The sequence below is a fragment of the Streptomyces sp. NPDC020917 genome, assembly GCF_044333795.1.
Classification (GTDB): Bacteria; Actinomycetota; Actinomycetes; order Streptomycetales; family Streptomycetaceae; genus Actinacidiphila.
Map to the genome: position 1 here is coordinate 1 of NZ_JBIRRR010000009.1, position 115,343 is coordinate 115,343.

Here is a 115,343-nt window from a genome sequence, read left to right on the forward strand (position 1 = left end):
GCGGGGGGGCGCGGGGGGGACCGCCCGGCGCGGGCCGGGGCCCGCCGGGGGGGGGGCGCCCCCGCGGGGGGGGGGGCCGCGCCCCCCCCCCCGGGGGGGGGGGGGGGGGGGGGGCCCCCGCCCCCCCCCCCCACGCCACCGTCGAGTACGCGGCGGGCGCCGCCCGCCCCGCACCTCCCGGCCCGCGCCGGCCCTACGGACGCACGCCGGCCCCCACCGGCCCACGTGCCGACGCCGCCGTCCGGGAGAGGCTCACCCCGCGCCGATCGAGACGATGGGTGGTGTTCGTCGTCGCGTACGGGATCGCGACTGTCGCCTCCTGCGAGCGGACCCGCCCCGTCACGACGCCGCCCCGGACGGCGTGCAGGCAGGGTCCGGCCGCAGGGAGAGGTCGGCGGTGGTCGCCCTGCGCGGCACGACCTCGACCCGTGCGGCACGCGATGTCCAGCCGTCCTGGGACGCGGTCACCGTGAGCGGGTTGCTGCTGACGTCCAGCCACAGTTGGAAGTGACCGTTCCGGTCGGTATTCAGTGTGTACGCACCGGACTTGGTGGTGATACGCACGGTTGCTCCCGCCAGCGGCGCCAGCGTGCCGGAGCAGTCGGCCCCGGTGACGGTCCCGGTGACTTTGCCCCAGGTTCTCGGCGGGTTCACCACCAGCGTCACCGGCACCGGGGCGATCGCGTACGGGGTCCGCGCGCTGATCATGAGCTGCGCGGTGAGCGTGCCGGGCTGTGCGATGCCCGCTGCCCTCGCGTCGAAGCCCACCGTGACGTCGACGCTCTGGCCCGGCTGGAGCGTCACCTCGGTCCTGTCCTCCGAGAGCCAGGGGACGTCAGTCGTGTCGCTGCACTGGTCGAATCCGGGTAGCAGTTCGGAGTTCGTGAAGGCGTTGAAGCTGCCCGTGGTGCCGCCGATCTTGTAGAAGCCGCAGGCGGAACCGGCGCGATAGCGCGTGGTGTTGGCGTTGGGCAACGCGCTCCAGGTCCCGGACGCCGGGGCGTAGGCGAAACCCCTGTTGGTGACCGTGCTGGAGTCGTTGGTCACCCCGCCGGACACCAGGAGGCTGCCTGCGGACGCCGTGTACCCCATCCCCCACAGGTCCGTGGGGAGGTCCGCGATCGGCGTCCAGTTGCGGGACCGCGGGTCGTAGCCGTACGCGTGCCGACTGGCGGACGTGCCCGACAGGCCGCCCGCGCAGTACAGCTTGCCTGCGATGCCGCCGCAGCCGAGCCAGGCGGTCGGCTCGGGATACGCGGCCCCGGAACTCCACGAGTCCGAGGCCGGGTCGTACACCTCGACATCCGTCGTGCCGCACGTCTGCGCGCAGCCGCCGACGAGGTAGATCCTGCCGCCAACCACGGACGCGGCGGCACCGGCGTAGGGCTTCGGGTTGTCGGATCCGGCGGACCAGGTGCCGGTCAGCGGGTCGTAGATCTCGGTCCTGGCCGCCGGTGTCCCGTCCCCCTGCCAGCCGCCGAACACATAGATCCTGCCGGCGTAGGCGGCTGCCTGGGGCGCCTCACGGGCGACGCGGAGGTTCGGCAGGGCGCTCCACCCCTGGGCGCCGGGATAGTACGCGTAGGCCTTGTTGAGGATGTGGTCGCCGTCTGTTCCAGCGAAGGAGTACACCTTGCCGTCGATGGTCGCCACGGCGTTGTCCATGATCGGCGTCGGATAGTCGGCCACGCTCGTCCACGGCGCGTCGGACGGCGTCGCCGTGGACCTGGCCTGCGCCTGCACGGTCGCGCCGGGGTGGAGCCGCAGGGGGCTGAACTCCCCCTTCGTTTCCTGCAGCGGTGCGCCGGGCCGCGACGCGGCCGGCTGCTCGGTGCCCGGTAGTTCGTCGAGCCTTGCGGTGACCGGGGCGGTTCCGGTGTTCTTCACGGTCAGGGTGGCCCTGCCCCGGCCCTGCCAGTCGACGGTCGTGCCGAGCCGGGGGGCGCTGACCGCGATCCGGGGCGCGGCAAGGGAGAACGTGACGTCGTTCGCCCGGTCCGGGGCGACGTCGACGGTGACGTCCTGGGCGCTGTAGGAGTTCCCGGCCGCGGCGGAGAACGTGTGCTTCCCGGTGAGCGAGGAGAACATCCGGTAGAAACCGCCGCCCAGGGCGGGGTCGTTCGGCGTCGCTGCCGAGGTGACCGACTGCGCGCTGCCGGCCGGAGTCACCGAGGCGCCGTCGAGCCCGGCCCCGGTGTTCCTGTCGGTCACTCGCCCGACGATCAGGCCGCCCGGTGCCGGATCGCAGGTGCGGTCGCCGAGGAAGACGTCATCGACCTGCCACCACCACCCCCACTTGGCGGTGAGGTGGAACCGGACCTGGACGTCGGTCTTGCCCGCGGCCTGGGACAGGTCCACGTGCTCGGTCCGCGGCCCTCGTGCGCTGTCGTTCGTGTGGTGCCAGACGGTGGCCCAGGTCCGGCCTCCGTCGACGCTGAGATCGACGTCTCCGGTCTGGCCGAAGGCGTAGCCGTAGTAGTCGGTGCGGAAGGTCACGGAGGGGTGGGATCGCCGGGTGAAGTCCATCACCGGGCTCATCAGCGACGTGTCCTGGGTGTTGCCGTACCCGTCGTAGCTGCTGTCGACGGCGGCGAAGCCACCGGACCCGCCGGTCATGTTGGCCTGCCTGGCGGGGTTGCCGAACACCCAGGTCTGGCCGTTGCCCACGTTGTCGTCGACGGTCCAGCCGGACGGCTGGGTGCCGCCGTCGAACGACTGGCTGAGGCCGTCGTAGGTGTAGCCGTATCCGGCCGCGCTGCAGGTGCTCGCGTCGACCGGCACGTCCACGTCGTGCGTCACGTCGGCCTGGCCCACCCGGACCGCGTGGGAGTCCGGCAGGTAGCCCGGATACAGGGCGTCGACCTGGAGCGTGTAGGTGGCTCCGGCGGGCACGCTCAGCGTGTACTTCCCCGTCCTGGGATCGGTGTAGGCCACCGCCGTCGGCTCGCCCGCCACTGCTACCGTCGCGTAGAGCGGCCAGCCGTGGCCGGATCCGTCGCGGACGGTGCCGGAGACGCTGACGCGCGGCCTCGCGTCCAGCGCGAAGTTCTCGGTCACCGACCGGCCGTCGGCGACGGCGACCTCCGAAACGGCCCGGGTGAGGAATCCGAACTTGCTCGCCTCGATCGCGTAGGTCCCAGGCGGGACGGTCAGGGTGTAGTGGCCCTGACGGTCCGTCATCGCCGTGATGTCGCCTGCGGTGATTTTGGCCGACGCCAGCGGGGTCGTGCCGTCGGTGACCGTGCCCTCGACGGTGCCGCTCGGACCCGAGCGGAAGGCGGCGAGCCCGTTCGGCGTGCCGAGGCCGGTCGGCCCGTCATAGCCCGGACCCGCGTGGCAGAGATACGCGGCGATCGCGCAACTGCCGTTGCTTCCGGAGGTCACGTCGTTCAGCGCGGACGGCTGGGCGTAGGGGTAGGAGTTGGGTGCCGAACCCGTCACCGGTGTCCCGGCCAGCGCGTAGACCGAGGCGATGATCGGGGCGGACGCGCTGGTGCCGCCGAAGACCTGCCAGCCGTTGTCGTACACGGCCACGCCCGTGTTGGGGTCCGCGACCGCGGACACGTCGGCGACGGAACGGCGGGCGCAGCCGGTGTCCTGCTGGAACGACGGCTTGGGGTCGTAGGCCGAGCAGCCGCTGCCCGCGTTGCGCCAGGCGCTCTCGGCCCATCCGCGGGTGGTGGAGGCGTCCTTGACCAGCGAGGTTCCGCCCACTGCGGTCACATGCGGCGACGCGGCCGGGTACGAGACGCCGTAGCCGTAGTCGCCGCTGCTGGCGGTGATCGCCACACCGGGATGGTCGTAGTAGGCGCCGTCGGCCTGGATCTGGTCGGTGCTCTCGGTGCCGCCGTAGCTGTTGGAGACGAACGCGGCGCCCTGGGCGACCGCCTGGTTCACGGCGGGGCCGAGGTTGTTCACGTCGGCGTCGTCGGCCTCGACCAGCAGGATCCTGCAGTTGGGGCATGTCGCGCTGACCATGTCGACGTCGAGGGCGATCTCGGAGGCCCAACCGGCGTCCGGCGGCGGGTAGTCGGTGCCGCCGCGCTGGTCGATCTTCCGGAAGCAGCCGTTGGCGGTGGTGCACGGCGGCAGACCGTACTGCTGCCGGTAGACCGCCAGGTCCGCCTCGGCCTTCGGGCTGTCGTACGCGTCGACGATCGCCACCGTTTCCGCGGATCCGGTGGCGGGCAGGTCATAGGCGCTCTGCAGATCGGCCGGGCCGAATCCGGCTGGAGTGGTGGCGGCCTGGAGGCCCTTGGCCGCGACGGCGTCCGTGCGGACCACGGCCAGGCAGGACATCTCCCCGGCTCGCGACGGCTTGGCGCACACTTGCTTGGTGGGGTGCTCGCCGGGCGAGGTGGGGCCGGCCGCCTTGGCCGGTGCGACGGCACTCCCTGCAGGGGCCGGGGAGGCCGCGGAGGCGGGGGCCGCAGCCGGCACGGCGAGCGCGGTGAACGCGGCGACTGCGAGCACCGCGATCAGCGCACGGACGCGCCCTGCTGTCTTGGCTGGTGCGATCGGAAGTGGTCTGCGGCGAAACGGCCGCGCGGAACGGGGTTGGGACACGTACCTCTCCTGGTGTGTGTGCGGAGCATCGGTTCGGACTGTTCCGGCCGGGCGGTGCCGGCCGTGGAGCGACGTGCCGCCGGTCCGCAGCAGGCAGGGCGCGTGCCCTGCGCCACACGTGACCGCCGTGCTTCAGCCGAGGTTGAGCCGCCAGGCCCCGAGCCCGTGCGTTGCGGCGTAGAGGATCCGTTTGCCCGGCACGACCGTCAGGCCCGACACCTCGACGTCCGGCATCCCCGGCGCGCCCTCGGTCCACGTCGTCGTCCCGGCGGCGAGCCGCATCACGCCGAAGTCAGTCGCTGCGTAGAGGTCGCCGCTGGTGTCGTCGCGCACCAGGTCGTTGACCGGCAGGTCGCCGAAGTCGTCGGTGCGGTCGGTCCAACTGGCCTGGCCGGTCGCCGGGTCGTACCGGACCTCGAACACGTGCCCGGGGGTGCTGGGTGTGGCCGAGTCGAATCCGCTGTAGGAGATCCAGGCGTGGTTTCCGTCGGCGGGGTCGACGTGAATGCTGCTGACGAACCGGTTCGGGGTGCCCGCGTCGTCGATCCGGGTCCAGGACACGGAGGCTGCCGGCTCGGCGTCGACGTCGTGGGAGATGAAGACCCTGCCGGTGGTCGTTGCGGCCCAGGCGGTGCTGCTGTCCGCGGTGGTGCGCGCGATTGCCGCCACCCCGCCTCCGGCCCGGTCGCCCCTGTCCGCGGCGTTGAGCGGGTCGGACCCGAGTTCGGCGAAATCGCCGCACACCACTTGGCGGTTGCGGTGCAGGGAGTTGCAGTCCCGGTCGGCTTCCTGCACCGTCCGGTTGCCGATTCCGAGGGTCTTGGTCCGGTAGACGGACCGCCCGGCGCCGATGAACAGTGTGCCGCTGACCTTCGGGTCGCCGATCATCGGCGGGTAGAACTCGGTGAAGGCCTTTCCGTTGATGCCGTCGGCGATCCAGATCCAGCCGGTGGCGTTTCCGTCGTCGAAGTTCACCTCCGGTGACGCGCCGCTGAAGGTGTGCACGCGGACCTCGGGCCGGCCGACGTCGAAGGCGGACTGGCCGCCGTCGCCGGTCGCGGTGTTCTGCCACAGGACCGGGCTGCCGTCGGTCTGCCAGGTGCCGTTGTCCTGCGTCCCGCCCTGGAGGAGGTTGCTGTTCTGCGGGCTGACGGACAGGCTCATGAACTGCAGCGTGCTCAGCCCCTTGTTGATGCTGTGCAGTTCGGCCGGGATGGCGGAGAGCATCTGCCGGCAGCGGAGCAGCATCCTCGGGCTCATGTTGGTGTGGTCGGCGCACCACGCCGAGCGGTCGACGAGCGTGCCGCTGGACCGCATGACACCGCCGTCGCTGCCCTCGAAGAACTGCAGCGGGTTGCCGGGGTTCGTCACCAGGGCGTGCTGGTCCGGATGGAGGCCGTGGGGATGCGACTCGTCGGTGCCGTCCATCGTCATGTCGGTGCCGGTCGCTCCTGCGTCGGTGGACAGTACCAGCGCCCGCGCGTCGGCGGTCTGGTCGCCGTAGGCGTAGGAGCCGCCGACATAGACGACATCCGGGTGCCCCTGCGGGGTGTGGACGAACATGTCGTACCAGCACTGCGGGGCACACAGGCCGTACCAGGCGAACCCGGGACTGGTGGGGTCGGAGGACGTCAGGTCCGTGAAGGCCGGCGTGCCGGTGGCCACGTCGTCGCTGCGAAAGAGTGCCGAGGCCGGCTGGTTCGTGTTGCCCTCGTAGACGTACATCCGGGTCCTGCCGTCCGGCAGCCGGGTGACGTCGAAGGCGACACGTGTCTGGGCGACCGCCGAGTTGAGCGAGGGCTTGATCTGCGTCCATGTGGTGCCGCCGTCGGGTGACCGCCAGACGCCCCGAGCCCAGGAGGCCGCATAGACGATGTCCGGGTCGCCGGGGTCCAGTTCCACGCCCTGGACGCCCTGAGGGGAGCAGGCGGTCTGGTTGGCGTACTCGGCCTGGTTGCCTGTGCATGCGGCGGCGTCTGCCGATCCGTCGTGGATGAAGGTCCAGGTGGATCCGCCGTCGGTGGACTTGTACAGGCCCCACTTGGCGGCGCCGGGAACGGGACGGGCGGCGCCGGAGCAGCAGTCGCTCGACATGCCGCGCATCGCGGTGGTCGTGGCGGCGTAGATCGTCCGGGGGTCCCCGGGCTTGACGGCGATCTGTCCGATGCCCTTTCCACCGAGTTCCGCCTGCCCCAGCGGTCCGGTCCAGGTGTCGCCGCCGTCGGTGGACCGGTAGATGCCGACTCCGGCCACGCACCCGGAGGAACAGCTGTTGGCCTCGCCGGTGCCGACGTAGAGGGTGTTGCCGGTGGAGTCGTTGCGGTCGATGCTCAGCGTGCCGGCCGCGTTGATGCCCAGTGGCCCTCCGAGATAACGCCAACTCGGTTCGTCGGCGAGCGCGTTGTCGGTCCGCCACACCCCACCGCCGGCAGCCGCTATCCACAGCCTGCAGTGGCCCGCGACGCAGGTGGGGCTGATCGCCTCGGCGGTTGTACGGCCCGCCGCGACGTACTCGTTGGGCAGATAGCTGGACCTGTCGCGGTTCGGGCTGTACGGGTAGTCCGCCTCCTTGGGGCCGACCGAGACCCAGGTGCCCTTCTGCCCCTTGCCCGTCGGGAACGGACGGCCCTTGGCCGAACGGTAGGCGGTGCGCGCGCCGTCCATCTGCGCCGTCGAGATGGAGTCCCCAGGGTAGGCACGCTGGAGGAAATCGGCCTGGGCGAGGGAACCCGGGCCTCCCTCGCCGGCATCCGGGTCACCGCCGGAATCGGGGTCACCCGGGGTGGCCTCGCGTGCCGAGTCCGGATCCTGACCTGATGCGGACCTCTCGGCTCGTGCCGACGTTCCTGACGTCTGTATCGCCACCGCACCGGTCAGGAGGACGAGTATCCCGGCCACGACTGCGGCCAGCAGTCGGCGTCGTCTGCGCGTCACGTGGATTCCCTTCGGCACGGCCTGGATCCCTCTTTTTTATTCCGGATGCGGATCATATTCAACACGCAGTGGAGCCACAAGCGAACTGCGCGTGATTCCAGTTACTAGCGAGAAAAGGGGCTCCTCCATGCCTTGTTCGCCCCGGTAGGACCTGGCACGGCGCCATCGGCCCATCTTCCTGAAACAGTTCGAATAACGGACGGATCGCGGTGGGCGAAACCGGCCCGACTCGGGTCGCCGGTCCTGGATCCGATGCGCGACGCGATCAACCGCCCTCCCCTGCCCCGTGCAGCCGGCCGGGCGCACCTCGTCCAGGCGGCTCTCGGCGTCACGCCGCCGCCTTCGGATCTGTGACCGTCGTGCTTCACGAGGGACCGCCCAGCGCGTGAAGAACGACGGCGTGAAGAACGGCGCGTGAGGGACGGATGGGGATTGCGGCCCACCGGCCACTTGTGGACCGCCCCTCTCCAGAATACGATCCGATTCGGGAAAAACCCCCGGGTTCTCTCCGCCCCTCTCCGCAGGAGGAACACCATGTCGCGCCACCCCTCTCGACCTCGCGTCGCGGCCGTTCTCGCCGCCGGCGTCGGCCTGTTCATCAGCCTTCTCACCGCGCCCGCCTCCGCATCCCCGGACAGGGGCGAGCCGCAGCGTGGCGCCGGTGCCACGCCGGCGCAGGCGTTCTTCGACGACTTCTCCTACACGGGCGCGGCCGACCCCCATCTGGCGCAGCGCGGTTGGAGCATCAAGACCGGTACGGCCCGTCCCGGTGACCCCGGCGCGTCCTGGTCGGCGGACGGGGTGACCTTCCCCGGCAACGGCAACCACCATGTGCTCCAGCTCGGTTCCCGCACCGACGGCACGCCCGCCGGAAGCGTCCAGGCGCAACTGAGCCAGCAGCAGAAGTTCCTCACCGGCACCTACGCGGCGCGCGTCCGCTTCAGCGACGCGCCCCTCGCGGACCGCCCGGACGGCGACCAGCTGGTGCAGTCCTTCTTCACCCTCTCCCCGCTCGCCTACGCCATGGACCCGGACTACAGCGAACTGGACTTCGAGTACCTCCCCAACGGCGGCTGGGGCATTCCGGCGAACACCATGTGGACGACGTCCTGGCACACCTACCAGCTGTCGCCCTGGGTGGCCGTGAACACCCACAACCAGCTCTCCGCGAGCTACGCCGGCTGGCACGATCTGACGATCCAGGTCGGCGGCGGACACGTGAAGTACTACGTCGACGGGCAGTTGTTCGCCGACCACAGCGGCATCTACTACCCGCGCAAGGCCATGGCCATCGACTTCAACCAGTGGTTCGTCCCTGGCGGCCTGGTGCCGGACGCCACCCCCCGGGCCTACCACGAGCAGATCGACTACGCGTACTTCGCCAAGGACGCCCTCCTGACTCCGCAGCAGGTGCACGCCCGGATCGCGGCCTACCGCAGGGCGAACGTGGAGTTCGCGGACGACGTGACGTCCCCCTGACCTCCCCCCGACCGGTGAGCGAGGAGCGCCATGCTGTCGGACATCCTGGGGCTGACCCCCCGAGAGGCGGAGTGCTACCACTCGCTCGTCTCCGTGGCCTCCGCCACTCCCGCCGAACTCGCCGCCTCCTTCGGCTGGGCGACCGGCCAGGCCGGGCGCCTCCTGGGCGTCCTCGAAGGCCGAGGGCTCGCAAGGCGCAGCCCGGGCGACGACACGCGGTTCGTGGCGTCCCCGCCTGCGGCGGTGCTGCGCGGCCTGCTGGCGCAGCGGCAGAACGAGTTGAAGCTGGCGGAACTCGAAGTGGACTCCCTCGACGAGATCTACCGGGCGGCCGGCCCCGGGGGCCGGACCGCCAACGTCGTCGAGGTGATCCACGGGGCCCAGGCGGTCCGCGAGCGCATCGCGCACATGCAGTTCGGCGCGCGGGAACAGATCATGAACCTGGTCAAGGCGCCGATCATGTCGGCCGGCAACATGACCGACGGCGCCGCCATGGAGCGCGGAGTCCGCTGCCGCGTGATCATCGAACGCACGATACTCGACGAGGGCAGCCCGTCGTTCGACGAGATCGACCAGGCACGCATCGCCGGGGAAGAGCTCCGCATCGCTGATGCGCTGCCGCTCAAAGTCTTCATCGTGGACCGCAAGTTCGCCTTGGTGCCGTTGTTCGGCCCCGCCGGCACCGGCCCCGCGAGCGCCCTGCTCGTCCACGCCAGCAGCCTGCTCGACGCGCTGACGGCACTGTTCGAGTCCGAATGGCAGAAGGCGACGCAGTTCGTCGTCTCGGCGCGTGCCCTGCACAACGGGCCCGCCATGGACGACATGGACGCACAGATCCTCAGCCTGTCGCTGACCGGCCTCACCGACCAGGCGATCGCCACCCAGCTGGACAGCTCGCTGCGGACGGTGCAGCGCCGGATCCGGCACCTCATGGATGTCGCGAAGGTGCGTAGCCGCGTGCAGTTGGGCTTCCGGGCGGCCCGGGAGCGCTGGCTGGAAACCGACCAGGACGGTGGCCGGCCGTCGTGAGGTCCACGACCGGCCACCGCCCCGGCTCAACGGTTCACCTCAACGCACCTGGTAAGCGTGGGGGATCGTCTGCACGACGGTGTCGCCCGCGCTGTCGGTGGCGCTGACCCGCAGCCCGACGCCCGAGGGGGCCTCGCCCCGCGCCGGGTTCGTGATGTCCACCGCGTAGCTGTTCGCACCGGAGGCCCGCACGCCCGCGGGATGCCACGTCCTGCCGCCGTCGAGGGTTGTCTCCACCCCCAGTGCGTTCACGGTCGGCAGCGCGCTGAGCCGCTCCTGGTAGTAGCCGGTGACGGTGATGTGGTGCACGCCGCCGGCCTCGACCGTGTTGTCCAGCCCCAGGCCCAGGTCGTACTTGAGGAAGATCAGCGGCTCGGGCCGGCAGGTGGGACTCTTCTGGACCAGGGCGCTGACACACGGTTCCGACGGCACGGTGTCCGAGGTGGTCGGCTTCGCGGAGGTGTACTCCCACACCGTCGACGTCCCGTTGATCTGCGCATGGAACGAGTAGCGGGCCGACTGCGCGGGCTGGTCGAAGGCCACGAGGTTACCGTCGATGGGGATGGAGCACCCCGCCAGCGCCAGCAACGCGCCGACCGCCAGAACGCCCAGGCTCACCTTGCGGCGCCGGCGGCTTCGCACAGCGCTCGTCGCCGCTCTCTTCTTCCGCATGAGACCCCTCACCGCTGTCCCTCCGAGACCAGGTTCGTCGTGGTGCCGTCGGCGCCGATCCCGAGGTAGACGGTGGCTGGAATGAGGCGCTTCGTGATGGTGTGGCCGGCCGCGTCGAGCAGGTCGACGTCGCAGTCGGGAGGCGCACAGGTGGCCATTCCCCAGAGCAACGAGGGGATGCCTATCGGGTCGTCGACGATGCCGAACACGGCTTGGCGGCCGCCGGCGCTGCTGGTCGTGTACAGGTTCGGCCAGAACTCGTCGGTGTCCCGGCAGGCGGCACAGGGCAGGTTGGTGTTGATCACGACGCCCGACTTGGTGCGGGCCTGCGGCACCGCTCCGGGGATGGTCGGTCCGGCGTTCCACTCGATCGTGTTGCGCCGGTCGAGCGCGAGGTCCTGGGCCTCGGACGGTCCCGACCCACTCGCCAGGAAGGGCGCGAGGGACTGCCGCACGGACAGTTCGAAGTGGTCCACCGCGTTGTCGTCCCTCGGGCCGACCAGCGTGGTGATCTGCCGCTGGCTGGGGGGCTTCGGCAGGTTCATCGCGGGCGTCGCCCGGCCGGACGCGGTCGTTCGGGTCCAGCTGAAGTAGGGCACCGTGCCGGGCTGGTCGGCGTGAATGCGGTGGTCGACCTGGTCGAGGTCCGAGGACCGGACCCGGTACGGCAGGCTGCTCGGAACCTGACCGGCGGTGGCGAAAGCCAGCGCATAGTCCTTCGACACCTCGCGGTTGCCTCCGAGGCGGATCAGCACGCCGTCCTGCCCCGCGCTCCCGAGCCGCTGAATGAGCGTGGCGGCCGCGCCCGGTGCCACCGTCACGATCGGCAGGGCCGTGTACGCGTCGACCGGCGGGCAGCTGTCCGGACCGTTCTTGCAGGAGGCACCCAGGGACAGGTAGGTCGGCAAGGTGATCGGATCACTCTCGCCAGTCACCAGCACACCGGACGCGCCAGCGGCTGCCAGCGCCGTCACGCGGTGGCGCAATGCGGTGAAGTCGCAGGTCGCCGTGCAGATGTCGGTGGGCCTCAGCAGGACGAGAGCACCCTTGGCGTCGACCTTGGCGAGTTCGGCGTCCGAACCGGTGCCTGCGTACACGACGCGCTTCCGTCCGTGATCCGGCAGCCGGGGAATCGGCAGTCGCACGAGCCGGCTGGCCGCCTTTCCGTCCTCCGTCCAGATCTGGTTTCCCGCAGTGACCGTGGCGTCGGGCGTCGGGTAACGAGCACCCAGGTCAAGGGAGTTGCCCTGGCCCGTGGCCTTCATCGTCACCGAGGGCGGTACCAGGACGTGCTGGCTGCTGAAGGTGAGCGTGCCTGAGCTGACCTTCCCGGTCGGCAGCACCCACCAGTGCGGCTCCTCGGGGCCGTAGGCGGTGGCCAGCGAGGCGTTGATCGCCCAGCCGCCGTCGGCCGAGGCGCGGCGCAGCGTCGTCACCGACTGGTAGGTCTCGGTGGGCTCCGGCGTCTCCACCATGACCGGCTTGGCCTTGCGCAGGTCCAGCACCACGGTGGTGTCGCCGCTGACGGCAACCTGAGGTGCCAGCGGTGCGGCCTTCTGCAGTCGGCCGCTGGCGTCCCGCCAGGTCACCGCCATGCCCGCGGCGACCGTGCCGGAGAAGACCCGTGCCGTGGCCGTCGCACCGCCGGGCACCGTGACGGGTGTGTCGTAGAGGTGCAGCTTGTCGCCGTCCATGGGGACGATCAGTTCGTCGCCGTACTTGATGTCGGTGGCGCCGTCCGGCGGGATGACGCTGATGGTCAGGTCGTGCATCACGGGTTCCAGGAAGGCCGAGATCCGCGAGTTGCCGAGCACCTTCCCGGACCCGTCCTTCGCGGTCAGCGCACCGGAATACCCGCCGTACGACCCGGAGTCGCCGAGCACACTTCCGTCCACGGTCACGGTCACGTCCGCAGAGCCGTTGGCCGGTACCGTCACCTGGTCAGCGCTGACGGAGATCAGCCCTGCCGGTGCCGGGCCGCCGGAAGCAGCGGAGGTGGCCGAGGCGGAGAGGGCCAGGGTGATCGGCTGGTCGGTCCAGTTGCTGTAGGTGACCGTCCGCGCCACCGGCGAATGCGGGTAGGCGGTCCGGCCGAAGTTCAGGCTCCCCGTCGGGACGATCTTCGGATCGGTCCCGCGATCCAGATCCACCCGGCCGGACCCCTGCGCGTAGATGTCGAACCCGAGGTCCTTCGACGTCGCCATCAGCAGCGCCTTGATCTGCTGCCCGGTGAAGTCCGGGTGCTGCTCGGCGATGATCGCCGCGGCGCCGGCCACGTGCGGGGTGGCCATGGAAGTGCCGCTGAGGGACGTGTAGTACTCGTTGACGGGCGTGCCGAGCGAGGTGCCCTTGGCTCGGGCCGCGACGATGTCGACACCGGGAGCCGCGATGTCCGGCTTGGCCGCGCCGTCGTGGAGCCGCGGCCCACGGCTGGAGAAGTCGGCCATCTGATCGCTCTTGTCCACGGCCGCGACGGTCAGCGCGTCGTCCGCGGCACCCGGGCTCCCGATCGTCGTGCCGCCGGACCGGCCGTTGTTGCCCGCAGCTACGACGAACAGGGTGCCGTAGGTGCGGCTGAGCTGGTTCACTTCCTGGCTCAGCGGGTCCGTTCCGTCGCTGGGCGTGGAGCTGCCGATGCTCATGTTCGCCACGCGGTAGCCGGACTTGGCGGCCCACTCCATGCCTGCCGCGATGGCGTCTCCCGGGCACGTCCCGTCATCGAGGCAGATCTTGCCGATGGCGACCTTCGCACCGGGTGCAACGCCCTTGTACCGCCCGCCGGACGCCGCTCCCGTGCCGGCGATCGTGTCCGCCACGTGCGTTCCGTGTCCGAATCCGTCCACCGGCCCGTTCGCGCTGCCGGTGAAGTCGACTTCCTGATCGATGCGGCCGGACAGGTCCGGATGGGTGGCATCGACGCCGCCGTCCAGCACGGCGACGGTGACCCCGGTGCCGTCGAAGCCGCGGCTCCAGGCCGCGGGGGCGCCGATCTGCGGTACGGATTGGTCGAGTTGGACCTTCAGCAGCGGGTCCAGCCAGACCTTCTTCACGCCGGCCAGTGGGCCGGCAGCACGGGTCGCGGCGAGAGACCTGCCCGTGTCCTGCTGCCGCACCTCACGCCACCACTGGCCGTCGTCGTCAATGGCCGTCGCGCGGCCGTTGATGCTCGCAAGCACCGTCTTCGCCGTCGTACCGGCGGCAGCCTCGGCCGTCCGGGCGTTGACCGTCCCGATGTACGTCTCGATCGTCGGCGTCTGACCGGTCCTGCCCTCGGCCGCCCAGTCGGCCAGCTTGGCGAGGTTGAACAGGTCCCAGTCGAGCACGCCTTCACGCAGCAGCGGCAGCGCGTCGTCCGGAACGGCGTAGACCTGGCCGCGGCTGGTGATCGTCTGGACGAGCACCGGCTCGTCGTCCGGCCTCGTCGCCGTCTCGACGCCGTCGACGACCGGCTCGCCATCCTTGGTGAAGCCGATCTGCACCTTGTCGCCCGTCACCAGCGTCAGCGAAACGGTCGCCCCCTTCCCGGCGGCAGCGCGTAACAGGGAATCGCGCACCGACGCAGGCAGATCGAGTTTCTGCACGGCAGGGGCGGATCGAGCCGAAGCCGGGCCAGAGGCATTCGCCGTGGTGACCGGCACGACCATGGAGAGAATCGCCATTCCGGCCACCGCGGTGGCCGCTCGCTTTCCCGGAGACCTCATATCGGGGCCCCCGGCGATGCCACTCTTTCTCCCTCAACGGAATTGTGACGTGCGGGATACACGAACACCTCCCTGGTCGTCGCGGCAAAGAACATCCCTGCCGCACGGGAGAGATGTTCGGGCCTCCTGGACGCAGGGGGCAACGGAGAGGCCATTGGGGATTTCCGCCATGACACAAACCCGCCGCGACAGCCGGGAGCACTGGTACCGCAGCGGATTTCACCGGCTCTGCCCCGGGATCAGGCCGTGACGTCGCAGCTCCAGGACCTGGCGCTCCAACTCGGCGTACCTCGCTCGGGCCCGCGGGCCCCTACCGCGGACGGTGACGCGGTCCTCCTGGTCCGTCTCTTGGAGCGGGAAGCCGCCGAGTTCGGCTGCCAGGTCCGTCGGGAGCCCCGGGGTGGCCAAGGGCGCGGCCGACCCCCGTACCGCCGCGCCCTCCGCCCCCGTCCCCCGTCCCTCCGCTCAGCTCAGCGCGGGTTCGGCCCCGGTCGCGTCCTTGACCTGGTCGCCGAGGAAGTACGCCTCGATCTCGGCGGGGAGCGGCGGGACCTGGACGGCCCCTCCCCCCGCTGCGGATCGACTGCGTTCCGGCGACGCCCGCCGCCACCGACTGCCGGGCGGCGATCGGGGACGTCATGGTCGGGCCGCCCTCCACCGCGAACCGGATGAACTCGGAGATCAGCAGCGGGTCGGCCCCGCCGTGGCCGCCCTCGGCCGGCGGAACCTCGATGATCTCGTCGGCCTCGGCCTGGTAGGAGTCGGACCGCTTGTTCCAGAGCTTGATCGTGGCGGATTCGTCGTCGCCGAAGTTCTCCAGGCGGCCCTCGGTCCCGATGACGGTGTAGCTGCGCCAGTAGTCCGGGGTGAAGTGGCACTGCTGGTACGAGGCGAGCACGCCGTTGTGCAGCACCATGTTGGCCATCGAGATGTCCTCGACGTCGACCCGCGGCGCCAACTCGCGCTGGGCGGTGGGCGGCCAGTTGTCCTTGTCGTACCAGTCCCACATCCGGCGGTCGGAGTTGTCCCGCCGGTCGGAGATGTCACCGTAGACGCTCAGTGCCCCGACGGCCGAGACGGTCGTCGAGTAGCCGCCGGCCAGCCAGTGGATGACGTCGATGTCGTGGGCGCCCTTCTGGAGGAGGAGCCCGGTGGACTTGGTCCGGTCGGCGTGCCAGTCCTTGAAGTAGAAGTCGCCGCCCGGGGAACCGACGCAATTCGCTGACCAGCCCGAACGTGTCTCGCGATGCGTGAACCTCCCAGACTGGGGCGAGAGGCTTCCCGGTGGGGAGTCGAAGAACCCAGTGTTGCCCTATCTGCCGACCGCTCGGGTGGTACGGCACAGTGAGGTGCATGAGTGAGTCAGTGTTCGACATCGACACCGCATGGGCTCGTCTGGTGGACGCTCGCACGCGAGGCGACGTTCAGGAGAAGACCCTCGCGCATTACGCCTTGGCCCAGGCCCTCTACGAGACCGGGCGCCATGCCGAAGCCGACCAGCTCGATTGGGATGCATACGCCCTGGCCAAAGTGGGCAGCTCATCACGCGAACTCAGCGTGACCCTATTCGAGATGATGACAGAGCGGGGCGTGTACCTGGCCCACTCCGCGGGCGTCGCGGTCACCGGGCACGATCATCACGGCGGCGCGTCCGGCAACGCCCCACAGCCCGTGGTAGTGACGGAGGAGGAACGGGCCCGGTTGCTCGACTGTGCCGCTACGGCGTTCAGCAGGGCAGAGCAGGCCATCTGGGGGCGCGAGGACGTGCCCGAGGCATGGAAGCGAGAAGCAGACGAACGGCTGTGGGCCGTACGCCCGCCGCAGGAGAGCAGCGCGCCGTCCGCGCCCATGGCGTCTCCCAGTATGGAGCCCGCTGCCGAGCAGGTCGTGGTCGGATACCTGGTGGTCAAGGCGTTAGGCCCATTCCTTGAGGAATGGGCGAAGAAGCTCGGCGCGCAACTGGGTGAGTCCACCGTGCGCGCTCTGGGCCGCATCCGGCTGCGACGCCACGTGGCATCACCGGAGAGCGAGCTTGAGACCCGGCTTCCCGACACGTCCAGCCCGACGACGCTGATCCTCCCAGAGCATCTGAGCGAAGCCGCCCGGCTGGCGCTCATCGACCTCGACCCGGCCGGCGAAACCGTCCGCGGAACGACGTTGTACTGGTCTGAATCGGAGCAGCGGTGGCTGTCCGCAGAGGATTACACCGGTCATCGAGACGGCTGGGAGATCCGCCACACCTGGGACGTACCCAGAAGGAACGACCATCCGCTGCACACCTACGACCGGGCACCGACATGGGAGCGAGCCCGCAGCAGGGCGCTACAGGCAGGCACGGCAGCACCCGACGGGGTCCGCCTTCGCCACATCCACATCCGCCGAACATCGGAGGAGGACTGGGGTCGGGGTCTCCCCGTTTACCTCCCGCCGGATGACTTGGACGTGCCGGACTTCCTGCGTTGACCCGGTATGAGGTTGGGGCGGCCCGGTGCGCGAGCACGCCCGGCATGTGATGCGCGAGGCCCTGACCGTGGAATCTGCCCTCGACCTCGCGCCGCTCATCCTCCGCGTCGGCCGCCGCGACAGAGGTGCATTCGGCGTCGATGTGCTCGGCCAGATCCTCCGCCAGGCATCCCACGGGCAGCTCGCTGTTCTCTTCGCTGACCCCGACCGCATCGTCCGGCGGTTCGCTTACCGGCTGGCCATCGAGGGTGTGACTGAGTGCCCCAGTTGGCGAGCTTGAGCGCTTCGTGACGAGTCAGGGCCCGGCAGCCGTGCGCTTCGTTCGGGGCTGTGATTGCGCTCTCGGACTGAGATGCTGCCGAAGGCCCAGCCAGGGGCTGTCGGTATGAACCGGCGGTGTGTCAGACGGGTCAGAGGGCGCGGCTCCGGTCTCGTGATCAACAGTGACAGAGGGCGATTCCTCGCCGAGAGACCCTCTTCCGTCTTCTGGAGTTGATCGTGACGTTCTCACTGTCGGAGGCCGCCGGCCGACCAGGCTCAGCGCGCGGGCATCGCCCCGGTTCGGCCGGGCCTCGGAGCCGAGTGCTGACCGTGGCGGCCGGCGTGCTCTGCGCCGCCGTCGCGCCGGTGGCGCTGTCCGGGACCGCCCACGCCCAGGGCACCTGCTCAGTGTCCGGCCCCACCACCACCTGCACCTTCGCCTCCACCGGCGCCGAGCAGACGTTCACCGTGCCCAGCGGCGTCACGCAGGTCGACGTCACGGCGATCGGCGGCGGCGGCGGTGTGGAGGACAACGGCGTGAGCGGCGGCCGGGGCGCCCAGGTGTCCGGCACGCTCACCGGGCTGTCCGGTGGGCAGGTCCTCTACGTCGAAGTCGGCGGCGCCGCCACCGGCGCCTCGTGCGCCGGCAGCGCGCAGTGCGCCGGCGGCTTCAATGGCGGCGGCAGTACCCACTTCGGCGGCGGCGGTGGCGGAGCATCCGACGTCCGCACCCTGCCCGACACCACCCCCCTGACCACCACCGACTCCCGCCTCATCGTGGCCGCGGGCGGGGGCGGAGCCGGCTGGGCCGGCCAGTGCACCGGAAGCCCGGGCGGGGACGCCGGCCAGCCAGGCACCGACGCGACCTGCAACGGCGGCACCGGTGGCCGGGCGGGAACGTCCACCCAGGGTGGGACCGGCGGCACGGGCGGTGGCGGGGTGTTCGGCGGTGGGAACGGCGCGCTCGGTGCCGGCGGCACCGGCGGCGGCCCGGGCGCCTCCCTGACCGGTGGCGGCGGAGGCGGCGGCTACTACGGTGGTGGCGGAGGCGGCAACATCAACCCCTTCATCAGCCCGAGCGGCGGCGGGGGTGGCGGAGGCGGAGGTTCGTCCCTGGTCCCCGCCGGCGGCACCGGCCCCACCGTCACCAGTGCCGCGCCGGGCATCACCATCAGCTACACCACCCCGGGCAAGCCCGTGAGCACATCCCTGACCGCGATGTTGCCCCGCACCCGGGTCGGCCTTCCGGTCGTGCTCAGCGACATCGTCTGCCCAGCGAGTACGGGCGCCACGACCAGGCCGACCGGCACCGTCACCTTCACCGACACCACCACCGGCAAGACCCTCGGCACCGGACGCCTGTTCTTGTCCCTCGGCAACTGCGCAGCGGCCGGGACCGTCACCGCCTTCAGCACCACCGGCACCCACACCATCACCGCCGTCTACAGCGGCGACACCGTCTACCAGAGCAACAGCGCCAACCCCGAAACCACCACCGTGACGGTGACCGGCTGAGATGGGCGGCCGGTGACGTGCTGCGGCTTGCCGACGAGGGCCCGTTCGAGGTTGTTGAACAGGGTGGAAAGTCCACAGTTCCAGCCTCGCCCGCGAACTGCTCGTCGAGCGACCTGGGCGGCTTCCCCGCGCAGCGCGGTGACAACGGCCGGGTCCGGCTGATGCAGCACGGCCTCCAGGGGTGCGGCAACCGGCCCCGAACGCAGACCCGGCCTCCGGGGATCGGGGGCCGGGTCCGCGTTCGGCAGTCGGGCACTTGGTCGCCGCAGGCCCTTATCCGACCTGGAGGCTGTCGAGGTTGACGCTCCCGGAATCGTCGGGGCCCACGGCCAGTTGCACGGTGCTCGTCCCCGCGGGCAGCGACACCTCGGCGGTCACCGTCGACCAGGTGTCCCAGCTGCCGGTGACCGGGAGCTGGACCTGCTGGGTCGAACCGCCCGCGGTGAGGCTGATCGTCCGGGTCTCCGTCAGGTAGGGAGCGCTCTGGCCGCCCGTCCAGTTGGCGTACCGAATGCCGACTTGGTAGCGACCCGCCGCCGGGACCGTGACGATGCCGGTCACGGCAGCCCCGGTGTAGAGGTTGGCGACGAAGCCCGTTCCCGTATAGCCGGGGTGGTCCCGTGCGACGGACGCGCCTCCACTGAGGATCGCGCTTTCGGCCTGGAGGGGCGTTCCGGGTTGGGCGGGTGTGCCTACGTACACCGTCGCGGTGGCGACGGTGGAGGACGTTCCCGCTGCTCCTTGCCAGGTCGTCGTCGCGGTCACCGGCGCCTGGCTGGGGCTCGCACCGGCGGGGGCGGTGACCGTCCACGTGTAGGTGGCGGTGCTCCCGCGCGCGATGGTGCCGGGGGCAGCCGCCGGGGATGCGGTCCAGCCGTCGGGCAGCGACAGTGCCGCCTTCACGCCGGTGGCGTCCGCACCGCCGATCGACTTCGCGGTCAAGGTCACGTCGGCCGATGTCCCCGGGGCCACGGACTGCGGTGCGTCAAGCGTGGTGATGACGTCGGCGGCCGCGGCGTCGGGCGTGGTGAGCTCGACGATGCTGGCGGGCCCGCCACCGGAGAAGGTGAACTTCAAGGCGGTGGCCCTCACGGCCGGCCAGGTCGCGTCGAGGTCGCCCGTGGCCGGAACGGCACCCGCCGCCACCTGCCGCCACGTCCCCGATGACGCTTGCGCCTGCACCGTGTAGGAAGCGGGCCGCGTCGAGCCCCAGGCAAGGTCGGCGTGGCCCACCGTGGCAGGTCCGTGCGCGGTGCCCGCGTGCTGGTCGAGTGCCACCGTGAGGGAGGCGTCGGTGCTGGTGGCCGTCCAGGCGGTCGCGGTGCTTCCGTCCACGGCGGCGGCCGGCGGGTTGACGGCGCCGGCGGAGGTCGCGGTGGCGGTCTGGCAGCGTGCCAGGTTGTCGGTCGGAGCCAGGTCGGGCCGCGCTGTCGGCAGCACGGCCTGCTGTCCCCGGACGAGCTTGTGCGTGCTGCCGGCGGAGCGGAGTTCCAGTGCCGCTCCCGATGCGAGGGCGACCGTGGTGGCCTTCGCGCCGACCGTGACGTCCACCGTGCGGCCCTGGTACTGCAGGCCGGTGATGCTGACACCTCGGGCCAGCTGCGGGGGCAGCGTCGGTGCGAGGTTCAGCGAGGACGCGTCCCAGCGCAGACCCGTGAAGCCGTACAGCAGGGTCTGCAGGAAGCCCCCGGCGCCGGTGGCGAAGTCGAAGGCCGGGTTGCTCTGGCCTGCGGAGGGCGTCAGGTACTGCGTCTCGTTGAACTGCTGGTAAGCGCCGCGCAGGAACGGCTGGTAGGAGTCCAGGAAGAGGGTGTAGTCCAGGCAGCCGGGCTGCTGGGCCTGCGCGGCGACGATGGCCTCGACCGAGGCCGTCATCGCCGGGCCGCCCGTGTCGGTGACCTGCAGGTAGCGTTCGAGGTCAGCGGATGCGGTGGCCGGATCGGTGACGTAGCCGAACGGATACGTCATCAGCACGGTGTCGGCCTGCTTGACCTTCTGATTGGTGTAGCCCGGGTATTCGGGGTGCGTGCCGTCGGCATCCGTGGCGATGAAGATCTTCTCCGCGACGGTCGACCACGCCGGGTCGGGGGTGGCGCCCACGGCCTTGGCCGCCGCCACGGCGTCGCGCAGAGCGACGACCGCGCCGGCGTTCGTTGCCGACTCGTCGTTCACGCCGGAGGTGAACTCGTCGGGACCGGTGACGTGGTTGATGTGGAGCTTGCCGTCGGATCCCGCGGTGACGCGGCTGGCCCAGAAGTCGGCCACGTCCTTGATCACGGGGTAGCCGTCGCTGCGCAGCCACGCCGTGTCCCCGGTGGCCTGGTAGTACTGCCACTGGGCCAGCGCGATGTCCGACTGGAGGTGGTCCTCGTAGCCCTGGCACGGGGCGAGGCCGCCGCATGTCCCGGAGGGTCCGTTGTCCCAGGCCCACGACCCGCCGCGGTAGCCGGCTCCGCGGGCGTTGGCCTCGGCAGCGGCCATGGTGTCGTGGCGGAAGGTGACGATCGACTTGGCCAGCTCGGGGTGCAGGGCCAGCAGCGAGGGGAACATCCAGGTGTCCGCGTCCCAGAAGATCACCCCGGCATAGTTGTCACTGGACAACCCGGCGGGCGGGATACTGAAGTTCACGCCTGCCCGGAGGCTGGAGTAGAGCAGGTAGAACGAGCTGTCGACAGCCGTCTGCACCGACGGCTGCCCCTTGACCGTGACACGGCGGTCCCACAACTGCGCCCACTGGGCCTTGTGCGCCGAGGTGAGCGGGTTCCAGCCCGTCGCCTCCGCCTGATCGACCGTCGCCAACGCCTCCTGGGCAGGTGCGCCGGGGTCGTTGGAGGTCGAGATGCCGACGTACTTGGTGAACCCGTAGGTCGACCGGGCGTGCACCGGTACCGTCCACCGCTCCCCGGCCGTGCCGGCGTTGTCGTCGGGCAGCACCGCCGAGCGTTGCGACACGGTGACCCCGTGGTCGGCCACGAGGCGCGCGGACTGCGCGACAGCGGTGGCGCGTCCCGGGGTGGACAACTGGACCGTCGCGGTGTCGGTGCCGGTGTCGACCGACCGGCTCGTGGGGGTGATGCGCTGGACGCCGGCGCCGTTGAGCAGCGAGGTGACGGACACGCTACCGCTCCAGGAGGGGCTGATGGTCGCGCGGACCTGGCCGAGGTGCATGCGCTCGCGGTTGGCGAGCACCTGGTAGGTCACCGTGGCCGAGCGTCCCGTTTCGGGCGTCCACACGAACGACGTCGTCACGGTGCCGGAGTGCATGTCGAGCGTCTGCCGGTACTGGCTGATCTGGCTCGCGGGCACCTTCGCGTCGAGCACGTGACCGTCGATGTCGAAGGACAGGTCGGACCAGCTGGGCAGCGTGGAGAGGGAGTCGCTCTTGCCGCTCGTCTGATAGACGCCCGCGACGATCGCCGTCGTCGAGCGCGGGTTCCCCAGCGGCCAGTTCCCCGTGCCCAGGTCGCCGTTGCCCTCGAAACCCGCCCCGATGGCAGGGAGGCGCTGGGCGAGGTAACCGTTGCCGACGAACGGTTCCTGCGTGTAGTCGGCCGGGGAGTACGTGGTGCTGGTGAGCACCCACGGATCGGCCGCGGACGGTGTCGCAGGTTCCGCTCCGGCTTGCTGAGCGGTCAGCGTGCCGGCGGCAAGCAGCGCCGCGGTCGTGGCGGCCGCAACGAGTCCTCCGAGTCTTGTGGATCTCTTACTCCGCATATCTGGGCTCCTGTCCACCTTTGCCGTCGGGAACGGTCGAGGCGCTTGCCCCATACGACGGATCGTCATATGGGTGGGTAAGTCCGCACCTTGTGGGGTGAGGTGCCACGGTGTACGCGATCGATGCCGGCTGCCCCACCCCGTTGGCGTCGCCCACCCGGCGTACACAGGGTGAAGACGGATCCGGTGGGTACATGGGCAAGCGACTCCTCATGAGCGAAACGGCTTCCCGTCCTTTGAACTCATGGACGCGCCAGTGCCTCTGCACCCATGGAATGGTTTGATGCTTGAAGAATGTGGCAGTGCCGTGGCCATCGGTCAACAGGTTCCACCAAAATTCGACGAGTTGCGGTGGAGTAGCGCTCGATTGTGTGCGGATGAGCTCTGCCAGATACCCGGGCCGGGTATTCTCACGCCCGGCCGTCGGTCCAGGGCGGACCGGATCGAGACACGTGAGGACGGGCCGTGACGGTGGCGTTGCCCGAGTCGGCGGCGGCCACCGTGGCCGAACCCTCCGCGTCGGTGCAGGTGCGGCTGCGACGGTCGGCACGCCGAGCATCGCCCGCCTCCCATCTCGATGGCCACCGTGAACTGCCGGCTCACACCCAGGGTCTTCGGGATGCTGACGAGGGGCGCGGTCGTCCCGCCCGCGACGCACCCCGCCTCCAGGGGCAGGCCGATCTGCCCCTGCCGCAGCGCCGGAGCCGGCGCGGTGTCACTGCCCGGACACGCCCTCGCATCCCCGAACGGGTGGCCCCCACCGAAGACGTCAACCGCGAACAGCCAGGCCGGCAACGCCAGTACAAGGCCGGCGGGCACCGCGACCAGTACTGGTCACGCCGGCCACCGCGGGGCTCCCCACCCCATGCTGCTGCCACGCCCCGTCAGACACCGCGCCCTCCCCCACCCATCAACATCTGGAAGTCGCTGTCAGCTGGTCGTCTGACCTCCGTCCTCACGGATGCTCGGCTGCGACGATCAAGAAGTTGGGGAGGTGGACGTAGCTCTCGATGCCGGGTTCGGTGTCCGCTGTCTCCCGCGCGATGTCGGGTTCGAGGCCCGGCTCGGCGATCTCGCGTAGTCGGCATCCGAGCGCGGCCAGTTCGATGAGGTAGGCGGAGATCGGCCGGTGGGTGCGGTCGCCAGGCTGTCCAACTCTGTCTTCACACACTGACGTTGGACGTCCTCGTCCCATACGCACAGCCGATGCCTGGAATCGGTCACCTAATATCCCGTGTCATGGCGATGTTCGTGCACTTGACCTCAGCGGCGAACGCGCCGCGCATCCGGCGGTCCGGGATCCGGGCGGCCGGCCACGGACAGGGCCGCGCGCGGGGGGTCTACTGCTTCCCGGTCCTACCGGCGTACACCCTCACCCACCAATGGCTGCGCGAGCTGGCCCGTTTCGGCAGCCGGGGCGGGCTCGTGGCAGTCCACGTGCGACTCGACGACGCCCAGGACGTGCTGGTCGGACGCTATACCGACCGGGCGCAGGATGCCCAGGCCACCGTTTCTGCGTCAGAGGCAGTGCGGCGGATCGCAGCACTGGAGGACCCGCGCGGGTGGGAGGTGTTCGTCCCCCGGGCGATCCGGCCGAGTGAAGTGCACCGGGTCCGCACCGCGCCGCAGGTGGCGGGCTGGCGGTACCTGCCGGACGCACACGGTGTGCGCCCTTGTACCTGTTTCGGGTGCCGCGTGCGCGGCGGGTACAGGGCGCGGCGCCTGCGCGAGCGGTTGCCGCATCCGCTGGATGGTCCGCCGCCACCCGTCAAGGTGCTGCGGTTGCATCCTTGGAAGTGGTGTAGCGGGTTGGACCTGTTCCCGGGATTTGCTCCGGCGTCCGGGTGGGTGCCCGCATAGAAAGACGGCCACCGGCAGGAACGGCCGAAGCCGTTCCCACTCAGCATCTGTCAGATCGCCCCGCCCCATATCCGGCCACCGACCAGACCATCAGACGGTCACACGGGGGGTCCAGGCGCAGTGGGCAGGGCCAGGTCCATGCACTGTTGCGGCGGCCGCTCTTCACGAGACAAGTTCCCAGAGTCGCAGCATGGCCCCATTCGCCTCCGCTGAGTCCTGCGCTCGGTGTCCGTGTCCGGCGACGACGATATGGTCCGCACCGAGCTCAACCAGTGCTTCTGCGATCTGGTCGTACATCGGACTCCAACCGCCAGTAATCACGAGTGTTCTGACCGGCAAACCTGCGTCGGTACTGAGCCCGGTCCCCCATGGAGGTGCCATGGCTCGGAGTCGAGCGACCCGCGATCGGAGCACATCGTCTGGCAGGTTGGGCGGTTTGGTTCCCATGCCCTCGGCGAAGAGTAGTGAGTACTTCCGCGCTGAGATACTCGGGTCATCGCTAACCGCGAAGACGGGGTCCATGGCGGCGATGTGGTTCTCAACGGCAGGCTTCCCGCGACTGAGATCGAAGCAGGCCGGTTCGATGAGAGTGAGGCTCAGAACCAGGTCTGGGCGCTTCTGAGCGGCGAGTGCAGCGGCGTTACCTCCGTAGGACTGTGCGACTACATGGCTGGACCCATTCGACGCAAGCAATTCGAGAATCCGCGCTGCGTCACCTTGGGCTGAGTCCCCGCCTTCGGCTCGCTCAAGGAACGTCCACTCTGGTGGGGCGCTAAGAGCTTGGACTGGCCAGGCTCTCGCGCCGGACTTACCTGCACCGTGCAGAAAAATCGCCTTGCTCGGCATTTGCCCTCTTCTGGTTGCTTTCTTCCCTCGGACCCCGGCGCGCATGGGTGTTCCCGGGTTGTCCGCGCATGAGGGAAGTGCGGGCGACCGGCCACACACAGGCAGTCGAGGTGTCCTCCAGCATGACGGACGCGAAGTGAGCGCTTGTGCTGCCATCGCAGCATCGATCAGGCATCTGATCAGCGGGATTGCAACAGTCACTTTCGGAAGGACAGCGCTTCTTAAGCCAGTTTGCTTGTGGGGGTGCGTTGTGTGGTGACGCGTTGGACTAGCCTAGTAGGTGTCTTCCTCGAAGGGGGGCAGGTCTGCGGGCACCAGGTCCGGGCGTAGCCGGGCCCACTTGACGCTGTGCCGCCAGCCGCCCCCGGCGACCCGGGACACGTCGACGGACACCTCGGCTACGGCCCGGGGCTGCACGAGCTGAACGGTGAGCAGGTCCCTGGATCCCCACGACACGGTGAAGCGCCGGCCCTCCCAAGGGCGTCCGGGGGCGGCCGGGGTGAGCATGGCGGCCGGTGCCCGGGCCCGGGCCTCCGGTAGCCGGGTGGTGCGGCCGAGGTAGCGAGGCGCGCGTCGTGGTCCCAGCGGCCGAGCAGGGCGATGCCGGGTCGGGCCAGGCCGCTGGTGACGGCGCCCACCACGGCTTTTACGGGACTCACGCGCCCACTGGTGAAGTGTCGGTATTCGAGAGTTGCAGTATTCGCCCGCTGTGTGACCAGTTCCTGAGCCCGGCCGGCTTCGATCACTTCTTGCGGCAGCTGTCCGTTGACATCGAACCCAGTCGTTTCGCCATCGAACCGAGTCGTCGCAGATCAGCCGACCGTGTCACTGCCCGGTCGCATACTGACGCCCATGCAGGTATCGGAGTACACACTCAAGCGGGCCTGGCACCAGGTGGCCGTGGGCTCTGCCGTGCTCGACGACGCGATGCTCCCGCCCACCGGCACCTCGCCCGACCAGTACGAGCAGCACGTGGGCACGCCGCACGGTCGTCTCTTCCTGGTCCTAGAGGACGACGGCACGGTGCGCGGCCACATCGGTCCCTACCGGGAGGTCTTCGTCACTCAGGACCTGGATCAGGTGCTGTTCTTCGCCGCCGAGGACGCGGTCCGCCGGCTGGCCGAGCACATCGCGGCTCGGTCCCCGGGCAGCGGCCCGGTGGCCAATCTGGTCTCCGGACAGGCCGAGCTACTGGACCGGATCAACCCCGCCTGGGGCAGCAGATTCCGCAACGGCGGCATGGACGGTGCCCAGCCCCCCACTGCGTGCGGACGCGACCCGCTGGAGCGCCTCGCCTGGATCGCCGACAGCTGGCGCGAACAGGACCCCTACACCCACCTCGCCTTCTTCCGCGGCGAGAGCATCTGCGCCGAACAAATCGCCCTCCTTCACGGAGCCGACCCCGCACAGATCGCCGCCGGGACCCGTCTTGCGGATCTGCGCAGCATGGACGGCGGAACCTTCGACTGGGACATCGTCTGGGAGACCTGCTGCTTCGGGCAGGCCGGCGACTGGGCGTTCCTGATGTACCACCAGACCCCCGGCTCCGGGCCCGGTCTTGAGGCTCTCGCCCGCCTCGGCGTCACCGAGACGGTACATCTGAGCGCCACCTCCGCGAAGGCCATCTACACCTTCACCTACATGCGGAACGGCCGCCGCATCGACGACGGCTGGGGCGTCCTAGAGCTGATCTGGTACGACCGCGGCCGCGCCCCCTACTTCCGAGGCGGTCAGCTCGACTTCCTCAACCAGGCCATACGCCGCGCCGAACTGGACCATCCCGAACTCACCAGCGAGTTCGAGCTGTACTTCCACGCTCTGGAGGACGCTTTCGACCTCCAACTGCCCCGGCAGGACATTCAGCAGGGAACGGTCCGGGCCGCGCAGTGGGCACGCCGCAACAGTTGACAGTTTTGCCCCGAGAGCCTGCCGAGGACCGTGGCATCTCATGGCCGCCCGTCTACCCGCGTGCATGACCCCGCCTCGACAGCCACGCAGACGTGAAGGGCGCAAAGCAGCGATCCCCCCAGGTAACCGGGGCCTGAGCCGCCACGTTCAGCCGTTTCACTGGCGCATGGCCGGTATTCGAGACGTGCGGTATTCCGGCGGTTCAGCAGAGTGTCTGCGATCGAGTGCTTAGCGCAGAGGTAGGCCGATGCGGTGCACCCATGCCTCGATTTGGCTGTCGGCGCCTTCAACTTCTTCGCCGCGTACCGCGAGGCCGGGCGCGATGGTCGCGCCGTGGCATGCGGCGGCGTAGTCGCGTTCGGTGGTACCCAGGCCGCTCATGGCGTAGGTGGTGACCGGGTGAACGGTCTTGCCGCGGAAGTCGAGGGCCTCGGTGAAGGTCAGCATGATCATGGGTGCTCTGACGTTCCAGATCGGGCTGGCGAGCAGGATCGTGTCGTATCCGTCGAGGGACGGTAGGCGGCCTTCGATGGCCGGCCGGGCGTCGGAGTCCTGCTCGCGGACGTTGCGCTGCACGGTCGCGTCGTAGTCTCGCGAGTAGGGGTCGGCGGCCTGGATGCGGTAGGTGTCGCAGGTGATGCGCCCGGCCATTTTTCGGGACAGCACCTCGGTGTTGCCCACCTTCAAGTTGGTGCGGCCGCCGTTGAAGTAGTTCTCGCCCGGCCGGGAGAAGTAGGCCAGCAGCACTCGTTGCCCTCTGCTTCCGGTTTGACCGGCGATCTGGGAGGGCGTAGCGGCGCCGGGCTCAGGTTCTGAAATCGAGCAGCCTGTCAGATGGGTCCCGGTCACAACGATGGCTCCTGTCATCAGGGCCCCGCCCAGGACGCTGCGCCGGCTCGGCCGGGTGTTGCGGTGCTGATCGGGGATCACAGTGGCGGCTTCCGCGCGCGTCGGTGGCGTAGCCGGGGCTGGGCGGAGGCCCCGACACTCGGGGTTTCCGCTCCGGCAATGGCCCCAGCTTGCGGTGTTCTGGTCGTTCAGCTGTCCAGGCGGCGCTTGCTGAGCCAGGCGACCATCTCGGGGTCGTGGTGGTCGAAGAACAGGGTCGATCCGGTGTCAAGGCCGGCGATCCGGCTCATCTGGTCGTCGGTGAGCTCGAAGTCGAAGACGTCGATGTTCTGTGCCATGCGGTCGGGGTTGACCGACTTGGGGATGGTGACGATGCCTCGCTGGATGAGCCAGCGCAGCACGACCTGTGCCACGGACTTGTCGTGCGCGGTGCCGATCTCGCTGAGGACGGGGTGGGTGAACAGGTCGTTCTTGCCTTCGGCGAAGCCGCCCCAGGCCTGGTGCTGAACGTCGTGCTCGCGCATGAGGTCGTGGTCGGTGGTGCGCTGGAAGAACGGGTGAGTCTCGATCTGGTTGACAGCCGGGGTGATCTCGTTGTTGAAGATCAGGTCCAGGAGCCGGTCGGGGTAGAAGTTGGCGACGCCGATGGCCTTGGCCAGGCCCTCGCAGTTGGCGGCTTCCATGGCGCGCCACTGGCCGTAGACGTCGCCGAAGGGCTGGTGCATCAGGTAGAGGTCGACGTGGTCCAGGCCCAGCTTGGTCAGGGAGGTCTCCAGGGCGCGGCGGGTGTTGTCCTGGGCTGGCGCGTCCTGAACCCACAGCTTGGTGGTGACGAACAGATCCTGGCGGGGGATGCCGCTGGACTTGATGGCGTGGCCGACGGCTTCTTCGTTGCCGTAGGCGGCGGCGGTGTCCAGCAGGCGGTAGCCGGCGGCCAGGGCGTCGGAGACGGCCTGCTCGGTCTTGTCGGCGGGGATCTGGTAGACGCCGAAGCCGAGGATCGGCATCCGGACGCCGTTGTTCAAGGTGACGTGCTGCACGGGTTCTCCCGGGAGATGACGAGGTGGGACGGCGATGTGCGGGTGCTTGCGAGGGGGGCCGGTCAGCGTTCCATCATGCGCATCTGGGCCTCGTTGTGGGTGTCCCCGGCCGCGGGCGGCAGGCTGGTGAGTTCGGCGAGCTGGGCGTCGGTGAGTTTCACCTGGTCGGCGGCGATGTTCTCTTCGAGCCGGGACACACGCTTGGTGCCGGGGATGGGGGCGATGTCGTCGCCCTGGGCCAGCAGCCAGGCGAGCGCGACCTGTGCCGGGGTGGCGTCGACCTGGGTGGCGACGGCCGCGACCTGGTCGGCCAGGCGGAGGTTGTGCGCGAAGTTCTCCTCGGAGAACCGCGGGTTGCTGGCGCGGAAGTCGGTGGGGTCGAACTGGTCGGTGGAGCGGATCGCGCCGGTCAGGAAGCCGCGGCCGAGGGGGGAGAACGGTACGAAGCCGATGTTCAGCTCGCGCAGCACCGGCAGCACTCGTGCTTCGGGATCGCGGGTGAACAGCGAGTACTCGGACTGCACCGCGGTGATGGGGTGGACGGCGTGGGCGCGGCGGATGGTGTCGGGGCCGGCCTCGGACAGGCCGATGTGCCGGATCTTGCCCTGGGTGACCAGGTCGGCCAGGGCTCCGACGGTGTCCTCGATCGGCGTGTTGGGGTCGACGCGGTGCTGGTAGTACAGGTCGATGTGGTCGGTTCCCAGTCGGTTCAGGGAGCCCTCGACGGCGGTGCGGATGTTGGCCGGGCTGCTGTCCACGTGCTGCGGTCCGCCGCCCGCGTAGGAGACCAGGCCGAACTTGGTGGCCAGGACGACCTGGTCGCGGCGGTCCTTGAGGGCGCGGCCGACGAGTTCCTCGTTGATGTAGGGGCCGTAGATCTCGGCGGTGTCGATGAAGGTGACGCCCAGGTCCAGGGCCCGGTGGATGGTGCGGATGGACTCCGCGTCGTCGGTTCCGGCGCCGGTGTAGCCCTGGGACATGCCCATGGCTCCGAGTCCGATCCGGGAGACCTCCAGGTCACGCAGTGTGATGTGCTTCATCAGGATTCCATCCGTTCCATATGGTGTGCGATGCGGCTGTGGGGCGTCGGTGGTTCGCGGGTCGGCTGCCCGCGGGTGGGCCGTGTAGCGGTCAGGGGCGGACGATGACCTTCAGGGCCTCGCGGTCGTTCATGAGCCGGTAGCCCTCGGCGGCCTCCTCCAAAGTCACGGTGCGGTCGAAGACCCGGCCCGGGTGGATCTCGCCGTTGAGGATGTGCGGCATGAGTTCCTCGATGTAGGCGCGGGCGGGAGCGACCCCGCCGGTGAGGGTCAGGTTGCGCATGAACTCGGGGAACCCGAAAGGAACCGCCGGGTACTGCGGGGCCCCGACGCGGCTGATCACGCCGCCGTCGCGGGCCACGCCGGCGGCCTGAAGAAGCGCGTCCTCCAGGCCCACGCACTCCAGGACCCGCTCGGCGCCGCGGCCCGAGGTCAGGTCACGGACCGCGGCCACGCCCTCATCGCCGCGCGCGGCCACGACGTCGGTGGCGCCGAAGTCGCGTCCGAGGTCGGTACGCGCGGTGTGCCGGCCCATGAGGATGATCCGCTCGGCGCCGAGGAGCTTGGCGGAGATCACCGCGGACAGGCCCACCGCGCCGTCGCCGATGACGGCGACGGTCTCACCGGCCTGGACGCCGGCGGTGCGGGCGGCGTGGTAGCCGGTGCACAGCACGTCGGACAGCGTGAGGAGATCCGGCAGCAGCTCGGAGTCCTCGGCGACGGGCAGCGGGACGAGGGTGCCGTCGGCGTAGGGGACGCGGGTGGCCTGGCCCTGTCCGCCGTCGACGCCGTTCACGCCCCACTGGCCACCATGCGGGCAGGAGGTGTGCAGGCCGCTGCGGCAGTACTCGCAAGTGCCGTCCGCGTAGGTGAAGGGGGCGACGACCAGGTCACCGGGCTTGATGCTTGCGACCTGGGGGCCGGTCTCCTCGACGACGCCGAGGAACTCGTGCCCCATCTGGCGCGGGTGGTCGGTGAGCGGCTGCGACTTGTAGGGCCACAGGTCGCTGCCGCAGATGCAGCCCATGACGATGCGCACGACGGCGTCGGTCGGCTGCTGGATCTTGGGGTCCGCGACGTCCTCGACACGGACGTCCCCGGCCTGGTGGAGACGGGTTGCACGCACGGTAGTGCCCTTTCTACTGAACGAAGTCCTGGAGCAACGGTGGAGGCGGGAGGCTGTGCCGCCCTACTCCTCGGTGATCGCCTTCAGGCGGTTCATCGCGGACATCGCGCTGGGCCATCCGGCGTAGAACGCCAGGTGCGTGAGCGCCGCCACCAACTCCTCCTTGCTCAGGCCGTTGGCCAGGGCCAGCCGCAGATGCGAGTCCAGCTGTTCGGGACGGTAGAGGGTGACCAGCGCCGCGACGGTCACCAGACTGCGGTCCCGGCGCGACAGCCCCTGATCGGCCCACACCTGGCCGAAGAGCACGTCGTCGGTCAGCCGGACCAGCTCGGGCGCGGTGTCGCCGAGGAGCTGCTGTGCTCGGGTCTGTCCCTGGTTCGGCATGGCTGCCTGCTCTCGTTCCGGTGATGATCCGCGGGAGCGCGGATGTCCGCTTCCTCCACCGTTCCCGATCTGCCGGCCGCCTGGCAGGTCGGGCCTTTCCCGGGAGCCCCAGGGGGGGGTGTGGCAGGGCGCCCCTGGGCCGAAGCACGCCGGTGGCCTGCGGGCCACACTGGAAGGCATGGCGGAACAGCGGCACAACGACAGCGGCGGCACCGAGCTGGGACGGTTCCTGCGAGCCCGGCGCACCCAGGTGACCCCGGCCGAGGTCGGCTTCACCCCCAGCGCCGGGGTGCGCCGCACCCCCGGGCTGCGCCGCGAGGAGGTCGCCGCGTTGGCAGGCGTGAGCATCGACTACTACACCCGGCTGGAACGCGGCAAGGAGACCCGTCCCAGCCTGTCCGTGGTCGACGCCCTGGGCCGCGCCCTGAAACTCGACACCGCCGAACTGGATCATCTCCAGGACCTGGTGATCCGCGCGGCGCGTCACGCCCCCGAACCGCCGCCCGCCCCCAGCCGTGCTGTGAACCCCCAGGCGACGCTGCTGCTGGAGAGCCTGCGCCCCAACCCGGCCTATGTCACCAGCCGCACCCTGGACCTCCTCGCGCACAACCCCGGCGCGCTCGCCCTGTATGCCGGCATCGAGGACTGGCCCGCCAAGCAGCGCAACCTCGCCCGCTTCCTGTTTCTCCACCCCGCAGCCCGCGACCTCTACGCCGACTGGGACACCCAGCTCGCCGGATGCGTCGCCCGCCTGCGCGCCCTGGCCGGCACCGACCCGGACGCCCCCGACCTGGCCAACCTCGTCGGCGAACTCCTCCTCAAGAGCCTGGAATTCGCGAAACTGTGGGACCGCTACCAGGTCACCCGCAGCACCCACACCCGCAAGCCCAAGACGTTCCACCACCCCCAGGTCGGCGACATCACCCTCCACTTCCAGGGCATGCAACTCGAAGGCACCCCCGGCCACCGGCTGGGCGTCTACGTCACCACCCCGGGCACACCCGAGCACGACGCCGTCACGCTCCTGGACATGACCGCGCCCCAGCACATGCCGCGACCCGCGCAGGCATCTCCAGAGCAGACGAACAAGCAGCCCTGAAGCGCTGATTGCCGCGACCCCTCGGGCACGATCGCACGCTGCACGCCTACCAATCTCAAGGTCGACTGGCTCGCATAGGGCGCGCAGCCAGATAGTCCGACCAACTCCCGCCAGCGAGAGCCGCCCACCGCTCCGCCGTCTTGGGCTGGATCCCGAACATGGCGGTTGATCGTGAGGTAGGTATGGTCTGCGTCCTGTGGTGCGGGGCGCAGCCGTGGATCGACACTCCCCCGCCCGTCGCGGCGTTCGAGCTGGCGCGGGCCACCGCGGCCCGCAAGGCCGGCGGCGCTCGGGGCTCCCGGGGCGGGCGGCGGGGTACGCCGGGCGATGACGCGGACCGGCCTGCGGACGCGCTGACATGAGGACGGCGCAGCGCCGCCGAAGGGAACCCACCGGACACCCGAACTGCCCGCAACGACGGCCTCACATGGGCAAGGTGAGCATCTCTTCGAGGCGGTGGCGTCGCAGGTCCGCGTCGTCGATCTCACGCCCCCCTTGAGCTGCAGGTCACCAGCCCAGCGACCCCATGCGGTCACGGCGCCAGGGCCGGACCGAGGCGAGGGGCGGCCAGGGCCTAATCGTGTTGACCGGCCCCGGCAGGCAGTGCTGGAGTCGGCACGTGGACAGCATCCCCGCCAACCGGCGACTCTGGAACCAGATCAGCAGCGCCTACCAGGACAGGCACGACCCGCAAATCGGCGCCACACCACGGCTGTGGGGCATGTACTCCATCCCCGACGCGCACCTGCACGCCCTGGGCGACGTCACCGGCAAGCGCGTCCTCGAGCTCGGCTGCGGCGCCGGCCAGTGGTCCAGGGCGCTCGCCGCCGAGGGCGCCACCGTGGTCGGGTTCGACCTGTCCGAAGCCCAACTCACCGCAGCGGCCGACGCGATGGGCGCGGCCCGCTACCCGCTGGTGCAGGGCGCCGCCGAACAACTGCCCTTCGCCGACGAGAGCTTCGACCTGGTGTTCTGCGACTTCGGCGGGCTCAGCTGGGCGCCCCCGCACCTGGCCGTCCCGCAGGCCGCGCGCGTCTTGGGCCGAGGCGGGCGCCTGGTGTTCAACGTCGCCAGTCCATGGTTCGAAGCCTGCTACGACGAAGCCGCCAGCCGCGTGACCACGACGCTGCAGCAGGACTACTTCGGGCTGAACAGCATCGCCGAAGGCGACGGCGCGACCAGCTATCAGCTCACCTACGGCGACTGGGTCAGGGTCCTGCGGGGCGCGGGTCTCGTCATCGACGACCTCATCGAGCCGCGGCCCGAACCCGGGACACTCAACGGCTACAACAAAACCGACCCGCGGGACTGGGCACACCGCTGGCCGGCGGAACTGCTCTGGGTGACCCACAAGCCGTGAGCTCCCCGCGCCGAGACGTGCAGGCATCCCCGCGCCGGGCCGGGCGCCGCCGACGTGGCCCGCGCAGGGAGCGAGCGGCCGGGACACCACGCACGAGTGGGTGCGGGCCCGGGCTGTCATGCAGGTTGGCACCCGACGGGATCATGAGAGGTCGTGGAAGCCGTTCCAGCCGGCGGTGCCGATCTCGGCGCGGCTGCCGAAGTTCCCGTTCCCCAGGCCGGGGTAGAGCCACAGCCGGCCGGCGGAGTCGACGGCGACCAGGTCGCTCTTGCCGTCGCCGGTGAGGTCGCCGGGCGCGGCAAGCTTGGTGTACATCTGCCAGCCCCCGCCGATCCGGACGCGGCCCGCGAAGGCGCCGTTGCCCAGGCCCGGGTAGACGTAGAGGTCACCGGCGCCGGCGATGGTGCGGTAGACGTTCCAGCCGGCGCCGATCAGGTGCCGCTTGGCGGTGGCGAGCGTGCCGTCGGCGCGGCCCGGGATGAACCACAGGTGACCGCCGGTGTCACGGGCGACCACGTCACCGTGGCCGTCGCCGTTGAGGTCGCCGGGGCCGGCCATTGCCGAGCAGTCGGCGAGCGAGAGGTCCTGGGCGCTCGCGCCGGCATACAGCAGCGTGCCGCCGACCGCGTCGTCGGGCCTGGCGGTGTAGACGAAGCCGGGCAGCCCGCTGTCGCCGAACGCCACCGTCGAGGTCACCAGGGGGTAGACCGCGGGAAGGAAGCCCACGGCGATCTGCCGGCGCGGGGCGAAGGTGCCGTTCTCCCGGCTCGCGTAGGCGTAGGCGTCGCCGTTCGGCATCCGTGCGACGACCTCGCCCTTGCCGAAGTCCGGCTGGTGGCCCTCGCCGGCGATCGCGTTGACGCCCGGCCAGCCGGTGATGCCCACCGGAACCCCGACGCGGCCCGCGTAGCCTCCGGCGCCGTCGGCCGCGTACAGGTAGAGCGTGCCCGCCCGCGTCCGGCCGAGGATGTCTCCGTGGCCGTCCTGGTTCCGGTCCAGGCCGATGAGCTGGTTGTAGATGTTCCAGCCGGTACCGATCTGCCGACGGACGGAGAGGGTGCCGTCCGGCCGGCCGTCGTAGAGCCACAACCGCCCCTGCAGGTCGCGGGTCACCAGCGAACCGGGGGCGGAACCGTCGAAGTTCGCCGCGCCGATGATCTGGTCGTAGACGTTCCAGCCGGTGCCGACCTGCACGCGGGACCGGAACGGCTGGCTGAGGCTGTTCTGGCTGGCGTAGTACCAGAGCTTTCCGTGGGTGTCACGGGCCATCACGTCGGCCCGCCCGTCGCCGTTGAGGTCGCCGATGACGGTGACCTGGTTGTAGGTCTGCCATCCGCCGCCGATGACGAGGTACGTCCCGCCCGGCTGCGTCTGGCTCGTGTGCAGCCGGAGTTGGCCCGAGGCCGTGATGCCGAGAATGTCGTCGCTGCTGCCGCCGCTGATGTGGCCGATGTCGAGGAGTTGACGGTATTCGTCCGTGCACGTCTGGCAGACCCATGTGGACGCGCCGTTCGGCGCGGTGGTCGCCACGTCCATGGTGTACGCCTGCGTCGTCAGGCCCCCGGGCTCGGCCCACGGGGTGACCGCGGACGCGGTGCCCGCCGCGGAGACGGCCAGCGCGGTGGTGGTGAGCGCCGTGGCGGCCGCCAGCCCCAGCGCGGTTCCCGTGGCCCGCGCCGCGCGCCTTCTCACCGATGCCCGTGTGGATCGACGGAACACCATGCTGCCCCCATCCCTCCCCTGGCGTGCCGACGCCCCGTCAGCCACGCTTGCCCCCTGATCGGTGCGAGGATATTCCTTCGCCCTCCGGCGGGCACGACCGGGTTCGCACCTGCGGCGCGGCCCGGGAGGCGGCGCCGGGTGCGGCCGTCGCGGGCGATGCGTGCCGGCCGGCGGTCCGGTGGGAGGAGCCCGCGGCGAGCGCAGCCTCTGCCGGCGATCCGCGGCACGGCCCAGGACCTGCCGCAAGGATCCGGCACTGTGCGCGCGGAGCCCGAACGGTCCCAGGGACGGCTGCCGGGCGCCGACGCGTGTCGGCGCCCGGCAGGCCGGGGTTCAGGACGGGCTCGTCACCCGGAAGGTCCAGGTGCCGGTGCCGACGCGGTACACCGCCGAGGTGCCGTCGCGCCCCACGGGAACGGCCTCGCGGGGCGCGCTGACGACGGGACGCGTCCCGGCAACGGCCGCCAGCGGAACGGCGACCGTGGCAGCGGTGTCGGCCGGCACCAGCACGGTGAGGGACAGGGCCGTGTCCGAGCGCCGCCAGGTGCTGGAGACGCGGCCGTGCGGCGTCTCGTAGGAGGCGTCGACCGAGGTGAGGTCCCCGACGACCGCCGGCGCGATGGCCAGTTCGGAGAAGGCCACCGAGTCGGCGGTCTGCACGATCCCGCCGAGCCCTGCGGTGAACCACTCTTCCAGGGCGCCGAGCATCCAGTGGTTCTGGGAGGCGCTGGTGCCCATGCCGCCCCAGGACTCCGCGAGCGACGTCGAGCCGGTGAGCACCATGTGGCCGTAGCTGGGATAGGTCGTCTGCGTGGCGACGTCCCAGATGACGTCGTGCCGTCCGGCGTCCGCGAGGACGCGCAGCGCGGCCGGGAGGCCCACCTCGCCGACCTGGAGGTGGTTGCCCGCGGCGCGGATGCCGTCGATCAGCGTGCCCAGGACCGCGGTCCTGGCGGCGGCCGGGACGAGGCCGCCGTCCAGGGCGAGGGCGTTGCACGCCTGGCTGCCGGAGCAGTAGGTGTTCCGTCCGGCGTCGAAGTAGGAGCTGTTGAAGGCAGCGGTGATGCGGGATGCCTGTGCGCGGTAGGCCCGCGCGTCGCCGTCCTGGCCGAGCACGGTCGCGATCCTGCTCATCGTCGTGGCGAGCCGCTTGTAGGCGTAGGTCTCCGTGACGCCGGTGGGTGTGGTCGTGTCGACCGCCATCCAGTCGCCGAGCCCGCCGTCGAGCAGGTCTCCCGAGGCCCGTCCCGCCAGGTAGTCCAGGTAGCGCCGCATGCCGGGGTAGAGCTGGCGGAGCGTCGTGGTGTCGCCGTAGGTGCGGTACATCTCCCACGGCGCCAGGACGATGGTGCCGCCCCAGTTGGCGTCCTCCCGGTATGCGCCGGCGAACAGGGCGAACTCCGGTGCGGTGGTGGGTACCAGGCCCTCCGGGGTCTGCGCCTCGGCCATGTCGCGCGCGATCTTCCGGGCGTACGCCTCGATGTCGTACGTACGGCTGGCCACGCCGAAGATCAGCCCGGTCTGGTCGAGCCAGCCGAGCTTCTCCCGGTGCGGGCAGTCCGTGAGCACCGAGTACATGTTGCTCTGCACGGACCGCTCGATGATCGTGTGGATGCTGTTGAGCAGCGTGCTGGACGAGGTGAAGCCGCCCGACACCGCGTTGGCGGTGCGGAGCACGAGCAAACTGGCGTCAGCGGGTGCGGGCGCCTGCGGGAGGCCCTGCACCTGCAGGTAGCGAAAGCCGTGGTAGACGAAGCGGGGCTGCCAGACCTCGTCTCCCGAGCCGGCCATGACATAGGTGTCGTACACGGGTGAGCCGGTGGTCGACTGGTCCACGGTGCCGTCCGCCTTCAGCTTCTCGGCCGGCAGCATCGTGACCGAGGTGCCGGCCGGGCCGCTCATCCGCAAGCGCTGCCACCCCGCGCAGTTGGTGCCGAAGTCGATGACGTGCACGCCGGCCGCCGGCGAGGTGACCGCGACCGCGGGGAGGACGTCCACGACCTCGATCGGCGGAGCGAGCCGGCCGACGAGCCGGGTCCCCGGCGCGGGCGGACCGGTCGTCGCGGCCGGAACCCACGCGCCGCGGTCTCCGCCGGGGTGGTCCCAGCCGGCCTGCACGCGGCGGGCGTCGAAGTCCTCGCCGCCGTACCAGTTGCTGAAGGTCGTGGGCCCGAGCGTGGTGAGCCATCCGCCGTCGGTGCCGAGGGTGTCCCGTCGCCCGTCGGCGTAGGTGATCTCCAGCTGGGCGATGAGCTTCGGGGCGCCGTAGCCGGCCTGGGCCTTGATGTAGCGGCCGGGGTTCTCCAGCGTGTTGAACACGTCCCACATGCCGTTGCCGATCTCCACCCCGACGACGTTGCGGCCACTGCGCATCAGCGCGGTGACGTCGTACGTCGCGTAGGGCACCTCCTTGAGGACGTTGGTGTTGGGGGGCTCCAGCACGGCCGAGGTCGCGGCCTGGCCGTTGACGGTCGCGGCGTGGATACCGGCCGCCGAGATGTACAGGCGGGCGCGCGCCACCTGCCCGTCGACGGTGAACTCCCTGGCGAACAGGGGCAGCGCGGCCGGGGCGTCGTGCATGCTGGACGGCGGGTAGGGCTTGTCGTCCTTCTTGACGGTGGCGACCATGGTGTACGGGCCGGCCGGGTCGTCGGCCGCGGCGACGGTGAACGTCCTGGGGTAGTCGGGTGTGATGCCCCACTGGCTCGGCGCGTCCCACCGCTGGTAGAGGACCACGGAGTCGAAGCTCACCGGTGCGCCGAGGTCCAGGGTGAGGACGACCGGGTCGCCGGAGATGTCGGTGTCCGGCCGCACGCTGCTCTGGTACCCGTAGGGTGCCGCGGTCGAGGTGAGCTTGCCGTCGGTGAGGTGCTCCGGTGCCCACTGGCCGGGGACGGTGAGGCTGTCCGAGGCGGTGACCGCGGCCCCCAGGGCCAGGTCCTCGCCCGGCCGGGTGGAGTCCTGCACGGCGATCTCGGAGATCTGCAGCTGCGGCTTCCAGTGCTGCGCGTCGCCGATCGCCGATGGGGGCCGGCCCAGGTCGGTGACGGTGATCCGGACGTACCGGGCGGTCCGCGGCGCGGTCAGCGGCGCCGTGATCCCGTACGGGCGCTCCCAGTCGGGGTTGCCGATCCACTGGGCGGACCAGTCCTTCTCGTCGAGCAGGCCGGTCTCCCACCAGGCGGGCGTGCTCCACGCCGACGCCCCGCCCTCGGAGTCCCAGGTCCGCACCCGCCAGAACGCCCGGGTGCGGGCGGGCACCGGTGCGCCGCCGTAGGGAATCGCCAGCGTCCGTGCGGAGGTGACGCGTCCGCTGTCCCACAGGTCCGGGCGGCCGTGGGCGAACGCCGTCTCCGAGGTCGCGACCTGCACCTGGTAGGCCAGTTGCCGCAGCGGCTCGGCGGTGGGGGTGCGGCCGTCGGGCAGTCCCAGCTGCCAGCTCAGGGTGGGCCGGGCCACGTCGATGCCGAGCGGATCGGTCATCGCCGCCGTGCGCAGCTTGACCGGCGTCGCGTGACGGGCCGCCGCCGGCGCGGCCTGAGGTGCGGCCGCGGCGGCGCGCGGTATGCCGAGCGTGCCCAGGCCGAGGGCGCCGAGCGTGCCACCTCCCAGCACCAGCAGCTGCCGGCGGCTCGCGCCCTCGCCGCGGGGGACGTCGGACTGGCGTCCGGTCATGTCGGTTCCTCTCTGTTCGGATGCGGAGGGCGGGGTCACGGGCCGAACACCTCGACCTCCGCGAGCTGCATCCGGTACTGGCTGCTCTCGTCGTGCCGCAGGTTCGTCCCCTCCACGCGCACGTAGCGCGCGGACTGCGGGGTGAAGGTGAGGGTCTGCTCGGCGCCGTCGGCGGGTTTGGGGTAGTCGCTCTCGCGGACCGCGGTCGTCCAGGTCGTGCCGTCGGTGGACACGTCGATGGTGAAGTCGATCGGGAAGTCGTTGCCCATCAGGGTGCGGTCGAAGTTCTTCGGCCACAGCGTGACGCTTCCGACCGGCTGTGCCGCGCCGAGGTCCACGGTGAGGGACTCGGTGTGGTTCTCGGTGAGGTCGGCGTTGCTCGACCACCCGAACGACCCGGCGACGCTGAAGGGTTGCGCATCCACCGCCGTCGCGGCGCCGTAGTTGCCGTCCTCCAGGCTGCTGGTGGCGGTGACGCTGCTGTGCGCGGCGAGGTCGGTCGGGGCCGGCGGAGTGGTCAGGACGTAGCCGTCGGCGTTGCCTCGTACCAGGGTGACGGTGTGCGGGCCGCTGCCGGTGTAGCGGTAGCGCACGATGCCGAGGTCGTCCGAGGTGACCCGGTGCGTGCCGCCCCGGCTGTCGGTGACGGTGTAGCCGGTGTTGGGGGCCTGCCCGGACCACTGGAGGGTGACCGGCTGGGGTGCGCTGTAGTCGACGGTCTCGCTCAGCTCGCTGTGGTAGGTGACGGACAGCCGGTCGGTGTCGTGGATGGTCCTGGTGACGGTGGTGCCGTCCATGGCGGCGGGGATGTTCGGGGCCACGGTGACGCCCGTCGCGGTGGGCTGGATGCCGAGCACGTCGCTGTACAGCCCGGCCGCGCCGTTGGCGTTCGCCGGGAACCACGCCTCCTGGCCGCCGGGCCGGGCGGTCTGGAACCAGGTGAGCCTGCTCCAGCCGTTGAAGCCGTCCTTCGTGTACCGGTCGAGGGTGTTGTTGAGGTAGGTGAGCGAACGGGACCGCTCGCCGAGGGCCGCCGCGGCCCGCATGTACTCCTCGGTCATCAGCGGGTAGATGGCGCCGTTCTCCAGACCCGTCTCGAAACCGTTGGAGTGCGAGGTCTCGGTGTCCCGGTTGAGCGCGATGAAGTTCTCCGGGATCAGGCTCAGGTGGTAGCGGCTCATCGCGCTGTCGATCCCGTCGAGGATCTGCCGGCCCCGTGCCAGGTCGACCATGCCGAAGGAGATCGCCTGCAGGTTGATCTGCGTCTGCTGGACCTTGCCCTGCACGGTCCCGTCGGCGTTGCGCCAGTACGCGAACATCCCGGTGCCCGGGTCCCACAGGCCGCCGTCGGTGTCGTCCTTGTTGAACTGCGCCTTGAGCTTCGCGGCGACGGCCGCGTAGTCACTCGCCCGCCCGGCGTCGTGGAAGACGTCGGCCTCCAGCGCCGACCACTGGACGAGGGCCTGGTACATCAGCTCGTTGACGTAACCGCTCTCGTACGCGACGTACTGGGCGTCGTTCCACTCCCGGATGCCCTTGTGCGACGTGCTGCTGGTCAGGTCGTTGTGGAAGAGGCCGTCCGCGGGGTCGTACTGACGGCCGGTCATGAACGCCAGCGCGTCCTCGACGGAGGTGCGCATCGACGCCAGCCAGGCCCGGTCGGGCGCGTACTGGTACATGTCGGCGACGGCCGAGGCGTACGACGGGTCGGCGTCGTACAGGCTGCCGTCACCCCACGGGTGGTCGAGGTGGTAGGTGCGGCCGTTCATGTGGCCGTCGGACGCCTGGGCGGTGTCGCGGAAGTACGTCAGCAGGCGCTTCTGGGAGGCCGTCATCGCCGGGTCGAAGTAGCCGAGCACGGTCCGGTCGGCGTACACCATGTCGTAGGGTCCGACGCCCGGGTAGCGCAGCCCGACGGTCGACATGCCGTAGTTCTTGTCGATCACGCCGGAGCGGCCGTAGTCGTCGAGCAGCGAGGACAGGGCGGCCGTGTCGGTGACGCCGCTGATCGTGCCGCCCAGGGAGTAGTACCCGGCGTAGTCGTCCGGCGCGAAGGTGTAGGTGATCGTGTCGCGCTGCGCCTGGGCGGTGGCCACGGGCGCGAAGATGTAGGCGCCGGTGCCGTTGGAGCTGTGGCCGCCGTAGACCAGACCGCTCGCGGCGCTTCCGGCGGTGTAGCTCCAGTCGGGGGCGCTGCTGAGCTCCGTCTCCTGGTAGGTGTTGCCGTCGCCGGTGTAGGAGAACTCGGTGGCGGTGCTGCGGTTGGCGGTCGCGGTGACGCTCAGCGCCTGCCGGGAGGCGTTGCGCAGCAGGGTGAAGCCGGCCTCCTCGACGCCGTACCGGTCCTGGTTCTGCGACAGGAAGAAGGCGTTCCGGCCGGTGTAGGCGTTGCCGAGCGGGATGTTGCCGCCGTCCTGCGGCCGGCGGATGTTGTCCCACACCCGCGCCCAGCCGAACGTGAGCTGCCCGTCGTGCCGGATCGTCCGGTCCGAGGTGTCCCGCCAGTCGTAGGCGCGGCTGGAGCTGAGCTGGATGCCGGCCCCGGTCAGGCGGAACACCCAGGTCTCGTCCACGGACAGCCGCCCGTCGCCCATGGCGAACGATGCGGTGACGGTGCTGCCGTGCACCGTCACCGCGGGGTCGGCGGCCAGCGAGGTGCTGCTCAGACGGGATCCGTCGGCGTCGAGTTGGACGGCGCTGAAGATGCCCGCGCCGAGAAGTTCGGTGCTGCCCATGGTGAACGACGTGACGACCGACTTGCCGCCGTAGCCGTACACCATGCGGAAGGCGCCGTCGGTCATCGTGACGGTCCTGGCCGTCCGGTCGACCACGACCGCCGGCTGGGCCGCGGCAGCGGTCTGCGGCAGGCTGAGCACACCGGTCAGCAGGGAGCCGACGAGCAGGGCGAGCACCACGGCGATGCTGCCGCCGGCTCCGGTCCTGGCCCTTCGCGCGGTCGTCCCGGATCTGCGCGCTCTGCTGGTCCTCTTCATGGGGACTCCTCGTCTGTGCGGGGTACGGGGGGCGGCGGGAGTGGGGATCAGCCGGCCGCGGGGAATGCGGCCGGCGGGATGCCGGCGCTGGTGGCGCGGGTGATCCCGCGCGTCTCGCGCAAGGTGTGGCCGGACAGCTCGAAGGGTTCGCGCAGCGTGACCGCGCAGTAGTAGTGCTCAAGCCGCCCGTTCCAGCTCATGACGGCCGGCTTGTGGGTGTGCAGGGAGTCGATCGAGCCCACCGGGCCCACGTCCAGCAGGATTTCCTTGGACTTCACCCAGGTCCGCAGGTCCCGCGAGGTGGCGAAGCCCTCGCGCGCGTGGCCGTCCTCCGCGAGCCCGAAGTAGAACATGACCCAGAAGTCCCCGTCGCGCAGCACGCAGGGGTCCGAGGCGAAGCGCTCGTCGAACTCCCCAGGACCGCCCACGCCCAGCACGGGGTTGGTGTCGCAGCGGGTCCAGTGGACCAGGTCCCGGGAGACGGCCAGACCGGTCTGCTCGATCCACGGCCACACGTCGCGCTGCTTGGCGTTGTAGAAGGTGTAGAAGAGCCCCTCGTGCCGCAGCAGCCAGGACTTGTACAGGCCGCCGCGTTCCCACTCCGCCCCGTCCTGCGGCCGCAGCACCGAGCCGACCTGCTCCCAGTGGTGCAGGTCGCGGCTGCGGACGAACCCGATCGACGCCGGTCCCGCCTCGTAGCCGGCGGCCGGGTAGGCGTGGAAGGTGCCGTGGTACCAGCCGTCGACAGCCGTCAACTCCCCCGCCGACCAAAGGTCGTTGTCCCGGACGATCGACGTCAGTGCGGCGTTGTAGCGGCGAAGGGGGTCCGATGCGTCGCGGGCCAGCACGACCCGGCCCTCGGACCAGCCCTGACCGGCGTCGTTCCACGCCAGCCCGGTCTGGTATCCGATGCCGTCCCAGCCGACGTAGGTCATCCCCTGCCGCCCGTGGTGCGAGAAGACGAACGGGCAGTCCACGGCGTGGCTGTCGAACCGGCCGGCGGTGAACGAGGGTGCGACGACCAGCCGTTCGTCGCGGTGCGGGGTGGCGATGCGGTCGATGGGATAGCCGGCGAACTGAGTGGACATGGATTCCCGTATCTCGTCTGGGGCACGGCGGTCATGGGTGGTGGAGCAGGCGCCCCGGCACGGCTGTGAGCGCTCACACCCTGCCGCGGACGGCGCGGTGGCGAGCGTTGCGGCGGCGCTCACTTCCCGGTCCCGGCCATCAGCCCGGAGACGTAGTAGCGCTGGAGGAGCATGAACAGCACCACGCACGGGAGCATCGTGACGGTGATTCCGGCCTGCAGCGCACCCCAGTCAACCGTGTTCAGGGGGCCGTTCTGCGCGTTGACGAGGGCCACCGGGAGCGTGAAGCTCGCGTTGTCGTTCAGCAGCACGAGCGCCGCGAGGAACTCGTTCCAGCCGGCCAGGAACGCGAAGAGCGCGACGGTCACGACGCCCGGCCTGACCAGCGGCAGCATGACCCGGGGCAGTGCGCTGAGCTTGGAGCATCCGTCGAGTTCGACGGCGTCGCCGATCTCCTCGGGGATGCTGTCGAAGGAGTTGCGCATCATGTAGACGGCGAACGGCATCTGGAACGTCGAGTAGACCAGCGCCAGTCCCAGCAGCGAGTTCGTCAGCCCCAGCCAGGTCATCACGGTGAACAGCGAGACCAGCAGCGCCGGGTACGGCACCAGCAGCATGCCGACGGTGATGCCGAACAGTACCCGCTTGCCCCGGAACCGGAAGCGGGCGAACGCGTAGCCGGCCGTCACCGCGGCCACGGTCGTGAGGACCACGGTCATCAGCGTGACCGCCAGGGAGTTGAGGACGTACGCGCTCAGCGAGGTGCCCGAGCTGTCCAGTTTGGCGAAGTTCCCGAGTCCCAGGTGCGACGGCCACCACACGGGCGGCCAGGCGTTGGCCTGTGCCGCGGGCTTGAACCCGCCGACCGTCGTCCAGACGATCGGGAACGCGAAGACCAGGGCGGCCAGAGCGGCCACAACGACACGGACCGGACCGGCACCGCGCTCGCGTGCCGGCCGCGGGGACCGGCGAGGGCGTGCAAGGGTGGGCATGACCATCGCCGTCAGACCTTTCCGCGCTGCAGCCGGACCTGGACCACGGAGATCCCGGCCATGACCGCGACCACCACCACGGCCACCGCGGCGGCGTAGCCGCGCTGGAAGCTGAGGAAGGCGGCCTTGTAGAGGTAGTAGACGACCGTGAGGGTCGAGCCGTCGGGGCCGCCCTTGGTCATCGTGTAGAACTGGTCGAAGCCGAGGAAGGTGGTGCTGACGGTGAGCAGCACGACCAGCGAGAGCGGCTTTCTGATCAGCGGCAGCGTGACGTCGACCAGGATGCGCGCCGGGCCCGCGCCGTCCAGCCGGGCGGCTTCGTAGATCTCGTCGGGGATCGAGTCCATCCCCATCAGCAGCACCAGCATCGCCAGGCCGACCGTCTTCCACACGGTCATGACGACCACCACGGCCAGCGTCGTCGACGGGCGCGCGTACCAGTCGGAGGCGCTTCCCGGCAGGCCCAACTGCTGGGCGAGGTAGGGAAGTATTCCGGTGCGGGCGTTCGTCATCGACAGCCACAGCAGGCCGGCCGGCGCGAAACCGATGGTGACCGGTGCGAACAGCAGGGCCCGCACCGCGGTGCGCCCGGGGAACCTCGGCCGCACCAGCAGGGCCAGGGCCAGCGACAGCGCGATGCCGGCGGCCGAGGTGATCAGGGTGTACTCGACGGTGAAGCGGACGGCGTGCCAGAACTGGGCCGACGACAGCGTCTGGCGGTAGTTGGACAGTCCGGCCGGGGTGTGCGGCCCGAACGCCGGCCAGTGGAAGAACGACATCCAGAGCATGAGGCCGAAGGGGAGCACGAAGAAGACGCCGATGAGGGCGGCGCTCGGTGCGGCCAGTGCCCAGCCCTGAAGATTGTCGCGGCGGCGGCGCGCGGAGGGCGAGCCGCGCCTGTGTCCCGGCTGGGGTTCGGGGTGCCGCACGGGGTGCGGCCCGGTGACGGTGGTGAGCATGGCGGGGATCTCCCATACGGTGGGGCCGGCCGGATCCTCGGACCGGCGGCCTTCCTGGCTGGTGGACCGTCAGTTGCGGCTCGCCGCGTCCGCCGCGGCCTGGGCTTTCCTGGTCGCGGCCGCAGGGTCGGCCCCGTTGAAGACCACGGAGCGGATCATCGTGAGCCAGGGCCCCTGCGGGTCGGCGACGACGTTGTTGTACGCGGGCGACGCCACGACCCTTCCGTGCGGGACCAGCGAGGCGGGCACGGCGAACTGCTCGCCGAGCGAGCCGGGCACCTGGACGTCGGTGCGCACCGGCAGGGCGGGCAGCTTGAGGTAGACGTCCTGCTGGGTCTGCTTCGACACCAGCCAGTCGATGAAGTCCCATGCCTGGTCGACGTGCTTGGACGAGGCCGCGATGGACGCGACGTCGCCGCCGGAGAAGGTGCCGATCTGCCCGCTGTCGGGTCCGGGGATCGGCGCGAGTCCGAACGTGAAGCCCTTCGACTTCGCGTCGATGGCCGCGGTGTTGACGCCGTTGCCCCCGGCGAAGTCGATGCCGATCCTGCCCGAGGCGAAGACCGAGAAGAAGCCGTCTCCCGTGTCGGTCTTGGCGGTCTCCGGGATGTCGCCGTGCCGGTAGAGCGTCTGGAGGAACGTCAGCGCGTTCCTGGTGGGCGCGTTGTCGAATTGAAACGATTCACTCGACGACACGACATTACCCCGCTGGGCCCAGATGAGCGGTGTGAAGTCGTAGGCCAGCGTGCTCGGGGCGTCGCCGGAGATGTAGAACCCCTTGTTCCCGTGGCCCAGCGCGGTGATCGCGTCGGCCGCCGCGATCAGTCCCTTCCAGGTCGTGGGCGGCTTGTCCGGGTCGAGTCCGGCCTGCTTGAACAGCGTCTTGTTGTAGAGGTAGAGGGAGGTGTCCGCGACGTACGGCACGCCGTAGACCTTGCCGCCCTCGGTGGACGCCTCGGTGTGCGCGGGCGAGAGGTGGCCCGCCGCCCCGTCCGCGGCCAGCAGCGAGGTGAGGTCGAGGACCGCGCCCGTGCGCACCACCTGCGGCATGTAGACCACGTCGGTGGCCAGGATGTCCGGCAGGGATCCCGACTGGGCCGCGGCCGCGAACTTCGTCATGTACTGGTCGGCCGGGACGTGGGTGATCTCGACCTGGTTCTTGTGGCTGCTGTTGTACGCCTTCACGACGGCGTCCGTCACGCTCTCGTTGCCCGGGCGGACCCAGAGCTTGAGCGTCGCTCCGGTGTCCTCGGCCTTCACCGAGCCGGGATCGACGGAACCGCCGCCCGTGCCCGCGCCGCACCCGGCCGCCGCCAGAACGGCGACGACGGTCGCGGCGGTGAGTCTGAGTGCCGTTGTCAGGTGTCGCTTCATGACCAACCTCGTGGTGAGTAGGTGCTCGCACGGCGGCAGCCCCGGACGGCCGCTGGGAGGGCCGGCGGGGAAGGAGGGGGGAGGCGAGGAGGGGAAGAAGAGGGAGGGGAGAGCCGCAGGAGCGATGGCAACGGCTTTCCGTTTCTGAACATAACCCACCCGAAACCCGCTGGCAATGACTTGGTCGCGGATCTCTGCAGCCGCCTGAGGCACGCCCGTTGCGCGTCCGGAAGCCGGAAAAACCCTGGCACAGCGCCTGGTTGACCTGGGAGATCGCCACGGCCGGTCACCATCCACCGTGCCGACCGGCGTGTACCTTCGTAAGGAAAAGTTTTCCTCCATCGAGTACAGTCAGCACCGTGAGCGAGGAAACAAAGCCAACCCGGCGACCGCACAAGGCGACCGTCAAGGACGTCGCCGAGCGGGCCGGCGTGTCGATCAGCACCGTCTCCAAGGCCCTCTCCGGCAAGGGCGCGGTGCGCCACGAGACCCGCCAGCGGGTGCTCCAGGCAGCCGAGGCCCTCAAGTACCAGAGCAACCAGCTGGCCACCAGCCTCTTCACGGGCAGGACCGACATGGTGGGGGTGATCACCGGCGACACCTTCGGGCGCCTGACCGTGCCGGTGCTGCTGGGCGTCATCGAGGCGCTGGCGGAACGCGAGATCGCCATGGTGCTCTGCGACGGGCGGGGGGACCCGATCCGCGAGCTGTTCTTCACCGAGTCCCTCGTCCGGCGGCGCGTGGACGGCATCCTCGTGGTCGGCAGCGGTGCCTCGCCGCGGGAACCGCTCGGCGCCGACGTCGCCACCCCGGTGGTGTACGCGCTGGAGTGGTCGACTCGGGAGAGCGACATCTCGGTCGTCCCGGACGACGCCGAGGGGGCCCGCACGGCCGCACGGCACCTCATCGCCACCAAGCGGCGCCGGCTGGCGTTCATCTCCGGCCCCGGCAAGGACGTCGCCACCAAGGTCCGGCTCGCCGGCACTCGCGAGGTGCTCGCCGAGGCCGGCGGCGAGCTGGTCCACGAGCCGCTGATCGGCCACTGGACCGAAGGCTGGGGGCGGCAGGCCGCGACACAACTGCTGCGGTCGGGCGTGGAGTTCGACGGCATCGTGTGCGGCAGCGACCAGATCGCCCGCGGGGTGCTGGAAGTGCTGCGCGAGCACGAGGTGCGCGTCCCGCAGGACGCCGGGGTCGTCGGCTTCGACAACTGGGACGTGATGGTCGAGGCGAGCCGGCCCCAACTCTCCTCCGTGGACCTCAGCTTGAACGACATCGGGCGCACCGCCGCGCAGTTGCTGCTCAAGGCCATCGACGAGGACGTCGCCCCGGGCATCCACCACATCGACTGCCAGCTCATGCCCCGGGAGTCGACCGCACCGGCGTGAGCCCGCCCGGCCCGCCCGGGCGGCGCCACCGGAACCGCCGGGGCCGCCCGCCGCGCACGCCGCTGCCCGGGGATCCGGGAGGCGGCGTGCGCGGCGGGGCCGGTCGCGATGCCGTGGCCCGGCGACCGCGGTCCGGCCGCCGGGCGCACGGGCGGGCGGGTGCACCGACGGCCCCTGCGGGTCAGCGGGCCCTGGCCTCGCCGTACGGGGTCAGGCGGACCGGGCCGAGCAGGCCGTAGGCCTGGCGGGCGGCGATGCCGTAGATCGACGGGGTGACCGTGCGCAGACGGTTGATCAGCGTGGTGGCGACCTCCACCTCGATGACGTTGCGCCCGGGCCGCAGCAGGGAGCCGAGGTCGACCGTGGTGGACAGCACGCCTGCCGGAGGCACCCGGTGGCCGTTGACCCGCACGCGGAACGTGTCGCTGACCGACCCGAGGTCGAGCACCGCTCCGGCCGCGCCGCGCCAGCCGTCGGGCAGGTCCACGGTGGCGGTGTAGCGGCCCACCCCCGAGGAGTCCTGCAACTGCGGCAGTTGGGACCAGGGCAGCAGGCCGTCCAACTGCACGGTGACGACCGGCTTGAGCGTCTCGGTGGCGCTCGCGCCGGGCTGCCAGTCCTCGGCGGCCAGGGTCCACCGGTCGAGTGCGATCGGGTCGGGCAGCGCGCCCACGTCGCCGCGCAGCACGCTGCCGTCGGCCAGCGTCGCGCTGTACGCCCCGGCGGTGGCGGAGCGCAGCACGACGGCAGGGCCGTCCAGCCGCACGGAGTCGGCGTCGGTGGCGGTGACCTGGGCGGCGCCGGGCTCGCCTGCCCAGCCGGGGGCGGCCAGGACGACGAGGGTGCTCTCGCCGGGGTCGAGCGCCACGCGCACGCCGATCCGGCCGTCCTGGCGGGTGAACTGGGCGATGCGGGAGATCTCGCCGGTCCAGGCGTCCAGCCGGTAGGGCACGGCCGAGGCGTCGACGGGGGTGAGCCAGGCGGTCTGGTCGATGCGGGAGATCACGCGGTTCTCGGCGTGGCGGGCGTTGGCCAGGTAGAAGAGGTCGACGGCGCCGTCCACCCGATGGACGTTCATCAGGCTGGACGTGTCGTAGCGGACCGCCTCGCGCACGCCCAACTGCGCGAGCGCGGCCGGGATCTGGGACTGGTCGGCGACCTGCACGACGGTCGGTTCCTTCAGCAACTGCGCCACGGCGGCGGCGACCCGGGCGTCCTCGGCCGCACCTGCCTTCCCCGTGGAGACGGGCGCGGACCAGTCGCCGAGCAGCACGACGGGCAGGCCGTCGCGGGCGAAGCGCAGCAGCACTCCCGCGCCCTGGGAGCTGATCTGGCAGATGTTGCCGCCGAACTGGTCCGGCCCGAGGATCAGCGCGCCGAACGACGGTCCTGCGGGCGCGAGCCGCCCCTTGTCGACGGCCACGCCGGGCAGGGTCAGTACGGCGTCGGACGCGAAGCTGTGCGTCCAGCCGGTGGGGATACCGGAGTTGGTGGACCACGGCGCGCCGATGCCGGTGGCGGTGTAGCCCTTCTGCCGGTAGAACAGCAGGTCGTAACGCTGCACGCCGGTCTGCAGGGCGAACTGGGTGCGGGCCATGTACCCGGCGATGTCGGGCATGTGCCCCCAGGTGGGCTGGCGAGGCCCCCAGGCGTCGCTGTAGCCGATGCCGGTCTGGTTGTACGGGGAGAAGGCGGCGAAGCCGGGCCAGGTCGCGCCGGGCGCGTCGGCGTAGGCGAAGCCGTGGACGACGGTCTGGTTGACGCCGCCGGCGTAGAAGCTGCCGATGGTCTGCAGCGCCTTGTGCCAGGTGGTGCTGTACGCGCCGTTGGCGTAGGCGATGGACTCGCAGGAGAGCTTGGTGTGCCCGGCCAGGTCGCGTCCGCCGCACAGCACGCGGTAGTCGTCCAGGTTCTTGAAGCCCAGCGACTCGCTCTCGGGGATGTCCAGCAGGGCGGCGTAGTCGATGGAGTCGGTCTGCAGCCCGTACGGCTGCACGCGCAGCTCCATCCCCAGGTCGTGCGCCCAGGAGCGGAGCGTCAGCAGGTGGTTCTCGCGGTACAGGTCCGACAGCACGGCGTTGAGGTCGTCCCGCACCCCGGAGGTCGTCGCGGCGTCATAGGTGAACTGGTACTTGCCCTTGAGCTGGACGAGGATCGGGAGCCAGGGCATGACGTCGTACCCCTTGCGGGCCCTGAACTCCGCCACCAGCGCTGGGGTCCAGACCGTGGAGCTGGTCTCGATCTCCAGGGAGTCCTCGAAGAACGCCCCGCCGGCGCCGCGCAGCAGGCGGCGGATGCGCGGCGTCAGGATGGTGCTGTCCCACAGGTCGGTGACGGCCTTCGTGCCGGCGGCGCTGAAGTGGTCCACCACGTAGGCGGTGGGGGTGGTGAACGGGCCGGCCTCGGGCTGCTGGCCGGAACCGCGCAGCCAGTAGGACACGAGCACCCAGGTGTCGGCGGTGGGCGGCGTCCAGGTGAGCTGCCCGCCGGAGACCGTGGAGGTGAGGTCGACGAGGGAGGAGGCGTCCAGCGGGGTGATGCCCTTGACGGCGGCTCCGGTCGCGCGAACCCCGTGCACGGCGAGCAGGGACTGCCGGGTGACGCCGGAGGAAGGCGCGAACGAGGAGGCGGGCACCGGGCCGCTGTAGGCCGAGCCGCCGGAGACGGTGGCGACGCCGTGGGCGAGCTCGCAGGACGCGGCGTCGCTGTCGGGGGTGATGGTGGGCGTGGCGGCGGGCCAACTCGGGCCCATCGTCAGGTCGATGGTGATGCCGCGCCGCACGGCCTGGGTGAGGGCGGCGTCCAGGCCGGCCAGCCACGGTTCCGAACCCCAGCCGTGCCCGGCGACGTCCAGGGTGAGCAGCCCGCTGTGATGGACGTCGGAGACCTCCAGGCCCCCGCAGCCGGCATCGGCGACGGCGTCGACCTCCTTGGCGATCTCGCCCGGATCGACCTGCCCGTTCGGCCACCACCAGCGGAACTTGGGGGCGTAGGCCGCCTCCGGGCTGGTGAACCGCGCCCGCCACCGGCCGGTGCCGGCGCCGAAGCCGACGGTCGCGTCGGGTGCCGTGCCGGAGGCGGCGCCCGATCCGGAGGCCCAGGCGGGGGCGCCGCCCCAGGCCAGTGCGGAGCCGGCGGCCAGGGCCGTGCCGGCGCCGATGCCGAGCAGTCGGCGGCGGCCGATCCCCGGAGCGTCCGCCGCGGCGGACCGGTCGTTGTCGTGCGGGAGGGGGCGGGGCGGGGTGGCAGTCATCGGGTGGTCTCCTGCGGTGGTTCGAGGGCAGGTTGGATCGTGTGGCGGCGGCGGACGCCATGCCTGGGCTGGGCGCAGCGCCGGGAGCACCGGGCGACGGGGCGGGACGGACGACGCGGTCGGGCGGAAGCCGCGAGCGGGCATGCCGCCACGTCCCGACTACGCGGCGCCCTGGTCCCGCAGGGGCAACCGCGAAGTGAAACCTTTCATCTGGCGTTGCCAGACACTAGGGCCGCCGCGCCGGAGCGTCAAGGCTTCCGTACCTGTGGGTGTTACCGGAGAGCACGCGTGGGATCACCCGGCCCTTCTCATGCCCGAGTGACCTACTGAGTCGATTCAACTCCTGGCTCCTCCAGGGCCGTCCGGTGGCCGTGCTCTGCCGCGTGCGGCGGAAGTCGCCGGGTGTCGTGCCGGTGTGGCGGGGCCGGTTTCCCGGACAGTGGAAGCCGAGGCAGCACCGTGGCCTCGACCCACCAGGAAGGAAGGATCACGCCATGAGCAGGATCGTCGTGTTCGGTGCCGCTGGAAAGGCCGGCTCACGGGTCGTCGCCGAGGCCGCCGCCCGGGGACACCAGGTCACCGCCGTCGCCCGCAACCCCGACGCGCTCACCGGCCTTCCCGACGGCGTGCGGGCAGCTGCCGGCGACGTCACCGACCCCGCGTCCGTCGCCCGCCTCGCCGAAGGGGCCGACGCGCTGGTGCTGACCGTCGGCGGCCCGGACACCGACCTCTACACCGAAGCCGTCGCCGTCACCGCCGGCGCCGTTCGCGCCCTGGGCGCGGCCGGCCCGCGCATCCTCCACATGGGCGGCGGCGCCAGCCTCCTGGACGAGCAGGGCGTGCGCCTCTTCGACTCCCCCGACTTCCCCGGGGAGTTCAAGGCCCAGGCCGCCGCCCAGATCCGCGCGCTCGACGCCTACCGTGCCCTCGACGACAGCGTGACCTGGACCTACCTGTCCCCGCCGCCGGTCCACTTCGCCCCCGGCGAGCGCACCGGCCACTACCGCACCGGTCTCGACCAGCCCGTCGTCGGCGACGACGGCCAGGCCCGCCTCTCCTACGAGGACTTCGCCGTCGCCCTCGTCGACGAGATCGAGAACCCCCGCCACCTCAACCAGCGCTTCACCGCCGGTTACTGACTCCCGAGGGACCACGGAGCGTGGGCCGGGGCCGCGGCGGGGGTGGGGCGGGTCAACGGCGGAAGCTGGCGCGGTAGTCGGTGGGCGTGCGGCCGGTCAGTTCCTGGAACGCGGCGTTGAAGGCCGACAGGGAGCCGTAGCCGACCATGTAGGCGATCTTCGTCACCGGTCTGTCGCCCGCGGCCAGTTCCTCGATGGCACGCAGCAGACGCATCCGGCGCAGGGCTGCCCGCCAGGTCATGCCCGTCTCCTCGGCGAACCGGCGGGCCAGCGTGCGCGGTGCGAGGCCGACCTCCTGGGCCAGGTCCTCGAAGCGGACCTCGCGGTCGAGCCGCTCCTCGGTCAGTCGCAGGGCTCGGCGCAGTTCCGGGGATCGGCCCACCGGCACGACGACCGGGCTCGGCTTTTCGGCGAGCCGCCAGGTCACGGCGGCGAGCGCGGCGAACAGGGTCTCGGCGTAGGCGGTCAGGGGTTGGTCGCTCTCGCCCCACGTCCCGCACTCAGCCACCAGGGAGCGTGCGAGGGGGCTGAGGTCGAACACGGTCAGGGGCGCCGGCGGGGGCGGGGCGAATGCGGTGTCGAAGAGCACCGACGCGGTCGTGACCGGCCGCGGGATGCTCACGGCGATCGGCTGGCCCGCCTCGATCAGCGCGGCCCTGGCCGGCGGCAGCAGCCACGCCCGGCCCTGCGCCTCCAGGCGGAGGGCGCCCTCCGAGGCGCAGAGCAGGTAGTGGCGATCGGCGCGGAGTTCGCGCGCCGGTCCCGCGTTGAAGGTGCGGACGAAGCTGTACGCCTTGCGCGTCATCGATGGCCTCGCACGGGCCGATCGTAGTGGTCGGTGGTGCTGCCGGTCAGCCGACCGTCTCCAGCAACTCGGCCTGGAAACGCCGGCTCACCGGCGCGCCGACCATGAGCGGGCGGATCGCCTCGCTGAAACGCGCGAAGGAGGGCGACTTCCCGTAGCCGTCCCACGACGCCTTGTCCTGCCACTCGTGCACGATGGTGATCCGGCCGTCGTCCTCCCGGGAGGCGTAGACCCGGAAGGCCAGGCAGCCGGGCATGGCGCTGACCCGGTCGCGTTCGGCGTCCAAGTGGCCGAGGGCGGCCGCGCGGTCGGTGGCAGCGGTGGCGAAGTCGACGATGGCGATGATCATGGGGACCTCCTGCGTCGGGGCAGCGAGTGCTGCGGGTGGGATGCCTTGATCCTCACCCGGCTCCTGCTGGGTCGGCCTCCGTCAACCGGACGCGTTCACGCTCCCATCGGACTTGGCGGCGGGCGGGCGCCGCTCCGGCGGCCGTGGACGCGAGGCGCGGCCGTTCGTCCGCCGTGGCTGCGCGCGGCTCTTCCCGCGACGTGGAGGCTCCCGGCTAGGCGACGTCGACCTCCAGCGCCCCCCGCGCCAAGCCGATGAAGGTGACGTACGCGTCCCGGAAGTCCCGGTAGGCGGCGTCGTAGGCGTCCCGTCGCCCGGGGCTGTCGTCGCCCAGGAGTGCCTTGAGGTGCTGCTGCACGCGCCGCCCCATGTTCCGCACGTGATCCGCCGCGTCGGACACTTCCGGAGGACCGTCGAGCCGGACCTCATGCATCGCCCTGTTCATATCGCCGATGGCCGGGCCAATGCGTGCGTACATCCGCGTCAGCAGCCGGACCTTGCCCTCGCGGTCGTCTGCCGCGTCCACGTCGTCGATCTGCCACGTGACCTCGTTGAAGGCGTGTGCGCAGCTCATCATTTCCCGATAGGCGGATCGGCGCCGCTCGCGCTGCTCCCGCAGGGCCTCCGCCCTTGTCGTCGTCTCGGCTTGGGCCCGCGCTGCGCGGAAGGTGGCCCGCGCGGTGATGTAGCTGGCTGCCAGCGCCGTCAGCGCGGTGAGGATGCCGATCCACAGTCCGCTGTTCGCCATGGGCAGAGAGTCTGTCAGCCGAAGGTGACGGCCGAACAGTCCGTGGACAGGGGGTGCGCGCACCCGGATCGCCGGCGCGGGTGGCAGCTCGACCCGGCGCTCGTCGGTGAAGTCGCGGCCGAGCAGATGGCCCGGCCGTGGTCGAGGGGCGCGCTCGCCCGCCGCGGACGCCGCCCGCCTGCGTGAGCAGCTGGGGGACGGAGGGCTCGTGGACCGCTGACGTTCCGCCTCTTTCCCCCCGCACTCCCCATCGACATGATTGAACACCGACAAGTCCGCGGATCCGTGCGTGTCCATATGCCATGTGAGGGCCGGCAGATGCCCCCCAACGGAGGAGAGGAGGGGCCCATGTCGAACGGCCCCCTGTACTTAAATCGGCGCGGCATCCTCAGGGCCGCGGCGGCCATCGGGCTCGGGATCGGCGGCGAGCAGCTGCTCGCCGCCCGTCCGGCGGGCGCGGTGGCGCCGCTGAGCGGCGCCGACACCTCGTACATCATCGACTGCGCCGGATGGAGCGCCCGTCCGCCGTCCTCGCCCATCTCGACATCCGGGTCGACCGACAGGATCATCGTCCACCAGACGGAGTGGCCCGACACGACTGACTACTCGCGGGACCGGGCCATCGCCCTGGCGCAGGAGATCCAGGACCTGCACATGGACACCAACGGCTGGATCGACACCGGCCAGCACTTCACCGTCAGCCGCGGCGGCTACGTGCTGGAGGGCCGTCACCGGAGCCTCGAAGGGCTGAACGACGGCGGGTTCCAGCCGGTCAGCGCGCACGCCGTGGGCGAGAACACCCGGGCCATCGGCATCGAGAACGAGGGCACGTACTTCACCGAGACGCCCACCCAGATGCTGCTGGACTCGCTGGTGCGCCTGCTGACGGACGTCTGCACGCAGTACGGCCTCGGCGCCCACCGGATCTTCGGGCACTGGGACTTCAACGACACCGACTGCCCCGGCTACGCCTTCTACCCCTTGTTCCCGCAACTGCGGCTGCGGACGGCGCAGGCGCTGGCCCAGGACCCCGCTTCCATCCCGGAGCGCACCTGGCCGGACCCGTACTCCTCCAGCGCCGGATCGATCGTCGTCACGGTCCAGTACCTGCTCAAGGCGCAGGGCTACCAGGTGAAGACCGACGGCTCGATGAGCAGCAGCACCCTCAAGGCCATCTCCGGCTTCCAGAAGGCGCACGGCCTGACCGTGTCCTCGAACGGCACCGTGACCCAGCCGACCTGGGAGGCGCTGGCCCTGCCCGTCGCCTCGGGCGCCGTCGGCCCGTCCGTACTCGCGGCCCAGTCGATGCTCGCGCACAAGGGCTACAGCGTGACGGCCAACGGCACGTACGACGCGGCGACCGTCTCCGCCGTGGCGGACATGCAGCAGTTGCACGGGCTGCCGCAGACCGGGGCGCTGGACACGGCGAGCTGGTGCGCGACGGTCGGGGGCATCGTGGCGGAGGAGTTCAGCGGGCTCGGCGCCGCCTGATCCCCGCGCTCGGCCGCGGGATGTCCCAACCCCGCGGCAGCCGTTCAGGTGCAGGTCCAGGAGGTGATGAGGCCCGTGGCCAGGGAGACGGTGATGACGGTCGGGCCCGGTGCGCCGGAGACGTTCGCCGTCGCCCGGCCGGGCCCGGTCTGGTGGAGCGGGCCGACATGAAGGGGCGTCGTCGGGTTGCCGCAGACAGCCGGCCAGTCGCGGGCGGGTCCGCCCAGGTCCTGCGGGGAGGCGGCCGCCTGCGCCAGGGCGGACGCGGCAAGGTGGATGCGCTCCAGGGCCTTGCGTTCGGCATCGGCGGCGGCGCCCGAAGCCTGAGGGAGTCGTCCGTAGTACTCCGCCACGGTGGCGCGAACGGCCGCGAGTTCAGCGCGAGTTGCCGCGGGGTGCGCGGAGATCGAGGGCGTCCCTGCCGGCGGCGTCGATGCGCCGTGCCCGGACGCACCCGCATGCCAGCCGATGCCTGCGACGAGGGCGACAGCCGTCCCCGCCACGGCAAGTCGCCGACGGCGGGCACGGGCCCGGCTGCGTGACCTGAGCAGTTGGGCGGAGGGTGCGGCGGCGAGCGGCGGAAGCGGCGCGGTGTGCAGCAGCGCGCGGATCCGGTCGTCGAGGTCGTGCTCAGGCATGGGTGTCCTGCTTCTCTTCCGTGTCGAGCAACGGCGCGAGTGACCGGCGACCGCGGGCCAGCCAGCTCTTGACCGTGCCCGCCGGTGTGCCGGTCTCGGCGGAGATCTGCTCGATGCTGAGGTCGCACAGGTAGTGGAGGACGAGCACCCGCCGCTGGCACGGGGGAAGGGCGGCAAGCGCCTGCTCGACCAGGACCCGGTCCGGGGAGGGTTCCGCGACGGTGGCCGGGAGCTGGTGGCGCAGCGTCAGCTCCCAGCCGCGGCGCAGGCGCCGGAAACGGGACACGGCCAGACGCCAGGCGGTCGTCCGGATCCAGGCCTCCGGCTGCTCGGCCGCGCGCAAGGTCCGGCGCCGGGACCAGGCCCGGACGAACGCCTCCTGCACCGCGTCCTGTGCGGCGTCGGCGTCGCCGGTCATGAGGGTCAGCTGACGCACGAGCCGGGGGAAGGCCGCGGCGTAGAGGTCGTCGAACTCCTCGGTCTGCACCAGCGTCTCCACTCCTGCCCCAGCGTGTCGGGGCGCGCGGTCGGGCACGTTACCCGGATCGCTGGAGGGGTACGCACGGCAGTGCCCGTCCGGTGGCAGGCAGCACGGGTGAGGTGGATCACAGCTGACCGCTGCCACCTGGCGCGGACAGCGTGCGTATCCCTCGCATCGTCAGCCGTCCGGACACCACCGGCCGGCGCCCCTCCGATGGAGAGAGGTCGGAACCCACGATGTCCCACCGTGCACCCCGCACCGGTAACCGCAAGCTGCGCAACGCCGCAGTCACCGCGACCACGCTGCTGGCAGGACTGGCCACCGCCGCCACCCTGCAGTCCCAGGCCCACGCCACCTCGACCACCTCGCCCGCCAAGGCACGGGCCGCGGCCGCGAAGGCAGCGCATGACGCCGCCACCCCTCCGGCCCCGGCGAAGGCAGCCGCCCCTTCCGGCGCCACCGACGCCTGCACTGCCGCGACCGAGGCCGCGCTGCAGGCCACTGCCCGGGCGCACGCCCACCCGGACTCGGCGCAGGATGCCCGCAGGGCCGCCATGCTGAACGCCAAGCGGGCCTTCATCTGCGACTGACCCCGAGGCAGCGGCCCCCGGGACCTGTGCCGCCTTTCGGCACGGGCCCCGGGGGCCGGGCTGGTCGGGAAAACCGGATGCGGAGGCCGGGCGGGCTGGCTACCGTCCGGGCGTGGCCCATTCCTATCCCCCGCTGAACGTCGAAGTCCGCACGCCGCGCCTGACGCTGGCCGGGGCGTCGGACGAGCTGCTGGAGCGTCTCGTGCCGATCGTGCGGGCCGGGGTCGCCGACGCCCGGCCATGGCCGTTCGACGACCCGATCTCGTTCTACGCCGACAGCCCCGAACGCGAATGGCGATGGCTGCGGGCCGTCTGGGCCGGCCGCGCCCGCGTGAGCCCGGATGCGTGGCGGCTGTACTTCGCCGTGCTCGTCGACGGCGAACCGGTCGGCATGCAGGACCTCATCGGCAGGGACTTCACGCGGTTCGGCACGGTGTCCAGCTTCTCGTGGCTGGCTCCTGGCAGCCGCGGACAGGGGCTCGGCAAGGAAATGCGGGCGGCGGTCCTGCAGTTGGCCTTTGCCGGGCTGGGCGCACGCGAAGCCGGCAGCGACGCCTTCGTCGACAACGAAGCGTCCAACGGCATTTCCCGCGGCCTGGGTTACGAGCCGAACGGCACGGACTGGGACACCCGCCGCGGCGAGCCCGCGCGGATCCAGCAGTGGCGGCTCACCCGTGACGCCTGGGAACGGGTCCGCCGGGACGACATCGAACTGGCCGGCGTCGAAGCGTGCCTGCCGGTCCTGGGCATCGGGTAAAAGCGCGAGGACCCCCGCAATCCGGCTCAGCCGACGTCGAGTTGGAAGACGAGCCGACCGTCCTTGACGTACCACTGGCCGCCTGCGAGGGGAGGGCGGCCGGCGGAGTCGACGCCGAGCAGGCAGTCCCCTCGGTTGTGGCAGCCCCCGGTCCCGTAGCCTCGCGGGTAGAGGAACACCGCTTTGACGTCGGGCTGGGCCTTGAGCCAGTCCGTCACCGCCCTCGGCTGACTGCCGCACGAGCCGCAGACGGCCGTCGTCGTGTACGTCACGCGCACCTTGTCCCCGGCGAGCTTCGTCTCCGACGTCCGGCGGAACCCGTCCGGCTCCCCGAGCTGTTGGGCCCCGCGCACGTTGGCCTTGTACGCCGCGGAGTCCTTGTCCGCGCTCTTGTGGGAGTCGTGCAGCAGGTACCCGGCGAGACCGCCGCCGGCGAGCAGCACCAGCACCGCGGCGGCGATCGCCGTGGTCCTCCTCGGCTTCCGGGGCGCTGCCGGCGGGACCGGCGGAGCCTGCGGGGCGGCCAAGGGCGGTGGCGGCATGGACGGTTGAGTGGGCACGTAGGGCGCCGCGGCGGCGATGCGGCCCAGCATCGGACGGAGCTGACCATGCGTCAGCCGCTGGGCGGGGTCCTTGCGCAGGAGACCGCTGAGCACGGGCTCAAGGGGCCCCGTCCCCACCGCGGGAATCGGCTCCTCCGTGGCCACGGCGACGAGGACCGCGCCGGGGTTGGTGCCGTCGAACGGCGGGTGCCCCTGCGCCGCCGCGTAGAGCGTCGCCCCCAGCGACCACAGGTCGGACGCCGCGGTGGCGGGCAACCCGCGCACCTGCTCGGGCGCCATGAACGCCGGGGTGCCCAGGAGCGAGCCCGAGGCCGTCAGCGTCGCGTCCCCGTCGAGGGCGGCGATGCCGAAGTCGGTCAGCACGGCCCGGTCCTGCTCCAGCAGGATGTTCGCGGGCTTGATGTCCCGGTGGGTGATGCCCGCCAGGTGCGCGGCGTGCAGCGCGTCGAGCACCTGGAGGCCGATGCGGGCCGCCTGCTCGGGAGCCAGCCGCCCCTGGGCGGCGAGCAGGTCGGCCAGCGACCCGCCGCGCACCAACTCCATGACGATCCAAGGGCGTCCGTCCTCGCTCGCCGTGCGGTCGTGCACGGTGACGATGCCCGGGTGCTTCAGCCGGGCGGCCGCGCGCGCCTCGCGGTCCAGCCGGGCGATCCAGTTCTCCCGCTCGGCCGCGGTCAGGTGCCCGGGCAGCACGAGTTCCTTGACGGCCACGTCCCGGTCCAGCCGGTCGTCGTGGGCGTGCCACACGGCGCCCATGCCGCCGCGCCCCACCCGTGCGATCAACCGGTACCGGCCGGCCAGCACCCTCCCGAGGTCTGCGTCCATGACGCCGGACTATATCCGCGCCCGTGGGGCGGGTTCGGCGATCATCCTTGGGATCCGGGCTGGGACGGCGGGTAGCCGTAGCCCTGTTGCGGATCGGCCCCCGGCTGGTTCTGCGGTGGCGTTCCGTAGGGCTGGGGCGGGCTGCCGTACGGGCCGGACTGCGCGGGGGTGCCGTACGGGGTGGGTGTGCCTCCGGGCGGGGTGGACGGTCCGTAGGGGCTGGGCGTGCCTCCCGGCGGGGTGGACGGTCCGTAGGGCCCGGGCCCGAAGGGGGTGGGGGCGGCGGGCTGGTTCCCGGCGCCGCCGGTCCACGGGCCTTGTCCCGGCTGGGTGCGTGCGAAGTCCTCGGCGACCATCGCGGAGAGGTTGAAGTACGCCTCGCGGGTCTTGGGCCGCATCATGTCGAGGTCGACCTCGGCACCCGCGGCCAGGTGCTCGTCGAACGGCACGACCTGCACCCCGCGGCAGCGCATCTGGAAGTGCGCGACGATGTCCTCGACCTTGATCATCTTGCCGGTCTCACGCACCCCCGAAATCACGGTGATGCTCCGCGAGACCAGGTCTGCGTAGCCGTGCGCGGACAGCCAGTCCAGCGTCGTGCTCGCACTGGACGCACCGTCCACCGACGGCGTCGACACGATGATCAACTGGTCGGCCAGATCCAGCACACCACGCATCGCGCTGTACAGAAGACCGGTACCGGAGTCGGTGAGGATCACCGGGTACTGCCGGCCCAGCACGTCGATCGCCCGCCGGTAGTCGTCGTCGTTGAACGTGGTGGACACCGCCGGATCCACGTCGTTGGCGATGATCTCCAGACCCGACGGCGCCTGCGAGGTGAACCGCCGGATGTCCATATAGCTGTTCAGATACGGGATCGCCTGGACCAGGTCCCGGATCGTGGCGCCCGTCTCCCGCCGCACCCGACGACCCAGCGTGCCCGCGTCCGGGTTCGCGTCGATCGCAAGGATCTTGTCCTGCCGCTCACTCGCCAGCGTCGCACCCAGCGCGGTGGTCGTGGTCGTCTTGCCCACACCACCCTTGAGACTGATCACCGCGATCCGGTAGCACGACAGCACCGGAGTACGGATCAACTCCAGCTTGCGCTGCCGCTCCGCCTCCTCCTTCTTCCCACCGATCTTGAACCGCGACGGCTGCGCATTGGCACCCGGCTTCTTCGGCTTCGGCTGATTACGCAGCAACCGATCCGAACTCAGCTCCACCGCCGCGGTGTAGCCCAAGGGCTCTCCCCCCTGCCCGGGCTGCGCCTGCTGATCCGGAGTGGCCTGGGGCCAACTGCCCCCGGGCGGGACGACGGGCGGGCCGAAGCCCTGCGGCGCCGCGGGCTGCGGGGCCTGGGGGTCGCCGGGCACGGCGTCCGGCTTCGGCATGCCCGTCGGCGGCACGGGCATACCGGCAGGCGGGGTCCCCATCGGCGGCACGGGCATACCGGCAGGCGGAGTGCCCGTCGGCGGCACAGGCATGCCACCCGGCGGGGTCCCCATCGGCGGCACCGGCATACCCGCAGGCGGAGTCCCCATCGGCGGCACCGGCTGGGCGGGGGGTACGGGCCCGGCGGGTGCTGCGGGTTGGCCGGACTGGATCGATTGCCCGTACTCGTAAATGGCCTGCGCGGACAGCTTCTGCGTCGCTCGCGTGGCGTCGGACTCGGGCTGCCCGTGGGGCGGGAAGCCGTAACCGCCCTGGCCGGGCTCGGGTGGGGCCTGCGCTTCCGGCGCCGGGGCCTGCGGTTCCCCGCCCTCCGGGTCGGCCGAGGCCTTCCGCGGCAAGAACCCAGGGGGCACCGCGTCCTCTGGTTCCTCGCTCTCCGGCTCGGCCGGAGCCTCCGGCTCAGCAACTGCCTCCGGCTCAGCCAGAGCCTCCGGCTCGTCGCCGTCCGGCGCGCTCACCATGTACCAGGACTGCAGGCGCGGACCGATACGGAGCGCACGGGTGCTGAACTCGTCGGTGTACTCGGACTCCGACTGGTCATCGACGGGACCGGTGCCGCCCGCGCGGCTGTTGTCCCGGTCGTTGCTCACAATGCCCTCCTGGTCTGCTGTCCCCGACCCCCGCGCCGCATGCCGAGCACCCCGTGCTCGACGGCCCCTGCCCCGCTCAGGGGAAGCCGCTGCTGAAGTCGGTCCGGTTTCCTCATCAGTTGCCCGGGGATGGCTGCGGGCATCGGAGCAGCGACCGTGATCGGGAACGTCGACCGCGGTCAAGAGAGCAGGTGTCCGTGCGGGCCCCGCCCGCCCGGCTTTCCGCGCCACCGGTCCCCCGATCGATGGCGCCGCACGGGCGGGCGGGCACGCACAAGGTCCCCGACCCGCGGTCGGGAGGCAGCCGCCCTGCTCGCGTCTGTCTCCTGGCCCGTGCTGCCTCAGCGGCGGTTGCGCTGCCGAGGCGCCCGGCGCGGGGTGGCGCCCTCGCCGCCGCCCCTGGTCATGGTGTACACCATGCTGCTGAGAATGCCGCCGACGACGATCACCACGATCCCGGCGGTGGTGTTGATGAGGAAGCCGACGAGGATGGCCGCTGCGTAGACGGCCGGGGTGATGCGGCGCAGGTTTTGGTTCAAGGCGGGGGGTCCTTCCTGAGGGTGGATTCTGCGGGGGGCGTCGCTGGGGGGCGACCTGTGCTGGCTACGGCACCGCGATACTCGTGCGGTCCCCCTGTCCCGGCATGCGCTGGGCATCGAGGCGCATGCCGACGTCGTGGAGGGGCCGTCCGCTGCCGTGCCAGACCGAGAGAGCGTATGCGCTGAACGGGTAGCGACTCCGCGACTCGGGCACCTCGATGCGGACGTGCACCAGATCTTCACCGGACGCGACCACGGGGGCTCCGCCGGGAACGTCGCCGTAGGTCCTCAGCAGCTCGAACAGCGAGCCGGGCAGGGCGAGTTCGTGCTGCTCCACCTTCCCGTGGATCCCCGCGCGGAACACGGCTGCCGCGGCCAGGTCCAGGTCCTTGACCATGTCGAGGTCGGCACGGTCCGGCAGCGGGTGCCCCTGGGACCTGAGCGCGTCGTAGAGGAAGTCCACGGCGGCCTCGGCGTAGCGGGCGGCACGGTCCTCATCGCCCACGATGCGCCGCAGGATCGCCTGGTAGTGGACCTCCTCGTGGATGACGGGACGCCCGATGTACCCGTACAGGCGGGCGCGGTTGAAGCTGGCGGGCTCGCGCCAGGAACGGGCGTAGTCCGCCATCAGGAAGGAGATCAGGGGGTCCTCCCCGCCACCCTCGCGGAGGAAGGAGCCGAGCAGTTCCACCAGGTCCACCGTGCGCACCCCGGAGGTCTCGGCGAGCACCCTCAGCGTCGACCGGAGCAGGCACTTGTGAAAGAGCGTCAGCGGGATGCGGAAGGCCATCCCGCTGAGCCAGTCCTCGAAGGACATCCGGGAGTGCTCGATCACCACGTCGGCCAGCAGGTCCGTGTTCCCCGGGTCGCAGGGCATGTGCCGGGTGCGCAGGCCGTGGTCGTCGCGGAAGCGGTCGTGCGTGTAGTCGGTGTTGTTGAGCAGCAGCAGCGGGTAGATGACGGGGGCGCCGCCCGAGGCGATCGCCTCCTCGATCCCGGCCAGGTGGGTGGCGCGGGACTCGCCGGGCAGGCCCCAGATGAGGTCCGTGTAGGTCGGGATGTTCTGGGCCCGGAACTGGGTCTGCATACGGCGGTAGTTGTCGACCCGGATGTTGCGGCGGTTGGCGATCTGCAGCACCTCGGCGTCGAAGGACTGCGCCGACAGGGTGATGGCCCCGGTCAGTCCCGCCCGGTACAGCAGCCCCGCGATCTCCACGACCCGGCCGTTGGTGTTCTTCGCCCAGTTCGTCATCACCAGCAGCCGCTTGTTGTGGCGCCGGCACAGTTCCACGATGTGGCGGGCGATGTCCACGTCGCGGGCGACGATGCCGAAGTTGGCGTCGGCGATGAACAGCTGGGTGCCGTCGGCGGCCACCCGCACGATGCGCTCCAGTTCGTCCTGGATGCGCTCCATGGGGAACTGGCGGACCTTGGAGTTGGTGGCACCGCCCCAGTAGCAGAAGGCGCAGGAGTAGGGGCAGCCCCGGTTGGTCTCGTACACCAGCATCCGGGACTGCGCGATGTCCTCGTCGCTCCAGGTGCTCCCGAGCAGCGGCGAGGGCAGCTCGCCGAGGTCCGCGATCCGGGGGGCCTCGGCGGTGGTGACCACCTCGCCGCCGGCGGAGCGGTAGCTGATGCCGGGCACGTCCGCCATCTCGTCGTCCGCGGCGGCCGGGTCCTGGTGGCGCAGGAACACCCGCAGCAGGTCGCGGAAGCGGATCTCCCCCTCGCCGTGGACGAGGACGTCGACCCAGGGAGCCTCGGTGAACAGCACCTGCTGCTGGTGCGTCACATCGTTGCCGCCGACCACGATGCGGCAGCCGGGCCAGCGGTCCTTGATCCGGCGGGCCAGTTCGAGCGTGCTGGGCCGGTTCCAGAAGTAGACGGTGAAGGCGACCACCAGGGGGTCCTGCAGCGCGCCCAGCACCTTGGCGCAGGTGGCTTCGAAGGCGTCCCCGCCCTGCATGTACACGTGTTTGGTGAAGGAGCACGCCTCGGCGAGCTCCGGGTCCGCCTCGGCGGCGGCCTGCAGGTAGCCCAGCACGGAGCTGTAGCGGACGCCGGGCATCACGGTCAGCTCGACCAGGTGCGCTTGGCGCCGTCCAGCCACGGCAGAGGGCTGCCCGAGTCCGGCTGGCAGGTCGGCTGACGTCATTTCTCGAACCCTTCTTGATCTCCGTTGCGTTGACCGGCCGCGCCGGAACCGGCCGGCCGTGACTGACGGTTTCCCCGTCCGTCACGGCCGCCCGGTTCCGCGGTGTCAGATCAGGTGCAGGTGCAGCACGGCGAGCAGCAGCAGCAGTAGCTGTCGCCGCCGGCCACGGCCTCCAGGTCGGCCTCGGACAGCTCACGGTCCTCGATCTGCGGCGAGCTCGGCACCCGCAGCTCGTAGACACCGCTCGCCTTGCCGGCCCCCCAGAGGGTCACCTGAGCCTCCAGGTCGGGGTCGCCCCCGATCTCCCGGACTATGCGCACGGTGGCGTTCGCCGGCAGTTCCAGACCCTGCTCGGCCAGCGCGGTGCGCGGGTTCTCCTCCAGCCTCGTCACGTAGTTGTCGTCCGACCATGCGGCCGTCAGCACCTTGGTGTAGGCGCTGACGAACGCCGACCTCTCCCTGGGTTCCATGGTTCTCCTTGTTGCTCGATGGTTTGCCGGGCGTCGCGGTCGACGCCCGGACGGTCCGGCCTGGAAGGCCGGGAGTCGTGTGTGCCGGCCACGAAGGGCGGACCGTTCAGTGGACCGACAGCAGAAAGTCGCTGAAGCCGAGGAGCTGGACCCCGGAGCCCGGTGCGGAGGCGGGCGGGATGACGCTGAGGTACACCTCGAGGCGTTTGATCACGTACTCGGGGGCGTGCGCTCCTTGGGGGCTGCCCGCCATGACGGCCTCCGGGCTGTCGGGGTCGAGGGCCACCGTTCCGGTGCCGGACGCGGGCCGCATCCGGTCCTTCACGGTGACGGCGGTGAACGCCAGTACCCCTCCGTCCCGGGTGCGCAGCATGTAGGACGGGAAGACCCGCGGCAGCAGGGTCCGGGTCAGCTCGCCGCCGCGGGTCTTCAGCTCCTGGGCGGTGGCGTCGTACATGCCGGCGAGATCGACGTTGAGCGCGTCGCTCGGGGCCAGTGGCACGTCGGAGTCGCGGTGGCCCTCGGCGAAGTCGTTGTACGCCTTGGCGAGCGCGTCGGGCGACACCAGCAGGCCGTCGCTGCTGGTGACCGCCGGCTCGCCGTGGACGCTGTCCTCGGCGAGCGCCGGCAGCCCGTTGGTGTCCTTGGCCAGCGGGTAGTAGGCGACCCGGTACGGCTCCGACGCCCGGTCCTTGACGAACAGGAGGTACGCCGGTACCGGGGTGACCCGGTCGGACTGGAGCTGCGGGGCGGTCGCCAGGAAGTAGCGCGGGTAACCGCTGACGCGCGGGAAGACGAAGCGGGGGGTGACGAAGCTCCGGTCCGACACCTTGACCTTCTGCGCGTTCTTGAGCGTCAGGTCCGCCTGGCTCGCCATCGAGGCCGGCGGCTCCTCGATGCCGGACAGGTCGTGGACGTTCTCGAGGCCGACCGCGTTGCTCTTCTCCGCGTACTGCTGGAGCAGCTTGGTCGCCAGGGGCACGCCGACCGGCGGGGGCGGCCCGTCGGAGGCGTGTGCCGTGGGCGTGGACGCACCGCTGCCGCATCCGGCGACGAGCACCGTGAAGGCTGCCACGGCGGTCCACGTCCTCATCCTGCCGGGCCCGTTCATTCCTTGGCCCGCTCCCATTTGAAGGCTGCCAGGCTGAGCAGGAGCCCGACCACGCACCACACGCCGAGCACCAGCGCCGTACGCCCGTGCTCCCAGCTCCCGGCCGCCTCGGCCTTCTGGAAGGAGTCGGACAGGAACGCCGAACGCAGGCCCTGGGCCATCCATTTGAGCGGGAAGCAGCTCGCCACCACCTGCATGAATCCGGGGAGCTGGGTGAACACGAAGAACACTCCCGAGATGAGCTGCAGCGCCAGGTACGGCAGTTGGACCACGGGCGCCGCGGCACGCGCGTTCGGCGCCACCCGGCTGTAGGCGATGCCGAGGAAGGAGCAGGCGACGATGCCGAGGACGACCACCCAGGCGAACGTGAACCAGCGAGCCCCGGTGTTCGGAAGGTGCAGCCCGAACAGGGTCACGCCGACGGTCAGCAGCACCACGGTCTCCAGCACCCCGGTGACGAAGGCCTGGGCGACCTTGCCCAGGAAGTACGACACCGGCGACATGGGGGTCGCGGCCAGCCGGCGCAGGGTGCCGTCGTCGCGCTCGATGGCGATGGCGACGGCGAGGCTGGAGAAGGTGGTGCTCATGATGCCGGAGGCGATGATCCCGGCGATCAGCACCTGTTTCATGGGGGTGTGGGTGCCGGGAGCGTCGCCGCTGAAGATGGCGCCGAAGATCAGCAGCAGCACGAGCGGCAGGGCGAAGGTGAAGATCACCGCCTGCCGGTTGCGGAAGTAGCACTTCAGCTCGATGCCGGCGCGGGAGGCCGCCACCCGCACGACCGAGGGCATCCGCTGGTCGCGCGTGGGGGGCTCGGAGCGGTACCCCACAGCCGTGGTTTCGAATCCGCCAGTCATGCGATGTGCTCCAGTCCGGGCGCGGGCGCCGAAGTCGCGGCGTCGGCCGATGCGATCATCCGGAGGTAGACGTCCTCCAGCGTGGGCCTGGTGACGGTCAGTCCCGGGAGGTCGTAACTGCCCAGCCGGACCGCCCAGTCGAGCAGGACGCGCAGTACCGCGGCCGGCGTGGCGGTGCTGATCCGGACCTGGCCGTCCGCTCCTCCGACCGACGGTGTTCCGGCGCCGTGCACGGACGGCAGTTGCGCCCCGCGCAGGGGGCCGACGGCGTGGAACTCGATCACGGCCTCGCCGTGGGCGCGGCCGCCGATGTCCCCGGGCGCGCCTTCTGCGGCGACCCTCCCGCGCAGAAGGATGGCGACCCGCTCGCAGAGCGCCTCGACCTCGTCGAGGTAGTGGGTGGTGAGCATCACCGTGGTGCCGTCCGTGGCCAGCTCCCGGATCAGGTCCCAGGTGACGCGCCGGGCCTGCGGGTCCAGCCCGGTGGTGGGTTCGTCGAGGAAGACGAGTTCGGGGCGCCCGACGATGCCGAGCGCGATGTCCAGGCGGCGCTGCTGGCCGCCCGAGAGCCGGCCGGTACGCTCGTTCGCCTTCTCACCGAGTCCCGTCCGCTGGATCACGGTGTCGACCGGGAACGGGTCGGGGTACAGGGAGGCGAAGTGCGAGACGACCTCCTTGACGGTGAGTTCGTCGAAGGAGCCCATGTCCTGGGGGACGATGCCGAGGCGGGCGCGCCACTGGGGCCCGGCGCCCACCGGGTCCTGGCCGAGGACGCTGACCGATCCGGCGCTGCGGCTGCCGAAGCCCGTGAGGATCTCCTGCGTGGTGGTCTTCCCCGCGCCGTTGGGGCCGAGCAGAGCGAAGATCTCACCACGTCCCACGTGGAGGTCGACCCCGTGCAGCACCGGGACCGCCCCGTAGGACTTGCGCAGTCCGGACACACCGATGATCTCCGGTCCGGGCATCTTGCATCACCTCGAGGTTCTGAGGGTCTGAGGGTGATTGACGGCTGAAGTTGAAGGCGGCACCGCGGCGTCAGGGGGACGCCGCGACGCCCTGCCTGTCAGGTGCAGGTGCAGCAAGGGCAGCAGCAGCAGCAGTACGTGTTGTCGCCGCCCGCTACGGCCTCCAGGTCGGCCTCGGACAGCTCACGGTCCTCGATCTGCGGCGAGCTCGGCACCCGCAGCTCGTACACACCGGTCGTCTTGCCGGCCTCCCAGAGGGTCACCTGGGCCTCCAGGTCGGGGTCGCCCCCGATGGCCCGGACGATCCGCACGGTGGCGTTCGCCGGCAGCTCCAGGCCCTGCTCGGCCAGCGTGTTGCGCGGGTTCTGCTCCAGCTTCGTCACGTAGTTGTCGTCCGACCATGCATTCGTCAGCACCTTGGTGTAAGCGCTGACGAACGCCGACCGCTCCCTGGGTTCCATGAGTACCCCTCGTTTGTCGATTGCCGTCAAGCCATGCCGGCTCGCCGTGGATGCGGGAAATCATTCAGAGCCGACGGCCGGTAAGTCAACCGCGAACTCCTCAATTATGGGCCGATCATTTTTGCGCCCTTCCCCACACCCCAAGAAGCCGGTACCTCATACCGTTACAGCAGCTCAGAGCCGCTAGAAGAGGGGGACCACTAGGTTTAGAGAAGGCACCCCCTACAGATAAGAGGGGCACCTGGCATACACAGTCGAGGGGCACCGAATAATTAGCCGACGCGCTTCCTGACTTCCTTGCTCTACCCTTCTTGGCGGGTATTAAAGTGTCGGATCACGTCGAATTTGTTTATTGGAGGTCGCGGTGGATCTGCCTCGCTTCAAGGCACACCTTGTCCCGCAGGTCGTCGGCTCGGATCGGGTCTTCCTCGTCGCGGAGGAAGGCCACTACCTGGTCCAGGGAAAGGCGGTCGCCGATGTGGTGCCCTTCCTGGACGGGACCCATACGGTCGCCGAGATAGCCCAGAAGCTCTCCGACCGCTTCACGCTGGGTGAAGTCGTCTTCGCCATCAGCAAGTACCAGCGGTTCCACCACCTCGCCGAGGGGCCGGTCGGGACCGACCGCGCCTCGGTGGCCTTCTGGGAGGCCCAGGGAGTGGACGCCACCGAGGCCGCCCGGCGGCTGAGCGAGGCCCAGGTGGAGATCACCTCGGTGGGCGCGGTGGACGAGGCCGAGGTGGTCGCCGCGCTGCGGACCACCGGCATCGAGGTGCGGCCGGTCAGCGCCGCCGCGGCCGGTGCGGCCGCCCCGACCCTGGTCGTGGTGCTCGCCGACGACTACTGCAACCCCGAACTCGCCGCCGTCGACGCCCGCCTGCGCGACGCCGGCATCCCCTGGCTGCTCGCCAAGCCCAACGGCGCCGACGTCTGGACCGGCCCCTACATCGTGCCGGACGCCACCGGCTGCTGGCACTGCCTGGCCCAACGGCTCGACGGCAACCGGCAGGTGGAGGCGTACCTCAAGCGCAAGCGCGGGGACGACGCTCCGCTGATCACCTCGCTGGCGACCTCCCCCTGGTCGGGCGGGCTCTCGGCACAGATGGTCGTCGGCGCCGTGGCCGGCATCATCGGGGCGCAGGCGTCCGACTACCGGGGTGTCCTGGTCTCGGTGCACGTCCCGACCATGCGGACCGAGCGCCACCAGCTGATCCGGCAGCCGCAGTGCCCCGGCTGCGGCGACCCCTCGGTCCTGCACATCGACCCGCGGATCGAACTGACCGAGCAGACCGTGCGGTTCAGCGCGGACGGCGGGCACCGCACGATGCGCCCCGACGACACCTACAAGCGGCTGGAGAAGCACGTCAGCCGACTGACCGGCGCCGTCAGCTCGCTGCGGTTGCTCAACGACGTCGACAACGGTGTCACCTACAGTTACTCGGCCGGCCACAACTTCGCGATGCCCGGCGACAACCTCGCCATGCTGCGCCGCAACCTGCGCGGGCAGAGCGGCGGCAAGGGCCGCACCGACATCCAGGCCCGCGTCAGCGGCATGTGCGAGGCCATCGAGCGGTACTCGGGCGTGTGGCGCAACGACCGCGCCACCCGCCGGGCCAGCTTCGACGCGCTCGGTCCCGACCTGGCGGTGCACGCCAACGACCTGCTCCAGTACTCGCAGGCCCAGTACGCCAACCGGGAGGAGTGGAACCACAACGGCGCCGGCCGGCTGCACATCGTGCCGGACCCGTTCGACACCGGCCGCGAGATCGACTGGACGGCCGCGTGGTCGCTGACCCACGACCGGGAGCGGCTGGTCCCGTCCGGCTACGCCTGGTTCGGCCACCCCGACCTGGTGGACAACTTCTACTGCTTCAGCGACGGCAACGGCAACGCCGCCGGGAACACCCTCGAAGAGGCCATCCTCCAGGCGTTCTACGAGCTCTGCGAGCGCGACGCGGTCGGCCTGTGGTGGTACAACCGGGCGCTGCGCCCCGGCTTCGACCTCGACAGCCTGCACGAGCCGTACATCGACACCCTGCGCGAGTTCTACGCGGGGATGAACCGCACCCTTGAGGTGGTGGACATCACCACCGACATCGGCATTCCCACCATGGCCGCGGTCTCGCGCCGGGTCGACCACCCGGTGGAGGACGTGCTGCTGGGATTCGGCGCGCACCTGGACGTGCGGATCGCCGTCCTGCGGGCCCTCACCGAGGTCAACCAGTTCCTGCCGGCGGTGATCAACCGCAAGCCGGACGGGTCCACGGACTACTGGGAGGACGACCCGGACACGCTCGCGTGGCTGCAGCAGGTGACGGTCGCGGGCGACCCCTGGGTCGTCCCGTCCGGGAAGCTCTCCACCACCTCGGCCGCCGACTACTCCGGCCTGTTCTCCGGCGACCTGGCCAAGGACATCCGCAACGGTGTCGAGCGGGTCGAGAAGGCGGGGATGGAAGTGATCGTCCTCGACCAGAGCCTGCCCGACCTGGAGTTGAAGGTCGCCAAGGTCATGGTCCCCGGCATGCGCCACTTCTGGCGCCGGCTGGGCCCGGGCCGGCTCTACGACGTGCCGGTCGAGCTGGGCTGGGTGTCCGGGGCCACCGCCGAGGACCGGATGAACCCGCGCAGCGTCTTCTTCTGATCCACCCCTCACGCCGCCACCCGAGCGGGTCCCGCCGGGTGGCGGCGGCCTTGGCCGTCACGCCCCTGCCCCGTGGCAGGGCTTTCCCCACCGCAGTCTCTCTGGAGATGTCATGACTGGTCCCGATCCCAACGACGTCGTCAGCACACCCCCGCCCGCTCCCGACCCGACGCGCGTCGGGGAGCTCCTGCACCTTCACCCGGGCGCTCGGGTCGTCCCCGTTCCCAGCGGGGCGACCCAGATCTTCATCGGGCAGCGCGGTACCTCGCTGGGCACCCTGTCGCCCGGGCAGGCGGCGGCCGTCGAGCTGCTCGCCGCCCAGCAGGTGGACGCCGACGCGCTGCTGGACGTCGTCCGGAGCCACGAGGGCGAGATGGGCATGCTCAAGATGCCCAAGCTCCTGCAGAGGCTGCGGGCCGGCGGCTGGCTCTCCGTCACCCTGGAGGTCGCGGGCTCGCCCGTGCTGACCTTCCGCCCGCTCGGCCCCGCCGTCCCGCCCGCTCCCCAGCACGACGCCGACCCGGCCGAGTTGCGGATGTCCCGGTTCGCCGTGCTGCGCACCGAGGGCACGGGCATGGTGCTCGAGTCGCCGCTGGCGCACGTCGCCGCGGAACTGCATGACCCGGCGCTCGCCGCGCTGCTGGCCTCGCTGGCCGCCGCGCCGGGCGAGCAGCCGGGTCCCGGCGGCGCCGAGGGCGCGCCGGCGTACCCGGTGGACTACCCCGCAGCGGTCCCGGCGCTCCTGGGCGCGCTGGCCCGGCACGGCTTCCTGGTCCCGCGGAGCGGCGCCGCCGAGGAGGACTTCCGCTTCGCGCAGTGGTCGCCGCACGAGCTGTGGTTCCACAGCCGTACCCGCGTCGGACGCCACGACCTGCCGTACGGCGGCACGTACTGGGCCAAGGACGTCGCCGAGCCGCTGCCCGCGGTCCGGCCGTCCTTCGACGGCCGCGCGGTGGAGCTCCCCCGCGCGGACCTGCAGGCGCTGCGCGCGAGCGACCGGACCCTCACCGAGGTGCTGGAGGACCGGAAGTCGCTGCGGCTGCACGACGGCGCGGCGCCGCTCACGACCGAGCAGCTGGGCGAGTTCCTGTACCGGAGCGCGCGCAACCGGGGCCGCTACCAGGACGGTGCGCAGGAACTGGGCGACCGGCCCTACCCGTCCGGCGGCCGGGCGTACGAGCTGGAGATCTATCCGCTGATCCACCGGGTGGACGGGGTCGAACCGGGCCTGTACCACTACGACCCCGAAGGACACCGGCTGGAGCTGGTGGCCGAGCCCGGGCCGGCGCTCACCCGTCTCGCCGAGATGTCCCGCGCGACCGCGCAGATGTCCGAGACGCCGCAGGTGACGCTGCTGGTCACGGCGCGCTTCGGGCGCGTGATGTGGAAGTACTCGACGATGGGGTACGCCCTGGTGCTCAAGCACGTGGGGGTGCTCTACCAGGTGATGTACAGCGTGGCCACCGCCATGGGGCTCGCGGGCTGCGGGCTCGGCGGCGGCGACTCCGACGCCTTCGCCGCCGCCTCCGGGGTTCCGTGGGAGAGCGAGTCGACCGTCGGCGAGTTCCTGCTCGGCAGCCGCGGAAAGGAGGGCGGCGATGGAGTTCCGGCGTAAGGCACTGGAGAACCTGCGGCAGCCCGACGACCTGGACAGCCCCGTGCGCCTGGCGCGTCCGCGCGCCTGGCTGGTGCTGTCGGTCGCCGCGGTGATCCTCGCGGGCGGTCTGGTGTGGTCCTACAACGGCTCGCTGGCCCGCAGCGTCGACGTACCGGGCCTCCTGACGCACCCGCAGGGCGTGTCGAAGGTCGAGAGCCCGCAGAGCGGGATGGTGTCGAACGTCTACGTCGACACCGGGGCCGTCGTGACCAAGGGCGCCCCGGTGCTGTCCCTGGTCGAGCCGCAGGGCGAGACCCAGATCATCCGGGCCCCCTTCTCCGGCCGGGCCATCGCCTTGCTGGTCGCCAACGGGCAGTACGTCCAAGCGGGCGCGACGTTCATGACGGTGGAGCGCACCGACGCCAAGAACGACCGGCTGGTGGCCGTCCTGTTCGCCTCCGCGACCAAGGCCGGCCAGCTGAAGCCCGGTGACAAGGTCGACATGGACGTGTCGTCGGCGCCCTCGCAGGCGTTCGGCCTGATGCGCGGCAAGATCACGTCGATTGACCCGTTCCCGCAGACCGAGCAGCAGGTGCTGGACTTCCTGGGCGGGAACCAGCTCATGGCCAACCAGCTGCTGAACAAGGGCGGTCCGGTCCGCATCTTCGTCGACCTGCAGCCCGACTCCAAGCTCCCCAGCGGCTTCAAGTGGACCACGGCGTCGGGCCCCCCGTTCCGGATCAACTCCTGGACGCAGGTCACCGGCATCGGCCGACTGCCCGGTGAGCGCCCGATCGATTGGCTGCTGCCCAAAAAATGACTACTCAGACTCCACCACAGGCCACGAACGGGCCAGGGCAGCAGTACCGGTCGAACCGGAACCGACGCCAGCGTGAGGACCGCTCCCGGAACCGGATGCGCGTCGACACCCCGACCACCATCCAGTTGGAGGCGGTCGAGTGCGGCGCGGCCTCCCTCAGCATGGTGCTCGGCTACTTCGGGCGGCACGTCCAGCTGGAGGAGCTGCGGACTGCCTGCGGTGTCTCCCGCGACGGCGCCAAGGCCGTCAACCTGCTGCGCGCAGCCAGGAGTTACGGCCTGCTCGCCAGCGGTCGCCAGATGGAGGTCGAGCGCCTCAAGAACCTGCGGCCGCCGACGATCCTGTTCTGGAACTTCAACCACTTCGTGGTCTACGAGGGCATGGGCACCCGGCTCGGACGCCAGGTGGTCCACCTCAACGACCCGGCCTCCGGCAAGCGCACGGTCGACATGGAGGAGTTCGACAAGAGCTTCACCGGTGTCGTCCTGACCTTCGAGCGCGGCCCGGACTTCCAGCGCGGCGGCCGCCGCCCGCGCGCGCTGTCCGACCTGTACTCCCGTTACGGGAGCAACGGCGGCGCCCTGCTGCTCGCCCTGCTGGCCAGCATCCTGCTGATCGTCCCCGGTGTCGCGGTCCCCGCGTTCACCCGCGCGTTCATCGACCGGGTGCTGAACAACGGCGACCACTCCTTCGTCACCCCGCTGATCGTGGCGATGGGCGCGTCGGCGGCACTGACACTGGTACTGACCCTGCTGCAGCAGAGCCATCTGCTACGTGTGGAGTCGTCGACGGCGATCCGAAGTTCCGCCCGCGTCGTCCGTCACCTGGTACGACTACCCGTCGTCTTCTTCACGCAACGAAATCCGGCGGAGATCTCCCAGCGCGTCACCTCCAACGACAGGGTCGCCGAGATCCTGTCCCGTGACGTGGCGACCGCCGCGGTCAGCGCGCTGCTCGTCGTCTTCTACGCGATCCTGCTGTGGACCTACGACGTCGAGCTGACCCTCATCGGCGTCGGCGTGGCCCTGCTGAACATCGTGGTGCTGCGCCTGGTCTCCCGGCTGCGCGCCGACGCGGTGTCCAAACTCCGTGCGGACCGCGCCCGGTTGACCGCGGCCTCGTTCAACGGCCTGCAGCTCATCGAGACGATGAAGGCGTCGGGCTCGGAGAACGACTACTTCGGGCGCTGGGCCGGCTTCCAGGCCAAGGTGGTCTCCGGATCGCAGGTCCTCGGCACCCCCACCGCGCTGCTCGGTGTCGTACCCCCGCTCCTCGCGGCGGTGGACAGCGGCTGCATCCTGCTCATCGGCGGTCTCAAGGCGATCGACGGCAGCATCTCCATCGGTCTGCTGGTCGCCTTCCAGACGCTGGTGACCAACTTCACCCGTCCCGTCTCCCAGTTGACCAACCTCGGTCCGCGGGTGCAGGACGTCGCGGCCGACATCAACCGGCTCAAGGACATCGAACGGTTCCCGATCGCCACGGACTTCACCGACCGGGAGCCCCTGGGCGGCGCTACCCCCGCACGCGCGCCGGAACCGCCCCAGATCCCGGGCCAGCCCGCCACCACGCCGGCCAGGTCCCGCCGTCCCAGCAGCGCGGCGAGCGTCGAGCTGCGGGGTGTCACCTTCGGGTACAGCCCGCTGGGCGAGCCGCTGCTGCGCGACTTCGACCTGACCGTGCGGCCCGGCCAGCGCGTGGCGCTGGTCGGCGGCTCGGGCAGCGGGAAGTCCACCGTGAGCCGGCTGATCGCCGGTCTGTACGAGCCGTGGTCCGGGCAGATCCTCTTCGACGGCCTGGAGCGCAAGGCGTACGCCCGCGACACGCTCGGCAACTCGGTGGCGTTCGTCGACCAGGAGATCTTCCTCTTCGAGGGGACGATCCGGGAGAACGTCACCTTGTGGGACACGTCGATCCCCGACGAGAGGATCGTCGCGGCGCTGCGCGCCGCGGCCGTCTACGACGTCGTGTCCTCCCGGCCGGGCACCCTGGGCAGCTTCGTCGCCGAGGGCGGCTCCAACTTCTCGGGCGGCCAGCGGCAGCGTCTGGAGATCGCCCGCGCGCTGGTACGCGGGCCAGGCGTCATGGTGCTGGACGAGGCGACCAGTGCCCTGGACGCGGAGACCGAGAAGAAGATCGACGACAACCTCCGCCGGCTCGGCTGCGCGTGCGTGATCATCGCGCACCGGCTGTCGACGGTCCGGGACAGCGACGAGATCCTCGTCCTGGACCATGGCCGGGTCGTGCAGCGCGGCACGCACCAGACGCTCGTCGGGGCTGAGGGCCTGTACGCCGACCTGATCCGGGAGCAGTGACGCCGTGACCACATCGTTCTTCCCGATGGGCTTCGGCTCGGACGCGCTGGACCTGTCGGCGATCACCCAGGTCCTCACCCCGCGGTCGGACAGCGTCTTCGCGCTGGACGACCCCGCACGCATCTGGTTCGTCACCGAGGGCATGCTGGACCTCTTCGCCGCGAGCGCGGACGAGGGCGGGCGCTGGACCTTCCTGTGCCGCGTCGGGACCGGCACCGTACTGTGCGGCGCCCGGCCGGACGGGCCGACCCTCGTCGGCAAACCGCTGCCCGGCGGGGCGGTGCGTTCCTGCATGCTCAGCGACGCGCTCGTCGCCGCGGTCCCGGGGGTCGGACTCAGCGAGTACCCGGGCGGCGGCGGACCGGCCGGCCGGCTCGCCACGCACCTGGCGGACGGCCTGGACAACGGCTTCATCGCGCTCGCGGACGCGGTGCGCACCGCACTGCCGCCGCGGGAGTTCGTGCCGCTGGAGACGGAGGGCACCAGCGGGCAGGCCGGTTCACGCCGGACGTGGCTGACGCCCGGGTCCGAGGCGCGCTCGGTCGACGGCGCGCTCTGGATCCAGGTGATCCGAGGTTCCGTCGCGCTCGCCCTGACCGACGTCGTCGACGAGGACGACGGGGCCTCGCAGGCCCCGCCGCAGCAGCCCCCGCCCCAGCAGCCCGCGCCGCCGCCCCCGCCCGCTGCTCCGTACGGACAGCAGGCCCCGCCTGCCGCTCCGTACGGACAGCAGGCCCCGCAGCAGTCCTCACCCGACGCGTTCGCCACCGTCGGCTGGCCCGGGCGGGGCGTCGCGAAGCGGTTCCTGGTCACCGAGTCCGACTGGGTGCGCTCCGACAAGGGCGCGGTGGTCGGTGTCCTCCGCACCTCGGAGGTCCTGGCCGACCCGGACTTCGCCTTCGAGGTCCAGTCCCAGCAGCGCCTGCTCATGAGCCGGCTGACGGACCGGATGATCAGCAAGCGGGCCACGTCCCGCCGCGAGATGCGGCAGCGCCGGAAGATGGACGCCGAGACGCTGCAGCGTTCCTCGCGCGCCCTGATCTCCGTACTCGACCCGTTCCGGCATTCGGCCAGTGGCGACTTCGACCCGGCCGACCAGGACGAGTACCTTGCGGTGGCCCGCGTGGTCGGGGCCGCCTCGGGCGTCGAGGTCAACCGCAGCTCCACGTCGGAGGCGGGCGACTCCCGGCTGGGCCCGGTGGAGCGGATCGCGGTCTCCTCGCGGTTCCGCAGCCGGGAGATCCACCTGGAGGGCACCTGGTGGCGTACCGACATCGGGCCGCTGTTCGCCCACCTCGTCACGGAGACCTCCGACGGCAAGGAGGGCGCCGGCACCAGGCGCACCCCGGTCGCGCTCATCTGGCGGCGCGGCCGGTACGAGGCGCGGGAGCCCGGCGGCAAGACGGTGGCCGTCGGCCGTTCGTACGCCTCGCGGATCGAGTCCACGGCGTGGATGTTCTACCCGCCGCTGCCGGACAAGCCGCTGGCCCGGGGCGAGTTGCTGCGCTTCGGTCTGCGTGGCAGCGGCCGGGACGCGACGGCGATGCTCGGCCTCGGTCTCGCCGCGGCCCTGCTCGGCCTGCTGATCCCGGTGCTCACCGGTAAGGTGCTCGGAGTCTTCGTACCCCACGCCGACCGGGGACCCGTGACGCAGGTGTGCGTCGTCCTGTTCTCCGCGGCGGCGCTCTCGGCCGTGCTCTCGGCGGTCCAGAACCTGTCGCTGCTGCGGCTGGAGGGGCGCTTCGAGGGGCGGGCACAGGCCGCGGTGTGGGACAGGCTGCTGCGGCTCCCCACCGGGTTCTTCACCAAGGTCTCCACCGGTGAGCTGAGCAACTCCGCGATGGGCATCAGCACCATCCGGGACGTGCTCTCCGGCATCACCGCCCAGGTCGTGCTGGGCGTCATGGGGTTCCTCGCGAACATGACCCTGCTGTTCTTCTACAGCGTCCCGCTGGCCCTGATGGCGCTGGCCCTGGCACTCGCCGGCGGCGGCTTCTGCCTGCTCGTGGGGATCAAGCAGACCAAGTGGCAGAAGCGGCTGACCGAGCACGACCACAAGCTGGCGGGCGTCCTCTTCCAGATGCTCGGCGGCCTGCCCAAGCTGCGCGTCGCGGTGGCGGAGGACCGGGCGTTCTCCCACTGGGCCCTGGGCTTCGCCCAGTCCCGGCGGCTTTCGTCGCGCGCCCGGCGCCTGCAGAACGTGGTCACCGTCTTCAACTCCGGCTACATGCTGATCTGTACGCTCCTGCTGTTCGCCCTCGTCGGCGGCCCGGCCAGGAATGAGCTGTCCACCAGCGCCTTCCTGACCTTCAACAGCGCGTTCGGGCTGATGCTGGCGGCCACCGTCCAGATCACCGGCAGCGTCACCATGGCCTCGGCCGTGGTACCGCTCCTGGAGGGCCTGGACCCGGTGATCACCGCGGTGCCCGAGGTGTCGGACGCCAAGGAGTCCCCGGGCGACCTGTACGGCGAGATCGAGGTCGCCAACGCCAGCTTCCGGTACAGCGAGGAAGCGCCGCCGGTGCTGCACGACGTCAGTTTCCTGGTGCGCCCCGGCGAGTTCGTCGCCATCGTGGGTCCGACGGGATGCGGCAAGTCCACGCTGCTCCGGCTGCTGATCGGTTTCGACGAGCCCACCTCCGGAGCGGTCCTCTACGACGGCCAGGACCTGTCCTCGCTCGACGTGGCGGCCGTCCGCCGGCAGTGCGGTGTCGTGCTGCAGAACGGGCAGCTCTTCGCCGGCAGCATCCTGTCCAACATCTGCGGCATGGCCAACTACACGCTCGACGAGGCGTGGGAGGCCGCCGAGATGGCCGGGCTCGACGAGGACCTGGGGCGGATGCCGATGGGCATGCACACCGTCCTGTCCGAAGGGGCGACGACGCTGTCGGCCGGCCAGCGGCAGCGGCTCATCATCGCCCGCGCGCTGATCGGCCGGCCGCGCATCCTCTTCTTCGACGAGGCCACCAGCGCGCTGGACAACCGCACCCAGGAGATCGTCACGCAGAGTATGCGGCGGCTGAACGCCAGCCGCATCGTGATCGCCCACCGGCTGTCGACCGTGATGCGGGCCGACCGGGTGCTGGTGCTGGACGCCGGCCGGATGGTGCAGGCCGGCAGCCCGGACGAACTGCTCCGGGACGAGGACGGCATGTTCTTCCGCCTCGTCCAGCGGCAGATGTCCTGACCCCGTGCCGCTCCGCGGCCTGCCCGGTCCTGCCCGACCGCCCGTGGCGCCCCAGGCGCCGGCGCACGCCCCCAACCGTCCGCCGGCGCCCGGTACGCGAGCCGCGACCGGCCGTACCGGGCTCCTGCCCCCGACCTGCCGTCCTGAAGGAGACTGTGATGCCCCGTCCCTCCCCGTCCGGCGCCGCCCCGGCAGCCGCCGGCTCCCACGACCGTCCCCCGGGGCCGTCGGAGGATCTGGAACTGGCCGGCATCCGCGCCGATCCGCTCACCTTCCTGGGGGACCTGGCCACCGAGTACGGCGACCTGTGCAGCCATGTCACGCGCGGCCAGACCGTGTGGTTCGCCAACTCGCCAGAACTGGCCCGGCACATCCTGAAGGACAACTACACCAACTACACGAAGGCCGGCACGCCGGACGACTTCATGCTGACCCCCCTGCTCGGCAAGGGGCTGCTGACCAGCAACGGCGCGCAGTGGGAGCGCCAGCGGCGGCTGTGCGCGCCGTCCTTCCGGCGCGTGGCGGTCGAGTCGTTCGACGGGCTGATGGTCGAGGCGGCCGTCGACCTGGCCACCGCCTGGGGCGAGGCGGCCGACCGCGGCGAAACCGTCCGGGTGGACCACGACTTCACGGCACTGACCCTCCGGGTGGTGGCATCCGCCCTGCTCGGCTCCGAACTGTCCGCGGCCGGACGCGGGTTCGGGCAGGCCGTCGACGACATCAACCGGTTCATCGGGCACTTCGACGGGACCCCGCCCGCGGACGAGGACTTCCGGTCCCGGCTCCGGGCGTACTCGGGTGCGAAGACCTTCCTGGACCGGGTGGTCGGCACCATGATCGGGGCCCGGCGGCTGACCGGCCCGGGCGGGCACCACGCGGACCTGCTGGACGCGATGCTGGGTGCCCGGGACGAGCACGGCGACGCCCTGTCCGACCGGGAGTTGCACGACCAGGTCCTGACCATGGTCATGGCCGGACACGAGACCACCGCGAAGGCCCTGAGCTGGACGCTCCATCTGCTCGACCGGCACCCCGAGCACGCGGCGCGGGTCCGGGAGGAGGTCGACCGGGTCGTGGGCAGCCGGCTGCCGACCGCCGAGGACCTGTCCGCGCTGACCTACACCAGGCAGTGCCTCGACGAGGCCGTCCGGCTGTTCCCCCCGGTGTGGCTGATCTCCCGGATGGCGGTGGACGACGACGTGCTCGGCGGGCTCCGCATCCCCGCCGGCACGCTGGTGTGCGTCAGCCCGTGGACGATGCACCGGCATCCGGAGCACTGGGAGGCGCCGGAGGAGTACCGGCCCGAGCGGTTCGCGCCGGAGCGCCAGCACAGCCGGGCTGGGCACTCGTACCTGCCGTTCGGCGGCGGTCCCCGGGTCTGCATCGGGCAGGCGTTCGCCACGACGGAGGCGATGCTCGTCCTCACGGTCGTCATGCAGCGGCTCCGGCTGACCCAGGCGCCCGGCACCACGGTGGTCCCCGAGGCACTGGTGACGCTGCGTCCGCGTGACGGTCTGCTGATGCAGGTGGAGCGGCGCCATGGGTGACACGGGACAGCCGGTGGCGCCGGGCGCCCGCAGCTACCGCCCGGAGAGGGAACTGGGCGGGTTCGACAGGGAGGTCGAGCGCCTGGAGCACCAGGCGTCGCTGACCTGGGCCCATGAGTGGCGCATCCTCGAGCCGCTGGCTCCCCGCGGGGGCGGGGCGGTGCTGGACGCGGGATGCGGAAGCGGTGCGGTGACCGCCGAACTGAGCGCCGCCCTGCCGGGGACCCGGGTCGTCGGGCTGGACGCGCACCCCGGGCTCCTGGAGCGGGCGGGTGCCCGCGGTACGGCCGGAGCCGAACTGGAGCTGCTGCAGGGCGACATCGGCGACACGCCGTTCGCGGACGGGACGTTCGACCTGGTGCTGTCCCGGTACGTCTTCCAGCACCTGCCGGAGCCGGTTGCGGCGGCACGGGAACTGCGCCGGGTGCTGCGGCCGGGCGGGCACCTGGCCGTGATCGACATCGACGCCGGGCTATGGGGAGTCGCGGAGCCCGACATGTCGGCGTTCTCCCAGGAGGCCTTCCGCGCGCTCGGCGCGGCGCAGTCCGCGGACGGCGGGGACCGGCTGATCGCCCGGCGCCTGCCGCGCGCGCTCAGGGACGCCGGCTACACGGACGTGACCGTGCGGCCGTTCGCCTACACCAGCGACGAGGTGGGGCTCGCGGCCCTGGAGCCGCAGCTGTCCCCGGAGCGGCTGCTGCCGCTGGTCGAACGGGGAGCCCTCAGCATGACCGCTTACGTCCGGGCGATGACCGCCTGGCAGAGCTTCGTGGCCGGTGACGGCTTCGTCCTGCTGCTGGGGTTCGCCGTGGTGGGTCGCCGGTAGGCCCTGCAGCGCTCGCCGTGCGGCCCGGCCTCCCACCAGGGGTGGGGCGCCGGGCCGCACGCATCAGTGCCCGGGGGCGCTACGTCGGGCCCAGCGCGTCGGGCAGGGCGTTCCGTCCGGGTATCGACAACTTGCCGTAGACCCGGGTGAGATGGACCTCGACGGTGCGCGGGGTGATGTGCAGCAGCTCGGCGATGTTCTTGTTGGTCCTCCCGCCGGCCGCGTGCGCGGCGATGCGACGCTCGGTCGGAGTGAGGGCCGGGAGCCCGGACACCGGGGTGCGCCGGAGCCGTCCCCCCGCGGCGAGCAGCGACTTGTGCGCCTCCGCCACGAGCGACTGCGCCCCCGACTCCTCGGCGAGCAGCATGCCCTTGCGCAGCGCTTGCCGGGCCTGCGCGAGAGAACCCTTCTGCCCCTGCGCCTTGCCCGCCGCCACGAGGGACAGCGCCAACTGGAGGCGGGCGTCGGTCTGTTCGAGCAGCGACACGGACTCGGCGAGCGCACGCTCCGCGGCCGCCCCCGAGGTCACTCCCCCCAGCGTGCGCAACGACTGGCCCACGGCCGCGGGATCGCCCCAGCGCCGGGCCAGTTCGACCTCCTTCTCCGCGAGCCGGCGGGCCTCGGCGTCGTTGCCGAGCCCCTTCCATGCCAGCGCCGCGCAGCTGCGCCACGCGCTGAGGGCGGGGTTGACGATGTCCAGCGCCTCCAGCCTGTGCCCGCACTCCATCAGGTCGGTGAGTGCCCGCCGGTGGTCCCCCGACTTCAGGCGGAACATGCCGCGAATGCCGAGGGCGCTCGCCGGCAGGTCGTGGAGTCCCTGCAGCAGGCCGACGGACTCCTCGTAGTGGCCCATGGCCCCCCGGACCCTGGCGACCGCGGTCAGCGCGACGGCGTGGCAGCTCTTCACCTCGTGGTGGGTGGTGGTGAGCACCAGCGCCCGCTTGGCCTCGGTGAGCGCCACCGGCAGATCGCCCATCCGCAACGCGATGTCGGCGCGCTGGCAGTGGGCGATCACCCGGGGGAAGAGCGCGTCCTGGTGGAGCGCTCCGGTCAGCATGTGGTCGGCCCAGTACTGCGCCTCACGCAGATGCCCTGCCCACGTCAGGACGGTGATACATCGCAGCAGCAGCACGATCGAGGCGCTGCCGGCCGGCCGCTCCCCCGCCAGTGCCCGTTGCACCAGCTCCAGCGGGACGTCGCGGGGCTCGGACCGGCAGGCCAGATCGCCGCCGACGGACGCCAGCAGCTCCCGCTCGCCGGGGGTGATGCCGAGCGTGTCGCTCACCGCGGGCCAGCCGGGCACCTCCGGGACCGGCGCAAAGTCCCGGGCCGGCCCCGTACAGGTCAGGGACTGCACGCTCAGGCTCAACTCCGTGTCGCCGAGTTCGGCGAAGGCGTTCTTGTCGACATGGGCGAGCGCGGCGAGGGGCGGACGCAGCGTCGACTCGGCACTGCCCTGCCGCAGCACCCGCGCGTAGGCGCGTTCCACGATCGCCCCGGCCTGGCGCGCCGGATCGGAGAAGAGGCGGACTGCCTCGCCCAGATGGCGATCGGCGGCCGCGGGAGCGAAGAGCACCTCGGCGCGGCCCAGCAGCCAGAGCACCTCGGCCCGCACCTCTTCCGGAACCGAGTCCCGGAGCACCCGCCGCGCGTACTCGGCACACGTCTTGGGGTCGCCGGCCTTCAGGGCGTCGTCCGCGGCCTCCTTCAGGACACCGCACGCCCACGCGTCCCCGGCCACGTCGGCCTGCAGCAGGTGCTTGGCGACCTGGTGCAGCGGGGCACCCAGGTCGTTCAGCCGCCGGGCGGCCCGCATGTGCAGGGTGCGTCGCGCGTCGGCGGGCATGTCCCGGTGAACGAGGCTCCGCAGCTCGGCGTTGCTGAAGCGGTACCGCTCGGAGTCCCCCGTCGCGCGGAAGACCCCCACCCGGGTCAGCCCCTCGATCAGTCCCGAGATGGTGTCCCCGTACATGTTGAGCATGTCCGCGATCACCGCGCAGTTGCCCTCCTCGCCGAGGACCGCGGCGACCGCGGCGACCTCCTGGAGGTCGGCGGGCTGGCGCAGCAGCCGGGCGGCGGCGGCCTCGGCCTGGAGCCGTTCACCGCATCGCCGCACCTGCTCGATGTGCGAGGCCCGGGGAGGCACGGAGTCGGCGCTCAGGGACGCCAGCAGCCCGTCCAGGCGGGACGGACGGCCGAGGGTGGCATCGGCACAGGCCTGCACGAACGCGTCGTCGCACCGCTGCCCGGGATAGGCGGACCCGACCACGTCACGCACGCTCTGCGGTGACAGCGGGCTGAGGGTCACGGTGTGGCACCGGTCGCGCTTGGAGATCTCGTCGATCAGCGAGCGGTCGACCGGGGTCTCGTCCGTGCGATGGGCCAGGATCAGAAAGACCGGCAGGTTGTTCAGGTGGCGCACCATCACGCCGAACCAGCGCAGCGAGGTCTCGTCCATCCACTGGATGTGGTTGACGACGACCACCAGCGGATGCCGGCGCGCGGCCTGGGTGAAACCTTCCCGCAGCGCTTCGAAGAGCTGGTGGTCGACCGGGACCGAGCCCTCGACCACCCTGCGCAGCAGCCCCTCGTCCTCGATGATCCTGTCCTTGCCGGCGAACTCGAGCGAGGAGGCCACGATCCGGCGGACGACGGCGAACTGGCTGTGCGTGTCCGACGGCGAGCACGACAGGCTCAGGACCACGCTGCCCAGGCGCCGCACCCGTTCGGTCACCTCGCCGAGCAGGGCGGAGCAGTGCATTCCCGAGACGGACTGGACCATGACAGCGTTGCCCATGCCCGCTCTGGCTCTGCGTGCGCGCGTTAACAGATCCGAGAGCTCCGACACGCGTTCAGGCTGCACGCAGCCTCCTCACTTCTTGTCCCCTCACGTGGAGCACCTCTTCGGGCACCCACGCACTCCTCCGCCGGCGCGGAGGGCGGAACCCGGGCGAATCGCCATCGCCACTCTCACCTGGCCTCCTTGGTCGACGAGGTTCGCCGCAATGGATGCGACGAGCCCCAGGAGGCAGCCCGGACCCGCGATCACTTACCCGTTCAACTTACTTATTACAGGCGTCATTTGGTGCGCATGATGCGATAGAAACGTATCGAGACGGTCACAGCTCCGGCACCTGGATGTCGCCTCGGCCGAAGCCGAGGCCGTGGACCGCGTCCGCGGCCGGGTTCAGGCGGCCTGGGCGGGGCGGTTGCCGAGCCGCGCCCGGGTGCGGACGAGGGCCTCCGCCACGATGACGTTGGCCAGCAGCACCAGCCAGCCGCCGGCCCGCAGGACGGACCGGATCCGGTACGCCGGATTGTCGTCGCCGACCGATGCGCCGAGGGTCATCACGATCAGGAAGATCGACATGGCGGCCAGAGCGACGAGCCAGACGACGGCGAACGCTCCGGCGGCCGCGGACCACGCCCGGTCGTCGGAGTCCGGGGACAGCCGCAGCAGGTACACGAGCGCGCAGACGATCAGGGCGAGGGTGCCGAAGACCCCGATGGGGACGAGCATCCAGTCCGCGTGGACGTCGGTCAGGCCGGTGGAGGCCGAGGCCCAGGGGTGGTGCCAGTCGAAGGACTCGGTGACCCTGGCGGCCTGGCGGCCGCCGGCCTTTTCCGTCCACGTCTCCGTCATGACCGGCAGGAACGTGGCCCAGAGCAGGACGACGGCCGCGAGCACCACCTTGGCGAGATGCACCGCGACGGCTCGGGAGGAACGCTTCGGCGCGGGTTCCTCGGGCGGCGCGGACGGCGGCTCGGCGACCCGGGTCCTGGGCAGGTCCGGGCCGCGCGGCACCGTGACCACGGAGTCCGGGTGCGCCCCGGTGAGTGCGCGGAGCGCCCCGGTGCGCTCCTGGATCGCCTCGCGGGCCCCGGTGATCCGCATCCAGGCGCCAGGGCCCAGTTCGTCGCCCAGTTCCCGCTCGCACTGTTCGAGGACGTGACGCGCCGTGGGGCGTTCGCCGGGTTCCTTCCGGAGGCAGGCGGCGATCAGTGTCCCCAGGGGCGTCGAGGTGATGGCCGACCGGTCCGGGTCGTCCGCGACGATGCGGTGGGCGACCGCCCACTCGTTCTCGGCGCCGAACGCCTCCTGGCCGGTCGCGAGGAAGTACAGCGTGGAGCCGAGGGCGAAGACGTCGGAGGACGCACTGACCGTGCGGCCCATGGCCTGCTCCGGCGACATGTAGAGCGGGGTGCCGACGCGGGTGGAGTGGCTGCTGTACGTCACGGACTGGGTCAGCGACTTCACGATGCCGAAGTCGATGACCTTGGGCCCGGTCTCGTCCAGCATGATGTTGCCGGGCTTGAGATCCCGGTGCACGACGTCCGCGGCGTGGATGTCGGCGAGGGCGTGCGCGATGCCCCAGGCCAGGAGCAGCACCTGCGGCGCGGGCAGCGGGCCGCGCCCGGTGACCAGGTCCCGCAGGGTCGGGCCGGCGACGAACGCCGTGGCCAGCCAGGGCTGTTCGGCCTGCGGATCGGCGTCGAGCAGCGGCGCGAGATGGGCGCCCCGCACGCGCTGCGCGGCCCGCACCTCCCGCGCGAACCGCTGCCCGAACTCGGCGTCCCTCGCGAACTCGGGGCGGATCACCTTCACGGCGGCGGGCTGCCCGCCCGGGGAGAAGGCGATGAACACCTGCCCCATTCCGCCCTCACCGAGCCGCCGCACCGGTCGGAACTCCCCCAGCTCCGCCGGGTCCTGCGCCTGAAGTGCCGCGAACCGGAATGCCGCCGTCGACATACCGCGCTCCTCTCCCCCGTCGCCCGTAAGGAACGTGTCCCCCGCCATCCTCGCCTACACCTGGTGCCGTGCACCACGGTGCCGCAGCGGCAGCGGGTATTGAATCGTTCACTTCCTCCCGGCCGTCGTCCAAGCCGTCAGACATTCCTTGTCGCCATGCTTGACCGGCGTCAACTCCTCGCTATAGCGTCCCGGTTCGTTAAAACGATTCACTCAGTTCCATCGTCCCATCGTGGGCAGGTACGCACAGGCGCGCACCGTCTCGTGCTGTCGGCCGTTCCCGCGTTCAGCCAGTTTGCGAGGCATGTGTGACCACCTGGAAAAGCAGACACCGGACCGCCCTCACCGCCGCGACGTCGACCGCGCTCGTGGCGATGGCCCTGCTCGCACCGCAACTGGCCGCCGGGGCGACCCCCGCCCAGACCGCGACCCCGTCCTCGGCCGCAGGGCATCCCTGGGACGCCTACAACTTCTCCCCGCAGACCCGGACCCTGGCGCCGGTGGCCGTCCAGAGCACCACGGGATCGGTGACGGACCCCTCCGGAGCGTTCTCGGGCGGGTCCACCCGGCTGAGCGGCACCGGCTCCACCGTCACCTTCGACTTCGGCAAGGACGTCAGCGGGCTGGTCACGCTCCACTTCGCCGCCTCCGACGGCCCGCAGCGCGTGGGTCTGGCGTTCAACGAGTCCTCGCAGTACGTCAGCACCACGAGCGACGCCTCCACCGGCGGTCCACGCAGCCGTGACGGAGCGCTGTACGCCGACGTGGACGGCGCGACCACCTACACCATGCCGGCGAAGAACCTGCGCGGCGGCTTCCGGTACCTGACCGTGTTCATGGACTCGGCCGGCGGCGTCGACCTCGACGGGGTCTCCGCGTACTTCACCGCGGCACCGAAGATGAAGGACCCGCGCGCCTACGCGAACTACTTCTACTCCAGTGACGACCTGCTCAACAGGATCTGGTACGCCGGTGCCTACACGATCCAGCTGAACACCATCGACCCGCAGACCGGACGGGTCTGGGAGGCTCCCGCCGAGACGTGGGACAACACCGGCGACGTGGGCGTGGGCGACAGCATCCTGGTGGACGGCGCGAAGCGGGACCGCACCGTGTGGCCGGGCGACCTCGGCATCGAGATCCCCTCCGCCTACGCGGCCTTCGACGACACCGAGTCGGCCAGGAACTCCCTCACCACGCTCTACCAGCACCAGAAGTCCACCGGTGAACTGCCGTACTCCGGGCCCATGATGAACAAGTACGGGTCGGACACCTACCACCTGTGGACCCTGGCGGCGTCCTGGGACTACTACCAGTACACCGGCGACCGGACGTGGGTCGACGGCATCTGGGACCAGTACAAGCGGGGCGTCGACTACATCAGCCCGAAGATGGACGACCAGGGGCTGCTGTCGATCACCCAGACCTCGGACTCGGTGCGGATCCTGCCCAAGGGCGAGAACCTGATCGCCAACGTCCTGATGTGGCGCGTGCTCTCGACCGGCTCGCAGCTGGCAGAGGTCGAGGGCGACGCGGCGCTCGCCCGGTCCTACGCGCAACGGGCCGCGGCCCTGCGCACCGCGATCAACAGCCGCCTGTGGGACGAGAACAAGGGGGCGTACCGGTTCTACCCCGATTCGGACGTCTACGCCCAGGACGGCAACGCGCTCGCGGCGTGGTACGGCCTGGCCGACCAGAGCCAGGCGCGCCGCGTCAGCGCGTACCTCACGACCAACTGGAACGACCGCGGGTCGACCTCCCCTGAGAACAAGGGGAACCTGGGGGTCTTCGCCGGCTCCATGGAGGCCAACGCCCACTTCGCCGCCGGTGGAGCGGCCGCCGACCAGGCGGGAGTCGACCTGATCCGGCGGCAGTGGGGCGCCATGCTCGACGACCCGCTGGGCACCGGCAGCACCTTCTGGGAGTCGTCACGCCCGGACGGCTGCATCTGCAGCACCTACGTCAGCCTCGCCCACGCCTGGGCGACCGGGCCGACCACGGCGCTCACGTCCTACGTGCTGGGACTGCGGCCGGCCAGCGCCGGGGGCCGCGCCTTCGACTTCGTCCCGCACACCGCCGACCTCACCTTCGCCCAGGGGCGGATCACCACCACCCTGGGCCCGGTCGACGCGTCGTGGCGCGTCGACCCGGCGCAGGGGACGTACCACGCGGAGCTCACCGCGCCGGACGGCAGTGAGGGCCGCGTGGCGGTACCCACCTACGGGCGGCAGATCTCGGTCTTCGTCGACGGCAAGCTGGCCTGGAACGGCACGAAGGCCAAGGGCTACGGCGCGCACACCGACGGCGAGTACGTCTACCTGGAGGGACTCGCCGGACATCACGTGGTCGACGGCCACCGGCACGACGGCTGACACCCTCACCCTCCGATGCCTCGCGCCGGCCCGCTCGGCGGCGCGAGGCATCCCGCGCGGCCCGCCCCGCCGGGCCGGACGGGTTCCTCGGATGGCCGCCGCAACGACGCAGTGACCTTCACCGGAACCAGGTCGAGCCATGGGCTTGTCGGCGCAGGATTAGCATGTCGCCGTGCCGAATGATGATCTCAGAATCCGTCCCGCCCGCGAGTCGGACGGCCCGGCGCTGATCGCGCTCGACCGGGCCGGCTGGTCCTGGCTGAGCGAGGTCGCGCCGCAGCGGGCCGAGGACGCGCCGATGTTCGACGAGCGGAACGGGGTGGAGCCCTTCCTCGTGGCAGAACTCGCCGGCCGGGTGGTCGGCTACGTCCGCCAGGTCCCGCCGACCCCGCTCGCCAGCAACCAGCATGTCCGGCAGATCCAGGGGCTGCAGGTCTCCACCGACGTTCGCGGCCGCGGAGTCGGGCAGGCCCTGGTCGAGGCCGCGTGCGCGGCCGCCCGTGCCCAGGGCGCCCGCCGAATATCACTGCGCGTGCTCGGACACAACATCCCGGCGCGGCGGCTGTACGAGCGGTGCGGGTTCCAAGAGGAGGGCGTGCTGCCGGAGGAGTTCCTGCTGGACGGCGCATACGTGGACGACGTCCTGATGGGCCGTCGGCTGGACGGCTGACGCCTCCGGCTCCGGCACCCGGCCGCCAGGCCCAACCACCCGCCGACGCCTCTCCGCGACCATGCGCGGAGCGGCGCTAGCGCTCGAAAAGCCGCCAGTGCCCCTCGGAGACGACCTCGACGGCACCGTCCACCACCTTGATGGCCGTCTCGTCGTCGACCGCGTACCCCGGCACCGGCACGCGTGCCGCCCACTTCTCGGCGTCGGCCATCGTGTTCTCCGGGCACATGGCGTTGTCCAGGTGCGGGAAGATCGAGAAGCCGACCACGCCCAGCGCGCTGTCGCCGCCGGCGGCCGGCTTCCAGCCCACGAACTCCTCGCCGACGTGCGGGGCCATCACCATGCTGCCGGCGCTCAGTCCCACATAGACCGTCTCGCTCAGCGACGGGAACAGGTCCGCCAGGCCGGACTCCCGCATCCAGTGGTGCAGGTACAGGACGTCGCCGCCGCAGACCAGCAGGGCGTCGGTCTCCCGCACCAACGGGACCCAGCTCTCCTCGTCGATGCTGGGCAGCGCGGTCAACTCCAGCATGCCCACGGACTTCCACCCCAGCTCGACCATGGGCGTGGGCGTCTGCCCGGCGATCTGCCGCCACGTCATCACCGCGGTCCCGGGCAGCATGCCGTACATCGCGGTGGGAATGCACAGCGCGGTGGACTCGGCGATGGGCTTGCCCAGCATGCCGGCGAGGGCCTCGCGGATGCTCGCGTTGCTGACGCCGCCGGAGGTGAGGAGAAGCTTCATCGCGCCATCCTTGCCCATCGAGAGCCGGGAGGTGTCACATTCTGTCGGCCCGGGTCGTGGGCTGGGTGAATGCGTGCGGGAAGCCGCTGGCCTGGGGAGACGCCGAGCAGCACTGTCCTCCCCCTGGAGGCCACTTCGTGACCACGGCCGAACCGCCCCCGAGCCGCCCTGCGCCAGAGCAGCTTCGCCCCGGAGTACGCCACCCTGACCTGGATGTCGCCGGGATCGTCCAAGCCAACGCCGGCGGCGTACGGGTCTCCACCGAGCCCCGGCCAGTGGGTCAGTCCGGCTGCGGCAGCAGCAGGGTGAACACGGTGGGTCGGCTGCTCGCCAGCGTGAGCCGTCCGCCCGCGGCTTCGGCGAGATCCCGGGCGAGCGACAGGCCGATTCCGGTGCCATCGCCCGTCGTCGCACCCCGTTCGAACAGGGCCGTGGAGGACATGGGCACGGTGCCCTCGTCGGCGACGTCGATCGCCAGCGCACCACCGGTCTCCCGCACGGTGACGTCGACACGACCGGTGCCGTGGATGCGGGCGTTGTCCAGAAGCACGTCGAGGATCTGTGCGGCGGTCCGCTCCGGTACGGGCAGATCCTCGGTCCCGGGCTGAAGGGTGACGGCAAGGCGGCGCTCCTCGTCGGCGAACGCGCCGTGCCAGCGCGCCTCGACGCGGTCCATCACGTCCGACGCCGACCGGGTCACGGTGTCGGTGAGACCTTGGTCGGCCTTGGCCAGGCGGAGGACCTCGTCGATCGTGTGACGCAGATGGGCGCACTGCGCCAGTGCCTCTTCGGAAGCCGCCCGGAGGTCGGCACCGGGAGTGGCCAGCGCCGTTTCCAGGCCGAGTTGCAGACCGGTGAGCGGTGTCCGCAACTGGTGTGAGGCGTTCGCCGCGAAGTGCCGCCCCTGCTGCAGGAGGCGGGCGAGCTCGGCGACCATGGCGTTCTGGGTCCGGGCGACCTGGTCGATCTCGGCGATGTCGCTTCCGGCGGCCCGGACGGACAGGTCGCCGCTCGCCGTGGCGACGCAGGCGGCGGAGAGGTCTTCCAGTGGGGCCGACAGCAAGGCGGCCTGACGGCGCGCGACCAGGACGGCGACACCGAGAGCGAAAGCGACCACGCCCAGCAGCGCCAGCCACGCCAGCAGAACCCGGTTCCACACGATCTGCGCGTCCGTGGCGACGCGGACGACCCCTATGACCTGCTCATTGCTGGTCACCGGTACGGAGACGACGATCTGGCCGCCGGTGTGCTCGCTCACCGTGGCATCGGCCGCCGCGCGGCGGGCGGTGACGTCCGCGGTCGGCGGGCCGGAGCCGGCCTTCAGGCGCAACGCAGCGTCGTACACCCCGACGTGGGTGCCTTCGGCGGGCCGGGGCAGTTCGACCGGGTCGCCGGCGGTGAATTGGGGGCTGACGCGTACCGCCGCTGCCAAGGCGTCACGCTCCAACTCGCCGCGCTCGTCGGCGAAGTAGGCGTACCGGATGCCCACGACGAGCGGCAGCGCCAGCAGGACCAGGGCGATCAGCACGGCTGCCACGGCCACACGGACCACTCGCTGTCTCATGCACCACATCATGAAGGGTGGTCCGGCCGGTGCCACGGTTTTGCCCTCGTCTAACCCTCAGCAGGCATGGCGCTAACCGTCCCGTCCCTAGCTTTGCAGGCATGACCAAGCGACGCACACTCCTCCTCCCGGCCGCCGCGGTCGTCGTCGCGGCGGCGACGGCAGGCTGCGGCTCCTCAGGCGGCTCGGCGAAGCCCGCCGGCAGCACCGGTGCGCCCGTGGGCACCGTGACCTCTGCGGCGTCCGCATCCGCTGGAGACGGCGGCGGCCCCGCGCCCGGGACGGCGGAAAGCAACCCCGCGGGCGACATCCCTGACAACCAGGTGTACATCGACTTCCGGCCGGCGAACGGCGGCTTCACCGTCAAGGTGCCCGAAGGCTGGGCGCGGACCGGGAGCGGCGCGGTCACCGTGTTCACCGACAAGCTCAACCGCATCACGATCGCGCCGGTCACCGCGAGCATTGCGCCCACCCCAGGTTCGGTCTCCTCCACGGTGGTGCCCGCGCTGCGCAAGAGCGTCCCGGGGTTCGCTTCGCCGAAGGTGACGACGGTCTCCCGCAAGGGCGGCCAGGTCGTCCTCCTCACCTACCAGGGCGATTCGGCTCCCGACCCGGTCACGGGGAAGGTCGTCCGCGACGCGTTCGAGCGGTACGCCTTCCACCGGGGTGGCCACGAAGTCGACCTCACGTTGTCCGGGCCCGTGGGAGCGGACAACGTGGATCCGTGGCGGCTGGTGTCCGACTCCTTCACCTGGCAGGGACGGTGAACGCCACCACCGTCTCGGACGCCGCCGCGCTCGACGCGCGGGACCTGTACCGGTTCTTCCGCGCGGGAGAGGAGGAGACCCTCGCGTTGCGCGGGGTCAGCCTGCGGGTCCGCCGTGGTGAGACCGTCGCGGTCGTCGGCCCCTCCGGGTCCGGCAAGTCCACGCTGCTGGCGTGCCTCGCGGGTCTGGACGAGCCCGCCGGCGGCAGCGTCCACATCGGGGGCGAGCGCATCAGCCACCGGCCGGAGTCCGAGCGGGCCCGCCTGCGGGCGCACCGGATCGGTGTCGTGACGCAGTCGGGCAACCTGATCGCCCACCTCACGGTCGTCGAGAACGTCCGCCTCGCCCGCGGAGCCGCACCGGGCAAGAGCAAGCAGCCGGTGGGTGAGCTGCTGGAGCAGGTGGGGCTGGGGCACCGCGGTCACGCCCTGCCCCGGGAGCTGTCGGGCGGTGAACTGGCCCGCGCGGGACTCGCCGTGGCGCTGGCCAACGACCCCGATGTCCTGCTCGCCGACGAACCGACCGGCGAGCTCGACGGTTCCACCGAGCAGCGGGTGCTCGACCTGCTGCGTTCCCGCGCCGATGCCTCCCGCGGGGTGCTGCTGGTGACGCACAGCGCCGAGGCCGTACGCATCGCCGACCGGGTCGTCGCCCTGCACGACGGGAGGATCCGCGATGACCAGCGCTGACGTCCTGGTGGAGTGCCATGATGCCGCCCGGACCTTCGGCCGGGGGCCGGCCGCCGTCGTCGCGGTGCACGGAGCGACGTGCCAGGTGCGCGCGGGTGACCGGATCGGGGTCGTCGGGCCCTCGGGGTCGGGCAAGTCCACGCTGCTGCACCTGCTCGCCGGACTGGAGCGGCCCAGCGGCGGCCGGGTGTCGTGGCCCGCTCTCGGCACCGGGACCGGGGGGAGCGTCCCGCCGCACCGGATCGGCGTGGTCTTCCAGGGACCGAGCCTGATCCCGGCGCTCGACGTCGTGGAGAACACGGCGCTGCCCCTGGTCCTGGCCGGGGTACGGGAGGGCGAGGCGCAGCGCCGTGCACGACGGGCCCTCCAGGAGCTGGGCATCGCCGACCTCGCGCTGCGCCTGCCGGAGGAGCTGTCCGGCGGTCAGGCGCAGCGGGTGGCCGTTGCCCGGGTCCTCGCGCAGGCGCCGCGGCTGGTCCTCGCCGACGAGCCCACGGGCCAGCTGGACCGGGCGACCGCCCGCCATGTCATCGACGTGCTGCTGAGCGCCGTCGACGTGATCGGCGCCGCCCTGGTGGTGACGACCCACGACCGCGCGGTCGCCGACCGTCTCGCCGTGCGGCGGGAGATGCACGAAGGCAGGCTGCTGGACCCCCACGGCACACAAGGAGCACGGCCATGATCATCACCTGGACTGCCGGACTGGTCAGGAGGCGGTTGGGCCGGCTGGCGGCGACCGCCGTCGGCATCGCGCTCGCCGTCGCCCTCGCGGCGTCCCTCGGCTCGTTCCTGACCGCGTCCAAGGGCACCATGACCGCGCGCGCCGCGCGGTCGGTGGCCGTCGACTGGCAGGTCGAGGTACAACCCGGCGCGGACCCCGCGGCGGTGCTGTCCACGATCCGCTCCTCACCGGGCGTGGAAAAGGCGCTGCCGGTCGGATTCGTCCGCACCTCCGGCTTCCAGGCCCGGGCGGGCGGTTCCACGCAGAGCACCGGTCCGGGCGTGGCCCTGGGCGTGCCCGACGGCTACGCCTCGGCGTTCCCGCAGCAGATCCGCCAGTTGACCGGCGATCCGGGAGGTGTGGAACTCGCCCAGCAGACGGCGGCGAACCTCCACGCGGCGCCCGGGGACACGGTCACGGTGAATCTGCCGGGTGCCGGTCCGACACGGGTACGTGTCGACGGCGTCGTCGACCTGCCGCAGGCCGACTCGCTGTTCCAGAAGGTGGGAGCGCCCTCACAGTCACAGCCGTCCGCGCCACCGGACAACGTCGTCCTGCTGCCGGCGCCCGCCTTCGCGGCGCTGGCGAAGGCGGCGGGACCGGCCGCTGTCACGACGCAGATCCACGTCACCCGTGACGCGGGCCTGCCCTCCGATCCGGCGGCCGCCTACACCGCGGTCACGGGTGCCGCGCGCAACCTGGAGGCGCGCACGTCGGGCGGCGCGCTCGTCGGAGACAACCTGGGCGCGGCGCTGGGCGCCGCCCGCGAGGACGCCCTCTACGCGCAGATCCTCTTCCTGTTCCTCGGCGCCCCCGGCGTCGTCCTCGCCGCTGCGCTCACCGCCGCGGTCGCCGGATCCGGCACCGAACGCCGACGTGCCGAACAGGCTCTCCTGCGCACACGCGGCCTGAGGCCGCGCCAGGTCGGGACGCTGGCAGCCCTGGAGGCGATCGTCGTCGGCGTGTGCGGCGGGCTGCTCGGCCTCGGCATCGCCGCGCTGACCGGCCGGTTCGCCTTCGGCACGGCCTCGTTCGGAGCGACGGCCGGCTCGGCCGTGCTCTGGTCCGGGGCGGCCTTCGCGCTGGGGCTCCTCATCGCGGCACTGATCGTCCTCGTGCCCGCCGTGCGCGACCTGCGAGCGGGCACGGTGGCCCAGGCGCGACGGGTCATCGGCCGTCGGGGACGCTCGCCGTGGTGGATGCGCCTCGGACTCGACGTCGTGCTGCTCGCCGTGTCGTTGCTGATCTTCCGGGCCTCCAGCGGGAACCACTACTCCCTGGTCCTCGCGCCCGAGGGCGTGGCGAGTATCTCCGTGTCCTACTGGGCGTTCCTGGGTCCGGCACTGCTGTGGCTGGGCTGCGCCCTCCTTCTGTGGCGCGTGACGGCACTCACCCTCACGTACGGCCGGCCGCTGCTGGTCCGCCTGTCGCGTCCGCTGACCGGCACGCTCGCCGGCACCACCGCGGCGGGCATGATGCGCCGGCGGGGGCCGCTGGCCCGTTCGGTGGTCCTGTTCGCCCTGGCGCTGTCCTTCGCCGTCTCGACCGCCACCTTCAACGCCACGTACCGCCAGCAGGCCGAAGCCGACGCCCAGTTGACGAACGGCGCCGATGTCACGGTCACCGCCTCGCCCGGTGCGGACACGCCGCCCGACGCGGCCGGCGCCATGGCCGGGGTCGCCGGAGTGCGGCACGTCGAGCCGATGCAGCACCGGTTCGCGTACGTCGGGTCCGACCTCCAGGACCTGTACGGCGTACGGCCGGGCAGCATCGGCTCGGCCACCGCGCTGCAGGACGCCTACTTCTCCGGTGGCTCGGCCAGGGACCTGCTCGCCAGGCTCGCGTCGCGGCCGGACTCCCTCCTGGTCAGCGCCGAGACCGTGCACGACTTCCAGCTCTCCCCCGGCGACCTGGTCAACCTGCGGCTGCAGGACGCCAGGACCAAGGCCCTGCACACCGTCCCCTTCCACTACGCGGGCGTCGTCAAGGAGTTCCCCACCGCCCCCAAGGACAGCTTCTTCGTCGCCAACGCCGCGTACGTCGCCAAGGTGTCCGGGAACGACGCCGTCGGGACGTTCCTCGTCGACACCGGCGGCACGCACCAGAAGGCCGTCGCCGACCGGCTGCGGCACACGCTCGGCACCTCGGCGACCGTCACCGACATCACCCAGACCCGCAACGCAGTCGGCTCCAGCCTGACCTCGGTCGACCTGGCCGGCCTCACCCGCATCGAACTGCTCTTCGCGATCCTCCTGGCGGCCGGAGCGGGCGGTATCGTGCTGGTCCTGGGGCTGGCCGAGCGACGCCGCACCTTCGCCATCACCTCGGTCCTGGGTGCGACCAGGCGGCAACTGCACGGCCTGGTGCTCAGCGAAGCGTCCGTCACGGCCTGCGGCGGCCTGATGGGCGGCGCGCTCATCGGCTGGGCCCTGTCGCAGATGCTGGTCAAGGTCCTCACCGGAGTCTTCGACCCGCCTCCCGCGCACGTCGCCGTCCCCTGGGGCTACCTCGCCCTCACCGCCGGGACCGCCCTGGTGGCGATCGCCGGAGCCGCACTTGGCAGTGCCCGAAGGTCCTCCCGTCCGGCCGTCGAAGATCTCCGCGAACTGTGACAGGCTCTAGCCTTTCAGGCATGCGTCCGACCGCCCCGCACCACCCGCACCTGACCAGCGTCCTCGTCATCGAGGACGACGACACCATCGGACGGCACCTCCACACCGGCCTGCTGGGCAGCGGCTACGCCTCCACGTGGTGCCGCACCGGGTCGGCGGGGCTGGCCGAGGCCGAGCGCACCCGCCACGACGCGGTGCTGCTCGATCTCGGGCTCCCGGACATCGACGGCATGGACGTCGCACGGCAACTGCGTGCCGAATTCCCCGAGTTGCTGATCGTCATCCTCACCGCCCGCAGCGAGGAGATCGACGTGATCGCCGGACTCGACTCGGGCGCCGACGACTACCTGGTCAAGCCGTTCAGCCTGAGCGTGCTGCTCGCCCGGCTCCGTGCGCACCTGCGCCGCCGGCCGGCCGACGTGCAGGGGACACCGCGCCCGATCCGGCTCGGCGACCTGACCGTCGACACGGTGTCCCGGCGGTGCACAGTGGGCGGGAACGACGTCGACCTGCGGCCCAAGGAGTTCGACCTCCTCGCGGCGCTGGCCGAGCGCGCCGGCACGGTCGTGTCCCGCGAGGACCTGATGGCTCAGGTCTGGGACGCCAACTGGTTCGGCCCTACGAAGACGTTGGACGTGACGATGGCCGCCCTGCGCCGACGCCTCCATGAAGCCGCCGAGTCCTCCGCACCCGGCAGGCCGCGCCTTCCGCACATCACGACGCTACGGGGGCACGGCTACCGAATGGAGCCCCCGCAGGGCTGAACGACACCACCCCTGGACGCTGTGCCCGTCCACGTCACCGTGGTGTGTTCGAGCCGCTTCTGAAGGGGTCACCCTTGGACGCTTTTCCCGGGTGACGAGGCATGCCAGCCGCAGTGGAGCGAGGACTCACCATGTGTGGTCACCGGAGGCGTATCGACTTCGGGTTCTGCCGACCTTGGCCTCGACCGAACCGCCCCTACTTCTAGGGTGGCGTGGTGAAGCTTCTCCTTACTGACTCCGGTGTCAGGAACGCAAGCATTCTGGCGGCGCTGGTCGAACTCCTGGGCAAACCGATCGCCGAGGCCAGCGCCCTCTGCATCCCCACCGCCGGGTACGGGGGCCCGTACGGGGATCCGGGTGGGCCATGGCGTTTCGTCAGCGGACGGTCGCCGAGCCCCATGACCGAGTTGGGGTGGAAGTCCGTGGGTTTGCTGGAGCTCACGGCGCTGCCCAGCATCGAGAAGGAACGCTGGGTCTCCTGGGTTCGCGAGGCAGACGCCCTGCTGGTGAACGGTGGCGATGCGCTCTACCTGTGCCACTGGATGAGGGAGTCCGGGTTGGCCGACCTCTTCCCGTCGCTGCGTGACACGGTCTACGTAGGGCTCAGCGCCGGGAGCATGGTGCTGACTCCCCGGATCGGGGATGAGTTCGTCGACTGGCAGCCACTCACCGGCGACGACAGCACGCTGGGAATCGTAGATTTCTCCATCTTCCCGCACCTCGACCTTCCGGATTGTCCGGAGAGGAGCCTGGCCGAAGCGGAACGATGGGCCGCGAAGATAAAGGGTCCGGCGTACGCCATCGACGCTGAGACTGCCATCAAGGTCACCGATGCCACCATCGAGGTCGTCTCCGAGGGCCACTGGAAGCTGCTCAACCCAGCATCATGAACGCCGACGACCTCGAGTCCGCGATCGAAGCGAGCCTCGCGAACACCAAGGCCGTTGATGACCGGGCTGTCCGCCCGGCAGCAGTGCAAGCCCTTCAGAGCCCGGGACGTAGGCGAACAGGTTCTCGCAGATGACGTGCGGGGAGGCTGACGGCCCTCACTCGAGTCCGGCAGCGCGGCGAGCTGTCGCCTTGCCCTTCTGCGGCGCAGCAGCGACGGCGGAATCTTCGACACCTGCACAGCCAGTTTCGACGCCGTCTGGGCCACTCGTACATCCGCCTTGCACATGTACGAGTCATCGGCGGGCGCCCGAAAGGGCTCTGGCCGGTCGGCGGATCGGCCAGAGCCCCCCGGCGGTCAGGCGGTCAACTGTCGGAGCATCTCGGCCGAGTCGTGCAGGTTCGTCATCTGGACGAACCTGCCGTCACGGACCTTGTAGATGGCGTACTCGACGATCTTGAACGAGGCGCCGGAGGCGGGGACACCGAGCCACTCCTTCACCGGGGTGCCGGTGTTGATGGCGCGGACGGCGATGCCGTCGCGGTCGAACAGCAGCTCCTCCACCTCCCAGCGGATGTCCGGAACAGCGTCGACGATCCCCTTGAGGACCGCGACGACGTCGTCGCGGGTGCCGGGCTGGTCGCCGAGCAGTACCTGGTCGTTGATGAACTCGTCCATGCGGTCGAACTCGTGGGCGTTGAGCGCCTCGGCGTAGCGCATGTACCACTTACGCAGCTCACTCCCGGACATGGCGTACCTCTTTCCTCTGTGCCGCAAGGGCGGCATTGAACTGGGAAAACTTCTGCACCGATCGGTGCCGAATACGAGCGTACCAGTTCGGCACCGATCGGTGCCAAAGCGGTAGGATGAGGAGATGCACACGTCACAGATCGGCCGCCCGCGGGCGTTCGACGCCGAGGCGGCGCTCGAGAAGGCGATGGTGGTCTTCTGGGCGCAGGGGTACGAAGGCGCCAGCCTCACCGACCTGACCGAGGCCATGGGCATCTCCCGCAAGAGCCTGTACGCGGCCTACGGCAACAAGGAGGACCTGTTCCGCAAGGCGCTGCAGCGCTACGCGGAGGGACCCGGCGCCTACGTCACCGAGGCGCTGCGGGCACCCACCGCCCGCGAGGTGGCCATGGCCTTCCTCGCCGGCTCGGCCCGCGCCAACACGCTGCCCGGTCTCCCCGCCGGCTGCCTGGGCGTCCAGGGCGCACTGGCCGCCGGCGAGACCGGGCAGGTCGCCCGCGACACCCTGGCCGAGTGGCGCGCCCACGGCCAGGCTCTCCTCCGCGACCGGTTCCGGCAGGCCGTCCAGGTGGGCGACCTGCCCGCCGGCGCCGACCCGGAGAAGATCGCCCGCTACGTCATGACGATCGCGAACGGCGTGGCCGTGCAGGCGTCCGGCGGCGCGTCGTGCGAGGACCTGCAACAGGTGGCCGACGCAGCTCTGCGGAACTGGCCGCCGGCCTGACGCACTGTTCAGGCCCGGACCGGCAGGGGAGTCGCGCGGAAGACGTCGTCCGGGTCGAAGCGGCGCTTCACCGCGACCAGCCGCTCGGTGTTCGGGCCGTAGGCGTGCGCGATCCGTGCGCCCTCGTCCGTTCCGAGCAGGTTGGGGTAGCCGCCCGGCAGCGCGTCGGACTCCAGGGCAGCGGTCAGGTGGCCGGCCCAGGCGCGGTGGTCCGCGGCCCGGGCGTCGCCCGGTTCCCACTGGGCGATGATCTCGATCATGAGATGCGGGTCGCGGTTCCCGAACGCCGTCTCCGCCACGGGGACCCGTGCCGCGGCTCCGTGCAGGCTGTGCACGGACACCGCGGAAAGGGGCGACGTCACCGTGGAGCCGGCGAGGCTCAGCATGTCGCGCACGCCCGCGGTCAGTGACGGTACGGAACGAGAGCGGATCTCGGCGTGCCGGCCGAACGGGAACTGCGCGTCGATGGCCGCGAGCATCTCGGGCATGGTGAGGGGGGCGACGTGGACGGCAAGGGGCGTGCCGAGCGTGCCGAGCGGCGCCAGCGCGCGCTCTCCCGCCGCGGCGTCGTCGCCGCTCCAGGTGGGCGAGAGGAACACCACCGGCTCGCCGTCGGGGCCGGGCAGGACGCCGAACTGCACGGTCAGTTCGTCGGGGCTGTCGGCCAGCACGTCCGACAGCCCGGCCAGCACGCTCCCGGCCTGGTCCCCCGGATACATCACCATGCCGGACAGCAGCGTGGGCACGGCGTGCAGACGCACCCGCATCGACGTCACGACGCCGAAGTTCCCGCCGCCACCGCGCAGGGCCCAGAACAGGTCCGGCTCCCGTTCGGCGTCGGCGGTGACGGCCGAACCGTCGGCGAGCACCACGTCGGCGGACAGCAGGTTGTCCAGGGCGAGTCCGAAGCGTCCGCTGAGCGGTCCGTAGCCGCCGCCGAGCGTCAGCCCCGCCATGCCCACGGAGCCGGCGGTGCCGGTCGCGGCGGTCAGGCCGAAGGGCTGGGCGGCGGAGACAAGGTCGGCGGCCGTGGCCCCTCCCGGTACCTCGGCGACCTTCGCCACCGGGTCGACCGTCACCCGGCGCAGGCCGGAGAGGTCGATGGTCAGGCCGCCGTCGGTCAAGGCCCTTCCGGCCCAGTCGTGGCCACCGCCGCGCACCGACAGAGGTACGCCGAACTCCCGCGCGGCCAGCACGGCGGCGCGGACCTCGGCCGGGTCGGCGCACCGGACGACGACGCCGGGGCGGGACGCCACGGCACCGTTCCATACGCTCCGGCCGGCGTCGTACTGCGGCCCGCCGGTGGCCACCTGCCCGGCGCGGACGGTCCGCCGCAAGGTGTCGATGAGGCGGCTGAGTTGTGGGTGTGTCGTCGCGGACATGAGACCTCTCGTACAGTTCCTGGCAATGACTTGCTGGTGGCCGGCCTCCGCCGGCCGCGTCGCCTCCGGCTGCTGTCGCCGCCGCGGCGCTGGTCGCGTTCCGACCGATCAGTTCAGGCGGGAGGCGCACACGGAGTGCACCGCCCTCAGGAGCGCCCGGCGGTGAAGGGTGTCGAGCCGGTCCGACGCCCCGCCCGACCCGGCGACCGCGGCGAGGTGCGCGGTGCACGGGTCCGGCTCGTCGCGTACGCGCACCGTGCCCCTGAGCCCGCGGAGCATGTCCACGGTCAACCGGTCGAGCCGGGTGCGGATCTGCCCGAGGTCCGGAGGGGTCGTCGGGGCCTCTTCGGGATGGGCGGACCAGCGTGCGAGCAGGCCCCTCTGCACGACCTTGCTGGCGGTGATCTGGTCCTGGAAGAACGCCGTCGTCGACACGGGATCGAGCCCGAGGACGCCGGCCTGTCGTCGGACCTGGTCCAGTACCTGCCGCTCGCGCGCCGGGTCGTCGATCGGTGAACCGGCGCGGAACTTGGCCGCCGCCACGTCGTCGCTCACGCGGAGCCGCTGGACGACCAGGTCGACCAGCGGGCCGAGCCTGCCGGCCGGACGGCTCGGCGCGGCGGAGTTGTTCGAAGGTTCGCAGTTCATCAGGTGCACCAGGTGTCGCGTGGTCGTTGCGCGAAGCGCGTGCGTCACGGCTTCGGCGAGGCGAAGGGATTGGCGTGGGTGTGGTGGTGTCCCCAGACGTCCGAGACACCGAAGTCATGCGGCACCCAGTCCTCGGCGACGTCGATCCCGCCGCAGCCGATCTCGAGGTGGAATCCGCTGGGGTTCTGCACGTAGAACGAGATCGCCTTGTCGTTCATGTGCCGGCCGAGGCTGATCGAGATCGGCGCGCCGTTGGCCTTGGCCCGGTCGTAGGATCGCCCGACGTCGTCGATCGAGCCGTGCTCGATCTCGAGGTGGTGGATCGACGGCGTCTCCGCGCTCGCGAGCGCGATGCTGTGGTGGGCCTGGTTGCAGCGGAAGAAGAAGAGGCCGGGGGCGCGGTAGTCGGTGAGCTTGAACTCGAGCACCGACTCGTAGAGTTCGCGCAGTTCGTCGAGCTTGGGGCTGGCCAGCACGAAGTGGCCGAGGCCGGTGGCACCGGGGTGCGTGCCGACCGGCCGCGCGACGCCGGTGCGCACCTTGGCCTCGCCGATCGCCAACTCCACCCGGTAGCCGACCGGGTCGGTGAACCAGCGGAGACGGGTGGCGCCGCGCAGTTCGCGCTCCTCCGCCGAGCCGTCCTCGACCGTGAAGCCGGCGTCGGTGAGCCTGAGGGTGAGCCGGTCCAGCTCGCCCGGGGTGTCGACGATCCACCCCAGCTCTCGCGGGGTGTCCCTGTCGGACGGGTGGAGAGCCACGCGGTACTTGAACTCGTCGAGCTCGAGCAGCGCGACCTCGTCGGTGCCGAGCTTCGCGGTGGTGACACCGATGCCCAGCGTGCGCCCGAGCAGATCCGTCCAGGCGTCCACATCGGTGACGTTGAGTCCGACGTAACCCAGTTTGCGGATACCCACGGTGTCATCCCTCCGCTGCGGCGGCTGCCCCGCCCCGCAGGAACTCGCGAACGATGTGGTTGAACTCGGGCGCCCGCTCGTACTGCACCCAGTGCCGGCAGTGCGGCAGCACGCGGAGCTCCGCGTCGGGGATGCCGGCGAGGATCCTGGCTGCCCAGGTCAGCGGGACGGTCTGGTCCTCCCTGCCCCAGACGAGCAGCGTGGGGGCGGCGATGAGGGCCAGGTCGGGAGTCAGATCGCCGTAGTTCGGGGGGATCGGCAGTTCGGGGTGGGCCCGCAGGCTGGACGCGTACCGCTCGTCGATGAGGGACTCGGTCGCCAGCGACTCGTCGAACACCATCAGCCGCACGAACGCGGCCATGTCCTCCCGCGAGGGCTTCCGGGCCGCCATGTAGGCGAAGAGGTGCTCGAGTCCGACGGGCCAGGGCGGTGCGTCCGCCGGGAGGACTCCGCCGGGTGCCATCAGGACGAGCCGGTCCACCCGGTCGGGATGGCGCATCGCGATGCGCATCGCGACGCCACCGCCGTAGGAGTTGCCCACCATGTGGGCACGCTCGATCCCCAGGGCCGTCATCGCGCGGCAGACGAGTTCCGCCGCGTGGAAGATCAGCGGCTCGTCCGTCGCGGGCCGCGGGGAGCTTCCCCAACCGGGGAGGTCCACCACGATGTTCCGGTGGTCCTCGAAGGCCGGCAGGTTGCCGCCGAAGTTGCTCATGCCCGTGGCCCCGGGCCCCGAGCCGTGCAGCCACACGACGGGACTGCCCGTCCCGACGTCGGTGTAGGCCAGTTGCGCGTCCCCGACGTCCAAGATGCTCGTCACTCCGACCCCTCGTCTCTGTCAGCAATGCATGTATGTATCGCTCACTACATTGACTCTACACCTGATCCGGCTTCCCCTCCAGGACGGAGCGGCGGGCCGGCACGGTCGTACGGCACCGGGCGTGCTGGTGTCCCGTCCCGTCGCGACGGGTCGGGACGAACCCCAGCGGGTCGGGTCAGCGACCGTAGGTCTCCAGCAGCCGCAGCCACACCTCGCTCACGGTGGGATACGCGGGAACCGCGTGCCACAAACGGTCCAGCGGCACCTCCCCGACCACCGCGATCGTCGCCGCGTGCAGCAGTTCGGCGACGTCCGGGCCGGTGAGGGTGAACCCGGCGATCACCTTCCGGTCCTCGTCGACGACCATCCGGGCGTGGCCCTGGTATCCCTCGGCGTGCAGGGAGGACCCGGCGACAGCGGCCAGGTCGTAGTCGACGACCCGGATCCGCAGCCCCGCGGCCTCGGCGGCGGCCGCGGTCAGCCCCACCGACGCGACCTCGGGTTCGGTGAACACCACCTGCGGCACCGCGCGTTCGTCGGCTGTCGCGGCGTGCCGGCCCCACCGGCCGTCCTCGACCGCTTCGCCCTTGGCGCGCGCCACAATGACGTCCCCCACGGCGCGCGCCTGGTACTTGCCCTGATGGGTCAGCAGCGCACGGCGGTTGACGTCCCCGGCGGCGTAGAGCCACCCGCCGCCGATCGGCGTGCCGTCCTCCCCCACGACCCGCAGCGTGCCGTCGACCGTGAGCCAGGCGCCCGGCGTCAGGCCGACGGTGTCCAGCCCGATGTCCTGGGTGTTCGGCGTACGGCCGACCGCCACGAGCAGTTCGTCGGCTTCGACCTGCTCGCCGTCGGTGAGCGTGACGGTCACCGTTCCGTCGCCGGCGCGCTTCACGGACCGGGCCTCGTCGCCGAGGCGCACCGACGCACCGGCCTCCCGCAGGGACTGGACGACCCACTCGCCGGCGAAGGGTTCCGCCAGCGGCAGCACACCGTCGCGCGCCAGCAGCGTCACCGAGGCACCAAGGCCGGTGAACGCGGTCGCCATCTCCGAGGCCACCACGCCACCACCGATGATGGCGAGCCGGCCGGGAACCGCGGGTGCCGCGGCCGCTTCCCGGCTGGTCCACGGCGCCGCCTCGCGCAGGCCGTCCACGTCCGGGACGAGCGCGCCGCTGCCGGTCGCGACGACGACCGCGTGCCGGGCGTTCAGCGAGACCGTGGAGCTGTCCTCGCCGGTCGTCACCTCGACGACCCGGGCCGAGGCGATCCGGCCGTGCCCGCGGTACAGCGGAACCCCGACCTCCTCCAGCCAGGCCGCCTGCCCTTCGTCGTGCCAGTGGGAGGCGAAGGAGTCCCGCCGGTGGAGCACGGCCGCGACGTCCAGTTCACCCGTCACCGCCTCGCGCGCGCCGGGCACGTGCCGGGCCGCGCGGAGCGCCGCGCCGCTGCGCAGCAGCGCCTTGGTCGGCATGCAGGCCCAGTACGAGCACTCGCCTCCGACCAGTTCCCGCTCGACGACGGCGGCGCTCAGGCCGCCCCGCACCACCCGGTCGGCGATGTTCTCGCCAACCGGGCCCGCACCGATGATGACGACGTCGTAGGTAGCGGTGTCCACGTCAGCTCGCCTTGCCGGCACGGCCGAGACGCAGCGCCGAGACGAGGAAGAAGATCCCGCCGAGGACGGCGTAGCCGGCCACGCCGGTCAGCTTCGGGTCCGAGGCGGAGGCGCCCATGATGAACGACGCTCCGGCCAGGACGGAGATGCCGCCGCTGAGCATCATCGGCCACTGGCCGCCCATCGCGCCCTTGCGGCGGCTGAGCCCGACGATCAGCTGGACGGCCCCGGAGACGATCGCCCAGGCACCCCACACGCGGAGGACCGCCGGTACACCGGAGGCCCCGGCGACGCCCAGGGCGACGGTGGCGATCGTGCTGATCGCGATGTTCACCTGAAGCCCGCGGATCGGTCCGGTGCCACCCGCCGAGCGCACGTCGGTGATGGCCGAGGCGACGTCGAACAGGGGGTAGACGACGAGCAGGGTGATGCCGAGGGCTCCGAGGTGGGACTTGTCGGCGAACAGCAGGGCCGCCCAGACGACGGCGAATCCGAACCGTACGAAGTACAGCCGGCGCAGGGCCGGCGCGGGCCGGCCGGCGGTGACGGGCGAGTCGGCGGGAGGCGAGTCAACGGTGGTCACGGTGATCCTTTCGAGGCTGTGGCGGGGGGTGCGCTGCGGCCGGCGCGGCGGCCGGCGTCCTCCCGCGAAGGCGAGGACGGCGAGCCGCCGGCCTCCCCCTCAAGACCGAACGTTCTACCTCACTCAGGATGGCGAATCCCGCCCCGACTGTCAAGACAGAACGTTCTCCCTATTGCAGGAACCGCGGTCTCACGCCCAACCCCGGTAGTGGTCGGAGGGAAGGGGGTGGCCGACGGGCACGACACGGGAGTTGACCGCGGTCAGGCAGCCCGGGCAGAACAACTGCCGGAAGACGACCTCCTCGTCGACGTACACCGACGGGTCGTGCCAGATGTGCGGGCCGGCGTCGGTCGGGGCCCCGTCGCGGCGCGCCAGCGCCGCGACGAACGCGCTCCCGGCCAGCGGCCCGATCGCGGTACCGCAGTGGACGCACACCACCGTGCCCCCGTCCGGCGATTCCCGGACGCCGAGGTTGTCGTCGAGCCGGCGTACCCCGCTCGGATCCGGCACGCCGATCGGCGCGAGCCCGGTGGCGGGCAGACCGGTGTCCGCGGCACGGCGGTGCCGCAGCCTCTGCCGGGTCTCATCGGTCGCGCTCACGTCCACGTCGCCGTCCTCGCGGAGCACGACGCCGTAGACGTCCCGCGCGGCATCCGCCGACACCCGTACCTGCAGCACGTCGTCACGGACGCTCTGCGCGGGGCGCAGCAGCGGGTCGCCGTATCCGCCGCCGGCCTGCCAGTGCAGGTAGAGCGCGTCGCCGGGGCCGAAGTCCGACTCCCCCTCGCAGGGCAGCACCTCGATCTCGCCGCCCAGCTCGCCGAGGTCGCCGGGGATGGCGGCCGCGCGGGCGAGTTGGGGGACGTCGATGCCGCGCACCACCAGATCGAGCTGGGAGTTGCCGGGATACCCCCCGGCCAGTCCGACGTTCTGGTTCGCGACCTTGCCGGTTCCGGAGATGACCAGGGACATCGTCCCGCTCTGGTCCGGGTGCTGCACGTAGCAGACCGAGCCGCTCATCCCTCCGCGCTGCCTCCCCGGTCCTCCGGAGTCGGTCTGCTCGCGCCGCCACAGGGCGACCAGCGGGTAGAGGTACTCGGTCATCTCGACGTCGGGCGCCCGTGCGGAGGGGATGATGAGCCGGCCGCCGGTGTCGACGCCGTCGTGGTGCACCTGGGCCCCGTAGCCGCCGGCCATGACGTCGAAGATGGGGGACACGAAACGCCTGCTGCCGCCGCCGCGGACGTCGACGCCGGACACCACGCACAGGTCGGTGGTGCCGTTGCAGATCGACTGCACGTCGGTGCGGTGCGCCGGTTCGGCGTCCAGCATCTTGGCGAGCACCTCGGCGACCAGGTTCCCCGAGCCCCACGCCGGGCCGAAGGGTCCCTTGCCCACGGCGGCCGGGAACGAGGCGTTGGTGATCGTGTCCTCGTCGGTGACGATCTCGAAGCAGCGCATCAGCCCGCCCGCGGCCCAGGGGATGTCCCCGGCCAGCAGCGGCAGCATCGTGAAGACGATCCCGGCCCGCAGCCCCGGGTAGGGGCAGTTGATGATGCCGGTCTGCCCGGCTGTTCCGCGGAAGTCGAAGACGAGCCGGTCGGCTTCCTTGGTCATCGCGACCTTGATGGCGTGCATGCCGCGATCGCCGGTCTGCGACTGCTCCTGGTAGCCGACCGCGCTCCACGTCCCGTCCGGCAGGGCGCGGAGCTTGGCCCGCAGCCGGCGTTCGGCGTCGTCCATCATCCGGCGCATGACGCCCTTGACGGTGTCGGCGCCGTACTTGGTGATGAGCCGGAGGATCTGCTCGGCGGCGTTCTTGTTGGCGGCGACCTTGGCGCGCAGGTCGAGGCCCACCAGGTGCGGCAGGCGCGACCGGCGCACCCAGGCATCGGCGACGTCACGCTGGAGCACGCCGTCACGCACCACCTTGACCGGTGGTGTGGGCACCGCCTCGCCGAACACGTCCTGGGCCGACGGGCTGAACGAGCCCGGCCGCGGCCCGCCGAGGTCGACCTGGTGGGCGATGGCCGTCGTCCAGCCGAACAGCTTGCCCTCGTGGAAGATCGGTGCCAGGACCGCGGCGTCGTTCTGGTGCAGCCCGCCACCGATCCACGGGTCGTTGCACAGGAACATGTCGCCCTCGGCGATGCCCGGGTTGTCGCTGCGGTTGCGCAGCGTCCAGACGATGGCCAGGTCCATCGAGCCGATCAGCCCGATGTTGTAGGCACCGACCTGGACCTGCTCGCCCAGCTCGTCGCAGATGGAGAAGTTGAAGTCGTTGGACTCGGTGACCACGTGCGAGCCCGACATCCGCCGCAGCGTCTCGCCCATCTCCTGGGTGATCGCCCACAGCCGGTGCCGGACGACCTCGTAGGTCAACGCGTCGACCTGGCCGGCCCGTTCGCCGTCGATCCGGTGCAGCGGCAGCGTGGGCGAGATCTGCCGCAGCAATTCCTCGCGCGGCAGGGGCCGGCTGGTGAACTCGTCCGCCCCGGGGATCCTGGATGTCATGGAAGCTGTCCTCACTGGTAGCGCAGCACGAGGTTGCCGAGGTGGTCGACGCGTCCGGTGGCCCCGGCGGGGACCACGACCACCGTGGTCGGGACGTCGACGATCGCGGGCCCGACGAGCTCGTGGCCTGCACGCAGCCGGGCGTAGTCGTAGACGGGGGTGGGCACGAAGCCGGTCTGCGAGTCGAGGCAGACGTCGCGTTCCCCGAGCAGGGCCTCCGCCGGGTCGGGGCCGTCGGCCTGGGGGACGGCGGGAAGCCTGACGGGAAAGCCGAGACCGGCCTTGGCCCGCACGCGATAGGTGATCGCCTGCACGCCGGCCTCGCGGTAGCCGGCGCCGCTGCCGTTGATCCGCTCGTAACTCTCCTCGAAGCGCTCGAGGATCGCGTCACCGGTGCGCTCGGTGAACTCCGTCTCCGGGACGGCGGTGGCCAGTTCGGTGACCTGCATCGAGTAGCGCAGGTCGATCTCACGCTGCAGCGTCACGTCCTGGAACGTCACCTGCTGCCGGTCGAGTGCGCGCTGCAGATCGGCTTCCAGCCGGGCGAAGTGGGAGGCGAGCACGGCGGGGTCGACCGGGAACGAGGACGGGTCGGAGAGCTCGGCGCTCATGACGATGTCGGAGGCCGCGAGCCCGTAGGCCGAGAAGGCGGAGGCAACGGGCCCGAGCGGGACGACGACTTCGCTCACCCCCAGGTCGTGGCAGTAGCCGGCGCAGTGGGCGGGTCCGGCACCGCCGAAGGCGTACGCGACGAAGTCGCGGGGGTCGTAGCCCGCCTGCACGACGGCCCGGCGCAGGAGGTCTCCCGCCTGCGCGTTCTGCACTTCGTGGATCGCGATGGCCGCTTCCTCGACGGACAGGCCGAGCGGCTCGGCCACGTGCTCGCGGATCGCCTCGCGTGCCAGGTCCATCCGGAGGGGCTTGCGGCCGCCGAGCAGCCCCCGCGGGCTGAGGATGCCGAGGACCAGGTTCGCGTCGGTGTTGGTGGGACGCGTCCCGCCGTTGCCGTAGCAGGCGGGACCGGGGACGGCCTCGGCGCTCTGCGGGCCCAGCCGCAGGTTGCCGCCGGCGTCCACGGAAGCGAGTGCCCCGCCGCCCGAACCGATGGTGTGCACGCGGATCGTCGCCGCGTTGATCGGGAACTGGTTCACGATGGAGCCCGGCGCCATGACCGGCTCCCCGTCGACGATGAGTCCCGCCAGGAAGGTCGTGCCGCCGACGTCGGTGGTGATGACGTTGCGGTGCCCGAGCTGCTCGGCCAGCCGCATCCCGCCGATGACACCGCCGGACAGCACGGACCCGACGGTGGTGATGGCGTGTTCGGGTGCCCGGTCGGCGGTGATGGTGCCGCCCTCGCTCTGCATCACCAGCAGCGGGCCCTTGAGCCCGCTCTCCTCCAACTGCTTCTGCAGGGGCAGGAGATAGGTGCGCAGCCGCGGTCCCACCTGGGCGTTCATGATCGTGGTGGAGGTGCGGGCGAACTCGCGGATGCGCGGGCTGACCTCCGAGGAGAGCGTGACGTACATGTCCGGGGCGGTCTCGTGGATCAGTTCGCGGACGCGCTGCTCGTGGGCGCCGTTCTTGAACGACCACAGCAGGCAGACCGCGATCGCCTCGACGCCCTGGTCCACCAGCGTCCGTGCGACGCGGCGGACCTCGTCCTCGTCCAGCGGGACCAGCACCTTCCCGGCGTGGTCGATCCGCTCGGTGACCTCGAGCGCCCGGTACTTCGGGATCAGCGGCGCGGGCTTGCGCTGCCGGAGCGTGTCCTGGATCTCGTGGGCCGACCGGCCGAGCGTGCGGCCCTCGGCGTTCATGATGTAGATCGCGTCCCGGTGGCCCTTCGTGGCGATGAGCCCCACATCGGCCACCTGGCCCTGGACGAGGGCGTTGATCGACGCGGTCGTGCCGTGGGCGATGTAGTCGGTCTGCCGGAGCAGTTCGCCGACGCCGATGCCCAGCTCGTCCGCGATGTCCTCGATCGCGCGCATGACACCGACCTCGCGGTGCGGCGGGGTCGTCGGCGTCTTGGCCGACACCATCCGGCCTGCACCGTCCGAGGCGACCGCGTCGGTGAACGTGCCGCCCACGTCGATGCCCAGTGCGTATGACATGTGCCTTCTCCTGGTGGTCTCTACCGCTGGTGGGCGGCGACGCGGCCGGTGACGGTGTGCAGGAGCTCGTCGGGACGGGCGTCCGCCCCGCCCATCCAGGCCACGTGCTGGTCGGGGCGCACGAGCAGCAGCTCGGCGGGGTAGCGGTCGGGCCACCGGGCCGGCAGGTCGACCACGGCCAGGGGGATCCCGAGTGCCCGGGCCGCCGAGGTCCAGGACGTCACGGCGGTCCCCGGGTCCGTCCGCAGCAGGGTGAAGCCGGGCCCGAGCACGTCGAGCACCGACCGGTCGTCGTCGAGCCAGACGTGCGGCAACCGGAAGCCGGGCCGTGCTCGTTGGAGGTAGTCGCCCATGGTGATCGCGTCCTGCTGCTCGCCGCCGGCCACCAGAGGGGAGTCCGCGTAGTGGTAGCCGAAGCTGAAGCCGTCGGGTGAGTACCGGTGCGGCTCGGTGACCGCGAGGCGGCCGGCGAAGTCCGCGCGGGCCCGTTCGCCGGCCGGGCCCGGCAGGTGGATGTCCGGCGGGAACTGGGCGAACGACCGTCCGGCCGCGGCCCCCACCGCACGGGCGAACTGCTCGCCCACCGGCTTGCGCTCCCGCTCGTAGGCGTCCAGCAGTTCCGGTGGCGCCCACCCGTGGCGGACCGCGGCCAGCATCCAGCCCAGCGTCGCCGCGTCCTGGATCCCCGCGTTCATGCCGAATCCCCCGACGGGGATCCAGATGTGGGCGGCATCGCCGGCCAGGAACACCCGCCCCGTGCGATACCGCTGGGCGACGAGCCGGCGTCCGGTCCAGCGCACCACGCCGAGCACCTCGTGCTCGACGGGTTGTCCCACGGCCTCCCGCAGGAGCTCTTCGGGGTCCTCGGCCTCGGTGTCGTGGTCGGGGTCGAAGGCGACGTGGTTGAGCCACAGCGCGTCGCCGTCGATGGCGATCAACGACGCGATCCGGCGGCCGTAGGTCCAGTACGTCCAGGCCCGGTCGCGTGCGGCCAGCCGCCCGAGCTCCGGCGAGCGCAGGAAGGTCGAGACGAACTGCTGGATCGCGTCGACACCTTCGTAGCGGATGCCCAGTTGGCGCCGGACGGTGCTGTGGGCGCCGTCGCAGCCCACGACGTAGGCGCACGTCAGGGTGCGTCGCGCGCCGCCGGTCTCCACGACCGCCTCGACGTGGTCGTCGTCCTGCCGCAACTCCACCAGCCGGGTTCCCCGTTCGAGGGTCAGCCCGGGAAGCGTGCGCGCGTGCCGCTCCAGGATCGGCTCGAGGAACAGTTGGGAGATCCGGTGCTGCGGCTCCGGGGTGGGCCATCCGCCCCTGCCGACACCGTCCAGCACGTCGCGGGCGCTCGGCAGATCGATGCGGAAGATCTCCTCACCGCTCAGGGTGGTCCGGTACTGGATCGAGGTGGGGTGATCCTCGGGCAGCCCGGCCCGCCGGATGTCGTCCGCCAGTCCGAGCCGCCGGAAGATCTCCATCGACCGCGCGGAGGTGGTGTTGCAGCGGGGATTGGCGCCCCGCTCGTCGGTGGCCTCCACGACGTGGCACGCCACGCCGCGCCGGGCCAGGTCGATGGCGAGGGTCAGGCCGGCGGGGCCGGCGCCGACGACCAGGACCTCGACCCGGTCCTCGCTGGTGCTGATCGGCTGTGTCATGCGCTCAGGAACTCCCCTACCAGGCTGCAGAATTCATCCGGCCTGTCGACGTGGATCCAGTGCCCGGCCCCCGCCACCACCGCGAGGCGGGCGCCGGGCAGGGCGGCGACGAGGCGCTCGGAGACCTCGACCGGCGAGACCAGGTCGCACTCCCCGTGCAGGGCGAGGACCGGATGGACGATCTTGGTGAGATCGAGGGGCGGGGGTCCGTCCTCGACGTCGGCGAACATCGACCGGAACGCCGGCTCCGCTCCGGGGCGCAGGGCCTGCCGCAGCCGGATGCCGGTGAGTTCGTCGAGGAGTTCGCCGTGGACGCCCTCGTCGGCGACGAGCCGGCCGAGGGTGGCCCGCATCGACTCCCGTGTCGGGGCGTCGTAGAACGGGACCGCCGCCGGCAGCGGCCCGGTACCCGCTCCCCCCATGACGACCGCGCGGTCGACCCGCTCGGGCGCCATGGACGCAAGGGCCAGCGCCGCGGCTCCGCCCGCGGCCGAGTTGCCGACGAGGTGCACGCGGTCCAGGCCGTGGTCGTCGAGGATGTCCAGCACCTGCCGTGCCCGGGCCGCCGCCCAGGCGCGCGGACCCGTGATCCCGGCGGACCCGGCGATCCGCGTGCCGAACCCGAGGAGGTCGGGAGCCAGGCAGCGGAACTCGCCCGAGAGCCGGGAGCGCACGCCGCCCCAGTTGCTGTCGGCGTCGACGCCCGGCCCGCCTCCGTGGAGCAGGACGAGCGGGGGTTTCACGCCTGAACGGGCGCCATTGCGTGACGTGGCCGGCACCTGCAGCCTCCTCAAGGGATCGTACGTGGGGGCGCCGCTCACGGCAGCCACGAGAGGAACTCGTCGGTGCCGACCAGCCGGGACGAGGTCAGGGACATCACCCGCAGCGCGGCCTGGTGCATCTCGGCGGCGGGCATCGGGCCCGCCCCGAGGTCCGGATAGTCACAGGACGCGCAGGCGTCCTTGACCACCAGGGAGCGGAACCCCCGTTCCAGGGCGCCGCGGGCCGTTCCGAGCACGCAGCACTCGGTCGTCATCCCGGTGAGGACCACCGTGTCCACGCCGAGCCCGCGCAGGATGATCTCCAGGTCGGTGGCGTAGAAGGAGTTGTACCGGTGCTTCTTGATCACCGGTTCGCCCGGACGCGGCGCGAGTGCGGGATGGATCTCCACCCCGCGCTCGCCGTCGACCAGGGCCTCCCCCGCCGCCACCGGCGGGTACAGGTCGCGATGGATCCCCATGTCGGCCCCGCCGGGACGGTGGACGTGCGCGGCGTAGACGACCGCCAATCCCCGGCTGCGGGCGGCGTCCAGGAGCTTCTGGATCGCGGGGATCACGCGCCGCCCTTCCGGGAACTCCAGCGGCGCGCCCTCCTCCACGAAGTCGTTCTGCATGTCGATGACGAGCACCGCGGTACGGACCACGTCGATCGGAGAACTGCTCACACGAACCTCCTGGGGCCGGATGGCCGGGCTGCCGTACGCGGAAGGTCGGACTGTGTATGTAGCGTTCACTCTACGACTCCGAGTGGGCCTTGGCTACAGCTCGCGCACGGCCGGGGGACCCGCCGCCCCGTCACCGGCGGAACCGCGCACCCCTGTGCGGACAGAACGTTCTCTCCGCTAAATTCCTACCATGGTGTGCAGCGAATCCCGTACCGAACCGTCCGCAGCGCGGTCCGCGCTGCCCGGGGAGGATCCCGTCCTTGCCTCCCTGGACGAGGCCCACCGCGCCGAGCGCGCCCTGGCGCGCGAGGCCGCCGCCGCCGGGCTCCCCGCGGCCGACACCATCCGCGCCCTCAGCAGATCCATCGCCGCGGACATCCGGTCTCCCGGCTCTCGGGGGAGCCTTTTCCTCCATGCGGCAGCCGAGCGTCCCGGCCCCGGTCACCCGGCGCACCCGGCGGTAGTCGCCCACCGCCGATGGCTCCTCGACACCGTTGCTCAACTGCTGGCCAGGATCCGGGAAACGCCCGCCGAAGCGGCGGCCCGTCAGTTCGTCATGCTGTGCGACGGCGCCATGGTCGCCGGCTGCCTGTCCGACCCCGTAGCGGCCGGCGAGGACTTCCTGCGCGCGGTGGAGGCACTCCTCCACGCACATGCCGCATCGGTGTTTCGCTGAGCCGACCGCGGATGGAGCGGCGATCCGGCGCCGCCAGGGTAGAGACCGAACGTTCTGCCATTTGCTAACCTCGGGACCATGAGTCCGAGAACAGAAGGCGGCAACGTCTCCGAGGCGCGAGCGCGGCTGCTCAACACCGCGACCCGGATCTTCTACGCCGAGGGGATCCACTCCGTCGGCATCGACCGGATCGTCGCGGAGGCGCAGGTCACCCGGGCCACGCTGTACCGGCACTTCTCGGGCAAGGAGGATCTCGTCCTCGCCTATCTCGGGCTGGCCGACCAGGGCATCCGGGGGCAGGTCGCCACCGCCCTGGAAAGTGGGCAGTCGGCAGCCGACCAGGTCCGGGCGGTCGCCCGGTCCATCACCGAGGGCATCCAGTCCCCCGGTTTCCGCGGATGCGCGTTCCTCAACGCGGTCGCCGAGTATCCCGACGCCTCCCACCCGGTCCACCAGGCCGTCATGGCGCACCGGGACTGGTTCCTGAACACGGTCACGGACCTGCTGGCGCAGACCGGCGACGCGCCCGCCGACGCGGACGGCCGCCACCTGGTCATGCTCCGCGACGGGGCCATGGCGGCAGGGTGCCTCTTCGACCCGAAACTGATCTCCGAGACCTTCCTGGACGGCGTGGACGGCATCCTCAAGGCCCGCAGCGCCTGAGTATCCGGGCGGGGCGGGCGGCCGGTCAGGTGCCGGAGCCTAGGGCGCGGGACAGGCCGAGCGCCGCGGTCCGTACTGCCGGCGCCAGTTGGGCCGCCCGGAAGCGGTCGCGCGGTACGGCCACCGACAGAGCAGCCACCGCCGTCGACCCCTCGAAGACCGGCGAGGCGATGCAGCACACGCCGAGGGCGGACTCCTGCTCCTCGTAGGCGAGGCCGGACACCTGGACCTTCTCGATGGCGGTACGCAGCCGGGCCGCATCGGTGACCGAATGCGGGGTCAGCTGCGGCAGCGGCCGGGCCAGCACCTCCTCGATCAACTCCTCACCGGAGAAGGCCAGCAGGGCCTTGCCCACGCCCGTGCACGTCAGGGGCAGCCGGCCCCCGATCCGGGAGGGCAGCGCCAGCGCCTGGTGGCCGTGGATCCGCTCGACGTAGGCCACCTCGTGCCCGTCGCGGATCCCGAGGTGCACGGTCTCGTGCGTGGCCTCGAACAGGTCCTGGAGGAAGGGCAGGGCGGCCTCCCGCAGATGCAGCCGGCGCGGCACCAGCGAACCCAGCTCGAACAGCTTGCCGCCGAGCCGGTAGCTGTCGCCGTCGCGGTCGAGCAGGCCCAGACGGACCAGGTCGGCGCAGAGACGGAACGCGGTCGTCTTGGCCAGCCCCGTACGGGAGGCGATTTCCGTGAGACGGAACGTACCGCCGTCCGGCTGGTAGCAGTCGAGTACGGTCACCGCCTTGTCGAGCATGTTGCCCTGACTGCTGTTCCGTGTCATGGAACATATTTTGCCGTACGCCGGGCGGCACTCCTATACCTGTGGGAACGGCCCTCAGCGGCCATCCGCCTCTGCCGCGGCCCCGCGGCGCCCTTCCCGGAGGTCACTGCCATGTCTGTTCCGTACCATCGCGCCGCTGCGGACGGCGGACGCCCATGAGCGCCCACGGGGCCGCCGATGCCGTGGCCAAGGCCGCGGACGTGCTCGCGGAGGCCGCGCGCACCGGAAGGCCGTGCCCCCCGGTGCGCGCGCTCCTGCCCGAGTCGGACGTCGAGGCGGCCTACGCGGTGCAGCGCCTGTACGTCGAGCGCGCGCTG

83 protein-coding genes and 3 pseudogenes (1 of these 86 running past the window's edge) are annotated in these 115,343 nt (G+C 71.3%); 33 read left to right on the forward strand and 53 right to left on the reverse strand.

The features are described from left to right. Positions 1–339 precede the first annotated feature (339 nt). Entirely contained in the window at positions 340–4,473 is a 4,134-nt protein-coding gene (locus ACH4TG_RS20440) for a carboxypeptidase regulatory-like domain-containing protein (protein WP_398243798.1), read from the reverse strand. 225 nt (positions 4,474–4,698) lie between these two features. After that, positions 4,699–7,500, reverse strand: coding sequence for a hypothetical protein (locus ACH4TG_RS20445; protein WP_398243799.1), 2,802 nt, complete (start codon positions 7,498–7,500; stop codon positions 4,699–4,701). Positions 7,501–8,034: 534 nt separating this feature from the next. On the opposite strand from ACH4TG_RS20445, the gene ACH4TG_RS20450 reads away from it, so the two are divergent. After that, positions 8,035–8,979, forward strand: a complete 945-nt coding sequence (locus tag ACH4TG_RS20450; RefSeq protein WP_398243800.1) for a glycoside hydrolase family 16 protein — start codon at positions 8,035–8,037, stop codon at positions 8,977–8,979. Positions 8,980–9,009: 30 nt separating this feature from the next. Further along, the gene (locus ACH4TG_RS20455) at positions 9,010–10,008 is read left to right on the forward strand and encodes a helix-turn-helix domain-containing protein (RefSeq protein WP_398243801.1); all 999 of its coding nucleotides are present in this window, start codon (positions 9,010–9,012) and stop codon (positions 10,006–10,008) included. Between the two features lie 39 nt (positions 10,009–10,047). Here ACH4TG_RS20455 and ACH4TG_RS20460 read toward each other — a convergent pair whose 3' ends face one another. From ACH4TG_RS20460 to ACH4TG_RS20470, 3 genes and pseudogenes are all read right to left on the reverse strand, one after another. After that, complete coding sequence (locus ACH4TG_RS20460; protein WP_398243802.1) at positions 10,048–10,680, reverse strand: hypothetical protein; 633 nt, start codon at positions 10,678–10,680, stop codon at positions 10,048–10,050. Between the two features lie 8 nt (positions 10,681–10,688). Beyond that, positions 10,689–14,174, reverse strand: a complete 3,486-nt coding sequence (locus ACH4TG_RS20465) for a S8 family peptidase (protein ID WP_398243803.1) — start codon at positions 14,172–14,174, stop codon at positions 10,689–10,691. A gap of 517 nt (positions 14,175–14,691) precedes the next feature. Beyond that, positions 14,692–15,519: pseudogene (locus tag ACH4TG_RS20470) on the reverse strand (Gfo/Idh/MocA family oxidoreductase); the annotation flags it as partial. Between the two features lie 215 nt (positions 15,520–15,734). Between ACH4TG_RS20470 and ACH4TG_RS20475 the strand changes: the two are divergent. The 3 genes from ACH4TG_RS20475 to ACH4TG_RS20485 all read left to right on the forward strand — a co-directional run bounded on the left by ACH4TG_RS20475 (position 15,735) and on the right by ACH4TG_RS20485 (position 18,620). Continuing rightward, entirely contained in the window at positions 15,735–16,844 is a 1,110-nt protein-coding gene (locus tag ACH4TG_RS20475) for a hypothetical protein (protein WP_398243804.1), read from the forward strand. Positions 16,845–16,869: 25 nt separating this feature from the next. After that, complete coding sequence (locus tag ACH4TG_RS20480) at positions 16,870–17,124, forward strand: hypothetical protein (RefSeq protein WP_398243805.1); 255 nt, start codon at positions 16,870–16,872, stop codon at positions 17,122–17,124. 302 nt (positions 17,125–17,426) lie between these two features. Next, the gene (locus ACH4TG_RS20485) at positions 17,427–18,620 is read left to right on the forward strand and encodes an Ig-like domain repeat protein (RefSeq protein WP_398243806.1); all 1,194 of its coding nucleotides are present in this window, start codon (positions 17,427–17,429) and stop codon (positions 18,618–18,620) included. A gap of 273 nt (positions 18,621–18,893) precedes the next feature. Here the strand turns inward: ACH4TG_RS20485 and ACH4TG_RS20490 are convergent, their stop codons facing one another. Together ACH4TG_RS20490 and ACH4TG_RS20495 are read right to left on the reverse strand one after the other, a co-directional pair. Then, positions 18,894–22,334 (reverse strand): NEW3 domain-containing protein, encoded by a 3,441-nt coding sequence (locus ACH4TG_RS20490; RefSeq protein ID WP_398243807.1) that lies wholly within the window; start codon positions 22,332–22,334, stop codon positions 18,894–18,896. Positions 22,335–23,289: 955 nt separating this feature from the next. After that, positions 23,290–23,505, reverse strand: a complete 216-nt coding sequence (locus ACH4TG_RS20495) for a hypothetical protein (RefSeq protein ID WP_398243808.1) — start codon at positions 23,503–23,505, stop codon at positions 23,290–23,292. A 68-nt stretch (positions 23,506–23,573) separates the two neighbouring features. Here ACH4TG_RS20495 and ACH4TG_RS20500 point away from each other — a divergent pair. Beyond that, positions 23,574–24,113 (forward strand): annotated as a pseudogene (locus ACH4TG_RS20500) (HEAT repeat domain-containing protein); the annotation flags it as partial. A gap of 243 nt (positions 24,114–24,356) precedes the next feature. On the opposite strand, the gene ACH4TG_RS20505 reads toward ACH4TG_RS20500, so the two are convergent. Both ACH4TG_RS20505 and ACH4TG_RS20510 read right to left on the reverse strand, forming a co-directional pair. After that, the gene (locus ACH4TG_RS20505; RefSeq protein ID WP_398244055.1) at positions 24,357–25,196 is read right to left on the reverse strand and encodes an alpha/beta fold hydrolase; all 840 of its coding nucleotides are present in this window, start codon (positions 25,194–25,196) and stop codon (positions 24,357–24,359) included. Between the two features lie 117 nt (positions 25,197–25,313). After that, complete coding sequence (locus tag ACH4TG_RS20510; RefSeq protein ID WP_398243809.1) at positions 25,314–25,457, reverse strand: ATP-dependent DNA ligase; 144 nt, start codon at positions 25,455–25,457, stop codon at positions 25,314–25,316. Positions 25,458–25,892: 435 nt separating this feature from the next. On the opposite strand from ACH4TG_RS20510, the gene ACH4TG_RS20515 reads away from it, so the two are divergent. Next, positions 25,893–26,948, forward strand: coding sequence for a hypothetical protein (locus ACH4TG_RS20515; protein WP_398243810.1), 1,056 nt, complete (start codon positions 25,893–25,895; stop codon positions 26,946–26,948). Between the two features lie 228 nt (positions 26,949–27,176). Here the strand turns inward: ACH4TG_RS20515 and ACH4TG_RS20520 are convergent, their stop codons facing one another. From ACH4TG_RS20520 to ACH4TG_RS20540, 5 genes are all read right to left on the reverse strand, one after another. After that, the gene (locus tag ACH4TG_RS20520; RefSeq protein ID WP_398243811.1) at positions 27,177–27,695 is read right to left on the reverse strand and encodes a flavodoxin; all 519 of its coding nucleotides are present in this window, start codon (positions 27,693–27,695) and stop codon (positions 27,177–27,179) included. A 290-nt stretch (positions 27,696–27,985) separates the two neighbouring features. After that, positions 27,986–28,837 carry an aldo/keto reductase gene (locus ACH4TG_RS20525; protein WP_398243812.1) on the reverse strand — a complete coding sequence of 284 codons (852 nt, stop codon included), beginning with the start codon at positions 28,835–28,837 and terminating at the stop codon, positions 27,986–27,988. 62 nt (positions 28,838–28,899) lie between these two features. After that, positions 28,900–29,877, reverse strand: a complete 978-nt coding sequence (locus ACH4TG_RS20530; RefSeq protein ID WP_398243813.1) for an aldo/keto reductase — start codon at positions 29,875–29,877, stop codon at positions 28,900–28,902. Positions 29,878–29,968: 91 nt separating this feature from the next. Continuing rightward, positions 29,969–31,003: an alcohol dehydrogenase catalytic domain-containing protein gene (locus tag ACH4TG_RS20535; protein ID WP_398243814.1), complete on the reverse strand. Its 1,035-nt coding sequence runs from the start codon at positions 31,001–31,003 to the stop codon at positions 29,969–29,971. Between the two features lie 63 nt (positions 31,004–31,066). Further along, a complete protein-coding gene (locus ACH4TG_RS20540; protein WP_398243815.1) occupies positions 31,067–31,387 on the reverse strand; it encodes a carboxymuconolactone decarboxylase family protein in 321 nt (106 codons plus the stop codon). A 178-nt stretch (positions 31,388–31,565) separates the two neighbouring features. Between ACH4TG_RS20540 and ACH4TG_RS20545 the strand changes: the two genes are divergently transcribed. After that, positions 31,566–32,486, forward strand: coding sequence for a helix-turn-helix transcriptional regulator (locus ACH4TG_RS20545; RefSeq protein ID WP_398243816.1), 921 nt, complete (start codon positions 31,566–31,568; stop codon positions 32,484–32,486). 619 nt (positions 32,487–33,105) lie between these two features. Continuing rightward, a complete protein-coding gene (locus tag ACH4TG_RS20550) occupies positions 33,106–33,846 on the forward strand; it encodes a class I SAM-dependent methyltransferase (protein WP_398243817.1) in 741 nt (246 codons plus the stop codon). 141 nt (positions 33,847–33,987) lie between these two features. On the opposite strand, the gene ACH4TG_RS20555 is transcribed toward ACH4TG_RS20550, so the two are convergent. From ACH4TG_RS20555 to ACH4TG_RS20585, 7 genes are all read right to left on the reverse strand, one after another. Continuing rightward, a complete protein-coding gene (locus ACH4TG_RS20555) occupies positions 33,988–35,538 on the reverse strand; it encodes a hypothetical protein (protein ID WP_398243818.1) in 1,551 nt (516 codons plus the stop codon). 363 nt (positions 35,539–35,901) lie between these two features. Continuing rightward, positions 35,902–39,243 carry a family 78 glycoside hydrolase catalytic domain gene (locus ACH4TG_RS20560; protein ID WP_398243819.1) on the reverse strand — a complete coding sequence of 1,114 codons (3,342 nt, stop codon included), beginning with the start codon at positions 39,241–39,243 and terminating at the stop codon, positions 35,902–35,904. Between the two features lie 35 nt (positions 39,244–39,278). Beyond that, positions 39,279–42,236: a discoidin domain-containing protein gene (locus ACH4TG_RS20565; RefSeq protein ID WP_398243820.1), complete on the reverse strand. Its 2,958-nt coding sequence runs from the start codon at positions 42,234–42,236 to the stop codon at positions 39,279–39,281. Between the two features lie 47 nt (positions 42,237–42,283). Continuing rightward, a complete protein-coding gene (locus ACH4TG_RS20570) occupies positions 42,284–43,324 on the reverse strand; it encodes a hypothetical protein (RefSeq protein ID WP_398243821.1) in 1,041 nt (346 codons plus the stop codon). Positions 43,325–43,443: 119 nt separating this feature from the next. Further along, positions 43,444–44,241, reverse strand: coding sequence for a carbohydrate ABC transporter permease (locus tag ACH4TG_RS20575; protein WP_398243822.1), 798 nt, complete (start codon positions 44,239–44,241; stop codon positions 43,444–43,446). 86 nt (positions 44,242–44,327) lie between these two features. Further along, positions 44,328–45,275, reverse strand: a complete 948-nt coding sequence (locus tag ACH4TG_RS20580) for a carbohydrate ABC transporter permease (RefSeq protein WP_398243823.1) — start codon at positions 45,273–45,275, stop codon at positions 44,328–44,330. Positions 45,276–45,344: 69 nt separating this feature from the next. Then, positions 45,345–46,649 carry an ABC transporter substrate-binding protein gene (locus ACH4TG_RS20585; RefSeq protein ID WP_398243824.1) on the reverse strand — a complete coding sequence of 435 codons (1,305 nt, stop codon included), beginning with the start codon at positions 46,647–46,649 and terminating at the stop codon, positions 45,345–45,347. A 359-nt stretch (positions 46,650–47,008) separates the two neighbouring features. On the opposite strand from ACH4TG_RS20585, the gene ACH4TG_RS20590 reads away from it, so the two are divergent. Continuing rightward, the gene (locus ACH4TG_RS20590; protein WP_398243825.1) at positions 47,009–48,037 is read left to right on the forward strand and encodes a LacI family DNA-binding transcriptional regulator; all 1,029 of its coding nucleotides are present in this window, start codon (positions 47,009–47,011) and stop codon (positions 48,035–48,037) included. Between the two features lie 181 nt (positions 48,038–48,218). Here ACH4TG_RS20590 and ACH4TG_RS20595 read toward each other — a convergent pair whose 3' ends face one another. Next, positions 48,219–51,290 carry a glycosyl hydrolase gene (locus tag ACH4TG_RS20595; RefSeq protein WP_398243826.1) on the reverse strand — a complete coding sequence of 1,024 codons (3,072 nt, stop codon included), beginning with the start codon at positions 51,288–51,290 and terminating at the stop codon, positions 48,219–48,221. A 494-nt stretch (positions 51,291–51,784) separates the two neighbouring features. Between ACH4TG_RS20595 and ACH4TG_RS20600 the strand changes: the two genes are divergently transcribed. Further along, on the forward strand, positions 51,785–52,429 hold the full coding sequence (locus ACH4TG_RS20600) for an NAD(P)-dependent oxidoreductase (protein ID WP_398243827.1): 645 nt from the start codon (positions 51,785–51,787) through the stop codon (positions 52,427–52,429). A gap of 52 nt (positions 52,430–52,481) precedes the next feature. Here the strand turns inward: ACH4TG_RS20600 and ACH4TG_RS20605 are convergent, their stop codons facing one another. The 3 genes from ACH4TG_RS20605 to ACH4TG_RS20615 form a co-directional block, all read right to left on the reverse strand. Continuing rightward, positions 52,482–53,234 (reverse strand): helix-turn-helix domain-containing protein, encoded by a 753-nt coding sequence (locus tag ACH4TG_RS20605; protein WP_398243828.1) that lies wholly within the window; start codon positions 53,232–53,234, stop codon positions 52,482–52,484. 46 nt (positions 53,235–53,280) lie between these two features. Then, complete coding sequence (locus ACH4TG_RS20610; protein WP_398243829.1) at positions 53,281–53,583, reverse strand: putative quinol monooxygenase; 303 nt, start codon at positions 53,581–53,583, stop codon at positions 53,281–53,283. Positions 53,584–53,797: 214 nt separating this feature from the next. After that, positions 53,798–54,331 carry a hypothetical protein gene (locus ACH4TG_RS20615; protein WP_398243830.1) on the reverse strand — a complete coding sequence of 178 codons (534 nt, stop codon included), beginning with the start codon at positions 54,329–54,331 and terminating at the stop codon, positions 53,798–53,800. 348 nt (positions 54,332–54,679) lie between these two features. On the opposite strand from ACH4TG_RS20615, the gene ACH4TG_RS20620 reads away from it, so the two are divergent. Beyond that, positions 54,680–55,822: a peptidoglycan-binding protein gene (locus ACH4TG_RS20620; protein ID WP_398243831.1), complete on the forward strand. Its 1,143-nt coding sequence runs from the start codon at positions 54,680–54,682 to the stop codon at positions 55,820–55,822. Between the two features lie 44 nt (positions 55,823–55,866). Here ACH4TG_RS20620 and ACH4TG_RS20625 read toward each other — a convergent pair whose 3' ends face one another. Further along, entirely contained in the window at positions 55,867–56,460 is a 594-nt protein-coding gene (locus ACH4TG_RS20625) for a hypothetical protein (protein ID WP_398243832.1), read from the reverse strand. Beyond that, on the reverse strand, positions 56,453–56,947 hold the full coding sequence (locus tag ACH4TG_RS20630; RefSeq protein ID WP_398243833.1) for a SigE family RNA polymerase sigma factor: 495 nt from the start codon (positions 56,945–56,947) through the stop codon (positions 56,453–56,455). Before ACH4TG_RS20630 ends, ACH4TG_RS20625 begins: the two co-directional genes overlap by 8 nt. Positions 56,948–57,177: 230 nt before the next feature. On the opposite strand from ACH4TG_RS20630, the gene ACH4TG_RS20635 reads away from it, so the two are divergent. Together ACH4TG_RS20635 and ACH4TG_RS20640 are read left to right on the forward strand one after the other, a co-directional pair. Continuing rightward, on the forward strand, positions 57,178–57,531 hold the full coding sequence (locus ACH4TG_RS20635) for a hypothetical protein (protein ID WP_398243834.1): 354 nt from the start codon (positions 57,178–57,180) through the stop codon (positions 57,529–57,531). Between the two features lie 112 nt (positions 57,532–57,643). Further along, on the forward strand, positions 57,644–58,288 hold the full coding sequence (locus tag ACH4TG_RS20640; protein ID WP_398243835.1) for a GNAT family N-acetyltransferase: 645 nt from the start codon (positions 57,644–57,646) through the stop codon (positions 58,286–58,288). A 26-nt stretch (positions 58,289–58,314) separates the two neighbouring features. Here ACH4TG_RS20640 and ACH4TG_RS20645 read toward each other — a convergent pair whose 3' ends face one another. The 9 genes and pseudogenes from ACH4TG_RS20645 to ACH4TG_RS20685 all read right to left on the reverse strand — a co-directional run bounded on the left by ACH4TG_RS20645 (position 58,315) and on the right by ACH4TG_RS20685 (position 68,276). After that, positions 58,315–59,676, reverse strand: a complete 1,362-nt coding sequence (locus ACH4TG_RS20645) for a serine/threonine-protein kinase (protein ID WP_398243836.1) — start codon at positions 59,674–59,676, stop codon at positions 58,315–58,317. 41 nt (positions 59,677–59,717) lie between these two features. Continuing rightward, positions 59,718–61,418, reverse strand: a pseudogene (locus tag ACH4TG_RS20650) (AAA family ATPase); the annotation flags it as partial. Between the two features lie 641 nt (positions 61,419–62,059). After that, positions 62,060–62,257, reverse strand: a complete 198-nt coding sequence (locus tag ACH4TG_RS20655; RefSeq protein WP_398243837.1) for a hypothetical protein — start codon at positions 62,255–62,257, stop codon at positions 62,060–62,062. 64 nt (positions 62,258–62,321) lie between these two features. Next, on the reverse strand, positions 62,322–64,367 hold the full coding sequence (locus ACH4TG_RS20660; protein WP_398243838.1) for a radical SAM protein: 2,046 nt from the start codon (positions 64,365–64,367) through the stop codon (positions 62,322–62,324). 155 nt (positions 64,368–64,522) lie between these two features. Continuing rightward, positions 64,523–64,882 carry a hypothetical protein gene (locus ACH4TG_RS20665; RefSeq protein WP_398243839.1) on the reverse strand — a complete coding sequence of 120 codons (360 nt, stop codon included), beginning with the start codon at positions 64,880–64,882 and terminating at the stop codon, positions 64,523–64,525. Positions 64,883–64,988: 106 nt separating this feature from the next. Next, a complete protein-coding gene (locus ACH4TG_RS20670) occupies positions 64,989–65,957 on the reverse strand; it encodes a hypothetical protein (RefSeq protein WP_398243840.1) in 969 nt (322 codons plus the stop codon). A 32-nt stretch (positions 65,958–65,989) separates the two neighbouring features. Next, the gene (locus tag ACH4TG_RS20675) at positions 65,990–66,850 is read right to left on the reverse strand and encodes an ABC transporter permease (protein WP_398243841.1); all 861 of its coding nucleotides are present in this window, start codon (positions 66,848–66,850) and stop codon (positions 65,990–65,992) included. Further along, a complete protein-coding gene (locus ACH4TG_RS20680; protein WP_398243842.1) occupies positions 66,847–67,815 on the reverse strand; it encodes an ABC transporter ATP-binding protein in 969 nt (322 codons plus the stop codon). The genes ACH4TG_RS20675 and ACH4TG_RS20680 overlap by 4 nt, the downstream gene beginning before the upstream one ends. 98 nt (positions 67,816–67,913) lie before the next feature. Continuing rightward, positions 67,914–68,276 carry a hypothetical protein gene (locus ACH4TG_RS20685; protein WP_398243843.1) on the reverse strand — a complete coding sequence of 121 codons (363 nt, stop codon included), beginning with the start codon at positions 68,274–68,276 and terminating at the stop codon, positions 67,914–67,916. A gap of 364 nt (positions 68,277–68,640) precedes the next feature. Between ACH4TG_RS20685 and ACH4TG_RS20690 the strand changes: the two genes are divergently transcribed. The 7 genes from ACH4TG_RS20690 to ACH4TG_RS20720 all read left to right on the forward strand — a co-directional run bounded on the left by ACH4TG_RS20690 (position 68,641) and on the right by ACH4TG_RS20720 (position 81,206). Continuing rightward, complete coding sequence (locus ACH4TG_RS20690) at positions 68,641–70,914, forward strand: TOMM precursor leader peptide-binding protein (protein WP_398243844.1); 2,274 nt, start codon at positions 68,641–68,643, stop codon at positions 70,912–70,914. A gap of 112 nt (positions 70,915–71,026) precedes the next feature. Beyond that, a complete protein-coding gene (locus ACH4TG_RS20695; RefSeq protein WP_398243845.1) occupies positions 71,027–72,529 on the forward strand; it encodes a SagB family peptide dehydrogenase in 1,503 nt (500 codons plus the stop codon). After that, a complete protein-coding gene (locus ACH4TG_RS20700) occupies positions 72,513–73,331 on the forward strand; it encodes an HlyD family efflux transporter periplasmic adaptor subunit (protein WP_398243846.1) in 819 nt (272 codons plus the stop codon). Before ACH4TG_RS20695 ends, ACH4TG_RS20700 begins: the two co-directional genes overlap by 17 nt. A gap of 95 nt (positions 73,332–73,426) precedes the next feature. Further along, positions 73,427–75,646: an NHLP family bacteriocin export ABC transporter peptidase/permease/ATPase subunit gene (locus tag ACH4TG_RS20705; RefSeq protein ID WP_398243847.1), complete on the forward strand. Its 2,220-nt coding sequence runs from the start codon at positions 73,427–73,429 to the stop codon at positions 75,644–75,646. 4 nt (positions 75,647–75,650) lie between these two features. Next, a complete protein-coding gene (locus tag ACH4TG_RS20710) occupies positions 75,651–78,833 on the forward strand; it encodes an NHLP bacteriocin export ABC transporter permease/ATPase subunit (protein ID WP_398243848.1) in 3,183 nt (1,060 codons plus the stop codon). Between the two features lie 158 nt (positions 78,834–78,991). Continuing rightward, positions 78,992–80,380, forward strand: coding sequence for a cytochrome P450 (locus tag ACH4TG_RS20715; RefSeq protein WP_398243849.1), 1,389 nt, complete (start codon positions 78,992–78,994; stop codon positions 80,378–80,380). Next, the gene (locus ACH4TG_RS20720) at positions 80,373–81,206 is read left to right on the forward strand and encodes a class I SAM-dependent methyltransferase (protein WP_398243850.1); all 834 of its coding nucleotides are present in this window, start codon (positions 80,373–80,375) and stop codon (positions 81,204–81,206) included. The genes ACH4TG_RS20715 and ACH4TG_RS20720 overlap by 8 nt, the downstream gene beginning before the upstream one ends. Before the next feature lie 79 nt (positions 81,207–81,285). Here the strand turns inward: ACH4TG_RS20720 and ACH4TG_RS20725 are convergent, their stop codons facing one another. Together ACH4TG_RS20725 and ACH4TG_RS20730 are read right to left on the reverse strand one after the other, a co-directional pair. Continuing rightward, positions 81,286–84,069, reverse strand: a complete 2,784-nt coding sequence (locus tag ACH4TG_RS20725; RefSeq protein WP_398243852.1) for a LuxR C-terminal-related transcriptional regulator — start codon at positions 84,067–84,069, stop codon at positions 81,286–81,288. A 324-nt stretch (positions 84,070–84,393) separates the two neighbouring features. Beyond that, on the reverse strand, positions 84,394–85,956 hold the full coding sequence (locus ACH4TG_RS20730; RefSeq protein WP_398243853.1) for a serine/threonine-protein kinase: 1,563 nt from the start codon (positions 85,954–85,956) through the stop codon (positions 84,394–84,396). Positions 85,957–86,264: 308 nt separating this feature from the next. On the opposite strand from ACH4TG_RS20730, the gene ACH4TG_RS20735 reads away from it, so the two are divergent. Both ACH4TG_RS20735 and ACH4TG_RS20740 read left to right on the forward strand, forming a co-directional pair. Next, entirely contained in the window at positions 86,265–88,328 is a 2,064-nt protein-coding gene (locus ACH4TG_RS20735) for an alpha-L-rhamnosidase C-terminal domain-containing protein (RefSeq protein ID WP_398243854.1), read from the forward strand. Positions 88,329–88,500: 172 nt separating this feature from the next. Continuing rightward, complete coding sequence (locus ACH4TG_RS20740) at positions 88,501–88,998, forward strand: GNAT family N-acetyltransferase (RefSeq protein WP_398243855.1); 498 nt, start codon at positions 88,501–88,503, stop codon at positions 88,996–88,998. A 76-nt stretch (positions 88,999–89,074) separates the two neighbouring features. Here ACH4TG_RS20740 and ACH4TG_RS20745 read toward each other — a convergent pair whose 3' ends face one another. Further along, positions 89,075–89,743, reverse strand: a complete 669-nt coding sequence (locus ACH4TG_RS20745; RefSeq protein ID WP_398243856.1) for a Type 1 glutamine amidotransferase-like domain-containing protein — start codon at positions 89,741–89,743, stop codon at positions 89,075–89,077. Positions 89,744–90,023: 280 nt separating this feature from the next. Beyond that, on the reverse strand, positions 90,024–91,307 hold the full coding sequence (locus tag ACH4TG_RS20750) for a sensor histidine kinase (protein WP_398243857.1): 1,284 nt from the start codon (positions 91,305–91,307) through the stop codon (positions 90,024–90,026). Between the two features lie 101 nt (positions 91,308–91,408). Between ACH4TG_RS20750 and ACH4TG_RS20755 the strand changes: the two genes are divergently transcribed. From ACH4TG_RS20755 to ACH4TG_RS20780, 6 genes are all read left to right on the forward strand, one after another. Continuing rightward, complete coding sequence (locus tag ACH4TG_RS20755) at positions 91,409–92,074, forward strand: hypothetical protein (RefSeq protein WP_398243858.1); 666 nt, start codon at positions 91,409–91,411, stop codon at positions 92,072–92,074. Then, positions 92,071–92,763 carry an ABC transporter ATP-binding protein gene (locus ACH4TG_RS20760; protein ID WP_398243859.1) on the forward strand — a complete coding sequence of 231 codons (693 nt, stop codon included), beginning with the start codon at positions 92,071–92,073 and terminating at the stop codon, positions 92,761–92,763. The genes ACH4TG_RS20755 and ACH4TG_RS20760 overlap by 4 nt, the downstream gene beginning before the upstream one ends. Next, positions 92,750–93,445 (forward strand): ABC transporter ATP-binding protein, encoded by a 696-nt coding sequence (locus ACH4TG_RS20765; protein ID WP_398243860.1) that lies wholly within the window; start codon positions 92,750–92,752, stop codon positions 93,443–93,445. Before ACH4TG_RS20760 ends, ACH4TG_RS20765 begins: the two co-directional genes overlap by 14 nt. After that, positions 93,442–96,096, forward strand: a complete 2,655-nt coding sequence (locus ACH4TG_RS20770) for an FtsX-like permease family protein (RefSeq protein ID WP_398243861.1) — start codon at positions 93,442–93,444, stop codon at positions 96,094–96,096. Before ACH4TG_RS20765 ends, ACH4TG_RS20770 begins: the two co-directional genes overlap by 4 nt. A 20-nt stretch (positions 96,097–96,116) precedes the next feature. Then, the gene (locus ACH4TG_RS20775; protein WP_398243862.1) at positions 96,117–96,860 is read left to right on the forward strand and encodes a response regulator transcription factor; all 744 of its coding nucleotides are present in this window, start codon (positions 96,117–96,119) and stop codon (positions 96,858–96,860) included. A gap of 215 nt (positions 96,861–97,075) precedes the next feature. Then, complete coding sequence (locus tag ACH4TG_RS20780; RefSeq protein WP_398243863.1) at positions 97,076–97,750, forward strand: Type 1 glutamine amidotransferase-like domain-containing protein; 675 nt, start codon at positions 97,076–97,078, stop codon at positions 97,748–97,750. Positions 97,751–98,106: 356 nt separating this feature from the next. Here ACH4TG_RS20780 and ACH4TG_RS20785 read toward each other — a convergent pair whose 3' ends face one another. Then, complete coding sequence (locus ACH4TG_RS20785) at positions 98,107–98,499, reverse strand: ester cyclase (protein ID WP_398243864.1); 393 nt, start codon at positions 98,497–98,499, stop codon at positions 98,107–98,109. 124 nt (positions 98,500–98,623) lie between these two features. On the opposite strand from ACH4TG_RS20785, the gene ACH4TG_RS20790 reads away from it, so the two are divergent. Then, entirely contained in the window at positions 98,624–99,223 is a 600-nt protein-coding gene (locus ACH4TG_RS20790; RefSeq protein WP_398243865.1) for a TetR/AcrR family transcriptional regulator, read from the forward strand. An 8-nt stretch (positions 99,224–99,231) separates the two neighbouring features. On the opposite strand, the gene ACH4TG_RS20795 is transcribed toward ACH4TG_RS20790, so the two are convergent. From ACH4TG_RS20795 to ACH4TG_RS20845, 11 genes are all read right to left on the reverse strand, one after another. Further along, positions 99,232–100,605, reverse strand: coding sequence for an FAD-binding oxidoreductase (locus ACH4TG_RS20795; protein WP_398243866.1), 1,374 nt, complete (start codon positions 100,603–100,605; stop codon positions 99,232–99,234). A gap of 108 nt (positions 100,606–100,713) precedes the next feature. Continuing rightward, positions 100,714–101,301 (reverse strand): chorismate mutase, encoded by a 588-nt coding sequence (locus ACH4TG_RS20800; RefSeq protein WP_398243868.1) that lies wholly within the window; start codon positions 101,299–101,301, stop codon positions 100,714–100,716. Further along, entirely contained in the window at positions 101,298–102,167 is an 870-nt protein-coding gene (locus ACH4TG_RS20805) for a VOC family protein (RefSeq protein WP_398243869.1), read from the reverse strand. The genes ACH4TG_RS20800 and ACH4TG_RS20805 overlap by 4 nt, the downstream gene beginning before the upstream one ends. 4 nt (positions 102,168–102,171) lie before the next feature. Continuing rightward, positions 102,172–102,987 (reverse strand): alpha/beta fold hydrolase, encoded by an 816-nt coding sequence (locus ACH4TG_RS20810; RefSeq protein ID WP_398243870.1) that lies wholly within the window; start codon positions 102,985–102,987, stop codon positions 102,172–102,174. A gap of 175 nt (positions 102,988–103,162) precedes the next feature. Then, positions 103,163–104,605: a dihydrolipoyl dehydrogenase family protein gene (locus tag ACH4TG_RS20815; RefSeq protein WP_398243872.1), complete on the reverse strand. Its 1,443-nt coding sequence runs from the start codon at positions 104,603–104,605 to the stop codon at positions 103,163–103,165. A 1-nt stretch (position 104,606) separates the two neighbouring features. Continuing rightward, a complete protein-coding gene (locus ACH4TG_RS20820) occupies positions 104,607–105,188 on the reverse strand; it encodes a DUF308 domain-containing protein (RefSeq protein ID WP_398243873.1) in 582 nt (193 codons plus the stop codon). A gap of 189 nt (positions 105,189–105,377) precedes the next feature. Continuing rightward, positions 105,378–107,702 (reverse strand): hydantoinase B/oxoprolinase family protein, encoded by a 2,325-nt coding sequence (locus ACH4TG_RS20825; protein WP_398243874.1) that lies wholly within the window; start codon positions 107,700–107,702, stop codon positions 105,378–105,380. An 11-nt stretch (positions 107,703–107,713) separates the two neighbouring features. Beyond that, positions 107,714–109,816 carry a hydantoinase/oxoprolinase family protein gene (locus ACH4TG_RS20830; protein ID WP_398243875.1) on the reverse strand — a complete coding sequence of 701 codons (2,103 nt, stop codon included), beginning with the start codon at positions 109,814–109,816 and terminating at the stop codon, positions 107,714–107,716. A 20-nt stretch (positions 109,817–109,836) separates the two neighbouring features. Further along, positions 109,837–111,468: an FAD-dependent monooxygenase gene (locus ACH4TG_RS20835; RefSeq protein WP_398243876.1), complete on the reverse strand. Its 1,632-nt coding sequence runs from the start codon at positions 111,466–111,468 to the stop codon at positions 109,837–109,839. After that, on the reverse strand, positions 111,465–112,211 hold the full coding sequence (locus ACH4TG_RS20840; RefSeq protein ID WP_398243877.1) for an alpha/beta fold hydrolase: 747 nt from the start codon (positions 112,209–112,211) through the stop codon (positions 111,465–111,467). Before ACH4TG_RS20840 ends, ACH4TG_RS20835 begins: the two co-directional genes overlap by 4 nt. A gap of 74 nt (positions 112,212–112,285) precedes the next feature. Beyond that, entirely contained in the window at positions 112,286–112,912 is a 627-nt protein-coding gene (locus ACH4TG_RS20845; RefSeq protein WP_398243878.1) for a cysteine hydrolase family protein, read from the reverse strand. A 190-nt stretch (positions 112,913–113,102) separates the two neighbouring features. On the opposite strand from ACH4TG_RS20845, the gene ACH4TG_RS20850 reads away from it, so the two are divergent. Together ACH4TG_RS20850 and ACH4TG_RS20855 are read left to right on the forward strand one after the other, a co-directional pair. Next, entirely contained in the window at positions 113,103–113,588 is a 486-nt protein-coding gene (locus tag ACH4TG_RS20850) for a TetR family transcriptional regulator (protein WP_398243879.1), read from the forward strand. Between the two features lie 78 nt (positions 113,589–113,666). Continuing rightward, positions 113,667–114,251, forward strand: coding sequence for a TetR/AcrR family transcriptional regulator (locus ACH4TG_RS20855; protein WP_398243880.1), 585 nt, complete (start codon positions 113,667–113,669; stop codon positions 114,249–114,251). Between the two features lie 25 nt (positions 114,252–114,276). Here ACH4TG_RS20855 and ACH4TG_RS20860 read toward each other — a convergent pair whose 3' ends face one another. Beyond that, a complete protein-coding gene (locus ACH4TG_RS20860; RefSeq protein WP_398244056.1) occupies positions 114,277–114,999 on the reverse strand; it encodes an IclR family transcriptional regulator in 723 nt (240 codons plus the stop codon). A 182-nt stretch (positions 115,000–115,181) separates the two neighbouring features. Between ACH4TG_RS20860 and ACH4TG_RS20865 the strand changes: the two genes are divergently transcribed. Then, positions 115,182–115,343, forward strand: partial view of a 2-keto-4-pentenoate hydratase gene (locus tag ACH4TG_RS20865; RefSeq protein ID WP_398243881.1) — the 5' end (the start) only. Its footprint extends 660 nt past the window's final position; the window shows 162 of its 822 coding nt (coding positions 1–162); the start codon lies at positions 115,182–115,184; the stop codon falls past the right edge of the window.

What these genes read in the sequence shown, in the direction of transcription:
- ACH4TG_RS20745 (WP_398243856.1), bottom strand. Translation starts at nt 89,743, where the DNA reads ATGAAGCTTCTCCTCACCTCCGGCGGCGTCAGCAACGCGAGCATCCGC.
- ACH4TG_RS20585 (WP_398243824.1), bottom strand. Translation starts at nt 46,649, where the DNA reads ATGAAGCGACACCTGACAACGGCACTCAGACTCACCGCCGCGACCGTC.
- ACH4TG_RS20855 (WP_398243880.1), top strand. Translation starts at nt 113,667, where the DNA reads ATGAGTCCGAGAACAGAAGGCGGCAACGTCTCCGAGGCGCGAGCGCGG.
- ACH4TG_RS20785 (WP_398243864.1), bottom strand. Translation starts at nt 98,499, where the DNA reads ATGTCCGGGAGTGAGCTGCGTAAGTGGTACATGCGCTACGCCGAGGCG.
- ACH4TG_RS20755 (WP_398243858.1), top strand. Translation starts at nt 91,409, where the DNA reads ATGACCAAGCGACGCACACTCCTCCTCCCGGCCGCCGCGGTCGTCGTC.
- ACH4TG_RS20540 (WP_398243815.1), bottom strand. Translation starts at nt 31,387, where the DNA reads ATGCCGAACCAGGGACAGACCCGAGCACAGCAGCTCCTCGGCGACACC.
- ACH4TG_RS20490 (WP_398243807.1), bottom strand. Translation starts at nt 22,334, where the DNA reads ATGCGGAGTAAGAGATCCACAAGACTCGGAGGACTCGTTGCGGCCGCC.
- ACH4TG_RS20605 (WP_398243828.1), bottom strand. Translation starts at nt 53,234, where the DNA reads ATGACGCGCAAGGCGTACAGCTTCGTCCGCACCTTCAACGCGGGACCG.
- ACH4TG_RS20775 (WP_398243862.1), top strand. Translation starts at nt 96,117, where the DNA reads ATGCGTCCGACCGCCCCGCACCACCCGCACCTGACCAGCGTCCTCGTC.
- ACH4TG_RS20515 (WP_398243810.1), top strand. Translation starts at nt 25,893, where the DNA reads ATGCAGGTATCGGAGTACACACTCAAGCGGGCCTGGCACCAGGTGGCC.
- ACH4TG_RS20450 (WP_398243800.1), top strand. Translation starts at nt 8,035, where the DNA reads ATGTCGCGCCACCCCTCTCGACCTCGCGTCGCGGCCGTTCTCGCCGCC.
- ACH4TG_RS20700 (WP_398243846.1), top strand. Translation starts at nt 72,513, where the DNA reads ATGGAGTTCCGGCGTAAGGCACTGGAGAACCTGCGGCAGCCCGACGAC.
- ACH4TG_RS20685 (WP_398243843.1), bottom strand. Translation starts at nt 68,276, where the DNA reads ATGGAACCCAGGGAGCGGTCGGCGTTCGTCAGCGCTTACACCAAGGTG.
- ACH4TG_RS20720 (WP_398243850.1), top strand. Translation starts at nt 80,373, where the DNA reads ATGGGTGACACGGGACAGCCGGTGGCGCCGGGCGCCCGCAGCTACCGC.
- ACH4TG_RS20600 (WP_398243827.1), top strand. Translation starts at nt 51,785, where the DNA reads ATGAGCAGGATCGTCGTGTTCGGTGCCGCTGGAAAGGCCGGCTCACGG.
- ACH4TG_RS20455 (WP_398243801.1), top strand. Translation starts at nt 9,010, where the DNA reads ATGCTGTCGGACATCCTGGGGCTGACCCCCCGAGAGGCGGAGTGCTAC.
- ACH4TG_RS20730 (WP_398243853.1), bottom strand. Translation starts at nt 85,956, where the DNA reads ATGTCGACGGCGGCATTCCGGTTCGCGGCACTTCAGGCGCAGGACCCG.
- ACH4TG_RS20770 (WP_398243861.1), top strand. Translation starts at nt 93,442, where the DNA reads ATGATCATCACCTGGACTGCCGGACTGGTCAGGAGGCGGTTGGGCCGG.
- ACH4TG_RS20595 (WP_398243826.1), bottom strand. Translation starts at nt 51,290, where the DNA reads ATGACTGCCACCCCGCCCCGCCCCCTCCCGCACGACAACGACCGGTCC.
- ACH4TG_RS20580 (WP_398243823.1), bottom strand. Translation starts at nt 45,275, where the DNA reads ATGCTCACCACCGTCACCGGGCCGCACCCCGTGCGGCACCCCGAACCC.
- ACH4TG_RS20625 (WP_398243832.1), bottom strand. Translation starts at nt 56,460, where the DNA reads ATGCCTGAGCACGACCTCGACGACCGGATCCGCGCGCTGCTGCACACC.
- ACH4TG_RS20790 (WP_398243865.1), top strand. Translation starts at nt 98,624, where the DNA reads ATGCACACGTCACAGATCGGCCGCCCGCGGGCGTTCGACGCCGAGGCG.
- ACH4TG_RS20610 (WP_398243829.1), bottom strand. Translation starts at nt 53,583, where the DNA reads ATGATCATCGCCATCGTCGACTTCGCCACCGCTGCCACCGACCGCGCG.
- ACH4TG_RS20860 (WP_398244056.1), bottom strand. Translation starts at nt 114,999, where the DNA reads ATGCTCGACAAGGCGGTGACCGTACTCGACTGCTACCAGCCGGACGGC.
- ACH4TG_RS20615 (WP_398243830.1), bottom strand. Translation starts at nt 54,331, where the DNA reads ATGGCGAACAGCGGACTGTGGATCGGCATCCTCACCGCGCTGACGGCG.
- ACH4TG_RS20565 (WP_398243820.1), bottom strand. Translation starts at nt 42,236, where the DNA reads ATGAAGAGGACCAGCAGAGCGCGCAGATCCGGGACGACCGCGCGAAGG.
- ACH4TG_RS20705 (WP_398243847.1), top strand. Translation starts at nt 73,427, where the DNA reads ATGCGCGTCGACACCCCGACCACCATCCAGTTGGAGGCGGTCGAGTGC.
- ACH4TG_RS20475 (WP_398243804.1), top strand. Translation starts at nt 15,735, where the DNA reads ATGAGTGAGTCAGTGTTCGACATCGACACCGCATGGGCTCGTCTGGTG.
- ACH4TG_RS20765 (WP_398243860.1), top strand. Translation starts at nt 92,750, where the DNA reads ATGACCAGCGCTGACGTCCTGGTGGAGTGCCATGATGCCGCCCGGACC.
- ACH4TG_RS20830 (WP_398243875.1), bottom strand. Translation starts at nt 109,816, where the DNA reads ATGTCATACGCACTGGGCATCGACGTGGGCGGCACGTTCACCGACGCG.
- ACH4TG_RS20570 (WP_398243821.1), bottom strand. Translation starts at nt 43,324, where the DNA reads ATGTCCACTCAGTTCGCCGGCTATCCCATCGACCGCATCGCCACCCCG.
- ACH4TG_RS20795 (WP_398243866.1), bottom strand. Translation starts at nt 100,605, where the DNA reads ATGTCCGCGACGACACACCCACAACTCAGCCGCCTCATCGACACCTTG.
- ACH4TG_RS20675 (WP_398243841.1), bottom strand. Translation starts at nt 66,850, where the DNA reads ATGACTGGCGGATTCGAAACCACGGCTGTGGGGTACCGCTCCGAGCCC.
- ACH4TG_RS20750 (WP_398243857.1), bottom strand. Translation starts at nt 91,307, where the DNA reads ATGAGACAGCGAGTGGTCCGTGTGGCCGTGGCAGCCGTGCTGATCGCC.
- ACH4TG_RS20835 (WP_398243876.1), bottom strand. Translation starts at nt 111,468, where the DNA reads ATGACACAGCCGATCAGCACCAGCGAGGACCGGGTCGAGGTCCTGGTC.
- ACH4TG_RS20505 (WP_398244055.1), bottom strand. Translation starts at nt 25,196, where the DNA reads ATGGCAGCACAAGCGCTCACTTCGCGTCCGTCATGCTGGAGGACACCT.
- ACH4TG_RS20545 (WP_398243816.1), top strand. Translation starts at nt 31,566, where the DNA reads ATGGCGGAACAGCGGCACAACGACAGCGGCGGCACCGAGCTGGGACGG.
- ACH4TG_RS20460 (WP_398243802.1), bottom strand. Translation starts at nt 10,680, where the DNA reads ATGCGGAAGAAGAGAGCGGCGACGAGCGCTGTGCGAAGCCGCCGGCGC.
- ACH4TG_RS20620 (WP_398243831.1), top strand. Translation starts at nt 54,680, where the DNA reads ATGTCGAACGGCCCCCTGTACTTAAATCGGCGCGGCATCCTCAGGGCC.
- ACH4TG_RS20635 (WP_398243834.1), top strand. Translation starts at nt 57,178, where the DNA reads ATGTCCCACCGTGCACCCCGCACCGGTAACCGCAAGCTGCGCAACGCC.
- ACH4TG_RS20530 (WP_398243813.1), bottom strand. Translation starts at nt 29,877, where the DNA reads ATGAAGCACATCACACTGCGTGACCTGGAGGTCTCCCGGATCGGACTC.
- ACH4TG_RS20665 (WP_398243839.1), bottom strand. Translation starts at nt 64,882, where the DNA reads ATGGAACCCAGGGAGAGGTCGGCGTTCGTCAGCGCCTACACCAAGGTG.
- ACH4TG_RS20850 (WP_398243879.1), top strand. Translation starts at nt 113,103, where the DNA reads ATGGTGTGCAGCGAATCCCGTACCGAACCGTCCGCAGCGCGGTCCGCG.
- ACH4TG_RS20645 (WP_398243836.1), bottom strand. Translation starts at nt 59,676, where the DNA reads ATGGACGCAGACCTCGGGAGGGTGCTGGCCGGCCGGTACCGGTTGATC.
- ACH4TG_RS20560 (WP_398243819.1), bottom strand. Translation starts at nt 39,243, where the DNA reads ATGACCGGACGCCAGTCCGACGTCCCCCGCGGCGAGGGCGCGAGCCGC.
- ACH4TG_RS20825 (WP_398243874.1), bottom strand. Translation starts at nt 107,702, where the DNA reads ATGACATCCAGGATCCCCGGGGCGGACGAGTTCACCAGCCGGCCCCTG.
- ACH4TG_RS20715 (WP_398243849.1), top strand. Translation starts at nt 78,992, where the DNA reads ATGCCCCGTCCCTCCCCGTCCGGCGCCGCCCCGGCAGCCGCCGGCTCC.
- ACH4TG_RS20695 (WP_398243845.1), top strand. Translation starts at nt 71,027, where the DNA reads ATGACTGGTCCCGATCCCAACGACGTCGTCAGCACACCCCCGCCCGCT.
- ACH4TG_RS20680 (WP_398243842.1), bottom strand. Translation starts at nt 67,815, where the DNA reads ATGCCCGGACCGGAGATCATCGGTGTGTCCGGACTGCGCAAGTCCTAC.